General features: G+C 61.6%; 112 protein-coding genes, 2 tRNA genes, 3 pseudogenes and 1 riboswitch (2 of these 118 running past the window's edge). Of the genes and pseudogenes, 64 read left to right on the plus strand and 53 right to left on the minus strand.

Annotated elements, in window-relative coordinates:
• Positions 1-777 carry the 5' portion of an acyltransferase family protein gene (locus tag ACS4RS_RS17840; protein WP_439009899.1) on the minus strand. Its footprint begins 399 nt before the window's first position, so only the first 777 of its 1,176 coding nucleotides appear in the window; it begins with the start codon at positions 775-777; its stop codon lies beyond the left edge, outside the window.
• A 140-nt stretch (positions 778-917) separates the two neighbouring features.
• Positions 918-1,595, minus strand: coding sequence for an alpha/beta hydrolase (locus ACS4RS_RS17845; RefSeq protein WP_003568896.1), 678 nt, complete (start codon positions 1,593-1,595; stop codon positions 918-920).
• Between the two features lie 217 nt (positions 1,596-1,812).
• Between ACS4RS_RS17845 and ACS4RS_RS17850 the strand changes: the two genes are divergently transcribed.
• From ACS4RS_RS17850 to sufA, 8 genes are all read left to right on the plus strand, one after another.
• Entirely contained in the window at positions 1,813-2,979 is a 1,167-nt protein-coding gene (locus ACS4RS_RS17850; protein ID WP_439009898.1) for an aminotransferase class V-fold PLP-dependent enzyme, read from the plus strand.
• Between the two features lie 168 nt (positions 2,980-3,147).
• Entirely contained in the window at positions 3,148-4,617 is a 1,470-nt protein-coding gene (gene sufB / locus ACS4RS_RS17855) for a Fe-S cluster assembly protein SufB (RefSeq protein ID WP_003568892.1), read from the plus strand.
• 1 nt (position 4,618) lies between these two features.
• A complete protein-coding gene (locus ACS4RS_RS17860) occupies positions 4,619-4,852 on the plus strand; it encodes a hypothetical protein (RefSeq protein WP_449313762.1) in 234 nt (77 codons plus the stop codon).
• An 80-nt stretch (positions 4,853-4,932) separates the two neighbouring features.
• Entirely contained in the window at positions 4,933-5,688 is a 756-nt protein-coding gene (gene sufC, locus ACS4RS_RS17865; protein WP_037073856.1) for a Fe-S cluster assembly ATPase SufC, read from the plus strand.
• 24 nt (positions 5,689-5,712) lie between these two features.
• Positions 5,713-6,987, plus strand: a complete 1,275-nt coding sequence (gene sufD, locus ACS4RS_RS17870; protein WP_184377102.1) for a Fe-S cluster assembly protein SufD — start codon at positions 5,713-5,715, stop codon at positions 6,985-6,987.
• Between the two features lie 12 nt (positions 6,988-6,999).
• Complete coding sequence (locus ACS4RS_RS17875) at positions 7,000-8,241, plus strand: SufS family cysteine desulfurase (protein WP_439009897.1); 1,242 nt, start codon at positions 7,000-7,002, stop codon at positions 8,239-8,241.
• Between the two features lie 12 nt (positions 8,242-8,253).
• Positions 8,254-8,634, plus strand: a complete 381-nt coding sequence (locus ACS4RS_RS17880) for an SUF system Fe-S cluster assembly protein (protein ID WP_439009896.1) — start codon at positions 8,254-8,256, stop codon at positions 8,632-8,634.
• A gap of 92 nt (positions 8,635-8,726) precedes the next feature.
• Positions 8,727-9,119, plus strand: a complete 393-nt coding sequence (gene sufA, locus ACS4RS_RS17885; protein WP_003586280.1) for a Fe-S cluster assembly scaffold SufA — start codon at positions 8,727-8,729, stop codon at positions 9,117-9,119.
• Between the two features lie 64 nt (positions 9,120-9,183).
• On the opposite strand, the gene ACS4RS_RS17890 is transcribed toward sufA, so the two are convergent.
• The 5 genes from ACS4RS_RS17890 to gcvT all read right to left on the minus strand — a co-directional run bounded on the left by ACS4RS_RS17890 (position 9,184) and on the right by gcvT (position 15,249).
• Positions 9,184-9,489 carry a flagellar basal body rod C-terminal domain-containing protein gene (locus ACS4RS_RS17890; protein WP_439009895.1) on the minus strand — a complete coding sequence of 102 codons (306 nt, stop codon included), beginning with the start codon at positions 9,487-9,489 and terminating at the stop codon, positions 9,184-9,186.
• A 138-nt stretch (positions 9,490-9,627) separates the two neighbouring features.
• Positions 9,628-10,665 carry a GH25 family lysozyme gene (locus tag ACS4RS_RS17895; protein WP_439009894.1) on the minus strand — a complete coding sequence of 346 codons (1,038 nt, stop codon included), beginning with the start codon at positions 10,663-10,665 and terminating at the stop codon, positions 9,628-9,630.
• A 212-nt stretch (positions 10,666-10,877) separates the two neighbouring features.
• Entirely contained in the window at positions 10,878-13,742 is a 2,865-nt protein-coding gene (gene gcvP, locus ACS4RS_RS17900; protein WP_439009893.1) for an aminomethyl-transferring glycine dehydrogenase, read from the minus strand.
• The gene (gene gcvH, locus ACS4RS_RS17905) at positions 13,742-14,104 is read right to left on the minus strand and encodes a glycine cleavage system protein GcvH (RefSeq protein WP_439009892.1); all 363 of its coding nucleotides are present in this window, start codon (positions 14,102-14,104) and stop codon (positions 13,742-13,744) included. The genes gcvP and gcvH overlap by 1 nt, the downstream gene beginning before the upstream one ends.
• Positions 14,105-14,127: 23 nt before the next feature.
• Entirely contained in the window at positions 14,128-15,249 is a 1,122-nt protein-coding gene (gene gcvT, locus ACS4RS_RS17910; RefSeq protein WP_439009891.1) for a glycine cleavage system aminomethyltransferase GcvT, read from the minus strand.
• 156 nt (positions 15,250-15,405) lie between these two features.
• A riboswitch (glycine riboswitch) is annotated at positions 15,406-15,499 on the minus strand.
• A gap of 158 nt (positions 15,500-15,657) precedes the next feature.
• On the opposite strand from gcvT, the gene ACS4RS_RS17915 reads away from it, so the two are divergent.
• A complete protein-coding gene (locus tag ACS4RS_RS17915) occupies positions 15,658-16,038 on the plus strand; it encodes a hypothetical protein (protein ID WP_439009890.1) in 381 nt (126 codons plus the stop codon).
• A 72-nt stretch (positions 16,039-16,110) separates the two neighbouring features.
• The gene (locus ACS4RS_RS17920) at positions 16,111-17,103 is read left to right on the plus strand and encodes a copper chaperone PCu(A)C (RefSeq protein ID WP_449313763.1); all 993 of its coding nucleotides are present in this window, start codon (positions 16,111-16,113) and stop codon (positions 17,101-17,103) included.
• 71 nt (positions 17,104-17,174) lie between these two features.
• On the opposite strand, the gene ACS4RS_RS17925 is transcribed toward ACS4RS_RS17920, so the two are convergent.
• Entirely contained in the window at positions 17,175-17,441 is a 267-nt protein-coding gene (locus ACS4RS_RS17925) for a hypothetical protein (protein ID WP_439009888.1), read from the minus strand.
• Between the two features lie 121 nt (positions 17,442-17,562).
• Here ACS4RS_RS17925 and crcB point away from each other — a divergent pair, with 121 nt between their 5' ends.
• From crcB to ACS4RS_RS17960, 7 genes are all read left to right on the plus strand, one after another.
• A complete protein-coding gene (gene crcB / locus ACS4RS_RS17930; RefSeq protein ID WP_439009887.1) occupies positions 17,563-17,940 on the plus strand; it encodes a fluoride efflux transporter CrcB in 378 nt (125 codons plus the stop codon).
• 94 nt (positions 17,941-18,034) lie between these two features.
• On the plus strand, positions 18,035-19,024 hold the full coding sequence (locus tag ACS4RS_RS17935) for an RluA family pseudouridine synthase (protein ID WP_449313764.1): 990 nt from the start codon (positions 18,035-18,037) through the stop codon (positions 19,022-19,024).
• Positions 19,021-19,674, plus strand: coding sequence for an HAD-IA family hydrolase (locus ACS4RS_RS17940; RefSeq protein WP_439009885.1), 654 nt, complete (start codon positions 19,021-19,023; stop codon positions 19,672-19,674). Before ACS4RS_RS17935 ends, ACS4RS_RS17940 begins: the two co-directional genes overlap by 4 nt.
• Before the next feature lie 9 nt (positions 19,675-19,683).
• Positions 19,684-20,469, plus strand: coding sequence for an ATP12 family protein (locus ACS4RS_RS17945; protein WP_439009884.1), 786 nt, complete (start codon positions 19,684-19,686; stop codon positions 20,467-20,469).
• Between the two features lie 63 nt (positions 20,470-20,532).
• A complete protein-coding gene (locus ACS4RS_RS17950) occupies positions 20,533-20,991 on the plus strand; it encodes a hypothetical protein (RefSeq protein WP_439009883.1) in 459 nt (152 codons plus the stop codon).
• A 125-nt stretch (positions 20,992-21,116) separates the two neighbouring features.
• A complete protein-coding gene (locus ACS4RS_RS17955; protein WP_439009882.1) occupies positions 21,117-22,649 on the plus strand; it encodes a carboxyl transferase domain-containing protein in 1,533 nt (510 codons plus the stop codon).
• A gap of 139 nt (positions 22,650-22,788) precedes the next feature.
• A complete protein-coding gene (locus ACS4RS_RS17960; RefSeq protein WP_439009881.1) occupies positions 22,789-23,181 on the plus strand; it encodes a DoxX family membrane protein in 393 nt (130 codons plus the stop codon).
• Positions 23,182-23,228: 47 nt separating this feature from the next.
• Here the strand turns inward: ACS4RS_RS17960 and sugE are convergent, their stop codons facing one another.
• The 8 genes from sugE to ACS4RS_RS18000 all read right to left on the minus strand — a co-directional run bounded on the left by sugE (position 23,229) and on the right by ACS4RS_RS18000 (position 29,899).
• Positions 23,229-23,543: a quaternary ammonium compound efflux SMR transporter SugE gene (gene sugE / locus ACS4RS_RS17965; protein ID WP_003586300.1), complete on the minus strand. Its 315-nt coding sequence runs from the start codon at positions 23,541-23,543 to the stop codon at positions 23,229-23,231.
• Positions 23,544-23,702: 159 nt separating this feature from the next.
• Positions 23,703-24,167: a YaiI/YqxD family protein gene (locus ACS4RS_RS17970; RefSeq protein WP_439009880.1), complete on the minus strand. Its 465-nt coding sequence runs from the start codon at positions 24,165-24,167 to the stop codon at positions 23,703-23,705.
• Positions 24,164-24,649, minus strand: coding sequence for a GNAT family N-acetyltransferase (locus tag ACS4RS_RS17975; RefSeq protein WP_439009879.1), 486 nt, complete (start codon positions 24,647-24,649; stop codon positions 24,164-24,166). The genes ACS4RS_RS17970 and ACS4RS_RS17975 overlap by 4 nt, the downstream gene beginning before the upstream one ends.
• Entirely contained in the window at positions 24,649-25,776 is a 1,128-nt protein-coding gene (locus ACS4RS_RS17980; RefSeq protein WP_439009878.1) for an S-(hydroxymethyl)glutathione dehydrogenase/class III alcohol dehydrogenase, read from the minus strand. The genes ACS4RS_RS17975 and ACS4RS_RS17980 overlap by 1 nt, the downstream gene beginning before the upstream one ends.
• Before the next feature lie 96 nt (positions 25,777-25,872).
• Positions 25,873-27,882, minus strand: a complete 2,010-nt coding sequence (locus ACS4RS_RS17985; protein ID WP_439009877.1) for an acetyl-CoA carboxylase biotin carboxylase subunit — start codon at positions 27,880-27,882, stop codon at positions 25,873-25,875.
• A gap of 75 nt (positions 27,883-27,957) precedes the next feature.
• Positions 27,958-28,662 (minus strand): hypothetical protein, encoded by a 705-nt coding sequence (locus ACS4RS_RS17990; RefSeq protein WP_439009876.1) that lies wholly within the window; start codon positions 28,660-28,662, stop codon positions 27,958-27,960.
• Between the two features lie 97 nt (positions 28,663-28,759).
• Positions 28,760-29,686 (minus strand): EamA family transporter, encoded by a 927-nt coding sequence (locus ACS4RS_RS17995; RefSeq protein ID WP_439009875.1) that lies wholly within the window; start codon positions 29,684-29,686, stop codon positions 28,760-28,762.
• 128 nt (positions 29,687-29,814) lie between these two features.
• Positions 29,815-29,899: transfer RNA gene (locus ACS4RS_RS18000), tRNA-Leu, on the minus strand.
• Between the two features lie 181 nt (positions 29,900-30,080).
• Here ACS4RS_RS18000 and lipB point away from each other — a divergent pair.
• Together lipB and ACS4RS_RS18010 are read left to right on the plus strand one after the other, a co-directional pair.
• Entirely contained in the window at positions 30,081-30,800 is a 720-nt protein-coding gene (lipB, locus tag ACS4RS_RS18005) for a lipoyl(octanoyl) transferase LipB (RefSeq protein WP_439009874.1), read from the plus strand.
• A gap of 226 nt (positions 30,801-31,026) precedes the next feature.
• Positions 31,027-31,614: a methyltransferase gene (locus tag ACS4RS_RS18010; RefSeq protein ID WP_439011810.1), complete on the plus strand. Its 588-nt coding sequence runs from the start codon at positions 31,027-31,029 to the stop codon at positions 31,612-31,614.
• Positions 31,615-31,659: 45 nt separating this feature from the next.
• Here the strand turns inward: ACS4RS_RS18010 and ACS4RS_RS18015 are convergent, their stop codons facing one another.
• From ACS4RS_RS18015 to ACS4RS_RS18025, 3 genes are all read right to left on the minus strand, one after another.
• Positions 31,660-32,025 carry a hypothetical protein gene (locus tag ACS4RS_RS18015; RefSeq protein ID WP_439009873.1) on the minus strand — a complete coding sequence of 122 codons (366 nt, stop codon included), beginning with the start codon at positions 32,023-32,025 and terminating at the stop codon, positions 31,660-31,662.
• A gap of 323 nt (positions 32,026-32,348) precedes the next feature.
• On the minus strand, positions 32,349-32,879 hold the full coding sequence (locus ACS4RS_RS18020; RefSeq protein ID WP_449313765.1) for a BON domain-containing protein: 531 nt from the start codon (positions 32,877-32,879) through the stop codon (positions 32,349-32,351).
• A gap of 119 nt (positions 32,880-32,998) precedes the next feature.
• Positions 32,999-33,493, minus strand: coding sequence for a peptide deformylase (locus ACS4RS_RS18025; protein ID WP_439009872.1), 495 nt, complete (start codon positions 33,491-33,493; stop codon positions 32,999-33,001).
• 242 nt (positions 33,494-33,735) lie between these two features.
• Between ACS4RS_RS18025 and mgtE the strand changes: the two genes are divergently transcribed.
• Positions 33,736-35,151: a magnesium transporter gene (mgtE, locus tag ACS4RS_RS18030; RefSeq protein ID WP_439009871.1), complete on the plus strand. Its 1,416-nt coding sequence runs from the start codon at positions 33,736-33,738 to the stop codon at positions 35,149-35,151.
• 64 nt (positions 35,152-35,215) lie between these two features.
• Positions 35,216-35,607 (plus strand): annotated as a pseudogene (locus ACS4RS_RS18035) (MerR family transcriptional regulator).
• Between the two features lie 12 nt (positions 35,608-35,619).
• On the opposite strand, the gene ACS4RS_RS18040 reads toward ACS4RS_RS18035, so the two are convergent.
• Together ACS4RS_RS18040 and ACS4RS_RS18045 are read right to left on the minus strand one after the other, a co-directional pair.
• Positions 35,620-36,609 (minus strand): heparan-alpha-glucosaminide N-acetyltransferase, encoded by a 990-nt coding sequence (locus ACS4RS_RS18040; RefSeq protein WP_449313766.1) that lies wholly within the window; start codon positions 36,607-36,609, stop codon positions 35,620-35,622.
• A complete protein-coding gene (locus ACS4RS_RS18045) occupies positions 36,609-37,373 on the minus strand; it encodes a DUF599 domain-containing protein (RefSeq protein ID WP_439009870.1) in 765 nt (254 codons plus the stop codon). Before ACS4RS_RS18045 ends, ACS4RS_RS18040 begins: the two co-directional genes overlap by 1 nt.
• Before the next feature lie 194 nt (positions 37,374-37,567).
• On the opposite strand from ACS4RS_RS18045, the gene ACS4RS_RS18050 reads away from it, so the two are divergent.
• The gene (locus ACS4RS_RS18050) at positions 37,568-38,971 is read left to right on the plus strand and encodes an L-serine ammonia-lyase (protein WP_439009869.1); all 1,404 of its coding nucleotides are present in this window, start codon (positions 37,568-37,570) and stop codon (positions 38,969-38,971) included.
• Between the two features lie 190 nt (positions 38,972-39,161).
• The gene (locus ACS4RS_RS18055) at positions 39,162-39,599 is read left to right on the plus strand and encodes a DUF1489 family protein (protein WP_439011809.1); all 438 of its coding nucleotides are present in this window, start codon (positions 39,162-39,164) and stop codon (positions 39,597-39,599) included.
• Between the two features lie 49 nt (positions 39,600-39,648).
• Here the strand turns inward: ACS4RS_RS18055 and ACS4RS_RS18060 are convergent, their stop codons facing one another.
• The 7 genes from ACS4RS_RS18060 to ACS4RS_RS18090 form a co-directional block, all read right to left on the minus strand.
• A complete protein-coding gene (locus ACS4RS_RS18060; RefSeq protein WP_439009868.1) occupies positions 39,649-39,924 on the minus strand; it encodes a hypothetical protein in 276 nt (91 codons plus the stop codon).
• A gap of 113 nt (positions 39,925-40,037) precedes the next feature.
• Entirely contained in the window at positions 40,038-41,612 is a 1,575-nt protein-coding gene (locus ACS4RS_RS18065; RefSeq protein ID WP_449313767.1) for an SPOR domain-containing protein, read from the minus strand.
• 136 nt (positions 41,613-41,748) lie between these two features.
• Entirely contained in the window at positions 41,749-42,534 is a 786-nt protein-coding gene (locus tag ACS4RS_RS18070; protein ID WP_439009866.1) for a hypothetical protein, read from the minus strand.
• A 224-nt stretch (positions 42,535-42,758) separates the two neighbouring features.
• Positions 42,759-43,364 (minus strand): transglutaminase-like cysteine peptidase, encoded by a 606-nt coding sequence (locus ACS4RS_RS18075; protein ID WP_439009865.1) that lies wholly within the window; start codon positions 43,362-43,364, stop codon positions 42,759-42,761.
• 367 nt (positions 43,365-43,731) lie between these two features.
• Complete coding sequence (gene pip / locus ACS4RS_RS18080) at positions 43,732-44,706, minus strand: prolyl aminopeptidase (RefSeq protein WP_439009864.1); 975 nt, start codon at positions 44,704-44,706, stop codon at positions 43,732-43,734.
• A 210-nt stretch (positions 44,707-44,916) separates the two neighbouring features.
• A complete protein-coding gene (locus tag ACS4RS_RS18085; RefSeq protein WP_439009863.1) occupies positions 44,917-45,528 on the minus strand; it encodes a PilZ domain-containing protein in 612 nt (203 codons plus the stop codon).
• Positions 45,529-45,651: 123 nt separating this feature from the next.
• Complete coding sequence (locus tag ACS4RS_RS18090; protein WP_439009862.1) at positions 45,652-46,269, minus strand: PAS domain-containing protein; 618 nt, start codon at positions 46,267-46,269, stop codon at positions 45,652-45,654.
• A 292-nt stretch (positions 46,270-46,561) separates the two neighbouring features.
• Between ACS4RS_RS18090 and ACS4RS_RS18095 the strand changes: the two genes are divergently transcribed.
• Positions 46,562-47,353 (plus strand): rhomboid family intramembrane serine protease, encoded by a 792-nt coding sequence (locus tag ACS4RS_RS18095; RefSeq protein WP_439009861.1) that lies wholly within the window; start codon positions 46,562-46,564, stop codon positions 47,351-47,353.
• Between the two features lie 91 nt (positions 47,354-47,444).
• Entirely contained in the window at positions 47,445-47,879 is a 435-nt protein-coding gene (locus ACS4RS_RS18100) for a CBS domain-containing protein (protein WP_439009860.1), read from the plus strand.
• Between the two features lie 66 nt (positions 47,880-47,945).
• Here ACS4RS_RS18100 and ACS4RS_RS18105 read toward each other — a convergent pair whose 3' ends face one another.
• The 3 genes from ACS4RS_RS18105 to folE form a co-directional block, all read right to left on the minus strand.
• Positions 47,946-48,908, minus strand: coding sequence for a patatin-like phospholipase family protein (locus tag ACS4RS_RS18105; RefSeq protein WP_439009859.1), 963 nt, complete (start codon positions 48,906-48,908; stop codon positions 47,946-47,948).
• A 131-nt stretch (positions 48,909-49,039) separates the two neighbouring features.
• Positions 49,040-49,492: a phosphoribosyl-AMP cyclohydrolase gene (hisI, locus tag ACS4RS_RS18110; protein ID WP_003586336.1), complete on the minus strand. Its 453-nt coding sequence runs from the start codon at positions 49,490-49,492 to the stop codon at positions 49,040-49,042.
• A 25-nt stretch (positions 49,493-49,517) separates the two neighbouring features.
• Positions 49,518-50,132, minus strand: a complete 615-nt coding sequence (folE, locus tag ACS4RS_RS18115; protein ID WP_003586337.1) for a GTP cyclohydrolase I FolE — start codon at positions 50,130-50,132, stop codon at positions 49,518-49,520.
• 310 nt (positions 50,133-50,442) lie between these two features.
• Here folE and ACS4RS_RS18120 point away from each other — a divergent pair, with 310 nt between their 5' ends.
• From ACS4RS_RS18120 to thrS, 4 genes are all read left to right on the plus strand, one after another.
• Entirely contained in the window at positions 50,443-50,889 is a 447-nt protein-coding gene (locus tag ACS4RS_RS18120; protein WP_439009858.1) for an iron-sulfur cluster assembly scaffold protein, read from the plus strand.
• A 5-nt stretch (positions 50,890-50,894) separates the two neighbouring features.
• On the plus strand, positions 50,895-51,299 hold the full coding sequence (gene yidD / locus ACS4RS_RS18125) for a membrane protein insertion efficiency factor YidD (RefSeq protein WP_439009857.1): 405 nt from the start codon (positions 50,895-50,897) through the stop codon (positions 51,297-51,299).
• Between the two features lie 2 nt (positions 51,300-51,301).
• A complete protein-coding gene (locus ACS4RS_RS18130; RefSeq protein WP_183690550.1) occupies positions 51,302-51,829 on the plus strand; it encodes a DUF1697 domain-containing protein in 528 nt (175 codons plus the stop codon).
• A 122-nt stretch (positions 51,830-51,951) separates the two neighbouring features.
• The gene (thrS, locus tag ACS4RS_RS18135) at positions 51,952-53,958 is read left to right on the plus strand and encodes a threonine--tRNA ligase (protein ID WP_439009856.1); all 2,007 of its coding nucleotides are present in this window, start codon (positions 51,952-51,954) and stop codon (positions 53,956-53,958) included.
• 216 nt (positions 53,959-54,174) lie between these two features.
• Here the strand turns inward: thrS and ACS4RS_RS18140 are convergent, their stop codons facing one another.
• Positions 54,175-55,275: a hypothetical protein gene (locus ACS4RS_RS18140; protein ID WP_439009855.1), complete on the minus strand. Its 1,101-nt coding sequence runs from the start codon at positions 55,273-55,275 to the stop codon at positions 54,175-54,177.
• Positions 55,276-55,388: 113 nt separating this feature from the next.
• On the opposite strand from ACS4RS_RS18140, the gene ACS4RS_RS18145 reads away from it, so the two are divergent.
• The 3 genes from ACS4RS_RS18145 to ACS4RS_RS18155 all read left to right on the plus strand — a co-directional run bounded on the left by ACS4RS_RS18145 (position 55,389) and on the right by ACS4RS_RS18155 (position 57,836).
• Positions 55,389-55,973: a nitroreductase family protein gene (locus ACS4RS_RS18145; protein WP_439009854.1), complete on the plus strand. Its 585-nt coding sequence runs from the start codon at positions 55,389-55,391 to the stop codon at positions 55,971-55,973.
• Complete coding sequence (locus ACS4RS_RS18150) at positions 55,973-56,584, plus strand: flavin reductase (protein WP_439009853.1); 612 nt, start codon at positions 55,973-55,975, stop codon at positions 56,582-56,584. The genes ACS4RS_RS18145 and ACS4RS_RS18150 overlap by 1 nt, the downstream gene beginning before the upstream one ends.
• 106 nt (positions 56,585-56,690) lie before the next feature.
• Positions 56,691-57,836: a DUF2336 domain-containing protein gene (locus ACS4RS_RS18155; protein ID WP_439009852.1), complete on the plus strand. Its 1,146-nt coding sequence runs from the start codon at positions 56,691-56,693 to the stop codon at positions 57,834-57,836.
• On the opposite strand, the gene ACS4RS_RS18160 is transcribed toward ACS4RS_RS18155, so the two are convergent.
• Positions 57,833-58,243 carry a hypothetical protein gene (locus tag ACS4RS_RS18160; protein WP_439009851.1) on the minus strand — a complete coding sequence of 137 codons (411 nt, stop codon included), beginning with the start codon at positions 58,241-58,243 and terminating at the stop codon, positions 57,833-57,835. The two genes, ACS4RS_RS18155 and ACS4RS_RS18160, sit on opposite strands and share 4 nt — an antisense overlap.
• A gap of 129 nt (positions 58,244-58,372) precedes the next feature.
• Between ACS4RS_RS18160 and ACS4RS_RS18165 the strand changes: the two genes are divergently transcribed.
• Positions 58,373-58,831, plus strand: a complete 459-nt coding sequence (locus tag ACS4RS_RS18165; RefSeq protein ID WP_439009850.1) for a GNAT family N-acetyltransferase — start codon at positions 58,373-58,375, stop codon at positions 58,829-58,831.
• A gap of 42 nt (positions 58,832-58,873) precedes the next feature.
• On the opposite strand, the gene ACS4RS_RS18170 is transcribed toward ACS4RS_RS18165, so the two are convergent.
• From ACS4RS_RS18170 to parE, 3 genes and pseudogenes are all read right to left on the minus strand, one after another.
• On the minus strand, positions 58,874-60,070 hold the full coding sequence (locus ACS4RS_RS18170; protein WP_439009849.1) for an AI-2E family transporter: 1,197 nt from the start codon (positions 60,068-60,070) through the stop codon (positions 58,874-58,876).
• Between the two features lie 115 nt (positions 60,071-60,185).
• Positions 60,186-60,409, minus strand: a pseudogene (locus ACS4RS_RS18175) (esterase-like activity of phytase family protein); the annotation flags it as partial.
• A gap of 314 nt (positions 60,410-60,723) precedes the next feature.
• A complete protein-coding gene (gene parE, locus ACS4RS_RS18180) occupies positions 60,724-62,820 on the minus strand; it encodes a DNA topoisomerase IV subunit B (protein ID WP_449313768.1) in 2,097 nt (698 codons plus the stop codon).
• Positions 62,821-63,028: 208 nt separating this feature from the next.
• Here parE and ACS4RS_RS18185 point away from each other — a divergent pair, with 208 nt between their 5' ends.
• From ACS4RS_RS18185 to ACS4RS_RS18205, 5 genes are all read left to right on the plus strand, one after another.
• The gene (locus ACS4RS_RS18185) at positions 63,029-63,928 is read left to right on the plus strand and encodes an alpha/beta hydrolase (protein WP_439009847.1); all 900 of its coding nucleotides are present in this window, start codon (positions 63,029-63,031) and stop codon (positions 63,926-63,928) included.
• A 135-nt stretch (positions 63,929-64,063) separates the two neighbouring features.
• Positions 64,064-64,834: a triose-phosphate isomerase gene (tpiA, locus tag ACS4RS_RS18190; protein WP_439009846.1), complete on the plus strand. Its 771-nt coding sequence runs from the start codon at positions 64,064-64,066 to the stop codon at positions 64,832-64,834.
• Positions 64,835-64,972: 138 nt separating this feature from the next.
• Entirely contained in the window at positions 64,973-65,512 is a 540-nt protein-coding gene (gene secG, locus ACS4RS_RS18195) for a preprotein translocase subunit SecG (protein WP_439009845.1), read from the plus strand.
• 143 nt (positions 65,513-65,655) lie between these two features.
• The gene (locus ACS4RS_RS18200; RefSeq protein ID WP_439009844.1) at positions 65,656-67,284 is read left to right on the plus strand and encodes a CTP synthase; all 1,629 of its coding nucleotides are present in this window, start codon (positions 65,656-65,658) and stop codon (positions 67,282-67,284) included.
• A 75-nt stretch (positions 67,285-67,359) separates the two neighbouring features.
• Positions 67,360-67,830, plus strand: a complete 471-nt coding sequence (locus tag ACS4RS_RS18205) for an SRPBCC family protein (RefSeq protein WP_439011808.1) — start codon at positions 67,360-67,362, stop codon at positions 67,828-67,830.
• Positions 67,831-67,870: 40 nt separating this feature from the next.
• On the opposite strand, the gene ACS4RS_RS18210 is transcribed toward ACS4RS_RS18205, so the two are convergent.
• Positions 67,871-68,959: a citrate synthase/methylcitrate synthase gene (locus ACS4RS_RS18210; RefSeq protein WP_439009843.1), complete on the minus strand. Its 1,089-nt coding sequence runs from the start codon at positions 68,957-68,959 to the stop codon at positions 67,871-67,873.
• A gap of 83 nt (positions 68,960-69,042) precedes the next feature.
• On the opposite strand from ACS4RS_RS18210, the gene ACS4RS_RS18215 reads away from it, so the two are divergent.
• The 5 genes from ACS4RS_RS18215 to ACS4RS_RS18235 all read left to right on the plus strand — a co-directional run bounded on the left by ACS4RS_RS18215 (position 69,043) and on the right by ACS4RS_RS18235 (position 75,570).
• Complete coding sequence (locus tag ACS4RS_RS18215; RefSeq protein ID WP_439009842.1) at positions 69,043-70,188, plus strand: citrate synthase; 1,146 nt, start codon at positions 69,043-69,045, stop codon at positions 70,186-70,188.
• A 106-nt stretch (positions 70,189-70,294) separates the two neighbouring features.
• Positions 70,295-70,813, plus strand: coding sequence for a FecR domain-containing protein (locus tag ACS4RS_RS18220; protein ID WP_439009841.1), 519 nt, complete (start codon positions 70,295-70,297; stop codon positions 70,811-70,813).
• Between the two features lie 4 nt (positions 70,814-70,817).
• The gene (locus ACS4RS_RS18225) at positions 70,818-72,674 is read left to right on the plus strand and encodes a CHASE2 domain-containing protein (protein WP_449313769.1); all 1,857 of its coding nucleotides are present in this window, start codon (positions 70,818-70,820) and stop codon (positions 72,672-72,674) included.
• Positions 72,675-72,772: 98 nt separating this feature from the next.
• Complete coding sequence (locus ACS4RS_RS18230; protein ID WP_439009839.1) at positions 72,773-74,758, plus strand: DEAD/DEAH box helicase; 1,986 nt, start codon at positions 72,773-72,775, stop codon at positions 74,756-74,758.
• Positions 74,759-74,910: 152 nt separating this feature from the next.
• Positions 74,911-75,570: a 50S ribosomal protein L11 methyltransferase gene (locus ACS4RS_RS18235; RefSeq protein ID WP_439009838.1), complete on the plus strand. Its 660-nt coding sequence runs from the start codon at positions 74,911-74,913 to the stop codon at positions 75,568-75,570.
• Between the two features lie 19 nt (positions 75,571-75,589).
• Here ACS4RS_RS18235 and ACS4RS_RS18240 read toward each other — a convergent pair whose 3' ends face one another.
• From ACS4RS_RS18240 to ACS4RS_RS18260, 5 genes are read right to left on the minus strand one after another with little or no spacing between them, the layout of a single operon-like run.
• Positions 75,590-76,813 carry a molybdopterin-binding protein gene (locus tag ACS4RS_RS18240; RefSeq protein WP_439009837.1) on the minus strand — a complete coding sequence of 408 codons (1,224 nt, stop codon included), beginning with the start codon at positions 76,811-76,813 and terminating at the stop codon, positions 75,590-75,592.
• The gene (gene moaC, locus ACS4RS_RS18245; protein WP_439009836.1) at positions 76,810-77,307 is read right to left on the minus strand and encodes a cyclic pyranopterin monophosphate synthase MoaC; all 498 of its coding nucleotides are present in this window, start codon (positions 77,305-77,307) and stop codon (positions 76,810-76,812) included. Before moaC ends, ACS4RS_RS18240 begins: the two co-directional genes overlap by 4 nt.
• Before the next feature lies 1 nt (position 77,308).
• The gene (trpC, locus tag ACS4RS_RS18250; RefSeq protein WP_439009835.1) at positions 77,309-78,121 is read right to left on the minus strand and encodes an indole-3-glycerol phosphate synthase TrpC; all 813 of its coding nucleotides are present in this window, start codon (positions 78,119-78,121) and stop codon (positions 77,309-77,311) included.
• A gap of 9 nt (positions 78,122-78,130) precedes the next feature.
• Entirely contained in the window at positions 78,131-79,147 is a 1,017-nt protein-coding gene (trpD, locus tag ACS4RS_RS18255; RefSeq protein WP_439009834.1) for an anthranilate phosphoribosyltransferase, read from the minus strand.
• 8 nt (positions 79,148-79,155) lie between these two features.
• Positions 79,156-81,048: a SurA N-terminal domain-containing protein gene (locus ACS4RS_RS18260; RefSeq protein WP_439009833.1), complete on the minus strand. Its 1,893-nt coding sequence runs from the start codon at positions 81,046-81,048 to the stop codon at positions 79,156-79,158.
• 219 nt (positions 81,049-81,267) lie between these two features.
• On the opposite strand from ACS4RS_RS18260, the gene ACS4RS_RS18265 reads away from it, so the two are divergent.
• A complete protein-coding gene (locus ACS4RS_RS18265; RefSeq protein ID WP_003573046.1) occupies positions 81,268-81,549 on the plus strand; it encodes a hypothetical protein in 282 nt (93 codons plus the stop codon).
• Positions 81,550-81,624: 75 nt separating this feature from the next.
• Here the strand turns inward: ACS4RS_RS18265 and ACS4RS_RS18270 are convergent, their stop codons facing one another.
• A complete protein-coding gene (locus ACS4RS_RS18270) occupies positions 81,625-81,879 on the minus strand; it encodes a GlsB/YeaQ/YmgE family stress response membrane protein (RefSeq protein WP_439009832.1) in 255 nt (84 codons plus the stop codon).
• Between the two features lie 683 nt (positions 81,880-82,562).
• On the opposite strand from ACS4RS_RS18270, the gene ACS4RS_RS18275 reads away from it, so the two are divergent.
• The 3 genes from ACS4RS_RS18275 (at position 82,563) to ACS4RS_RS18285 (ending at position 84,997) form a co-directional block, all read left to right on the plus strand.
• Positions 82,563-82,718 carry an entericidin gene (locus ACS4RS_RS18275; RefSeq protein WP_439009831.1) on the plus strand — a complete coding sequence of 52 codons (156 nt, stop codon included), beginning with the start codon at positions 82,563-82,565 and terminating at the stop codon, positions 82,716-82,718.
• A gap of 464 nt (positions 82,719-83,182) precedes the next feature.
• The gene (locus ACS4RS_RS18280; RefSeq protein WP_439009830.1) at positions 83,183-84,055 is read left to right on the plus strand and encodes a transglutaminase family protein; all 873 of its coding nucleotides are present in this window, start codon (positions 83,183-83,185) and stop codon (positions 84,053-84,055) included.
• A gap of 99 nt (positions 84,056-84,154) precedes the next feature.
• Complete coding sequence (locus tag ACS4RS_RS18285; protein WP_439009829.1) at positions 84,155-84,997, plus strand: transglutaminase-like domain-containing protein; 843 nt, start codon at positions 84,155-84,157, stop codon at positions 84,995-84,997.
• Here the strand turns inward: ACS4RS_RS18285 and ACS4RS_RS18290 are convergent.
• On the minus strand, positions 84,984-85,205 hold the full coding sequence (locus ACS4RS_RS18290) for an alkylphosphonate utilization protein (protein ID WP_003586391.1): 222 nt from the start codon (positions 85,203-85,205) through the stop codon (positions 84,984-84,986). The two genes, ACS4RS_RS18285 and ACS4RS_RS18290, sit on opposite strands and share 14 nt — an antisense overlap.
• A 96-nt stretch (positions 85,206-85,301) precedes the next feature.
• Positions 85,302-86,195 (minus strand): LysR substrate-binding domain-containing protein, encoded by an 894-nt coding sequence (locus ACS4RS_RS18295; protein ID WP_439009828.1) that lies wholly within the window; start codon positions 86,193-86,195, stop codon positions 85,302-85,304.
• A 135-nt stretch (positions 86,196-86,330) separates the two neighbouring features.
• Between ACS4RS_RS18295 and ACS4RS_RS18300 the strand changes: the two genes are divergently transcribed.
• Complete coding sequence (locus ACS4RS_RS18300; RefSeq protein ID WP_439009827.1) at positions 86,331-87,758, plus strand: MFS transporter; 1,428 nt, start codon at positions 86,331-86,333, stop codon at positions 87,756-87,758.
• 505 nt (positions 87,759-88,263) lie between these two features.
• A pseudogene (locus ACS4RS_RS18305) lies at positions 88,264-88,543 on the plus strand (ATP dependent DNA ligase); the annotation flags it as partial.
• 23 nt (positions 88,544-88,566) lie between these two features.
• On the opposite strand, the gene ACS4RS_RS18310 reads toward ACS4RS_RS18305, so the two are convergent.
• Complete coding sequence (locus ACS4RS_RS18310; RefSeq protein WP_439009826.1) at positions 88,567-88,848, minus strand: hypothetical protein; 282 nt, start codon at positions 88,846-88,848, stop codon at positions 88,567-88,569.
• Positions 88,849-89,221: 373 nt separating this feature from the next.
• Positions 89,222-89,311 (minus strand) — tRNA-Ser (locus tag ACS4RS_RS18315).
• A gap of 256 nt (positions 89,312-89,567) precedes the next feature.
• Between ACS4RS_RS18315 and ACS4RS_RS18320 the strand changes: the two genes are divergently transcribed.
• Entirely contained in the window at positions 89,568-89,894 is a 327-nt protein-coding gene (locus tag ACS4RS_RS18320; RefSeq protein ID WP_439009825.1) for a GYD domain-containing protein, read from the plus strand.
• A 30-nt stretch (positions 89,895-89,924) separates the two neighbouring features.
• Here the strand turns inward: ACS4RS_RS18320 and ACS4RS_RS18325 are convergent, their stop codons facing one another.
• The gene (locus ACS4RS_RS18325) at positions 89,925-90,128 is read right to left on the minus strand and encodes a hypothetical protein (protein ID WP_439009824.1); all 204 of its coding nucleotides are present in this window, start codon (positions 90,126-90,128) and stop codon (positions 89,925-89,927) included.
• A gap of 447 nt (positions 90,129-90,575) precedes the next feature.
• Between ACS4RS_RS18325 and ACS4RS_RS18330 the strand changes: the two genes are divergently transcribed.
• The 4 genes from ACS4RS_RS18330 (at position 90,576) to ACS4RS_RS18345 (ending at position 94,800) form a co-directional block, all read left to right on the plus strand.
• Positions 90,576-91,670, plus strand: a complete 1,095-nt coding sequence (locus ACS4RS_RS18330; protein WP_439009823.1) for a septal ring lytic transglycosylase RlpA family protein — start codon at positions 90,576-90,578, stop codon at positions 91,668-91,670.
• 73 nt (positions 91,671-91,743) lie between these two features.
• Complete coding sequence (locus ACS4RS_RS18335) at positions 91,744-92,937, plus strand: serine hydrolase (protein WP_439009822.1); 1,194 nt, start codon at positions 91,744-91,746, stop codon at positions 92,935-92,937.
• A gap of 132 nt (positions 92,938-93,069) precedes the next feature.
• Complete coding sequence (gene tmk, locus ACS4RS_RS18340; protein WP_439009821.1) at positions 93,070-93,750, plus strand: dTMP kinase; 681 nt, start codon at positions 93,070-93,072, stop codon at positions 93,748-93,750.
• Between the two features lie 24 nt (positions 93,751-93,774).
• On the plus strand, positions 93,775-94,800 hold the full coding sequence (locus ACS4RS_RS18345; protein ID WP_439009820.1) for a DNA polymerase III subunit delta': 1,026 nt from the start codon (positions 93,775-93,777) through the stop codon (positions 94,798-94,800).
• Between the two features lie 19 nt (positions 94,801-94,819).
• On the opposite strand, the gene ACS4RS_RS18350 is transcribed toward ACS4RS_RS18345, so the two are convergent.
• A complete protein-coding gene (locus ACS4RS_RS18350) occupies positions 94,820-95,608 on the minus strand; it encodes a TSUP family transporter (protein ID WP_439009819.1) in 789 nt (262 codons plus the stop codon).
• A gap of 235 nt (positions 95,609-95,843) precedes the next feature.
• Between ACS4RS_RS18350 and metG the strand changes: the two genes are divergently transcribed.
• The 3 genes from metG to ACS4RS_RS18365 are packed head-to-tail and all read left to right on the plus strand — an operon-like array spanning position 95,844 to position 99,010.
• A complete protein-coding gene (gene metG, locus ACS4RS_RS18355) occupies positions 95,844-97,394 on the plus strand; it encodes a methionine--tRNA ligase (RefSeq protein WP_439009818.1) in 1,551 nt (516 codons plus the stop codon).
• Between the two features lie 4 nt (positions 97,395-97,398).
• Positions 97,399-98,181: a TatD family hydrolase gene (locus tag ACS4RS_RS18360; protein WP_439009817.1), complete on the plus strand. Its 783-nt coding sequence runs from the start codon at positions 97,399-97,401 to the stop codon at positions 98,179-98,181.
• Positions 98,182-98,185: 4 nt separating this feature from the next.
• Entirely contained in the window at positions 98,186-99,010 is an 825-nt protein-coding gene (locus ACS4RS_RS18365; RefSeq protein WP_439009816.1) for an MBL fold metallo-hydrolase, read from the plus strand.
• A gap of 128 nt (positions 99,011-99,138) precedes the next feature.
• Here ACS4RS_RS18365 and ACS4RS_RS18370 read toward each other — a convergent pair whose 3' ends face one another.
• Positions 99,139-99,744, minus strand: a complete 606-nt coding sequence (locus ACS4RS_RS18370) for a YjbE family putative metal transport protein (RefSeq protein ID WP_439009815.1) — start codon at positions 99,742-99,744, stop codon at positions 99,139-99,141.
• Between the two features lie 286 nt (positions 99,745-100,030).
• Between ACS4RS_RS18370 and ACS4RS_RS18375 the strand changes: the two genes are divergently transcribed.
• Together ACS4RS_RS18375 and ACS4RS_RS18380 are read left to right on the plus strand one after the other, a co-directional pair.
• Positions 100,031-100,690, plus strand: a complete 660-nt coding sequence (locus tag ACS4RS_RS18375) for a hypothetical protein (RefSeq protein ID WP_439009814.1) — start codon at positions 100,031-100,033, stop codon at positions 100,688-100,690.
• Between the two features lie 75 nt (positions 100,691-100,765).
• Positions 100,766-101,143, plus strand: a complete 378-nt coding sequence (locus ACS4RS_RS18380; RefSeq protein WP_439009813.1) for a hypothetical protein — start codon at positions 100,766-100,768, stop codon at positions 101,141-101,143.
• A 51-nt stretch (positions 101,144-101,194) separates the two neighbouring features.
• Here ACS4RS_RS18380 and ACS4RS_RS18385 read toward each other — a convergent pair whose 3' ends face one another.
• A complete protein-coding gene (locus ACS4RS_RS18385; protein WP_439009812.1) occupies positions 101,195-101,683 on the minus strand; it encodes a PAS domain-containing protein in 489 nt (162 codons plus the stop codon).
• Positions 101,684-101,951: 268 nt separating this feature from the next.
• On the opposite strand from ACS4RS_RS18385, the gene ACS4RS_RS18390 reads away from it, so the two are divergent.
• Both ACS4RS_RS18390 and ACS4RS_RS18395 read left to right on the plus strand, forming a co-directional pair.
• Positions 101,952-102,644, plus strand: a complete 693-nt coding sequence (locus ACS4RS_RS18390; protein ID WP_439009811.1) for a DUF599 domain-containing protein — start codon at positions 101,952-101,954, stop codon at positions 102,642-102,644.
• 78 nt (positions 102,645-102,722) lie between these two features.
• Positions 102,723-103,637 carry a LysR substrate-binding domain-containing protein gene (locus tag ACS4RS_RS18395; RefSeq protein WP_439009810.1) on the plus strand — a complete coding sequence of 305 codons (915 nt, stop codon included), beginning with the start codon at positions 102,723-102,725 and terminating at the stop codon, positions 103,635-103,637.
• Here the strand turns inward: ACS4RS_RS18395 and ACS4RS_RS18400 are convergent.
• Complete coding sequence (locus tag ACS4RS_RS18400; protein ID WP_439009809.1) at positions 103,626-104,600, minus strand: alpha/beta fold hydrolase; 975 nt, start codon at positions 104,598-104,600, stop codon at positions 103,626-103,628. The genes ACS4RS_RS18395 and ACS4RS_RS18400 overlap by 12 nt on opposite strands.
• 365 nt (positions 104,601-104,965) lie before the next feature.
• Between ACS4RS_RS18400 and ACS4RS_RS18405 the strand changes: the two genes are divergently transcribed.
• The 3 genes from ACS4RS_RS18405 to ACS4RS_RS18415 all read left to right on the plus strand — a co-directional run bounded on the left by ACS4RS_RS18405 (position 104,966) and on the right by ACS4RS_RS18415 (position 110,379).
• The gene (locus tag ACS4RS_RS18405; RefSeq protein ID WP_439009808.1) at positions 104,966-106,276 is read left to right on the plus strand and encodes an alpha/beta fold hydrolase; all 1,311 of its coding nucleotides are present in this window, start codon (positions 104,966-104,968) and stop codon (positions 106,274-106,276) included.
• A gap of 282 nt (positions 106,277-106,558) precedes the next feature.
• Positions 106,559-108,709: a mechanosensitive ion channel domain-containing protein gene (locus ACS4RS_RS18410; RefSeq protein ID WP_439009807.1), complete on the plus strand. Its 2,151-nt coding sequence runs from the start codon at positions 106,559-106,561 to the stop codon at positions 108,707-108,709.
• 305 nt (positions 108,710-109,014) lie between these two features.
• Positions 109,015-110,379 carry an ISNCY family transposase gene (locus tag ACS4RS_RS18415; protein WP_439009806.1) on the plus strand — a complete coding sequence of 455 codons (1,365 nt, stop codon included), beginning with the start codon at positions 109,015-109,017 and terminating at the stop codon, positions 110,377-110,379.
• 332 nt (positions 110,380-110,711) lie between these two features.
• On the opposite strand, the gene ACS4RS_RS18420 is transcribed toward ACS4RS_RS18415, so the two are convergent.
• On the minus strand, positions 110,712-111,474 hold the 3' portion of the coding sequence (locus tag ACS4RS_RS18420) for an IS110 family transposase (protein WP_439009802.1). It continues 404 nt past the right edge of the window; only the last 763 of its 1,167 coding nucleotides appear in the window; the start codon falls outside the window, past its right edge; its stop codon occupies positions 110,712-110,714.

Here is a 111,474-nt window from a genome sequence, read left to right on the forward strand (position 1 = left end):
GAGCGTCAGAATGGCGACGACGCAAACCAGGCAGGCGGCTGCCAATAGCCAGCGGGAATGCGGAATGACCGCTTTGAACTGAAAGGCGACGATGCCCATCATGAACGCCGTTATCAGCTGCGAACCCCGGCTCATGAACAGAAAGCGCGCGATCGGCTTGATCGAGCCTGGGAACAGATAGGGCATCTTCTGCACGATCAGGCCGAGGACGATATAGGCGGCCGTCACGGCGAGCAGCTTGTAGCGGGTCTTCACGATGGCGGTGATCATCAGGAACGACATGATGATGTAGCAGAAGATTTCCCAGGGAACCGTCCAGAGCGCGCCGTTGACCCGCTGGCTCGGATTGTCCTGGAACACACCCGGCAGCTCGTAATGGATCCAGCCGACGATATTCAGGAAGTATTTGAAAAATCGCGGATCGGTAAAATAGTCGGCGTGATAGACGACAGTGATGATCGGCCCGATGATCAGCGAACAAACGACGATATCGACGGCCAGTGCCGGGACGATGCGCAAGCCGCGATTGATCAGGAAATTCCGCAGGCTCAGGCGCTGGGCGCTGCCGGCGATCAGAAATCCGCTCAATGCGAAAAACATCGGAACAAGAGCGTATTCGGTAAACCAGAATACCGAGCCTCTGATGAAGGCATCATTCCTCGTCAGCAAAAAGGAATGGGTCAATACGATAGAAAAGGCGAGCCCAATTCGAAGAAAGTCGAACCCCGGACCGATACCCCTATACTTATCCAGGACTTCCCCGAACGACTTGGTCATTGCGGACCTCGCTTTAGTTAGGATCGCGAGGAACCTACCGCACTGCAACATAGATTGCAACACGGTAGGTGATCTGTTCCGGCACAATCGACCCAAGCGACCTGGATCGTGCCGAGCGGGATGGTTTCTGCGCTATGCGGTCAGCGGATCCGCTTGGCGGCCGGCTCCGGCACCAACTCGCCATTCAAGCGGCGGTCGAGATAGTCCTCGCATTCGCCCATCAGCGTTTCCACCTGGCCGTTGAAGAAGTGGTTGGCGTTGGAAACGGTGCGGTGGGTGATAAGAATGCCCTTCTGGGTCTTCAGCTTCTCCACAAGGCCGTTGACGTCCTTTTCCGGCGCCACCTTGTCGGCCTCGCCGTTGATGATCAGGCCGGAGGAAGGGCAGGGCGCCAGGAAGGAGAAGTCGTAAGTGTTCGGTTGTGGGGCGATCGACATGAAGCCTTCGATCTCCGGCCGGCGCATCAAGAGTTGCATGCCGATCCAGGAACCGAAGGAATAACCGGCGACCCAACAGGTCTTCGAATCAGGGTGCAGGCTCTGCACCCAGTCGAGCGCCGAGGCGGCATCGGAGAGTTCGCCGGCGCCGTGGTCGAATTCGCCCTGGCTACGGCCGATGCCCCGGAAATTAAAGCGCAACGTCGTGAACCCGCGCTTCTGGAACATGTAGAAGAGCTGGTAGACGATCTGATTGTTCATCGTGCCGCCGAACTGCGGATGCGGATGCAGAATCAGCGCGATGGGCGCGCTTTTTTCCTTGGAGGGCTGGTAGCGGCCTTCAAGACGGCCGGCTGGACCGTTGAAAATAACTTCGGGCATTGGTACTCCGGGTTTTATTTCGCGTTCGCGCTGCGTCGGACGACAACATGACTTGACTAGTGTTGTCAGCTTTTCTAAAACGCAGTTTAGAACAATTCGAAACTTGCATGGCGATCCACGCATCGTGGAATGTGTCATAAGGCAAGCCCGGCGGAAATTTCAAGAAAAATGAACCGCGGGTGCTGAAGCAAGCTCGTCAAGCGCAGGACTGAAGATCATGGCGCCGCCACGCCTTTATCTCGACTGGAATGCCACAGCGCCGCTGCACCCTGCAGCCCGCGAGGCGATCATGCGCGCCATCGACATATTCGGCAATCCGAATTCCGTTCACGGCGAAGGGCGGGCAGCCCGCGCTGCGATCGAAGGTGCACGGCGCAAAGTGGCGGCCCTGGTCGGCACCGACGCCGGCAATGTGGTCTTTACCAGTGGTGCCACCGAGGCCGCCAATCTGGTGCTGACGCCGGATTTCCGCATGGGCCGCACGCCGCTTCAGCTCGGCCGCCTCTACGTCTCGGCAATCGAGCATCCGGCGGTGCGCGAAGGCGGCCGCTTCGCCAGGGAGAAAATGACCGAGATCTCGGTCACGTCAGCCGGCATCGTCGATCTCGATGCGCTGGGCACGCTGCTTGATGCGCATGACAAGGCCGCCGGCCTGCCGATGGTCGCCATCATGCTTGTCAACAACGAGACCGGCATCGTCCAGCCGGTCGAGGCGGCGGCAAAGATCGTCCACGCCCATGGCGGGCTCCTCGTCGTCGACGCCGTTCAGGCGGCCGGCCGCATCGGACTCGACATCGACAGGATCGGCGCCGATTTCATGATTGTCTCCTCGCACAAGCTCGGTGGGCCGAAGGGCGCCGGCGCGCTGATTGCCCGCGGCGAGGCACTGATGCCGCGGCCGTTGATCCAGGGTGGCGGCCAGGAACGGGGTCACCGGTCGGGGACACAGAATTCACTGGCGCTGATCGGCTTCGGCGCGGCGGCGGAAGCCGCTGCCGACGAACTCGAGGCGCGCAATGCGGCGATCGGCGCGCTGCGCGAGCGGCTGGAGGCCGGCATGCGTCAGGCGGCAAGCGATGTGGTGATCCACGGCGAGGCCGGCGAGCGTGTCGCCAATACGATCTTCTTCACTTTGCCGGGGCTGAAGGCCGAAACCGGGCAGATCGCCTTCGATCTCGAAGGCGTGGCGCTTTCGGCGGGCTCGGCCTGCTCATCCGGTCGGCTCGGCGAAAGCCATGTGCTGACGGCAATGGGGCGCGACGCCAAGCTCGGGGGCCTGCGCATCTCGCTCGGCTTTTCGACGACGGAAGAGGATATCGACCGGGCGATTGCCGCTTTTGCGAAGATCGCCTGCCGGCGCAGGCCGGCGGGCGAGGCGGCCTGACCGCGTCATAAACTTGCGGAAACGCAAATTTCTGCTTGCCAACCGGGCTGAAAAGTCCCTTTTGGCCTCTTACATCAAGGGCAGGAATTTGCCCGACATCAGGGGCAAGAGAATTGCCCATGCGCTACAAGCTGCCGGACCTTGGATCCGGCGAGATTGGAGAATGAAATGGCTGCCGTGCAGGAAACGATCGACCAGGTCCGCCTGATCGATGTCGACCAGTACAAATACGGTTTCGAGACCGTTATCGAAATGGACAAGGCGCCGAAAGGCCTGTCCGAGGACATCATCCGTTTCATTTCGGCCAAGAAGCAGGAGCCGGAATGGATGTTGGAATGGCGCCTCGAGGCCTATCGCCGCTGGCTGACGCTGGAAGAGCCGACCTGGGCGCGCGTCGACTATCCGAAGATCGATTTCAACGACATCTATTATTACGCCGCGCCGAAGAGCACGCCGGGTCCGAAGTCGCTCGACGAGGTCGATCCGGAGCTGCTCAAGGTCTATGAGAAGCTCGGCATCCCGCTGCGTGAGCAGGAGATCCTGGCCGGCGTCGAGAAGCCGAAGATTGCCGTCGACGCCGTCTTCGACAGCGTCTCGGTCGTCACCACCTTCAAGGCCGAGCTGAAGAAGGCCGGCGTGATCTTCATGTCGATCTCGGAAGCGATCCGCGAATATCCCGATCTCGTCCGGAAATATCTCGGCTCGGTCGTGCCGACCTCGGACAATTATTACGCGACGCTGAATTCGGCAGTCTTCACCGACGGCTCCTTCGTCTTCGTGCCGAAGGGCGTTCGCTGCCCGATGGAGCTTTCCACCTATTTCCGCATCAACGAGAAGGGCACCGGCCAGTTCGAGCGCACGCTGATCATCGCGGAAGAGGGCGCCTACGTCTCCTATCTCGAAGGCTGCACGGCGCCACAGCGCGACGAAAACCAGCTGCATGCCGCGGTGGTCGAGCTCGTTGCGCTCGACGATGCCGAGATCAAATATTCCACCGTCCAGAACTGGTATCCGGGCGATAAGGAAGGCAAGGGCGGTATCTACAACTTCGTCACCAAGCGCGGCGATTGCCGCGGCGACCGGTCGAAGATCTCGTGGACGCAGGTCGAAACCGGCTCGGCGATCACCTGGAAATATCCATCCTGCATTCTGCGCGGCGACGACAGCCGCGGCGAGTTCTATTCGATCGCGGTCTCCAACGGCCATCAGCAGATCGACAGCGGCACCAAGATGATCCATCTCGGCAAGAACACGTCGAGCCGCATCGTCTCCAAGGGCATCGCCGCCGGCGTTTCCAACAACACCTATCGCGGCCAGGTCTCGGCCCACCGCAAGGCTTCGAATGCGCGCAACTTCACCCAGTGCGACTCGCTGTTGATCGGCGACAAGTGCGGCGCCCATACCGTGCCCTACATCGAGGCGAAGAACTCGACGGCGCAGTTCGAGCATGAAGCGACGACCTCGAAGATCTCCGAAGACCAGCTGTTCTACTGCCTGCAGCGCGGCATCCCCACTGAAGCGGCGATTGCACTGATCGTCAACGGCTTCGTCAAGGAAGTGCTGCAGGAATTGCCGATGGAATTCGCGGTCGAGGCGCAGAAGCTGATCAGCATCTCGCTTGAGGGCTCGGTGGGCTGATATGGACGAGACGGACAAGAAGCGCATTCTTGAACGTCTGGAAAATATGCGACGGGAAATATTGGCGAAAATTCGCCCCCGCGAAATCAGATACGAGACAGAAAAGCCGCCGGAGGAGCCTTACGTGTTTCTCCAGCAGCGCATGGAAAAACCAGGAAAGATTATTCAGATTTTCGAATGGTTTTGGCTCGTAACGCTCACGGTTTTCCGTGTCATTCGTTTTTTGGCGCGATAGCGCCGAGCACAACATGTCGATGTCCTTAGAAATTACGCGAGGCTCCGATGAGCTACGCAGAGAGAACGCAGGAACCAAAGATGCTTGAAATCAGAAACCTCCATGCCCGCATTGCCGAAGACGGCACCGAGATCATCCGTGGCCTGAATCTGACGGTGAAGGCCGGCGAAGTTGCCGCGATCATGGGGCCGAACGGCTCCGGCAAGTCGACGCTCTCCTACGTGCTGTCCGGCCGCAGCGACTACGAAGTCACCGAGGGCGACATTCTCTACAATGGCGAGAGCATTCTTGAGCTCGATCCGGCTGAACGCGCCGCCAAGGGTGTCTTCCTCGCCTTCCAGTATCCTGTGGAAATTCCGGGTGTCGCCACCATGCAGTTCCTGAAGGTGGCGATGAATGAGCAGCGCAAGGCACGCGGCGAGGACGAGCTGACGACACCGGATTTCATGCGCCGGGTCAAGGATGCCGCCGGCAAACTGCAGATCAACACCGAGATGCTGAAGCGGCCGCTCAATGTCGGCTTCTCCGGCGGCGAGAAGAAGCGGGCCGAGATCCTGCAGATGGCGCTGCTGGAGCCGAAGCTCTGCGTGCTCGACGAAACCGATTCCGGCCTCGACATCGATGCGCTGAAGATCGTTGCCGATGGTGTCAACGCACTGCGTTCGCCGGACCGCGCCGTCGTCGTCATCACCCACTATCAGCGCCTGCTCGACTATATCGTGCCGGATACCGTCCACGTGCTCTACAAGGGCCAGGTGATCAAGTCTGGCGACAAGACGCTGGCGCATGAGCTGGAAGCCAATGGTTATGCCGACATCATCGGCGCGGCGGCCTGATCTCGGGTGGAAAGGACGACGTCCATGAACATGCAGACGACGAGCCGCCTGACCGCGGCCGAAACGGCGCTGATCGAGGCTTTCAACCATCAGATCGGCGATCTGCCGGGCAATGGTGCGGTGACGGCGCTGCGCGACCGGCTTCTCGATGATCTGAAGAAGGCCGGCCTGCCGACGCGCCGCATCGAAGCCTGGCACTACACCGATCTGAAAAACCTGCTGCGCACCTTGCCGCCGCAGGTCGGTGACGCCGGCTCCGACGCGCTTGAGCCGCTCGTAGACGGCTCCACCGTGCTGGCGGTGATCCAGGGCCATGCCAACCAAAAGGCTGCCGCCGACGGTCTTGGCGTTTCCGCCTATAGCGAACATCTGCTCGACGGCTCCGCCGCGGATGGGCTCGATGCGCTCGGCAGCGACGACGCGGTCGGCCGCATCAATGGCAGCTTCGTGCGCGACGGTTATGTCGTCGACGTGCCTGCCGATACTGAGCTTGACGCTCCGCTCGAAATCCAGTTCGTCCATGCCGGCGGGCAGACACATACGCGTCTTCCTGTTGCCTTCGCCTCCGGCGTCAAAGCGACGGTGATCGAGCGTCATCTTGCGGTGACCGGCGATCCGGCGCTCGTGTCCCACGTCAGTGACATCACTGTCGGCGAGGGCGCGGAGCTGACCTGGATCATCCTGCAGCAGCACGGGGCCGAGGATACGCATCTCGGCCAGATCCGCATCGATCTCGGTGCCGACGCCAAGCTTCGCCTGTTCGTCATCAATGCCGGCGGCAAGCTGGTGCGACAGGAGCTGCATATCAAGGTGACGGGCGAGGGCGCTGATCTGACGCTGCGCGGCATCAACCTGCTCGGCGCCGATAGCCATACCGATGTGACGATGGTGCTCGGGCACGACGTGCCGCACACCGGCTCGACCGAAGTGATCCGCAACGTCGTCTTCGACCGCGCCAAGGGTGTTTTCCAGGGCATGATCCGGGTGGCGCCCGATGCGCAGAAGACCGATGCGAAGATGGCCTGCAACACGCTTCTGATGTCCGACGATGCCGAATTCTCGGTCAAGCCAGAGCTCGAAATCTTCGCCGACGACGTGCAGTGCGGCCATGGGGCGACGGTGACCGATATCGACGCCAATCATCTCTATTACATGATGGCGCGCGGCATTCCGGAGAACAAGGCGCGGGCGATGCTGGTCAATGCTTTCGTCGCCGAGATCGTCGAGGAACTGGAAGACGAGGCCCTGGTCGAAGCGCTGGAAGGCGTGATTTCGGCCTGGCTCGAAAAGCACGCCTGATTGGATATATCAATGGACAAGATCGTGCCGGCCACGCCATACGATGTCGAAGCCATCCGCCGGGATTTCCCAATCCTGGCGGAGAAGGTGCACGGCAAGCCGCTGGTCTATCTCGACAACGGCGCCTCGGCACAGAAGCCGCAGGTGGTGATCGACGCCATCTCGCACGCCTACGCCCATGAATATGCCAATGTACATCGCGGCCTGCACTATCTCTCCAACGCCGCGACGGATGCCTATGAGGCGGCGCGCGAGAAGGTGCGCCGTTTCCTCAACGCTCCTTCGGTCAACGACATCGTCTTCACCAAGAATTCGACCGAGGCGATCAACACCGTCGCCTATGGCTGGGGCATGCCCGAGATCGGCGAAGGCGACGAGATCGTCCTGACGATCATGGAGCACCATTCCAACATCGTGCCCTGGCACTTCATCCGCGAGCGGCAGGGCGCCAAGCTGGTCTGGGTTCCGGTCGACGACGAGGGCGCCTTCCATATCGAGGATTTCGAGAAGAGCCTGACGGAGCGCACCAAGCTTGTCGCCATCACCCATATGTCGAATGCGCTCGGCACGATCGTTCCGGTCAAGGAAGTCTGCCGTATCGCGCATGAGCGCGGCATCCCGGTCCTGATCGATGGCAGCCAGGGCGCCGTGCATCTGCCCGTCGACGTCCAGGACATCGATTGCGACTGGTATGTGATGACCGGCCACAAGCTCTACGGCCCGTCGGGCATCGGCGTACTCTACGGCAAGAAGGAGCGGCTTTCCCAGATGCGCCCGTTCCAGGGCGGCGGCGAGATGATTTTCGAAGTTGCCGAGGACGCGGTGACCTACAATGATCCGCCGCATCGCTTCGAGGCCGGCACGCCGCCGATCGTCCAGGCGATCGGGCTCGGTTATGCGCTCGACTATATGGAGAAGGTCGGCCGCGAGGCGATCGCCCGCCATGAGGCCGATCTTGCCTCTTACGCTGTGGAGCGGCTGAAATCGGTCAATTCGCTGCGCGTCTTCGGAACGGCGCCCGACAAGGGCAGCATCTTTTCCTTCGAGCTTGCCGGCATCCATGCCCATGACGTCTCGATGGTGATCGACCGCCAGGGCGTTGCGGTGCGAGCCGGAACGCATTGCGCCATGCCGCTCTTGAAACGCTTCGGCGTCACCTCCACATGCCGTGCATCCTTCGGCATGTACAATACCCGCGCCGAGGTCGATGCCCTGGCCGATGCGCTTGAATATGCGCGCAAGTTCTTTGCTTGAGGAGTGTCCGTGATGAGCCTGGACGAAAGCGAACAGAAGATCGACGTGCGCGAAGGCATCGTGCATTCCAGCATTCCGGCCGATGAGCTGGCGCGGCTCAGCGACGACGTCATCAGCGCGCTGAAGACTGTCTACGATCCGGAAATTCCGGCCGACATCTTCGAACTCGGTCTGATCTACAAGATCGACATCGAGGACGACAAGATGGTGAAGATCATGATGACCTTGACCGCGCCCGGCTGCCCGGTTGCCGGTGAGATGCCGGGCTGGGTCGAAAATGCCGTCGGCGCCGTCGAGGGCGTGTCGGGCGTCGAGGTCGAGATGACCTTCGATCCGCCGTGGACGCCGGATCGCATGTCTGAGGAAGCGCAGGTCGCGGTCGGCTGGTATTAATGCGCCGGTATTGATCCGTTTACCTCGGGCGACTACATTTTGAATCATGAAGCACCGGATCCTGACCCCGGTTGTGGAAGGAGAATGGGCCGATGGGCTTTGCAGTGATGAGCATGACGGACGGGGCCGCGGCCCGCGTCAAGGCGATCGTCGAGAATTCCGGCCCGGAGGCCAAGGGTGTTCGCGTCGGAATCAAGAAGGGCGGCTGCGCCGGGATGGAATATACCATCGACCTGGTGACCGAGCCCAATGCCAAGGACGATCTGATCGAGCGCGACGGCGCCAGGGTTTGGGTCGAACCATCGGCCGTGCTCTATCTTCTCGGCACCGAGATGGGCTTCGAGCAGACGACGCTGCGCTCCGGCTTCACTTTCACCAACCCCAACCAGACATCGGCCTGCGGCTGCGGCGAATCCGTCGAACTGAAGCCCGCCGATCTCGCGGCCCTTGCCGCACAGCGGCAGAGTGAGCCGGCGCATTCCTAGGCCGTTAAAACGGCCACCGGCGCTATGTCAGTGGCCGCGTAGTCTTTAGGCTGCGAAAGAGCGTTCAATCGCGCTTGATGCTCATCAACATTTCCCACATGTCGGCGCCGGTCTCGAAGACCACGGCGTTCGCCTTGTAGCTCTGTTCGGCTTCGATCAGGTCGGTCAATTCGGTGGCCGGGTCGACGTCCGACGTCGTCGGGGTGACGGTTGCCTGAACACCGCCTGTTGCAACCGAGGTGAGGCTGGTGTTCAGCCTGGCGTAACCTGATGTGCTGCCGTTTGCGACGTTGTTGGCGATCGTGCCGATCCGCGTCGTCTGCGCCCGTATTCCCGAAAGGGCAATGCTCGTGATGCCCGATATGCTCATCAGCCGTTTCCCCAGAACTGGATAATCGTCTTTTACCCGCAAGGATTTAGAGAATACTGAAGGCGTTGCGTTAGCGAAGACCTACAGGAGTTCGTCCTGCCGTTCCACCTGTTCCGAATTGGCACGGAACCAGCTTCGCTATCGCGACGCCACCCAGTCGTGCCAATCGCTTTCATTGCCGTTGAAGACGTTGAGATCGATCTTGCCTTCGACGCCTTCGGAAAGGCCGGAGCCGGAATATTGCCAGAACAGCCACTTGCGGCCCGGATAGACCTTCGAGGGGTGAGCGGCGACCGAGCGCAACCAGAAGGGATAGTCGAGCATCTGGCCCTTCAAATTGTCGCGGTAGAAATCCGGCGCGGTGTAAACGATCGGGCGCTGGCCATAGTAGCGCTCCAGCTTGTCCATGAAGACCTGCATCTTTTCCCGGACGCGGGCGGGGGAAATGCGCCGCTTGCAGCTCGATTCGCCATTCCATTCGACGTCGATGACGGGCGGAAGCGCGTTTGCTTCCCTCGGTACGTTGCGGATGAACCAGTCGGCCTGTTCGCCGGCCGTCCGGCACCAGTAGAAGAAGTGATAGGCGCCGTGTTTCAGGCCGGCTTCCTTGGCCCGGCGCCAGTTCTTCTTGAACATCGGATCAAGGTGGTCGCCGCCGTCCGTCGCTTTGATGTAGACGAAGTTCGCGCCTTGCTTCCTCAATGTCTCCCAGTCGATTTCTCCTTGCCAGCGAGATACGTCGACGCCATGCACTGCAAGCTTTCTCGGCGAGGTGGAACCAAAATTGATCGGCTTAGCGTCGCGGAATCGGTGACCGTAGATCTGTCCGCGTGACGGCGATTTCCTGCCGGCATCGGGATCGGCTTCCGGGTTGGCGGGCATCAGCATCGCCACCGGCCTTTCCGTCGGCATCGGCGTGCCGACCGGCCTGTCCGCAGGTACGAGGGCCTGCGGCTCCGGAACCGGTCCGGTCCAGCTCAACGCTTGCTGCGGCGCGCTTGTCTGTGCCGTGTCGCCAACGGCGGCGGCCGGTATCGGGCCATTCGGTTTGGTGATCGCGTTGGTTGTCTCCGGCGACGGCACGTTGCCCAGCACATCTTCGGCGCCGGAGCTGGCTGCGCATCCCGACAGGATCAGGGCGGCAAGGAGGATTGCTGGCAAAGCCGATGGACGCATGAGAACCTGCACGCAAAACAAAAGGTCGACGGCAACATCCCGCTGGAGAAAAACCGTCCATTTTCAATTGCTAACAGAGACTTGCTAAGAAAGGTTAAATTTGAACCTACCGCTCCGAAATCAGCATTGCCGAGCTCGGCCTTTTGCCATCCATCGAAGGCCGATGCACAGGCAGCCCCTCCCAATCTCCGGGAGGGGCTTACCAATTTCCGTTACTCTGCTGCTTCCGCGTAGCTTTCGACCGGCGGGCAGGTGCAGATCAGGTTGCGGTCGCCGTAGACATTGTCGACGCGGTTGACCGGAGACCAGTATTTGTCGACGCGGAAGGCGCCGGGCGGGAAGCAGGCCTGTTCGCGGCTATAGGGACGGTCCCATTCGCCGACGAGGTCTTCCACCGTGTGCGGAGCGTTCTTCAGCGGATTGTTCACCTTGTCCATGCGGCCGTCTTCGATGGCGCGGGCTTCCTCGCGGATTGCCAGCATCGCCTCGCAGAAGCGGTCGAGTTCGGCCTTGGTCTCGCTTTCGGTCGGCTCGATCATCAGCGTGCCTGCCACCGGCCAGCTCATTGTGGGAGCATGGAAGCCGCAGTCGATCAGGCGCTTGGCGACGTCGTCGACGGTCACGCCGGCGCTGTCGACAAGCGGGCGGGTGTCGATGATGCATTCATGCGCCACGCGGCCGGTCTTCGACTTGTAGAGCACGTCATAGGCGCCCTTCAGCCGGGTGGCGATGTAGTTGGCATTGAGGATCGCCACCTTGGTCGCCTGCGTCAGGCCTTCGCCGCCCATCATCAGGCAGTAGCTCCAGGAGATCGGCAGGATCGAGGCCGAGCCGAAGGCTGCGGCCGAAACCGCGCCGGGACGACCGTCGGTTTCGGGATGGCCGGGCAGGTGGGGCGCCAGATGCGCCTTGACGCCGATCGGGCCCATGCCGGGACCGCCGCCGCCATGCGGAATGCAGAAGGTCTTGTGCAGGTTGAGGTGGGACACGTCGGAGCCGATGTCACCGGGCCGCGACAGGCCGACCATGGCGTTCATGTTGGCACCGTCGAGATAGACCTGGCCGCCATAGGCGTGCACCAGATCGCAGATTTCCTTGACGGTCTCCTCGAAGACACCGTGCGTCGAGGGGTAGGTGATCATGCAGCAGGAGAGGTTTGCCGCGTGCTCCTCGGCCTTGGCGCGGAAATCGTCCAGGTCGATGTCGCCGTTTTCGCGCACCTTGACGACGACCACCTTCATGCCGACCATCTGGGCCGAGGCCGGGTTGGTGCCATGCGCCGAGGTCGGGATCAGGCAGACGTCACGATGGCCCTCGCCGTTGGCGATATGGAAGTTGCGGATCGTCAGCAGGCCGGCATATTCGCCCTGCGCGCCGGAATTCGGCTGCATGGAGAAGGCGTCGTAACCAGTGACGGCGCAGAGCTTTTCGATCAGGTCGTCGATCATCTCGCGGTAGCCGAGCGCCTGGTCTGATGGCACGAAGGGATGGATGTCGGAGAATTCCGGCCAGGTGATCGGCAGCATTTCCGCCGTCGCGTTGAGCTTCATCGTGCAGGAGCCGAGCGGGATCATCGAGCGGTCGAGGGCCAGATCCCGGTCGGAGAGCCGGCGGATGTAACGCGTCATCTCGCTTTCGGCACGGTTCATGTGGAAGATCGGATGCGTGAGGTAATCACTGGTCCTGAGCAGGCCCTTCGGCAGCCGGTATGAAGGCTCGAAATCGGCAATCTTGAAATTGCCGCCGAAGGCGCGCCAGACGGATTCAAGCGTTGCCGGCCGCGTGCGCTCGTCAAGGCTCATGCCGATCTGGGTTTCGCCGACCTTGCGCAGATTGACGCCTTCAGCGACGGCTGCGCGCAGGATAAGGCCCTGCATGTGGCCGACATCGACGGTGATCGTGTCGAAGAAACTTTCCGGCTCGACCTTGTAGCCGAGCTTCTCCAGGCCCTTGGCCATCAGCACGGCCTTCTGGTGCACCTGCTGAGCGATCGCCTTGATGCCTTTCGGGCCATGGAAGACCGCATACATCGAGGCCATGACGGCCAGCAGCACCTGGGCGGTACAGATGTTCGACGTCGCTTTTTCGCGGCGGATATGCTGCTCGCGGGTCTGCAGCGACAGGCGATAGGCGCGGTTTCCGCGGGCATCGACCGAAACGCCGACGAGACGGCCGGGCATGGAGCGCTTGATGGCATCCTTGACCGCCATATAGGCCGCATGCGGGCCGCCGTAGCCGACCGGGACGCCGAAACGCTGCGAGGAACCGACGGCGATATCGGCACCCATTTCGCCGGGTGATTTCAACAGCGTCAACGCGAGGATGTCGGCGGCGACGATCGATATGGCGCCGGCCTGGTGCAGGCGGGCGATCAGGCCGGTGAAATCATTGATGTGACCATGCGTGCCGGGATACTGGAAGATCGCGCCGAAGACGTCGACGGGATCGAGATCGGTGAAAGGATTGCCGACGATGACGCTCCAGCCGAGCGGCTCTGCACGGGTGCGGATCAAGGCGATGGTCTGCGGATGGCAGTCGGCATCGACAAAGAAGGCTTTTGCCTTCGACTTGGCGACGCGCTCGGCGATCGCCATGCCTTCGGCAGCCGCGGTCGCCTCGTCGAGCAGCGAGGCGTTGGCGACGTCGAGGCCGGTAAGGTCGCAAACCATGGTCTGGTAGTTGAGAAGCGCTTCCAGGCGGCCCTGGCTGATCTCCGGCTGGTAGGGCGTATAGGCCGTGTACCAGGCGGGGTTCTCCAGGATGTTGCGCTGGATGACCGGCGGCGTGATCGTGCCGTAATAACCCTGGCCGATCAGCGAGACGAGCACCTTGTTCTTGTTGGCGGTCTCACGCAGCTTGTCGAGCGCCTCGCGCTCGGTCATCGGTGCGCCCCAGACGAGCGGCGCCTTCTGTCGGATCGAAGGCGGCAGCGTCGCGTCGATCAACCCGTCGAGGCTGTTATAGCCGATCACCTTGAGCATATCGGTCATCTCGGCGGGCGAGGGGCCGATGTGACGCCGATTGGCAAAATCGTAGGGCTGATAGTCGGTGAACTGGAATTCGGTCGGCGTCGTCATTACGCGGTGAGCTCCTTATAGGCGGCCTCGTCGAGTAGGCCGTCGGCATCCGCGGGATCCGCAAGCTTCAGCTTGAAGAACCAGCCCGACCCTTGAGGATCGGAATTGACCAGCGACGGATCCGCAACGATCGCCGGATTGACCTCGGTGATCTCGCCGTCAAGAGGACAATAGACGTCGGAGGCCGCCTTGACGGATTCAACGGTGGCGGCATTGCCGTTCTTGGAGAAGGTTGCGCCGACTTCCGGCAGTTCGACGAAAACCAGGTCACCGAGCTGATCGACGGCATAATTGGTGATACCAACAGTCGCAACGCCGCCTTCGATCTGCAGCCATTCGTGTTCTTCGGTAAATTTCAGCATTGTTCGTCCTCTCTGGAAAAGGTTTAGCGTTTGTAGGTCGGTGTGACGAAGGGCAGGGCGCTGACGGTGATCGGCAGATATTTGCCGCGCACCTCTGCGTAGACGAGGGTGCCGGCCGCAGCATGGGAGACCGGCACGTAGCCCATGGCGACGGGGCCTTCGACGCTGGGGCCGAAACCGCCTGAGGTGACTTCGCCGATTTCGGCCTTGCCCTCGGGGTCGGCATAGAGCTTGGCATGGCCGCGCACCGGCGCCTTTCCCTCAGGCTTCAGGCCGACACGGCGGCGGGCGGCGCCGTTTTCGAGCTCGGCGAGGATGCGGCCGGAGCCCGGGAAGCCGCCGGCGCGCCGCGCCTTCTGCATCGCCCATTCCAGGGCTGCCTCGACTGGCGAGGTGGTGGTGTCGATATCGTTGCCGTAGAGGCAGAGGCCGGCTTCCAGACGCAGCGAATCGCGGGCGCCGAGGCCGATCGCCTGGACGTCGGGATGTTCGAGCAACCGCATGGTGACGTCTTCGGCTTTATCAGCCGGGATCGAGATTTCGAAACCGTCCTCGCCGCTATAGCCGGAGCGCGAGACCAGACAGGAAACATCGTGCAGCCGGCAGTGGCGCACATCCATGAATTTCATCGCCGCGACGTCGGCCCAGAGTTCGGCGAGGACTTCGACCGCACGCGGGCCCTGCAGCGCGATCAAAGCGCGGTTCAGCAGCGTGATGTCGCACCGGTCGCCGATATGGGTCTGCAGATGGGCGAGATCGGCCTCCTTGCAGGAAGCGTTGACGACGACGAAAAGGTGATCGTCGAGATGGCTAATCATCAGATCGTCGAGGATGCAGCCGCTGTCGTCGGTGAAGAATCCATAGCGCTGACGGCCTTCGGCAAGGCCAAGGATATCGACCGGCACGAGGCTTTCGAGCGCCAGCGCCGCATCCTCGTAGCTGCCCGACTTCGCCTTCACAATGACCTGGCCCATGTGGGAGACATCGAAGAGGCCGGCCTCGGTGCGGGTATGAAGGTGTTCCTTCATCACGCCTGCCGGATATTGCACAGGCATATCGTAACCCGCGAACGGCACCATGCGGGCGCCGAGCTGGAGATGCAGGGCATGCAGCGGGGTTTTCTTCAGGGCAGCAGTATCGTCCAAAAGACGCCTCCGGGGTTTGCGCCTTAACAGGAAGGCGCGGGCTCAAATCTGAAGGCGCGGTTGCGCACTTCTCTCCTGAGCCCCCTCTGTCCCTTTGCCTGAGATTGTTATCCCTTCGGCGAGCGTTTCGAGAACGCTTCTCTCCAGAGTTCCGTCTGCCCCTTGCTGGTCCTTTGGCCTGAGAGTTTCCGGGGCGGTTGCTCCTTCGGCACCGGTGGTGACAAGCACCGGATTCTCCCAACAAGGTTGGCGCAATTATCCGGCGGCTGTGGCTCTTGGCAAGCGCCAAATGTCGTCACGGAGCAAATTTTTGTCGTCTTATTCCAATCAAGCCTTAAACTGCGGCAAATCTGCTTTTGCATTCAGGGGCGAAACCGGCTATCGCGACTTGCTGTTGAAGGGGATCTTATGCGGCGGACCGGATTGAAAGCGACGCTCTTTCTGCGCATGCTTTGCGCCTTGAGCTTGGTTTTGCTCGGCCTTGCGCATCAGACGCCGCAGGCTGCGGCCGCCGACAGTTACGATGCGAGCGCCTATGTGCTGCCCGACGGCACCGTCGCTTCACTCTGCGTCACGGTGAAGGACGCCGACGGCAAAACCGTCGCCTTCAAGCCGAATTGCGAAGCCTGCCGGCTGTCGGCCTCCGTCATCCTGCCGACGCCCGATGCGGGCTCCTGGCTCGAACGCAAGTTCGCCTCGCTCGTCAATTCGCCGATCGAAACATCAGCCGTTGCCGGCGTCAGCGCCGTCAGCCGGCCGAACTCCCGCGCGCCGCCCATCCTCGCCTGATCTGCCTTCGCACCTATGACGCAGCATGCCGTTCCGCCCGAGAGAAGTTCGCGGCCGGCGAGGAGATATCCGATGAAGATCAGCAAAACATTTGGCAAGACATTCGCGCTCGGCGCCCTTCTTTCCGCGACCGCCTTTGCCGGCGCAGAGGCACATGTGACCTTCCTCAACAAGGAGGCGACGCAGGACAGCACCATTCTCGCCACGCTGCAGCTGCCGCATGGCTGCGACGGCAAGGCGACCACGGAAGTGCGGGTCAAGCTGCCGGAAGGCTTCGTCTTCGCCAAGCCGCAGCCGAAGGCCGGCTGGGAGCTCGAAGTGATCAAGGGCGACTACCAGAAGAGCTATGACAATCACGGCGACAAGGTGAAGTCAGGCGCGGTCGAGATCCGCTGGAAGAACGGCAATCTCTCCGACGATTTCTACGACACCTTTGTCATCCAGGGTAAGGTATCGGGCGTCGAGGCCGGCACCTCGCTCGCCTTTCCGGTGACGCAGATGTGCGGCGACACGGTCGAGGCCTGGGATCAGGTGGCGAAGGAGGGCGGCGATGCGCATGGGATGAAAAGCCCGGCGCCGCTGTTGAAGGTCGTTGCCGGCGAAGACCAGGGTCACGATCATGACGACATGGCCGGCATGGACATGAGCGGTATGGGGGCTGCGGCGCCGGCCGGTGAAACGGTCAAGGCCGGCGATCTCGAAGTCTCCGGCGGGTTCGCCAAGGCCATGCTGCCCGGCCAGCCGGTCGGCGGCGGGTTCTTCACGGTGAAGAATAATGGCGAGACGGACGATCGGCTGCTGTCGGTGACCTCGCCTGCAGCCGGCGAGGTTCAGCTCCATGAGATGGTGACGAAGGACAATGTCATGCGGATGCGCCAGCTGAAGGACGGCATCCCCATTGCCGCCGGCCAGACGGTCAAGCTCGAGCCCGGCAATCTGCATCTGATGTTCCAGAAGGTGAAGACGCCGTTCAAGCAGGGTGATACCGTGCCGGTGACGCTGACCTTCGAAAAAGCCGGCAAGGTCGAGCTGGTGCTGCAGGTGCTGTCGGCGCAGGGCAAATAAGCGCGCCTCATCGAAACGGTAAAGCCCGCGGCTGTGCGCAATCGCGGGCTTTCATGTCGGAGGCGATTGCCTCAGACCTCTTCGTAGGATTGCAGGGCCTGCTTGAGGCCCGCTTGCGGCTGGCGGTTGCCTTTGGCCATCAGGTCGAGCGCCACTTCGGTCGACTGGATGATGCTGGAGGGCTCCTCGGCCTGATCGGGGCTACCGGCCTTCAATTGCCGGTCGGCAATACGCTTTGCGTCGCGCGCGGCGGTGCCCGTCGCCACACGCTGGGGAATCCTCAGCGATTCGAAGGCAACGGCAGCGGTGTTGGCCGATATGGACAGGAGCTGTGTCATGCTGTCACGGTATCGGCATGATCTTGGCGCCATCATAAGAAAATCATTGGCATTTTACCGAATGGTAAGAATTCGTTCCATCCCGATTGGAATCCTCGCGCAGTTGCGATAAATCCGGCTGATGATCCAGGCTCTTCTCGTCGCCGTCGGCGGCGCTATCGGTTCCCTTGTCAGATATTATGTCAGCCAGTGGACGCTGAGGCTCATGGGCCCGGCCTTTCCCTGGGGCACGCTCGCTGTCAACGTCGTCGGCTGCTTCGTCATCGGCGTCTTCGCCGAGCTGATTGCGCGCCGGTTCAATGCCTCGGTGGAGCTGCGCCTGTTGCTGATCACCGGCTTCCTTGGTGGCTTCACTACCTTCTCGGCCTTCTCGCTGGATGCCATCTCACTGTTCGAGCGTGGCGAGGCGGTGGCGGGCGGCATCTATATCGTTGCGAGCGTCGGGCTTTCGATGGCAGCGGTCATGTCAGGACTTGCCGTCATCCGCGCTTTGGCCTGATTTGTTTTCCGGTTTCCGTTTTGCGTGAAAATGCTCTAAAGGCTGCGGCAAGAACGCCGGCTTTGCCAGCGCTGCAATTTCCGAAAGATTTTTTATGGCTGGCATAGAACATATCAAGGTTGAAGCCGACGAAGCGGGCATGCGGCTCGATCGCTGGTTCAAGGTGCATTTTCCAGGGCTCGGCTTCGGGCCGCTGCAGAAGCTTTTGCGCTCCGGCCAGGTGCGCGTCGACGGCGGCCGCGTCAAATCGGATGCGCGCGTACAGCCCGGCCAGACGGTGCGGGTGCCGCCGCTCGATGTCGATGCGAAGAAATCCGGGCCGATCGCCGGCAAGGATCTCAAGCATTCGTCGGATTTCGAACTGCTGTCGCGCATGGTGCTGCATGAAGACGATAAGGTGATCGTGCTCAACAAGCCGCCCGGCATTGCGGTGCAGGGCGGCTCCGGTGTGGCGCGGCATATCGACCAGATGCTCGAAGCCTGGACCAGCCCGAAGGGCGAAAAGCCGCGGCTCGTTCACCGCCTCGACCGCGATACTTCAGGTGTTCTCGTCATCGCCCGCACCCGGGGCGCGGCACAGAAGCTCACAGCCGCCTTCCGCGAGCGCGACACCAAGAAGACCTATTGGGCCCTGGTCAAGGGCGTGCCGCGCAAGCACGAGGACAAAATCTCGACCTGGCTCGTCAAGGAACCGACAGTCGATGGCGACCGCATGCGCATCGCCAAACACGGCGAGGACGGTGCCGATCATGCGATTTCCTTCTACCGCGTCATCGAGACGGCGGCACAGAATCTCGCATGGCTGGAGATGGAACCTTATACCGGCCGTACCCACCAGCTGCGCGTCCATGCGCTGCATATCGGCCATCCGATCATCGGCGATCCGAAATATTTCGACGATGATCCGAACTGGGATTTTCCGGGCGGCGTCCAGAAGAAGCTGCACCTGCACGCGCGCCACATCGACATCCCGCACCCATCCGGCGGTCGCCTGCGAGTCAGCGCGCCGCTGCCATCGCATATGGTGCAGACCTGGAACCTTCTCGGTCTCGATCTAGCCGGCGCTGAAAGGGACAGCGAATGAAACTCGCCCTTTTCGATTGCGACGGCACGCTGGTCGACAGCGCCGGCCTGATCCATGAAACCATGCGCCGCACCTTCCAAAAATTCGGCAAGCCGGAACCGCGATTTGTGGATACCAAGGCGATTATCGGCTTGTCACTCGATATCGCGATCGCCCGCATGCAGGGCAGGCCGCATGTCGAGCAGCAGGATATCGAGATGACGGCGCATTACAAATCGCTGTTTTCGGTCGTGCGCCAGGATCTCGACTACAAGGAGCCGCTGTTTCCCGGCATCCACGAGATGATCGACGCGATCAGCAGCCGCGAGGATCTGCTGATCGGTGCGGTGACCGGCAAATCCAGGCGGGGGCTGAACCTGGTGATGGAGACGCACGGCTTCGACCGACATTTCACCGTTGCGCGCACCGCCGACGACTGCCCTTCCAAGCCGCATCCGGCCATGGTGACGGAATGCTGCGACGAAACCGGCATGAATGCCGCGGATGCCATTGTCATCGGCGATGCGATTTACGATATGCAGATGGCAAAGGCTGCCGGCGCCAAGGCGATCGGCGTTGCCTGGGGCTATGCCAGCGTGGATGAACTGATCGCCAACGGCGCCGATGCGATCGCCTATCATCCGACCGAGATATTGCGCCATTTTTCCTGAGGTGAGCCCATGCGCGACCTGCTGAACGACCTTTCCGAGGGTCTGAGCCATCCCGACCCGATCCGCCGGGCGCAGATTCAGATGAAGAAGCCGCTGCCGAAGCGTTTTTACGCCGACGTCGCCATTGCCGAGCATGAGGGCGGTTTTGCCATCACGCTCGACGGCAAGATGGTGCGCACGCCGGCGCGGCAGGTTCTCGCCGTTCCCACCCAGGCGCTGGCGCGTCTTATCGCTGTCGAATGGCAGGCGCAGGGTGAAGAGATCGATCCCGTGACGATGCCGGTGACGCGGCTTGTCAACACCGCGCTCGACGGTGTCGACACCAACCGGCAGGCGATCTTTGAAGATATCCTGCGCTTTTCCTCAAGCGACCTCATCTGCTACCGCGCCGATGGGCCGGAACTGCTGGTCGAGCGTCAGACCGAGCGCTGGGACCCGGTCATCGACTGGGCGGCGAACGATCTCGGCGCCCGCTTCATCCTCGTCGAGGGTGTGATGCCGCGTGAGCAGCCGCGCGAGGCGACCGCCGCCTTCGCTGTCACGCTCGCCAGATTCGACAACCCGATGGCGCTTGCGGCCCTCCACACGTTCACGACGCTGACCGGTTCGGCGATCCTGGCGCTTGCCATCGCCTGCGGCCGGGTGACGGTTGAGGAAGCCTGGTCGCTTGCCCATCTTGACGAGGACTGGACGATCGAGCATTGGGGCAGCGACGAGGAAGCCGAGGAACGGCGGGCCCAGCGCTTTGCCGAGTTCAAGGCGGCGACGGAAGTTTTTTTCGCCCTAAGCGCCTGAAACATATTGCCTTCCCCGCCATTATGACGAAATCTGCGACTCCAACGGGTGCGGGATTTTGCAATGAATTGGCTGAGGTCGTGTTTTTGCCGGGCCGCACTCGTCTGTGTCGCGCTCACGGCCTGCGTCAGCCTTTCGGCCACGAAGCCGGAGGCGCCGGTATATGATGTGCGTAGCGCCGTCGTCGTCTCCGGGCCGAAAATGCCGGCCGATCTGCTTTCCGGCATCAACGACCGTGTCAATGCCGCCATCAACGCCACGGTGCGCGACACCGTGCTGCCGCGGGTAGTGCTGACAATACGCGTCGTCTCCATCGAGAAGGGCCTCGGCTTCCAGAAGGACCGCAACATCGCCAGGATCAGTATCGACGCTGCCTCGGTCGAGGACGGCTCGGTCATCGCCGTCAGCGCCTTCGAGGTCACCAGCATCGCCGCCGATCCCAAGCTTGCCGACGAGATCCTGGCCGATGACGTCGCGGCAAGAATACGCTCGGTTTTCTCACTCAGCGGGCGAAGCCACTAAAGCATGTCGCCAAAAGTGTGCAGCGGTTTTGCGGCAACGGCATGCGATAAAACAAAGACCTAAAGCGCCAGGAGCGAGTCTGAAAGATCGCGTCGCGCTTTAGCACAAGCGGCGAGGGAGATCGCATGAAGGAAATTCTCGAAGAACTGGAACGGCGCCGCGGCGTCGCCCGCCTCGGCGGCGGCAAGGCGCGCATCGACGCCCAGCACAAGCGCGGCAAGCTGACGGCGCGCGAGCGCATCGATCTCTGTCTCGACGAAGGCTCCTTCGAGGAGTTCGACATGTTCGTCGAACACCGCTCCACCGATTTCGGCATGGACAAGAGCCGTGTTGCCGGCGACGGCGTCGTCACCGGCTGGGGCACGGTCAACGGCCGTACCGTGTTCGTCTTCGCCAAGGATTTCACCGTCTTCGGCGGCTCGCTTTCGGAAGCGCATGCCGAGAAGATCATGAAGGTGCAGGACATGGCACTGAAGAACCGCGCGCCGATCGTCGGCATCTATGATGCGGGCGGCGCCCGCATCCAGGAGGGCGTGGCGGCGCTTGGCGGTTATGCCGAAGTGTTCCAGCGCAATGTGCTCGCCTCCGGGGTCATCCCGCAGATCTCGGTGATCATGGGTCCCTGCGCCGGCGGCGATGTCTATTCCCCTGCGATGACCGATTTCATCTTCATGGTGCGCGATACGTCCTACATGTTCGTCACCGGGCCGGATGTGGTGAAAACCGTCACCAACGAGACGGTGACGGCGGAAGAACTCGGCGGCGCCGTGGTCCACACGACGCGCTCTTCGATTGCCGACGGCGCCTATGAGAATGATGTGGAAACGCTGCTGCAGGTGCGCCGGCTGATTGATTTCCTGCCGCTTTCCAACACCGCGCCGCTGCCCGAGATCGAATGTTACCAGTCGGTGACAGATGTCGATATGTCGCTCGATACGCTGGTGCCGGCCAGCGCCAACAAGCCGTACGATATAAAGGAGTTGATCCGGAAAGTGGCGGACGAGGGGGATTTCTTCGAGATCCAGCCAAGTTTTGCCGGAAACATCGTCTGCGGCTTCGGCCGCGTCGAAGGCTCCACAGTCGGTTTCGTCGCCAACCAGCCGATGGTGCTGGCCGGCGTGCTCGACAGTGACGCCTCGCGCAAGGCGGCGCGCTTCGTGCGCTTCTGCGACTGCTTCAATATTCCGATCGTCACCTTCGTCGACGTGCCGGGCTTCCTGCCGGGCACGGCGCAGGAATATGGCGGTCTCATCAAACACGGCGCCAAGCTGCTCTTTGCCTATGCCGAAGCGACGGTGCCGAAGCTCACCGTTATCACCCGCAAGGCCTTCGGCGGCGCCTATGACGTGATGGCGTCGAAACATCTGCGCGGTGATCTCAACTATGCCTGGCCGACGGCGCAGATCGCCGTGATGGGCGCCAAGGGCGCAGTCGAGATCATCTTCCGCAAGGATATCGCCGATCCAGAGAAGATCGCCGAACATACGAAAATGTACGAGGATCGCTTCCTCTCGCCCTTCGTTGCTGCCGAGCGCGGTTATGTCGATGAGGTGATCATGCCGCATTCGACTCGCCGGCGGCTGGCGCGGGGGCTGAAGATGCTGCGCAACAAGGACCTCGCCAATCCGTGGAAGAAGCACGACAACATTCCGCTCTGACATTCGAAAATGCATACAGCTGCCGGCTCAGGTGTTTGCCTGCTGTCGAAAAAGTGAATGGCCGTCAGCGATCCGTGTGTTCAATCCCTGTTGGTGACGGGCTAACGCTCGGCTGCATTGTTTTAAATGGAGAGGTTTCATGTCAAGTTTCGAGCGTCTTTCCGCCTATAGCCCCTATGGGCTGGCCGCTCTCAGAATCATCACCGCGCTGCTGTTCATCGAACACGGCACGATGAAGCTTTTTGGTTTTCCGGCTTCGCAGATGTCCGGCTCGCTGCCGCCGCTGATGCTTTTCGCCGCTCTTCTCGAGCTTGTCGGCGGCATCCTCATTCTCGTCGGCCTGCTGACGCGCCCGGTCGCCTTCCTGCTCGCCGGCGAGATGGCGGTCGCCTATTTCATGGCGCATGCCCCGAACAGCTTCTTCCCGGCCGTCAACCAGGGCGATGCCGCGATCCTGTTCTGCTTCGTCTTCCTCTACCTGTTCTTCTCCGGTCCCGGTGCATTTTCCGTCGACAACCGCAAGGCAGCCTGAGCTGATATTGGCTGCGGGGCATTGCAATGCCCCGCAGCGTTTTTTGATCAGGCAGTTAGCTTGAGGCCGGCAATGCCGCCGACGATCAGCATGATGCAGGCAAGGCGTGAGACACTTGCTTGATCGCCAAGCAGCCAGATGCCGAGGAGCACGGTGCCGACCGTGCCGATGCCGGTCCAGACCGCATAGGCGGTGCCGATCGGTAGGTGCTTCACCGCCAGTCCGAGCAGGACGACGCTGACCACCATGGATATGACGGTCAGCGCCGTCGGCAGCGGCCGTGTGAAGCCATCGGTATATTTAAGGCCGATCGCCCAACCACATTCGAAAAGACCGGCGAGAAAAAGCAGAAACCAGGCCATGCGACTCTCCTTGTTCAAGAGCGAGGCCGTCCCCGCGACGGTTGCATCCGGAAGATGCCGCAGTCGTCTGCGATGACGTCTATATGCGTGTGGAGACGGCCGACTTCAAGGTAGGAATCGACCCGGCTGCCATGCCACCCGTTTCTTGCCTGAGCTGGGTTACTTCCCACCAGCGTCCGCAGAAAGGCTTTTGGCGCGGCGGCAGAAGCGGTCGAAGGTCTCGAGGAAGCGCGAGCGGTCTTTCGGGCTGAAGGCCGCGTTATAGCCCTTGCTCTCGCCGGTTTCGCGCAAATGCGCGCCGAGATCGCGCATGGCGCTCGCCATGCCGATATTGGTCTCGTCGAAGACGCGGCCCGTGGGGCCGCTGACGAAGGCGCCGTTGGCGACACAGCGCACGGCGAGCGGCACGTCGGCGGTGACGACGACATCGCCCGGACCGGCCCGCTCGGCGATCCAGTTGTCGGCGGCATCGAAGGCGTTGGAGACGATGACGTTATGGATCATCGGATCGCGCGATGGGCGCAGGCCGGAATTGGCGACGAAGGTGACTTCGAGGCCGAGGCGTTCGGCGACCTTCAGAATTTCCGGCTTCACCGGGCAGGCATCGGCATCGACATAGATCATGACGGTATCCCTGCCGGCCGGATGGCCAGCTGGCGGACCATGTCGATATGAGGAATGCCGTCTTCCAGATATTCCTCGGATGCCACGCTGAAACCGAAGGCTTCATAGAAGCGGCGCAAATGCGCCTGCGCCGACAAGGCGATGGGGTTTGCCGGATAAAGCCGTTCGCAAGCGGAGATCGCTTCGCCCATCAATGCATCGCCCAGGCGTTTGCCGCGATGGTCTGGTGAGACGACGACGCGGCCGATCTTCGACGGATCATGCGGCGCGTGCGGTTTCAGGATCCGCGCCGAAGCCAGGAGTTCACCGCTCTCCAGCAGCCGTAGATGCAGAGCATCGATATCCTTGCCGTCGAGTTCCGGATAGGCACAATTCTGCTCGACGACGAAAACATCGACGCGCATTTTCAAGAGGTCGTAGAGCTCCCGCGCGAGGAGTTCATCGACGCTCTTGAGGTCGGCCGTGTAGGTCGTCGAAGCCATCAATAGACTACCACGCCGCGGATGCTTTCGCCCTTGTGCATCATGTCGAAGCCCTTGTTGATGTCTTGGAGTGGCATGGTGTGGGTGATCATCGGGTCGATCTGGATCTTGCCCTGCATGTACCAGTCGACGATCTTCGGCACGTCGGTACGCCCGCGCGCGCCACCGAAGGCGGTGCCCATCCAGTTGCGGCCGGTGACCAGCTGGAACGGACGCGTGGAGATCTCCTGGCCGGCGCCGGCAACGCCGATAATGATCGATTTGCCCCAGCCGCGATGCGAGGCCTCCAGCGCCTGGCGCATCACCTTGGTGTTGCCGGTGCAGTCGAACGTATAGTCGGCGCCGCCGATCAGGTCGCCATTGCGCTTGGTCATATTGACGAGATGGGGGACGATGTCGTCGCCGACCTCCTTCGGATTGACGAAATGCGTCATGCCGAATTTCTCGCCCCAGGCCTTGCGGTCATTGTTGATGTCGACACCGATGATCATGTCGGCGCCGGCAAGCCGCAGGCCCTGCAGCACGTTGAGGCCGATGCCGCCGAGACCGAAGACGATCGCCGTCGAACCGATCTCGACCTTGGCGGTGTTGATCACAGCACCGATGCCGGTGGTGACGCCGCAGCCGATGTAGCAGATCTTGTCGAAGGGGGCGTCGGGATTGACCTTGGCAAGGGCGATTTCCGGCAGCACGGTGTAATTGGCGAAGGTCGAGCAGCCCATATAGTGATGGATCTTGTCCTTGCCGATCGAAAAGCGCGAGGTACCGTCCGGCATCACGCCCTGGCCCTGGGTCGAGCGGATCGCCGTGCAGAGATTGGTCTTGCGGGAAAGGCAGGAATAACATTCCCGGCATTCCGGCGTGTAGAGCGGGATGACATGGTCGCCCTTCCTGACCGAGGTGACGCCGGGGCCGACATCGACGACGATGCCGGCACCCTCATGGCCGAGAATGGCCGGAAACAGACCTTCCGGATCGGCGCCCGACAGGGTGAAATCGTCGGTATGGCAGATGCCGGTCGCCTTGACCTCGACCAGCACTTCGCCGGCCCGCGGGCCTTCCAGCTGCACGGTCATCACTTCGAGCGGTTTTCCGGCCTGAACGGCTACGGCGGCGCGAACGTCCATCTTCCCAATCTCCCTTTCAGTTTTATTTGATGCAGACCTTGGCATGGCCGGGAAGGCGGGCTCAAGAGAAAACAGGTGACCGGCACCGCTTTTGGCTCAGGCAAATTCCATGATCACGGCATCGACGGCCAGGCTTTCGCCGGCCGCGGCATTGATCTTCGAAACGACGAGATCGCGGTCGGCGCGCAGCACGTTTTCCATCTTCATCGCCTCGACGATCGCAAGCGTTTCCCCGGCCTTGACCTCCTGGCCCTCGGCGACCGAGATGGAGACGACGAGGCCGGGCATCGGGCAGAGCAGCAGCTTTGAGGTATCGGGCGGCAGCTTTACTGGCATTAGTCTGTCGAGTTCGGCATGACGCGGCGACAAGACCTTGGCCGTCACCGAAAGCCCCTGCCAGTCGATGCGCAACCCGTTGAGGACGGGGCGGATCTGCGCGGTGATATCCCGGCCGCCGACCTTACCGCTCCAGACGGGATCGCCGGGTCTCCAATCGGTGACAACGTTGCTGTTCTCGCCCTCTATCGCCATCTCCATATCGAAGGGAATGGTGACGAGGCCGTCGAGCAATCTGACAGCGACATGGCTGTCGCCTGTTTTGACTACCCAGTGCTCGCGAAGTGCGCCCGACGCGGCGCGCAGGCGATCGGCGAAACGCTCCCGCCGGTTCGTTTCGATCAGCGAGGCCGACAGCGCAATGGCGGCTAACGTGGCCTCTTCCGCGCTGTTGGGTTTCATCGGCGCGAAGCCATCGGGATATTCCTCGGCGATAAAGCCGGTGGATAGCCGGCCCTCGCGCCAGCGCGGATGTTTCATCAGCGCCGACAGGAACGGGACATTGTGCTCGATGCCATCGACGACGAAGCCGTCGAGCGCCCGGCCCATCGCTTCGATCGCCTCCAGCCGTGTCGGCGCCCAGGTGCAGAGCTTGGCGATCATCGGATCATAATACATCGAGATCTCGGCGCCTTCGAAAACGCCGGTATCGTTGCGGACCACAACATTGCTGGTCCGGCCTTCCGCCGGCGGGCGGTAGCGCGTCAGGCGGCCGATCGAGGGCAGGAAGTTGCGATAGGGGTCTTCGGCATAGAGCCGGCTTTCGATCGCCCAGCCGTCGAGCCTGATCTCCTCCTGGGTGAGGGAAAGTGGCTCGCCGGCTGCGATCCGAATCATCTGCTCGACGAGATCGATGCCGGTGACGAGTTCGGTGACGGGATGTTCGACCTGCAGGCGGGTGTTCATTTCGAGGAAATAGAAATTGCGATCGCGGTCGACGATGAATTCGACCGTACCGGCGCTCTGGTAATCGACGGCTTTGGCCAGCGCCACCGATTGTTCGCCCATCGCCTTGCGGGTTTGTTCGTCGAGGAAGGGCGAGGGCGCCTCTTCCGCCACCTTCTGGTTCCGCCGCTGGATCGAGCATTCGCGTTCGCCGAGATAGACGACGTTACCGTGCGCATCGGCAAGCACCTGGATTTCGATGTGGCGCGGCTCGACGATGAATTTCTCGATGAAGACGCGGTCATCGCCGAAGGAGCTCTTCGCCTCCGAGCGGGCGCGCTCGAAGCCGTCGCGCACCTCGGCCTCATTCCAGGCGATGCGCATGCCCTTGCCACCGCCGCCGGCCGATGCCTTGATCATGACGGGATAACCGATCCCGCCTGCTATCACTTCCGCATGGGCCCCATCCTCGATGACGCCGAGATGGCCGGGCACGGTGGATACGCCGGCGGCATTGGCGAATTTCTTCGATTCGATCTTGTCGCCCATCGCCATGATGGCCTTCGGCTTCGGGCCGATGAAGACGATGCCCTGCTTTTCCAGTTCCGCGCAGAAGGAGGCGCGCTCGGACAGGAAGCCGTAGCCCGGATGCACCGCCTCGGCGCCGGTCGCCTTACAGGCGGCAATGATCTTTTCGGCAACCAGGTAACTCTCGGAGGCCGCGGCCGGGCCGATATGCACGGCCTCGTCGGCCATCTCGACATGCAGCGCGTCCCGGTCCGCATCCGAATAGACCGCGACGGTCAAAATGCCCATGCGGCGCGCAGTCTTGATCACGCGGCAGGCGATTTCGCCGCGATTCGCGATCAGGATTTTCTTGAACATCGAGACTCCACCCAGAAATGCGTTCCGGAGTTTTACGCACAAAACACCGGAACGCACAATCAGGCTTGAGGAGCTTCAGGCGACAGCCGCTTCCGAGACCGGTTCTTCGTCGACGATGCGCAGCCAGCGGCTGCGCCGCGGCTCGGCATAATCGCGCAGCTCGGCGGCGGCCATGATGCCGGCCCAGTGCGGATGATTGGCGCCGGGCAGCGTCGCCTGATCGATCTGCTGGAGCACGCCGAACTCGACCGACGAGACGGGGATGACACCGCCTTCGGCGACGCTTCTGAAAATGCGCATCGTGAAATCGACGTCTTGGCGGGTAATGCTCCGGCGGTCGACGGCGCGCGACAGCTTGTAGCCACCGATATTGTCGGTGATCGCCAGGCGGAGCTGATCAAGCGCGAGCGCTCTCAATTCACCGGGGACATCGGCCGAGATCTCCATGACATGGAGAATGAGCTCGAGTTCCAGTGCCGAGTTGACAACACCATCGGTCGTGAACATGCGCATGATCCAGGCAACGTTGATTTCATCAAGCGAGCCCTGCGGATAGGTGGAACGGACGATGAAGCCGGCGAGCTGCTCGACGAAGAATGCGTTCCACGCGGCACATTTCTCAGGGCAGGAATTGTTGAGCGCCAACATCGCCACGACATCGTCCGATGTCCGGATGCCTTCCGGAAAAGCATGTTTGCGCAATAGCATTATATCTTCGGCCGTCAGCCGATGCTTGCCGGCCACCACACAGGCCGGGAAAGCGAGACGAAATTCGCTCATGTTTTAGCTCCAGGCTTCATCATGAAGCCGGAGACAGTTTTACCGTCTGCGAATTGACGATCCCTCAAGAAGCGGAGTTAATCTGATATTCCCGGGATCAGGAGGATTTTAGCGATCGCGCCTGCAGCCGCTCGCGCCAGATGATGAAGAGGCCGGATGCGACGATGATGAAGATGCCGATCCATTTGGAAAAATTCGGGAAATCGTTGAACAGCGCGTAGCCGAGAACGGTCGCCGAGATGATCTCGAAGTATTGGAACGGCGCAAGCAGCGACAGCGGTGCGAGCCGGAAAGCCCGGACGACCAGCATATGCGCGTAGCCGGAAATCGAACCGAGGGCGAGAAGCAGGACAAGAGCGAGACCGGAGGAGGGCAGAGAGATGGCGAAATCGGCATTGCCGGAGCCGCTGCCGACGAAAAGGGCGGCGGCCATGAAGAGCGTTCCGCCGATGCCCGCCATCGTCTGCATGGTCAGCGGCGAATCGGCCTCGCCGATGGCGCGGTTGAGGAACAGATAGAGCGAGAAGAGGAAGGCGCAGGCGACCGGCAGCAGCGCCTTCAGGCCGAATATTTCGTAGCTCGGCTGAATGACGATCATCGCGCCGCCGAAACCGACGACGATCGCCATCCAGCGCCGCCAGCCGACCTTCTCGCCGAGGAACAGCGCCGACATGGCCGTCAGCATGAATGGCTCGACGAAATAGATGGCGAAGACGTCGGCAAGCGGCATGTATTTGACGGCGACGAAGAAAAGCAGGCTCGCAGCGCCATGCAGCACGCCGCGCAGGAGGTTCATCCATGGCCGCTTGGCCGAAAGCGCCTTCAGCCCGAAAAGGGCGAAGAGAATCGGCAGTGTGCAGGCGAGCTGGAAGAAGAATCGGTAGAAGGTCACCTGACCCGGCGACATCGCTTCGAAGGTCGCCATATATTTGGCGATGGCGTCCATGGTCGGCAGGATCAGCATGGCGCCGGACATGATGGCCATGCCCTGCAGGGAGTTTTGATGGGCTGGATGCTCTGACATGGCGGCCGATTCATGATGGGGATGACGCCATCAACCATGCGAAGGCCGGCCGATCAAGCCGAGCAACCGCAAATAGCGTCGAGGTGAAATCGAAATCGTCGCTTGGAAAGCGTTTCCCTGAAGGGAGATGGTGCGGTCGAGAAGACTCGAACTTCCACGGGTTGCCCCACAGCGACCTCAACGCTGCGCGTCTACCAATTCCGCCACGACCGCATCGTGGTAGGTGCCGATTTGCGTCGGCGGGGCAGCATGTAGCAAAAGCATTTGGGGTACACAAGGGCGATATGACAGTTTTTTTCAAAACTGGTCACAGCATTTGAATTGCCCCCGAAACGGGTCCATATAGGTCTCCTGCCGCCCCTTTTTTCAGGCATTTCGGAGAGAGCGGCAAGGAATGGCCATGCTTCGCACCGATCTCGAATTCTCCATGCTCCCGAATCTCGGCAACCGCCCGGTGCGCTGGCGCATCGCCGATGGCCTCGTTGCCTATGAGGAGGCGGTGGAGACGATGGAGCGCGAGGTGGCGGTAATATCAGACGGCGGCGACGAACTCGTCTGGCTCGTCGAGCATCCGCCGCTCTATACCGCGGGCACCAGCGCCAATGCCGAGGATCTCGTCCAGCCGGACCGGTTTCCGGTCTTTGCGACGGGGCGCGGCGGTGAATATACCTATCACGGCCCCGGCCAGCGGGTCGCCTATGTGATGCTCGACCTGAAGCGCAGGCGCCAGGATGTGCGCGCCTTCGTCGCCGCCCTCGAGGACGTCGTTATCCGCACCCTCGCCATGATGAATGTGCGCGGCGAACGGCGTGAAGATCGCGTCGGCGTCTGGGTGCGGCGGCCGGAGAAGCCGTTGCTTGCCGATGGAACGATGGCCGAAGACAAGATCGCCGCCCTGGGGATCAGACTGCGGAAATGGGTGACCTTCCACGGACTGTCGCTCAACGTCGATCCCGATCTCGATCATTTCGGCGGTATCGTGCCGTGCGGGATCTCGGCCTATGGGGTGACCAGCCTGGTCGATCTTGGCTTGCCGGTGATGATGGCCGATGTCGATATACGGCTGCGCACCGCCTTCGAAGCAGTTTTTGGCGAAACGTCGAGCGAAAGCTGATTGCTCGGAACGGCGCCCTGCATCCCCGTTGCATCTGAAGGCATGGCCGGTTTCGGCCTTCGGCAAGGGCCGCCGTTTCGCCAGATGTGGCCGGATGTCTTAACCTGCAATTAGCGAGCTCGCATATATAGGGTACCCCAACCTTGTGATGTGGAAGTCTTGCGAACTATAAAAAAAACAGGCAGCGGCAAGCTGGTCATTCCTCGATGTCTATTTCGTTCTCGATATCGTCGAAAAGGTCCTGGTCGGCTACCTATTCGTTGCGATCGTCATGCGTATCGTGCCCCAGATGCAGGACAACAGGGCGATCATCGATGGCCTGCTGATCGTTTCGGAGGGGGCCGCCGCCTTTCTCATTCTGACGCGCCGGCCGACGCGAAATGCGTCGCTGCGGCTTTATGACTGGACGGTCACCGCCGTCGGCACGCTCTTCCCGCTGCTGGTCTCACCTAATACGTCGGAACCGCTAGCGCCGCTCGCACTCTGCGGGACGATGATGGTCCTCGGTTTCTTCCTGCAGATAGCGGCAAAGCTGTCATTGCGGCGAAGCTTCGGCCTGGTGCCGGCCAATCGCGGTATCAAAATCGGCGGCCCTTACAAATTTGTCCGCCATCCGATGTATGCGGGTTATCTGATGATGCATATCGGCTTCTTCCTTACTCATCCGAGCCTTTGGAATTTTGCCATTTATGCGACGGCGCTGACTGCGCAATGTTTCCGCCTGCTGGCGGAGGAGCGGCTGCTCAAGCAGGATCCAGCTTACACGGCCTTCATGGCCAAGACCCGCTACCGGCTTTTTCCGTTCGTGTTCTAGGACGATAAAGAGAAGGGCCGGTTGCCGGCCCTTTCTTTTGTTGGATCAATGCGTGGCGCGGCACGCTTCGGTGCGGGAGGCGCCGCTGTCGGCACCCTTGGAGTGGGAGCCCTTCGGGCCAATCATGCTGTGGCATGGGGGCAACGGAGTTATGCTCGCCGTGGCGGTCTTGTCGACGGCAGGGGCGGCCATGGCGCTCGGGGCGAAGCCGTCGCTGTCATTGGTGTAGTCGCTGGAATAGGCCGGAGCCTTATGGCTGGTGTAGTGAACGGGGGCCGGCTTGGACATTGGGCTCGGGGCGAAGCCGTCGCTATCGTTGGTATAGTCGTCGGAATAGGTCGGCTGGGCGAAGGCGGCGCCTGCAAGGCTGACGGCGAACAGGGACGCGGCAAGGGCAAATTTGATGCGCATGGGTCTATCTCCTCAATCTGCTGTTGAATTTCGCAACATAAAACCAACCCTCGGCACATCCGAGTTCGCGCCCAAATTCAGGCAATTTTGTGATGGGATGACGGCGCAGCCGCGACCTTTTGTCCGAATGAAATCACAGCGTTGTCACCGGCATTGACGTTCGCGTTACGGAAGCCGCCTAAGCAAAATAACAAAAAGCGGCTTCTTCAAAACATATTGTGATGCAATCTGGAATTGTTAATCTTTTGTAATGTTGTAAGGCGACGTCTGAAGATGGCGGGAGGCATTGGCGCCTCGCCGGCTGTCCGTATCTTGTGCGTGAATCAGTCTTCATTTGGGATATGGGCGTCGACACCGGTCAGCTGCAATTTGTTGCGGACATGGTGGACGCCGTCGACCGACAGCGCGCCGAGTTCGACCTTACGGGCGATGCCGATCGTCTCTACCGATCCTTCCAGCGTGACGACGTGCCCGTCGGCATGAACCTCGATGCTGTTGATGTCGACTTCGGGAATGTTTTCGAGATTGTCGTTCACCCGCGCTTCGAGTTCGTCGCTTTCATCGCGGTCGATGGTATCGGCCCGCAGCGAATCCTTCAGACGGTTCTCGTTTCCCTCTGCATCCGTGCCATCGATCCGGAAGCCTTGGTTGGGATCGCTGTCGAAATTTGCCGCCGTCTCGCCATAGGGGCGGTTGGCCGGGTCGGCGCCGGTACCGTCAGCATAGGGCCAGCCGTCGTCGAGATTACGCTCCTCGAGGTCGCGATAATCTTCCTCGCGGGAAAGCCCTGCCTTTTGATCAAAAAGCTTGGCACCTTCGCGTGAAATGGGGGGCTTGTCACCGATCCTTGCCATTGCAGTGGCTCCTTGTTTCTTTTGCGGGAAACGCTGTGTTTCTCTGCTGGAAACGCCGGCAGTGGCGAATGGTTCGGCGCGGGAGCCGATTTGTCAGCCCTGATCGTCAGGCTTGATTGTCAACTTAGGGCCTTCTCCCATTTCTTCACGAGGCGGTCGCGCTTCAGCCGCGAGAGGCGCTGCAGCCAGAAAATGCCGTCGAGCTGGTCGACTTCGTGCTGGATGCAGATGGCGAGGAAATCGTCTGCGACGTCCTCGTGCATGCCGCCCTCGGCGTCCTGATAGCGGAAGCGGATCGACCGAGGGCGCGTGACCTCGTCGGTTGCTCCCGGCATCGAGACGCTGCCTTCGACATGGCTCATCGTCTCCTTCGAGAACCAGGTGATCTCCGGGTTGACGTAGAGGCGCACGCCGTCGGTCTTGTCGAGCTCCAGCACCGTCAGGCGGGTGAGGACGCCGATATGTGCGGCGGTGATGCCGACGCCGGGCGCGGCGCGCATCGTCGCCAGCAGGTCGTCAGCAAGTGCGGCAAGCGATGAATCAAAGACGGTCACCGGCGCGCAGACGGTCTTCAGACCAGAATGCGGGTAACGCAGAATCGGGCGAATGGGCATGGGGCGGCGTTCCTCGGCTCGGATGCGTGGCGAAACTATCGCCAGCCGCGGGCATTGTCATCAAGCGGCAGGTTTGCTGCTTTACGGCAGGGATGCTTTCAGCTAGCAGGAGCTATGGATTCCGGCCGCGTGAACCTCGCGCGGGGATTCACTTATCTGCTTGTTGACAATATGTTTTCCGCCGACATTTGCGAATGCGGCGCTGTAGTCGTTGAAATTCGAACCAGATGCGAGGGCGGCAGATGACCACGACCGATGGCGAAGACCGCATCCGCAGGCGTCCCGAGGACGAGGAAGCCGATATCTACGACGAGGACGGTAATGTCCGCAGCGATTTCCTGGCGCTGGTCGGCGCCGCGATCGCCGACCGCGACACGCTGTTCCTGCGCCAGAATGTTGCCCGTCTGCATGAATCCGAAATAGGCGACCTGCTGGAAGCGATCCAGCCGGATCAGCGCCTGGCGCTGGTGCGCCTGCTCGGCGACGATTTCGATATGACGGCGCTGACCGAGGTCGACGAGGCGATCCGCCGCGAGATTGTCGACCAGATGCCGAACGAGCAGATTGCCGCCGCGATCGGCGATCTCGATTCGGACGACGCCGTCTACATTCTCGAAGATCTCGACAAGGAAGACCGGGAAGAGATCCTGGCGCAACTGCCGTTCACCGAGCGGGTGCGGCTGCGCCGGGCGCTCGATTATCCTGAAAGCTCGGCCGGCCGCCGCATGCAGACGGAATTCGTCGCCGTGCCGCCGTTCTGGACTGTGGGACAGACGATCGACTACATGCGCGATGAGGAGGATCTTCCCTATTCCTTCTCGCAGATCTTCGTCATTGATCCGACTTTCAAGCTGCTCGGCGCCGTCGATCTCGACCAGATCCTGCGCACCAAGCGGCAGACGAAGATCGAGCAGATCATGCGCGAGACCAACCATCCGGTCCCGGCGGAGATGGACCAGGAGGAGGCGGCCCAGCTCTTCGAGCAGTACGACCTTCTCTCGGCCGCCGTCGTCGACGAGAACGGCCGCCTCGTCGGCGTGCTGACCATCGATGATGTCGTCGACGTCATCCACGAGGAGGCGGACGAGGATATCAAACGCCTCGGCGGCGTTGGCGACGAAGAACTGTCGGACAATGTGCTGTCGACGGCGCGCTCGCGTTTCCTCTGGCTGTTGATCAATCTCGGCACGGCAATGCTGTCGGCTAGCGTCATCGGCCTGTTCGATGCCTCGATCGAGAAGATGATCGCGCTGGCGGTGCTGATGCCGATCGTCGCTTCAATGGGCGGCAATGCCGGCACGCAGACGATGACGGTGACGGTGCGCGCGCTCGCCACCCGCGATCTCGACATCTACAATGCCGGCCGGATTATCCGCAGGGAGGCGGGTGTCGGCATCCTCAACGGCATCATCTTTGCGACGATCATGGGCGCCATCGCCGGCACCTGGTTCCATTCCTATCAGCTCGGCGGGGTGATCGCTGCGGCGATGATCATCAATCTGATGGCGGCAGCCCTTGCCGGCATCTTGCTGCCGCTGCTGCTCGACAAGGTCGGGGCCGACCCGGCGATCGCCTCGTCGGTCTTCGTGACGACGGTGACCGACTGTACCGGCTTTTTCGCCTTTCTCGGCATCGCCACATGGTGGTTCGGTATCTGAGCGGCTGTCAAAATTGACTATTACGTAAAAGTCAATATTATTGCCGGTTCATGACGGGGAACACATGCTGGTGAATAAATACTATAGCATAACGGAGCTGACGCGCGAATTCGGTGTCTCGACGCGCACGCTCCGCTTCTACGAGGACGAAGGACTGATCCATCCGGAGCGACGCGGGCGCACCCGTCTCTTCCGGCAGGCCGACCGACGGCTCATCGGGGAAATCCTGCGCGGCAGGCGCATCGGTTTCACCATTGCGGAGATCGCGAGATCATCCAGGTCTACAAGGAGCCGCCGGGCGAGCTCGGTCAGTTGAAGCTACTGATGAAGCGCGTCGACGAGAAGCGCGATGACCTGCGCCAGAAGCGCAAGGATATCGACGACACGCTGGTGGAGCTCGACAATATCGAAGAGGCCTGCCTCGGCCGGCTCGCCGAAATCGGCGTCACCACCTGAGCCGAGCTGACGTTATTCCACCTCGGCGCTGCATTCGCCGGCGATCGTCTGGACCCGCTCATCGTTTTGTACGTCGATCTCGTTCGCCTGCAGCTGAGTCAACAGGCTTTGGGCCTGCAATTTGTTCAGCGTGCACTGGCAGAAGCTGCGGCACAGCGCTTCGCCCTGTTGCATGACGCAACTGGAGTTGCATTGCTTTAGGTAAGTTTCGGTTGGATCCGGCTGCGGCGGCGGGACGAGAAGCGAAAGCCCGTAGGCGATGGCGATCAGCACCGGCTGATGGATGAGGTAGAAGGCAAGGCTGTGGCGGCCAAGCCGCGCCGGCCACCAGGAGCCGGTGCCAAGGGCGGCCAGCCGATGCGGCAGCCCGGTTCTGACGGCGATCGAGGCGCTGCTCAATCCAGCGAAGAACGGCGTTGCCCAGGGAAACAATGGCACGTAGTCGTTCGACCGATCCGGCATGACGGCAAGGCCGATCCAGGCGAGATATTTCGGATCGAAAAAGGACGAGCGCAGCAGGCCGGGCGTGCCGAAATTGTCGATGAGCCAGGCGGCCAGGAGCGCTGTTGTCACGATCAGCGTGACGGCGAGTGGCAGCCTGATGAAAACGATACCGATCAGCGTCAGCACCGCGATACAATGCAGGATGCCGAAATAGATCCACGTGTCCGGCATGGCGATGCGCGTGGCGATCGAGATGACGGCGGCGGCCGCGGCGATCATACCGAAACGCTTCCAGAAGGAAGGCCAGCGGACCTCCGGTTTGCTCGAGAGCACCAGGCTGATGCCGACGATGAAGAGAAAGGTCGTGGCGATCGCCCGGGCATAGATCTTCAGCCAGCCTGTCTCGGCCGTGCCCGGAGCGAGATAACCCATGAACTCCATGTCCCAGCTGAAATGGTAGCTCGCCATGGCGATCAGCGCTGCGCCGCGCGCCGTGTCCAACAGGCCGATGCGCGGCGGTCTTGCTGCCGCATCGGCTTTGATTGCCGGCAATGTCATCACAGTCCCTCGGGCAAATCACGTCCGTCGCTCGACGGCATGTCGCGGCGAATGGCGGAAAGGTTGAGATTCGATGGCGGGCCGGCATCCATGATCGCCAGCCGTGCCTGCGAAAAGAATTGCCGCCGCGTCAGCACGAAGATGACGATCGCTGTCGTGGTCATGAAGACATAGGCGTTGATGAACCAGCCGAGATAGCCGATCGACAGGAAAATCGCCCTGAGGCCCTCGTTGAAATTGCTGCCGGCAATGACATTCATGCGGATGACGCGTTCGGCGGCCCGCTCGGCGGCGATCATGTCGCCCTCGGCGTCGCGCAGCATCGGGATCGACCCGAACAGGATGGTGCAATAGTTGAACAGCCGGTAGGACCAGCCGAATTTGAAGAAGGCATAGCCGAAAAGCGCAGCCAGCCCACCGACCTTCATCTCGAAGACAGCATGGCCGCCATGGACGACGAACGGCAAGTCGGCGAAGATGGCGTCGACCTTCTCCGTCGCCCCAAGCAGGGCGAAGCAGCTGCCGATCGCGAAGATCGACGTCGAAGCGAAGAAGGCGGTGCCGTTCTGCAGGCCTGCCATGATCTGGGTGTCGATCATCTTCAGGTCACGGCGCAGCGAATTGTAAATCCACTCGCGGCGTCGTTCGGTCATCGCATGGGTGAGGCTGGTGCGTCCGAAGAAGGTGCGGCCATGCAGCAGCCAGGAATAGCCCATCCAGACAAAGGCAAAGAAGGCCAGAGCGATATAGTCCGCCGTCGTCATCAGTGATTCAGTCTCCGCATGAAGTGCGGCCACCTTACATATGCATCGAAATGCTGCAATGACTGGTAAGGTGGGCCTCATCGTTTTAGTGTCCAGCCACAATGTCGCATCGGCTGCATGCGATGTCGGTGGTCCGCACGGATGGAAAACCGGCGTCGCTTAAGCTTGCATCCTCGTAATCAGAAGGCATATCCATGTTTCTTTCGGTATTCGATGTCTTCAAGATCGGTGTCGGGCCATCGAGTTCGCACACGATGGGTCCGATGTCGGCCGCCAACCGGTTTCTCGCGCTGATCCTGTCGAACGAATGGCCGCGCCCGTCCTCAGGCGCGCAGGTCGTGGCCATCAAGGTCAGCCTGCACGGTTCACTCGCCCATACCGGCATCGGCCACGGCACGGGCAGGGCCGTCATTCTCGGGTTGATGGGCGAGGCGCCCGACAGCGTTGATCCCGACAAGATGGACGGTATCGTCGATACGGTGGAGCGCACCGGCCGCATTACGCCGGAGGGGCATCCCGGCTATCAGTTCCAGCCGAAGACCGACCTGATCTTCGACAAGAAACAGCCGCTGCCCGGCCATGCCAACGGCATGATATTTTCCGCTTTTGATCGGGACGGCCGGCTGCTCGTCAAGCGCATCTATTATTCTGTCGGCGGCGGCTTCGTCGTCACCGACACCGAGCTGGAACAGATGCGGGCGAAGAAGAACGCGGCCGGCGGTGCGCGCGTGCCGTATCCCTTCGCGACCGCCAGGCAGATGCTCGACATGGCGGAGCGCTCCGGTCTGTCGATCGCGCAGATGAAGCGGGCGAACGAGGAGAGCCAGCGCAGCCCGGAGGAGCTCGATCAGGGGCTCGACCGCATCTGGGAGGCGATGCGTTCCTGCATCGAGCGCGGCCTCAAGGTCGAGGGCATCATGCCGGGAGGCCTCAACGTCAAGCGCCGCGCCCGCCGAATTCACGACAAGCTGGAGGAGGAGTGGCGCAGCAACCGCGTCAACCCGCTGCTCGCCAACGACTGGCTGAGCGTCTATGCAATGGCCGTCAATGAGGAAAATGCCGCCGGCGGGCGCGTCGTCACGGCGCCGACCAACGGGGCTGCTGGCGTCATTCCGGCGACGATCCGCTATTACGAGCATTTCCATGAGGACTGGGATCAGAACGGCATCCGTGATTATCTGCTGACGGCCGCGGCCATCGGCGGCATCATCAAGCACAATGCCTCGATCTCGGGCGCCGAGGTCGGCTGTCAGGGCGAGGTCGGCTCGGCAGCCGCGATGGCGGCCGCCGGCCTTGCCGCCGTCATGGGCGGCACGCCGGAGCAGATCGAGAACGCTGCCGAAATCGCGCTCGAACATCATCTCGGCATGACCTGCGATCCGGTCGCGGGTCTGGTGCAGGTTCCCTGCATCGAGCGCAACGCGCTCGGCGCCGTCAAGGCGGTCACCGCGGCATCGCTGGCGGTCAAGGGCGACGGCCAGCATTTCGTGCCGCTCGACGCCTGTATCGAGACGATGCGCCAGACCGGCAATGACATGAGCGAGAAATACAAGGAAACGTCCACGGGCGGCCTTGCCGTCAATGTCGTCGAGTGCTGAGTTTGTGGAGTCGTGCGTTAGAGCAGTCCGGCGCTTCACGGAAACGCAGAACCGCTCTAAGTTTTTGTTTTTACGCAATTCTCGGCAAAAGCGCGCTTTGCGCTTTGCCTGGGAAAACCGCGTCACACTTTCCTGGAATTGCTTTAGATGGTTGCTTGACGCCTGCCGCCAAAAGGATTTCAACGGCGACATGGCATTGCATCTCATCAAACTCTGTGTCGGCGCCGACTCGATAGACGATCTGCGCGAATGGGTGGCGGAGCGGTCGCTCCGCGCCATCGCTGCCGGGCTCGAGCCGCATTCGGTGCACACGACGCGCATGGTGCCGAAACGCATGGAGGAGTTGCTCGATGGCGGCTCGCTTTACTGGGTGATCAAGGGGCAGGTGCAGGCGCGGCAGAAGCTGCTCGGCATCGAAACCTTTACCGACGGCGAGGGCATCTCGCGCTGCCGCCTGATGCTCGGCCCGGAGGTCATCGAGACCGCTGTGCAGCCGAAGCGTCCCTTCCAGGGCTGGCGTTATTTCACTGAGGATGATGTGCCGCGCGACCTGATGAGCCTTGGCGCCGGTATCATCGAGATGCCCGCGGACCTTCGCCGCGAGCTGACGGAACTTGGCCTGCTCTAAAGCCTGTCGCCCGAAAACGCCTCTCGGTTCTGGACTGCAGCATTAAGCTTCAGCGCAGGCGCAGTTGCACCGGCACGGTACCATCAGGCGAAGTCACATGAAGATGGATGCGGGCTTCGGGCTGGGAATAGCGCCAGGCGCGGGCGCCATGGCAAAGCAGCAGATTGATGAGGTCGCGGGTCTTCGGAGACTTCGCCTTCGGCCGCTGCAGGCCGATCTCGGCCAGCCGCATCGCCGCCTCGTGCAACGGATGCAGCGATGAACGCCCCTTGGCCGCCATGCGGCGGTCTGAAGGCATTCCCGGAACATTCTCATTGATCGCCATTGTTTTCCCCGTACGCCATACTGATCGAGTTCAAGAACGATGGCCGGAAACGCAAACACCGATTCCGGCCGTTACCGATGCCGCCGGCCATGTTGCTGGCAGCATCGAATAGCTCATTGGGCCGCCGCCCAGCACTTGATACCGGCCTTCTTCAAGGCCTTGCAGGCATTGACCGCATCGCGCTGGTCGTCGAATCCGCCGAAGCGGGCGCGGTAAAGCTGGTCACCGCCGGCGGCATAGGCGACGGCGAAAGGCTTTGCCGAGGCCAGTGCCCTGCCGCCCTTGCTCTTGGCGCTCTCCAGAAGATCCATGGCCATCTGCCGGCTCGGCGAAACACCAACCTGCACGACCCAGCCGGTCGGGCCGTTGCTGCTTGAAGCCGCGCCGGCCGAGGTTGGGGTGGTCGAAGCGGTGGTGACGTTGTCGACCGCCGGATCGCCCTGTTGCGGCTGCATGGATGCGGGTGCCGGCTTCGGCACGGTGAGCGACGCCTGCTGCTTGAAGGTCGTGGTCTTGACCTTGGTCGGCGCCGGCATCGGCTGGGCGACTAGCGGATTGTCGGATTTCGGCTGAGCGGTTTCGGTATAGGCCACTTCGGTCTCGGCGACCTGATAACGGGCATCCGGCAGCGGGCCTTTATGCGGCAGGCTGAGATCGGCAGCGGCTGCGGAAACCGGCGGCTGTGCTGCGGTGATCGTCTTTGCCACTTGCGGCTGGGCCTTCTGCGGCATGACCGGAGCCGGCGTCACGATCATCGCCGGGGCAGGGGCCGCCTCAGCGATCAGTGCCGACGATCCGCCGCGGCTCGATGCCTTCGGCAGATATGTGGCGATCAGATTGCGCATCTGGGCATCGCGGGCAGGGGTCGAGGCGCCGCCGAGCACGACGCCGACGATCGACTTACCGTCCACCTGCACGGAGCTCACCAGATTGAAGCCGGCGGCGCGGGTATATCCGGTCTTGATGCCGTCGACGCCGCGCACAGATCCGACGAGGCGATTGTGGCTGCGGATCGTGCGGGTGCCGAACTTGAAGGCGCGGGTGGAGAAATAGCCGTAATATTGCGGGAAATGCTGGCGAAGGGCGATGCCGAGACGGGCCTGATCGCGCGCCGTCGTCATCTGCGCCGTATTCGGCAGGCCATTGGCGTTGCGATAGGTAGTGCGGGTCATGCCGAGCGCATGCGCCTTGGCGGTCATCAGCTGGGCGAAACGATCCTCGCTGCCGCCGCCGAGCATTTCGCCGAGCGCGGTTGCGGCATCATTGGCCGACAGGGTGACGAGGCCGAGAATGCCCTGTTCGACGGTGATCGTGCCGCCGGCGCGAACGCCGAGCTTGGTCGGCGCCTGAGCTGCCGCATGCGCGGAAAAGGGAACGGGCGTATCGAGGCGGATGCGACCCTGCTCCAGCGCCTCGAAGGTCATGTAGATGGTCATCATCTTGGTCAGGGAGGCGGGATATTGCAGTCGGTCGGCATTCTCGCTGTAGAGAACGTTGCCGGTCTTGGCGTCGACGACGATGCCCGCATATTTCGAATTCGCGGCTTCCGCTTCGGCACTGACCGAATCAACCAGGACGACCGTGAGGGCCACCGAAAGGATCGCGATGAGCTTTGCAAAAAAGCTGCCGGATCGGGACGATGATACGGAGGAGACTGACCTTGACACTATTCCACTCTTCGCTTGCATTTCAGATATTTGGCATTCGGATTTTTGGCGTCGGGACAGCGCGCCTCCCGCAGCACAGCCCGTCTTTCGAATTTACGGATTGGGCGTTACCAATCCGTTTATGATGAATCGTTTATTTCGCTGTCTGGGGAGCATTTTAGGGACTTGTCGCAGAACGGTTCATAAGACGCGCCTCCACAAAGGTGCGGATAGCGGCATCAATATGTTCCCAGTCGTTAAGATGGCTGCTTGAGAAGCGGTAGAGCACGCTGAGATCCCTGCCGACCTTGATATCGCGCTGACAATCCCCGCTCGCCGCCTTGTCCGGGGCTGAAGGCAGGATGCAGCGCACGACGTAATCCGGCCCGCCTTTGACGGGCGCCGTCAGCAGCACCTCGTCGCCGTAACCCGCGTCGGCGCGAAGACGGTGCAGCGTCAGGCCGCCGCGGAAGGGCTCGGCCGGCCCTTCGAGCAGGTGCGAATAGATCGGCTCCAGCCGCCCGGACATGTCGCGCGACATGGTGCTTTGGGTCAGCTGCAGGAAGATCAGGCCGGAGGATTGGCCGATATCGTCGAATCGAATGTGGTTTTCCTTGCCGTAGCCCTGCATCTCAGGCCAGGCGAGGTAGAGATCGAGGCGCTCGGCCGCACCGTCATGCCTCTGACTCGGGAAGCGGATGGCATTCTCGGGAAATTTCACGGTATCGCGGCCGATGGCCAGCGTGATATCAGCCGTGCTGTCGGTGTTGCCGGCAAGCGAAATATGCCGGCCGAACCAACGACCGCCGATGCTGATGGCGACGGTCAGAACCGCCAGGACGGCAATCACCGCCATCGTGCGGATGAGAAACCCCATGGATATAAGCGGCTGCTCGTCAGGTGCGCTGTGCGCGGCATGGCTCATGGCGGTGCTTCGTGTTTCGGTCCGCCGCAGGAGGAACATGAGCCGCCGGTGCCGATGATGAGTCTGATCGGCATGATCAGACCGGCACGGTTAATAATTCGCTAAGATTTCAGGGGCATGGGGCCCCTGGGCACAAAAGCCTGTCCCAAAAAAGAGCGAGCCGTTCCCGGGACAGCGGGAACGGCTCTTGGGCGCCGGTCGGGGACGGGATGCGGGGACTGACCGGGCCGCAGGCTGCAGCCGGCATAAGCCGGCAGGCTGTTTTACTTGACGCTACCGACCGCGACAGCGCGGCCGTCCTGGAGCTTCGACCAGCGGGCCGGATTATCGGCGGACTGCCGCTTCAGGTAGGTATATTCAGTATCCGACCACAGCAGCACCTTGTTGCGCATGTTGTCGAGAATGAAGTCGCCGTGATCGGTGCGGACCGTCAGCACGGCATGGCCTTCGCCGTTCGGCTGTAGCACGACGGTGATCAGCGTGTCGGATGGCGAGAAGCCGTCTTCGATCAGCATCTTGCGCTTCAGCAGGGCATAATCCTCACAGTCGCCGACCGTCGTGGGATAGGCCCAGCGTTCTTCGACGCCGTAAATCTGCTCATCCGTCTCCGGCTGGATCGTCGAATTGACGGTGTAATTGACCTTGAGGATTTCCTTCCAGCGATCCTCGGTGAGGATGGCCGGCCCGGCATCGCCGCCGGCAAAGGAACATTCCGTCGGATTCGCCTTGCAGAATTCATAGTGCCCGATCGGCGGGCTTGCATTGCCTGCCAGGGCCATGCTGGCGGGCATCGCTTGTCCCGAACCCGCCATTGCCATCATGAGGGCACCGGCCAGAAGGCCGCCTTTGCAGATGTTTGCAATTGTCATTGCCGTCTCCCCGTAAGTTGAGGCGACAATGACACGGACGTTTTTATCTCACGGAAAATTACGCAATAGAATTAAAGGCTTAATTGATTCAAATGCCTGGAAAACTTGACTAAAAACAATCTCGAATGCGCATAAAATTCGACGCGCATTTGTCTCGAAATCGATTAAAATTGTAATTCCTGCAACAAGGCTTTGACCCGCGAAACGCTTGCATTGCCGTCCAGGCGTTAAGGATTTTCGTTGAGCCGAGTAAGGGCCGATTGCGGTCCGGCGGCGCGCAGCAGGCCGGTAATGCCATCCGGAATCGGCCGATTCTGACCCGCTGGAAAGCAGACTGTCGCTCGGATGCCAGTTTCCGCCGGCAAAATTATTTTTGATGGAGATGGCGAAATCGATCGGTGGCGGCGACGATTGCGGCGCTCATATCGGGATTTGCGGTGGAATGGGCCGCATGCGGAAGAATCCGCAGCTCGCTTTCCGGCCAGGCGCGGGCCAGTTCCCAGGCGGTGACCAGCGGCGCCTCGATATCGAAGCGTCCCTGCAACAGGATCGCCGGAATGCCTGCCAGCCGGTCAGCATTGTTCAAAAGCTGGCAGTCCTCCAGCCAGGCGCCATTGATACAATAGTGGGTGATGATGCGGGCACGCGTCAGCAAATAGGCCGGATCGGCCCAGCGGCGCGGCAACCCTTGAGGATCGGCGAGCAGGATCGAGGCCGCCTCCCAGTCATGCCAGTCGCGCGCCGCTTTCAGGCGCGTCTCGGAGGCGGGATGGTTGAGGAGACGATGATAGGCGGCAACCATGTCCTGGTCTTGTCCCTGGCTGCCCAAGGAAGCCGCCTGGCGGAAACGGTGCCATTCTTCCGGAAAAAGCGGCGCCATGCCGCGATAGAGCCAGTCGACTTCCGAGCGCCTTGTGGTGGTCACGCCTGATATGACAATCGCGGCGACACGCTGCGGATGGGTTTCGGCATAGGCAAGCGCCAGTGTCGATCCCCAGGAATTGCCGAAAACGAGCCAGGTATCGATGCCGAAGAAGACCCGCAGCCGCTCGATATCGGCGATCAGATGCCAGGTGGTATTGAGGGAGAGATCGGTTTCGGGATCGGCAGCGCTCGGCAGACTGCGGCCGCAATTGCGCTGATCGAACAGAATCATTCGGTAAGCGTCGGGATCGAAATAACGCCGCGTCGTCGTCGAACAGCCGGAGCCCGGCCCGCCATGCAGCACCAACGCCGGTCGGCCAGCCGGATTGCCGCAAGCCTCCCAATAGATCAGGTTGCCGTCGCCCGTGTCGAGCAGGCCATGATCATAGGGTTCGATTTCCGGATAGAGAGCCGACATCGTTCTGCCTGTCGCAGGTTGTTCTACTCATAATATCTATAACTGAATGGTAGGAACGACTTGCGACAGGATCTCGCTCCGGCGTTCCGAAGCCCTAATTCATTGCCGCTGGCAGATCTCTTGCTGTGAAACTCAGGCTTGTCAACAGGACCTGACCGGGTGCGCGCCCGGCAAGCGCGTTGTCGGCACCGTCACGCAATGAGCGTTCTCTCAGAGGAATTCGCGCAGCGTCTCGCGGGACTGGATCGACAGGAATTCGATCGCCACACCTTCGACGAAATGGCGTACGACGCGGCCGCGCATGTTGCCGAGCCGCACCGCAGTTCCGATCGAGGGGCGCATCTCGACGTCAACAGCGGCGCCCGACAGCGAAAGGTCCATGATACGGCAGGTATAACGCGTGCCGTCCTCGAGGGTCAGTTCGGTATTCGTATCACGTGGCGTCAGACGGTCATGGCGGCGATCTTCCGGCAGGCCGAGCTCATGTTTGTTGGCAAGCCAGGTGAGCTGGGCGGCAAGCTTCTCGCGCTTCCGCTCGGTGGCGTTGATCGACATGGTGAAGCCGCGACCATCGAGCGTCTGGACATAACCTTCTACGCGGCCGAGATGGTCGATATAGGCAACGACACGTTCGTTGGCGCGTGGCCGGCCAGGGCAGGTGACGTACATGTCGCCAGGCGACATGTCGATCACCATGCATTCGAACTCCTCGTAACTGGCAAGCATCAGCCGGCCCTGCATATTGATGGGCACACGCTGAAAAACGCCCTGTTCAGGGCGCGGCGCAGGTCTTTGCGTCTGAGCTGGCTGGAACGAGTGCATCAAAAGGCTTCTTTATGAAATCTGAGAGACCGATCATTACCCGCAATCCATTAACAGAAGGTTGTTTTGCCTCATTCGGACATAGCTGAAAACGAGTATGTCTCATGTCCCGAAACGGGACTGTCAGCGCGCCTCCGCACTCGTCAGCAGCTGCGACACCATGCGGCGCATGACCTGCCCGAAACCGGGGCTTTTGGCGGCGACGATTTCGTTGATGGGGCGCAGCTCCGCGGCTTCAGCGTTGCCGAATTTTCCGGGCAGCAGACGGCTGCGGTCGAGAGCCAGGAATTCGAGCGGCACGATCTCCAGCCAGCTCGCAGCCGCCGTGGGTGCGATTGCGCCGAGCAGCCGGTCGCAGGTGCCGCCCGGCGAGCGCAGCGGCATCATGATGATCTCGAAGGAGGCTTGATGGCCGACCGTGCTATAGCCGGTCGCATTGAACAGGGCCGGCAAGACATGGTCCATGACGCCCATCGCGGTGCGTTCGATGTCGGCGTGCTGGCCGTTGGCCCAAAGTGAGGAAAAGCGTGCGCCGCGCAGATCCCGCCCAAACAGATCGCAGATGCGGGTGCCAGCAAGCCGGAAGCCGATGTTGCCTTCCTCGCGGGTCTCGAGAATGAACAGGCTCTGGAGCAGATGGGGGACAGCGGAGGGTTCGACCTGCGCTTTCAGCGGCGCATCGGCTGCGCCCCGGATACGGTTCCAGTACTCAAAAATTTCGATGGTCGTTTGCACACGCATTTTTCACCAACCTGTCCCATTCCGGGTCATTTTCGGGCACTCATTGCCCCTACAGGCTCTACCTTGCGGATTTCATGCCAACTCGGGGCGGTTAAGGTTAAGAAAGGGTTTCGGTTGAGATGCGGTGGTTGTCGTGGCACTGTCCGCCCATCGCTTCGACTTTCGAAGTTCAGCACAACCTTCCCGGGCCGAGGGCTTTCCTTGAACTCCGGCATGCCGTCCGGCACTTCGGACGGCTTTTTTTTTGACAGGTGCTCCTGTATGGCTGTGGCCTCAACGAGGCGATACTGAAATGAATGAGCAGACGGCCGAGCCGCATAGGGCGCCCGAACCTCCCGAGGGCCTGCCGCCGGAAAAGCCGCCGCGCGTGCCGGTCTTCAACCTTCCGCCGGCGCTGTTCTTCAGCCTTTGCCTGCTTGTCGTCATCTATGCGGTGCAGGAACTCGCGCTCTCCGACGATGCGCTGAGCTGGTTGTTTTTCACCTTCGGCTTCGTGCCCGCCCGCTATGTGATTCCGCTGTCGCAGCAGGGCCCGGAGCTGTTCTGGACGCCCGTCACCTATTCACTCCTGCATGGCAGCGTCCAGCATATCGTCTTCAACGGTTTCTGGCTGATGGCCTTCGGTGCGCCGGTCGTGCGCCGCATCGGGACGATGCGTTTCGTGCTCTTCTGGCTTTTCTCGGCGGTCGCCTCCGCCGCCCTGCACGCGGTGCTGAATTGGGGAGATGTGACGCTTTTGATCGGCGCGTCGGGCGTCATTTCCGGGTTGATGGGGGCTGCCTGCCGATTCGCCTTTCCGGCCGAACGGCGGCCGATGCTGCCTGCGCATCTCAATGCCCGGCTGTCCGTCGCCGAGGCGCTGCAGAGCCGCACCGTCGTCATCTTCATGCTGCTCTGGCTGGTCGGCAACGCCCTCATCGCCGTCGGCATTCCGCTTGTCGGCGACAGTGACCAGCCCATTGCCTGGGACGCCCATATCGGCGGTTTCGTCTTCGGTTTCCTGCTGTTTTCGCTGTTCGACCGGGCGCCGCGCCCACCTGTGACGGAAGGCGCCGATACGGAGAAGGATATGTTGCAATCCTGAGCCTGTCAGTGCACCATCGACCTATCCGCGATGGGGGGAGAAACCGCCGCGGATGCCTGTGACAAGTGGATCACGGACATAGGAGGTTCGAATGACCAGTTCAGTCAAAGCAATTCTCGACCTGAAGGGCAGGGACGTTTTCACCGCCGGGCCGAACACCACCGTCGCCGAAGCGGCGGTCATCCTCAGCAAGAAGAAGATCGGCGCTATCGTGGTCGTCGGCATGGAGAACCGGATTTCCGGCATGTTCACCGAGCGCGATCTCGTGCATGCCATCGCCAAACATGGCAAGGACGGCCTCGACCAGTCGCTGGCCCAGGTCATGACCGCGAAGGTCTACCGCTGCCATGAGGAGACGACCGTCAACGAGCTGATGGAACTGATGACCAGCCGCCGTTTCCGCCACGTGCCGGTGGAAAACAACGGCAAGCTTGTCGGCATCATCTCGATTGGCGACGTGGTGAAATCGCGCATCGCCGAAGTCGAGCGCGAGGCCGAGGAGATCAAGGCTTATATCGCTGGCTGAGGTTTTCGTCCTCGTTCGAGGGATGCTGTCGCCGCGAAACGGCTGCGGGCTTGCGGATGATGTCGATCAGGGGGAGCTGGCGTAAACTTCCTGCATGCGCTTGATTTCGGGGAGTCTGGCTCTGGCTTCCTCGTAGCCGCGTTCGATCGCTTCGCCGGCCCTGTGGAATTCGGAAAGGCCGATATAACTCAGGCGCGGCTGCAGCGAAATATCCGGCGGGTCGCCGGCAAGGCGAGCGCGGGCGATCCTGTCCTGGATGATATTGAAGGCCTGCACCATGACGCCGGTCATGCCGAGACGGGCATAGGGCGCCTCTTCCTGCTTCTGCACTTCCTGCGGCGAGAGGCTGGCATTGTGCCGGACGACGGCCGAGCGGCCATAGAGATCGTAATTGAGATTGACGGCGACAACGAGCGGTTGCTCGTATGCGCGGCAGACGGAGACGGGGACGGGATTGACCAGTGCACCATCGACCAGCGTGCGATGATTGCTGCGCACCGGCTCGAAAATGCCGGGCAGGGCATAGGAGGCGCGCAGCGCCGTGATCAGCGAACCGTTGGCGATCCAGACCTCGTGACCGGTATTGACCTCGGCGGCGACAGCGACGAAGGGCCGATCGAGATCCTCGACATTCAGGCCTTCCAGATGTTCCTGCATGCGCTTGGTGAGCCGCATGCCGCCGAACAGGCCGCTGCCGCCGATGGTGAGATCGAGGAGACTGGCGATCCGGCGCATCGTCAGCGAGCGGGCGAAACTTTCGAGTTCATCGAGTTTGCCGGCGAGATAGCAACCGCCGACCAGCGCGCCGATTGAGGTGCCGGCAATCATGCCGATCTCGATTTTTGCCTCGTCGAGGGCGCGCAGCACGCCGATATGGGCCCAGCCACGGGCCGCTCCACCGCCGAGCGCCAGCGCGATCTTGATTCTCTTGACGGGTGCGGGAGGTGGGATCGTCTCGAGTGTGGTCGACATGCCGGAGCTGGAACCTTCGCCTTCAGAGCTTTGACGATGCAAATTCCAGCTCAGCATGGCGCTCTCCCCTCCCAGCAGAACACATGGTTGCCGATAGTGTGCCCGATCAGTTTCCAAATGGTATATAGAGGCGACTTCTGGCGCAATAAGGAGCAGATCCCGTGAAATTCCGGCTCCATTTTCCCGAACTATTTTCCGTATACGTCCTGCGGATCGAAATGACGCTCGTCGTCGACGATATCAAGCATCGGTTTTCCGTCCCGAAGCGTAATCGTCCGATAGAAGCAGGAGCGGCGGCCGGTGTGACAGGTGGCGTCATGACCGGCGACCTCGACCTTCAGCCAGATGGCGTCCTGATCGCAATCGGTGCGAATTTCCTTCACCGTCTGGAGATTACCCGAGGTTTCGCCCTTCTTCCAAATCTTGCCGCGCGAACGGCTGAAATAATGGGCCGTGCCGGTCTGGATGGTCAGCGCCAGAGCATGGGCATTCATGTGCGCCACCATCAGCAACTCGCCGTCGCCGGCGTCGGTGACGATCGCGGTGATCAGGCCACGGTCGTCGAAACGCGGCGTAAAGTCGCCGGCGTCTTCCAACGCCGACTTGTCCTCGGATGGTTGACTGAAGATCAATTGGCTCATCGCGGCCCTCCTGAGGGAGCCGGTATCAGCGGCTCCGCACCATGGTCATGAAACGGGCCTGATCGGCCGGCTCAGTCTTGAACGTTCCGGTAAAGGTAGTCGTCAATGTGGTCGAGCCCTGCTTCTGAACGCCGCGCATCGCCATGCACATATGTTCGGCCTCGATCATCACCGCGACACCGCGCGGGTTAAGCGTATCGTCGATCGCCCGGGCAATCTGCGCCGTCATCGTTTCCTGCGTCTGCAGGCGGCGGCCATAGATCTCGACGACACGGGCAATCTTCGACAGGCCGAGCACACGCCCGTCCGGCATGTAGGCGACGTGAGCCTTGCCGATGATCGGCACCATGTGATGTTCGCAATGCGAGAAGAACGGAATGTCCTTGACGAGAACCATGTCGTCGTAGCCGGCGACTTCTTCGAATGTGCGGCCGAGCACGTCTTCCGGCGCCATGTCGTAACCGGCAAAAAGTTCACGGTAGGATTTGACGACACGGGCCGGTGTTTCGATCAGGCCTTCGCGCGTCGGGTTCTCACCGGCCCAGCGCAGCAGCACGCGAACGGCTTCCTCCGCCTCCTGCTGGGAGGGGCGATCGGAGTCGCGGTTCGTCTGCGGAAAGTTCTTTACGATGGCGTCCATGAACAATGGTCTCCTGGTCCGCACCACGGACCGATCTGTCGGAATCGCCACTGGTCAATCCCATGCGGGAATTCATGCACCTTTGGCGGGCTCCGGGGCTTTCGAGGCGCATTCAACACCCGTCCGGCACGGTTTCCCAATCAAACTTACACGAGGCCATTGCATTTTAATGGCCTTCGAACGACATACATATAGGAAGACGGCCATCGTATGTAAGTATCCTCAGATGACACGGTGTGTTTTTTGTTTCAATAACAATAACAGCCCTTATTGAGGCCGATCCGCAGCGATTTTGGAGCGGAAATCCAACATGGACGATATCTACAACAGCAAGATCCTCGAATTCGCCGGCAATATTCCGCTGACCGGCACCTTGGCGGATGCCGATGCGAGCGCCCAGGCCTATTCGAAGCTTTGCGGCTCGAAGGTGCGGATCTGGCTGAAGATGGATGGCGACACCGTCACCGGTTTTGCCCATGACGTGAAGGCCTGCGCGCTCGGCCAGGCCTCGTCCTCGATCATGGCGCGCCATGTCGTCGGCGCTACATCGGGCGAATTGCGCCAGGCACGTCAGGACATGCTCTCCATGTTGAAGGCGGATGGAGCAGGGCCGGAGGGACGGTTCGAAGACATGCGCTATCTGCTGCCGGTGCGGGACTACAAGGCCCGCCATGCCTCGACGATGTTGACCTTCGATGCCGTCGTCGATGCGATCGGGCAGATCGAGGCGAAACGGGCGGAAGTTGTCGAGGCGTAACTGAGATGTGCGAGTTCTGCGCCCTGCAGGCCAGCGATGAGGAGGACGGTGGCGCCGCCGGTCCCGAGAAGCCGCGTGAAAAGGTCGCACGCGCTTCGCGCAATTATACCGGTCCGTTCCGCAAGACTCCCGACCGCCTGCTCGGCATGGGGTTGATCCGCCTCTACCAGCTGACGCTTTCCGGCTTTGTCGGCAATTCCTGCCGCCATATCCCGACCTGCTCCGAATATGGCTACGAGTCGATCGCCCGCCACGGATTGTGGGCCGGTGGCTGGATGACGCTGTTTCGCGTCGGCCGCTGCGGCCCAGGCGGCACCAGCGGCCTTGACCAAGTGCCGGAGATGCTCGGCGGCGACTTCCGCTGGTGGACACCGTGGCGCTATTTCTCCCTCGGACGCAAGAGAGGATGAGGATGAGCACCTTCATTGCCCTCCTGCACAGCATTGTCCTGACGCCCGACCGGCGCGTCATCATGGAAGATCTGCGCGCGCTCGCCAAAGATCTTGGCTATCGCGAACCGCGCACGCTGGTTTCCACAGGCAATCTCGTCTTCGAGGCCGATGATATGCGGCCGCACGAACTCGAGGTAGCGCTGGAAGAGGGGTTCGAAGAGAAATTCGGCAAACATGTAGATATCATCGTGCGCAGCGACTGCACCTGGATGGCGCTTTGCGGCACCAATCCCTTCAGGGACGGCAACGGCGATCAGGTCATCGTCCGGGTGATGCGCCTGCCGGTCGATCCGGAAAAGGTGGAGGCGCTGAAAGCGCTGATGACGGAGGGACAGCGCATCGCCGTCGTCGGCGGCGATCTGTGGATCGATTTTGCCGGCAAGCCGAGCCAGTCCAAGCTGCTTTCGGCCCTAACCACCAAGCGTATAGGGATCGGCACGATGCGCAACTGGAACACGGTCTGTGGCCTCGCCCAAATGATTATGTAGGCCGGCTGCTTCTTTACTCCCGCGGGAAATCTGAGTATCAGGCGGCAGCGCTTCCAAAGAGCGGAGGCGCTTCCGTATCAACCACCCGCATTCGTTGGCGGGACTGGACAAGGAGAATTTCGATGTCTGAAGCCATTTCCCTGACATTTCCCGATGGTTCCATGCGCAGCTTTCCGGCTGGCGCGACCGGCAGGGATGTCGCCGAATCCATTTCCAAGTCGCTCGCCAAGAGCGCGGTCGCCATTGCGCTCGACGGCGCCGTGCAGGACCTTTCCGATGCCGTCACCGATGGCACGATCGAAATCATCACCCGCAAAGATCCGCGCGCGCTGGAGCTCATCCGGCATGATGCTGCGCACGTCATGGCTGAAGCCGTGCAGGAGCTTTGGCCAGGCACGCAGGTGACGATCGGCCCGGTCATCGAAAACGGCTTCTACTACGACTTCGCCAAGAATGAGCCCTTCACGCCCGACGATCTGCCGAAGATCGAAAAGAAGATGAAGGAGATCATCGCCCGCAACGCCGCCTTCACCAAGCAGGTGTGGTCGCGCGAAAAAGCCAAGGAAGTCTTTGCGGCCAAGGGCGAAAACTACAAGGTCGAACTCGTCGACGCGATCCCGGCAGGGCAGGATCTGAAGATCTACCATCAGGGCGATTGGTTCGACCTTTGCCGCGGCCCGCACATGGCCTCCACCGGCCAGATCGGCACGGCCTTCAAGCTGATGAAGGTTGCCGGTGCCTATTGGCGCGGCGACAGCAACAATGCCATGTTGTCACGCATCTACGGGACGGCATGGGCTGACCAGGCCGATCTTGACAACTACCTGCACATGCTGGCGGAGGCCGAAAAGCGCGACCACCGCAAGCTCGGCCGCGAAATGGACCTGTTTCATTTCCAGGAAGAAGGCCCGGGCGTCGTCTTCTGGCACGGCAAGGGCTGGCGGATCTTTCAATCGCTCGTCTCCTACATGCGTCGCCGGCTCGCCGTCGATTATGAAGAAGTCAACGCGCCGCAGGTGCTCGACACTGCGCTCTGGGAAACTTCAGGTCACTGGGGCTGGTATCAGGAAAACATGTTCGCCGTGAAATCGGCGCATGCGATGACGCACCCGGAAGACAAGGAAGCGGATAACCGCGTCTTTGCGCTGAAGCCGATGAACTGCCCGGGGCATGTGCAGATCTTCAAGCATGGGCTGAAGTCCTATCGCGAACTGCCGATCCGCCTCGCCGAATTCGGCTTGGTGCATCGCTACGAGCCTTCCGGTGCGCTGCACGGGCTGATGCGCGTGCGCGGTTTCACGCAGGACGACGCGCACATTTTCTGCACGGACGAGCAGATGGCTGCCGAATGCCTGAAGATCAACGATCTGATTCTGTCGGTCTATGAAGACTTCGGCTTCAAGGAAATCGTCGTCAAGCTTTCAACCCGGCCGGAAAAGCGCGTCGGTTCCGACGCACTCTGGGATCGCGCGGAAGCCGTGATGACGGACGTCCTGAATACGATCGAGGCTCAGTCCGAGGGTCGCATCAAAACCGGCATCCTGCCGGGCGAGGGCGCTTTCTACGGGCCGAAGTTCGAATATACGCTGAAGGATGCGATCGGGCGCGAATGGCAGTGCGGGACGACGCAGGTCGATTTCAACCTGCCGGAACGTTTCGGCGCCTTCTATATCGACAGCAACTCCGAAAAGACGCAGCCGGTAATGATCCATCGCGCCATCTGCGGCTCGATGGAACGCTTCCTCGGTATTCTGATCGAAAACTTCGCCGGCCATCTGCCGCTCTGGGTATCACCGCTGCAGGTGGTGGTCGCGACGATTACCTCGGAAGCCGACGCCTACGGGCTTGAAGTGGCCGAGGCGCTGCGCGAGGCCGGTCTCAACGTCGAGACCGATTTCCGCAACGAGAAGATCAACTACAAGGTCCGCGAACACTCGGTCACCAAGGTGCCCGTCATCATCGTCTGCGGCAGGAAGGAAGCCGAGGAGCGCACGGTCAACATTCGCCGCCTCGGCAGCCAGGACCAAGTTTCGATGGGGCTCGATGCCGCCGTCGAGAGCCTTGCCTTGGAAGCGACGCCGCCAGACGTCCGTCGCAAGGCCGAAGCAAAAAAGGCCAGGGCGGCCTGAAAACGCTTCGATCCGACAGCGCCACCGGCGCTGTCGGAAATGCGATATGGAAACTGGATATTTGTCGCGAACCGCGGCAACCGCTGGGATTTGCTCAGTCGCCTCCACGAGGCCTCTTCTGGATGCGAGAGGCGGTTCCATGGGACGCTCCCAACTTTTCACGTAGTCCCGAACGGAAAACCGCTTCGCACTTTTCCTGAATTGTCTTTGCGAAAATTAATCGAGACTGGTGTCGTCGCCGCCTTGCGGCGCGAGCTGTTCGTAGGATGGGAGCGGCGCCACCGGAGCCGGCTGGACGCCTGGCGGCGGCGGCGTCCCCACAGGCACTTGCTGCACGGTGCGTGCCGCGTCATTCACCGGCGGCTGCGGCTGCTGGTCCTTCATCAGAACCTCGACATCGGTGTTCCGGCCGGCGACGACGGTGAAATCGCGCTGGTAGATCTTGTCCTTGTTGCGGGCGACGGCGGAATATCCGCCTTCGGCGAGAACCATGGTCGGGAAGGCGCTGACGCTTTCGCCGACGCTGTCGCCGGCCGCCGTCAGGATCGACCATGCCGTATCGGCGATCGCCTCGCCGCCGGCATCGGAGACCAGCTTGAAGGTGACCTGCGCGGCGCGATGCTGGATCGTCGCTTCGGTCAGCTTGCCCGCTTCGACCTGGATGTCGGCGCGGATGACGGCGTTGACGCTGCCATATTCAGAAACGATATGATAGGTGCCGGCATTGAGGCGGACGACGGTGTTCGGCGAGACATCGGCGACGACGAGGCCACGCTCGCCGTCCTCGCGCACTTCCGAAGAATAGATCGAAAAACTCAGCTGGTCGGGGCGGATGCGGGCATCGGCACCGGAAACGGCATTGAGCAGCAGGCCGCCGGCATCGAGCACCATCACCTGCTTATCGACCTCGCCGTCGGCGGGCACGGTGAGCTTCTTGGTGACGCCGGCGCGGCCGAAGGAGACGTTGACGAAATAATCGCCGGGCGCGAGCTGGAAGGCGGCGGGTCCGCCCTTGGCGCTGGCGATCAGCGGCAGCTTACCGTCGCTTCCGGCGATCGGGCTGAAGACATACCAGGACAGGCCTTCTTCGACCGGCGTGCCGTCCGCCGTCAGCTTGGCTTCCATCGGGACATCGCGCAGCTTGAGCCCTTCAGGCGCCGTGCCGGGCGCGATGAAGGCATCGAGCTTCGGCATCTTCGGTGTCGATTCAAGCTGTTTGAATTCCTTGAAGGCATCCTGAGCGCCGGCGCCTGGAGGCGTCAGGATCGTCAGGGCAATGGCAAGGCCGATGCGTGCAAAAGGCGAAATGCCAAACATCTGTTTCGTGAACCGATTGACTTCTGAAATCGCAAACGCCACTTCAAGACCAACGCGATGGCAAATTCAAGACCCACCCTTTGCAGCAGCATAAAAATGAGAGTTTCTCCCGCATGAAATCCGATATCAAGCTTATCGACTACCTTGCCGTGCGCCGCTCCATCCCGGCTTTCCAGATGTGCGAACCAGGTCCCGTAAAGGCCGAAATCGAGGAAATCCTGCGTCTTGCCTCGCGTGTTCCCGATCACGGCAAGATCGCGCCATGGCGCTTCATCGTCTATCGCGGAGGTGAGCGCGCTCGCCTCGGTGAGGAGCTTCTGGCTTTGGCGCTCGAGACGAAACCTGAGCTTTCCGAAGAGATGATCCAGGTTGAGCGCGCGCGTTTCACCCGCGCGCCCGTGGTCGTCGCCGTCGTCAGCAAGGCGGGGCCGCATATCAAGATCCCTGAATGGGAACAGCTGATGTCGGCCGGCGCGCTTTGCCTAAACGTCATCCTCGCCGCCAATGCCTGCGGTTATGTCGCCAACTGGCTGACGGAATGGTTCGCCTATGACGAGCGCGCCTATCCGCTGCTCGGCGTCGGGCCTGATGAAAAGGTGGCGGGCTTCATCCATATCGGCTCGACGACTTTTCCGGCGATCGAGCGGCCGCGGCCGGAACTTGCCGATACCGTGACCTGGGTCGGCGGAGAGGACTGATGTTTTACACCACCGACGACAACCGGCACGGGCTGGCGCATGATCCGTTCAAGGCGATCGTGTCGCCGCGCCCGATCGGCTGGATCGGCAGCAAGGGCAGGGACGGTTCGATCAACCTCGCCCCCTATTCCTTCTTCAACGCAGTCGCCGACCGCCCGAAGCTGGTGATGTTTTCCTCCGCCGGGCGAAAGCACAGCCAGCGCAACGCGGCCGAGACCGGCGTCTTCACCTGCAATTTCGTCGGTCGCGATCTCGCCGAGAAGATGAACCTCTCTTCGGCGGCGCTGCCCTATGGCGATAGCGAATTCGACTTTGCCGGCTTGACGGCGAAGCAGGCCGAACTCATCGACGCGCCCTATGTCGGCGAGGCTTTTGCGGTGCTCGAATGCAAGGTTACCGAGATCATCGAGCCGAAGACGCTGTCGGGCGCGCCGTCGGAAAACGTCCTTGTCTTCGGTGAGGTGGTCGGCATCCGCATCGACGAGACGATCGTCAGGGATGGCCGTCTCGACATGTCGATCGCCCGGCCTGTGGCCCGCATGGGCTACATGGATTACAGCGAAGGCAGCGATGTTTTCGAGATGTTCCGGCCGCATCTGCCGAAGGTTTAGATCGGCCGCAAGGCATACAAAGGCTTAAGAAATATGGTGAACCAATCTTAAACCTTTTGCCGCTACGGTCGCAGCATTGAATGAAACGCGAGGGAATCGCGTTCAAGTGCTGGGGCGTCGCGTGATCATAGAAGCTTTCCTTCGGTGGATCGAAACGGCCAAGACCGGTGACCGGGCCCGAGCCGCAAACGCGCTCGGGCGTGCCTATCTGCAATCGAAGATGACAGGGGACGAGCGGGCGGCAGCCGAGATGGCGATGACCTTTCTGCTCGACGATCCGTCGCCGCGGGTGCGGCTGGCACTGGCCGAGGCGATCGCCTGGTCGCCCGATGCGCCGCGCAGCCTGATTCTTTCGCTTGCCGAAGACCAGCCCGAAGTCGCCTGCCATGCAGTGACCTGTTCGCCGCTTTTGAGCGATGCCGATCTCGTCGATCTTGCCGCGCGCGGCAATGGCGCCACCCGCATGCTGATTGCGGTGAGGGCGCATGTAACGCGCCCGGTTTCCGCAGCGCTTGCGGAAGTCGGCGACGAGGAAGAGCTGCTCTGCCTGCTCGAGAACGACGGCGCGGTGATCTCCGGCCAATCCCTGAAGCGCATCGCTGAGCGGCTCGGCGACGGCTGCGACATCCGCAACCTGCTTCTCGATCGCAGCGATCTTCCCGCCGATGCCCGCCAGCTGCTCACCCAGCATGTCAGCAATGCGCTGGTTGGGCTGCCGCTCGCACAGGCGGCGATCGGCGTGCAGCGGCTGCAGCGCATCAGCCGCGAGGCGACCGAGGCCGCCATCGTTTCAATCGCCGGCGACATCGCGCCGCGCGAGATACCCGACCTCGTCGAACATCTGCGCCTCAACGGCCGGCTGACGCCATCCTTCCTGATGCATGCGCTCTGCGCCGGCAAGGTGGATTTCTTCGCGGGCGCGATCGTCGATCTGACGGGTTGCGGCGAGCGCCGGGTGCGCTCGATCCTTGCGACCGGGCGCATGCATGCGGTGCGTGCGCTCTACGAGTCCGCCGGCCTGCCGAGGGATATCAGCGTGATTTTCGTCGAGGCGACGCTGCTGTGGCGCGACGCCGCCAGGAAAGCGCCGGGCAGCGTGCTCGGCAATGTCTGCAGCCGTCTGCTCGAAAAATTCCGCCATCATGACGGCGCACATGGCGCAGTCGGCGAGTTGCTCGACATAGTGGAAAAGCTCGGGGTCGCGGAACAGCGGCAATCGGCCCGTGTTTATGCGGCGCTTGCTGCCGCTTAGTCGGCCAGCCGCGTCACCACCCAGGAATAGCTGGCGGAGACGAAATGCACCGGTTTGGCGAGCGTGTCTTTGACGCTCCTGCCGGTGGGCAGATGGTCGCGGACCCGTCCGGCAATATCGTCGGCAAAGCCAAGCAGTCCCTGGGGGTGCTGTTCGGCCACGTCAGGAGGGACCGGCGGGACGGGCGCCGGCTTCGGCGGTTCGGCGGCAGCGACGGCTTTCGGCGCCTCGCAGACTGCAATTACCGAGGGATAGCTGACATTGGCATAGGTTTTCAACCGACGTTCGGCTTCGGCATCGCAGGCAGCAACCGTCTCCCAGCGTTTATCGACCGTCGCGACATAGCTGCACTGGCTGATGGAATCGTCGCAACCGAGAATGGTCATCGCGATCAACACCGCTTGCATATTTCGCCTCCTTGGCTATTGAGCGTGTCATCGTCTTAGAGGGCGCAATTCCAACCGAATGAAGGCAAGGGCATTAACTCTTGGTCAAGTCGGGAAAATTTTGGCCCTGCGCCAGCAGAAAGAGGCAGCATGTCCGTCACCATCGCCCTGGAGCCGCCACGTCAGGACGGCGTCATCCGCCTTCTCGACCTTTCCGACGCCTATGCGCAGTCGCTCTATCCCGCCGAGAGCAACCATCTGGTCGACCTCTCCGTGCTGGAGAAGCCTGCGGTGAGCTTTCTCGTCGCGCGCAACGGCGATGCGATCGCTGGGTGCTGTGCGCTGGTCGAGGCCGGCGATGGCACGGCGGAGATCAAGCGCATGTTTGTCGACCCCGAGGCGAGGGGTCTGAGGATTGCCAGCGGCCTGATGAACGCGCTCGAAGCACTCGCCAGGGAGAAGCGGCTGTCGACAATCCGGCTCGAAACCGGCATCTACCAGCCCGAGGCGATCGCGCTCTACCGCAAATACGGATATCGGGAGATCGAGCCTTTCGGCAGCTATCTGCCGGACCCACTCAGCCTGTTCATGGAAAAGCGGCTGGGATAACGGCCTGCGAAGGCCGGTTCAGCCTTCTACAACAAGGCTTTTTCAGCCTTCGGCAATACGGGGGATTGCCGGCGGGGCTTGCTCGTCGATAAGGACCTGCGGTCCCGTCTCGCCTTTTTCAGCGTTGCGGGCCTCGTGGATCCATTCGCGCCAGATGGCGACGATCAGCGCCATCAGCACCGGACCGATGAAGAGGCCGAGGAAGCCCATCGTCTTGACGCCGCCGACGAGGCCGAAGAAGGTCGGCAGGAAGGGCAGTTTGATCGGACCGCCGACGAGCTTCGGCCGCAGCGTCTTGTCGACGACGAAGAGCTCGACCGTTCCCCAGACGAAAAGACCAATGCCGGCGACATGCGAGCCGCTTGCCAGGAGATAGATTGAAACCAGCGTGAAGGATAGCGGTGCGCCGCCCGGGATCAGCGCCATCACGCCCGTCAACACGCCGAGCGTGACCGGCGACGGCACGCCGGCGATCCAGTAAGCCAGGCCGAGCACGATGCCTTCGCCGATCGCAATCAACGTCATGCCCATGACGGTGGAGCTGATCGTCGCTGGCACGACGCGGGAAATGCGCTCCCAGCGGTTCGGCAGAATGCGCTCGCCGAGCATGTCGATCTGTTTGGAGAAGGAAAAACCGTCGCGATAGACGAAGAACAGCGCGATTAGCATGAAGAGCAGCGTCAGCAGGAGGTGGAAGGCGCCGCCGCCGGCCGCAAGCACGGCACGGTAAATATTGCCGATATTGGCGCCGCTGACCGCCTGGATGACCTCGCCCAGGGCGCCGGGGCTGCCGATATATTTGGTCCAGACTTCATCGAGATAGGCGCCGGCCCAAGGCAGGGCGACGATCCAGGCCGGTGTCGCGGCGCCGGTGCGATTGGCATGGATTGCCCAGGCAACCCAGGTGCGCACTTCACCCGTCGTATAGGTGACCGCAAGCCCGATTGGGATGACCAGGAAAGTCACGATCATGATGATGGCGATGGTCGCGGCGATCGTCGTATTGCCGCCGACGCGGGCAAGAAGCTTGCGGTAGAGCGGCCAGCTGGCGAAGCCGATGACCAGGGCTGCCAGCACCGGCACGAGGAAACCGTAGAAGAAGTAAACGCCGGCCGCGACGATCAGAACCAGCAGCCAGCGCGCCGCCGAGATGGAGGGAATCAGCGGCGTGCGCGTCGGCGCCGATGATCCGAGCCATCGCGGTTCATGATTGCTTTTCTGACGGTCGAACACACCCACGCGCGCCTCTTCTTATTCTTGTCTTTTGGTTATGGGCTATGAACCCGGCGGTTTCAAGGTCGGCACCATGAAAGCGTATATAAAGCGTCGCTATTCGGCCGTCAGAGCCGATGTCTTACTGTTGCGGACGGCGCAAAAATCTTGAAGGCGTAGAACTGGGTCTTCTGGGCGGCCGAGAATTATTGTCGGAGCCGAGAATGAGGACGTCGGTGCCGTCCTTGGCCTGCCGAGCGACATGGCCTCGATTTTCTCGGGGACGAGGCCGATTGCTCTCAGATCAAGCACCTGGGGGACAACGAATTCACCGAGAAAGGAGAGCGAAATGCCTGCAGCGCAATCGCCGAAGGGGCAGGCGATCTCGAAGGTAGCGCCGACATCAGTGGCGCTGGCCGTAACTGTGCTGGACAGGACAACGGAAGCGGCAGTCGCGAGAAAACGCTTGCTCATGGCAGAATCCGGCAAGTGGTTGAAAACAACGGTTCGAACCGGCGCAGCCGCTCTTCCCAGGGGGAGGCCGCGCGCCGACCGCTTCATGCGCCGGTTATTTGACGGAGTTGTTACGGTTCTTCGTCAGTTCCGTGAAATCGCAGATGCTGACATGGCGGGTGCGCCGAACGGTACTCTACTCCAGTTCGGCTCGGCCCGCAGATGCTTTAAATATCGAGGTTTTCGGCGAAGGCCGCGCGTTCCTGGATGAAGCGGAAGCGAGCTTCCGGCTTGGTGCCCATCAGATCGTCGACAGCGCTGCGGGTGCCCTCGAAATCCACCTCGTCGATCAGCACCTTGAGCAGGGTGCGTTTGGACGGATCCATCGTGGTTTCCTTGAGCTGGGCGGGCATCATCTCGCCGAGACCTTTGAAGCGGCTGATCTCGACCTTGGCCTTGCCCTTGAACTCCGTCTGCATCAGCTCGGCTCGATGATTGTCGTCGCGGGCATAGGCGGATTTCGACCCTTGGGTGATCTTGTAGAGCGGCGGCACGGCGAGGAAGAGGTGGCCGCCACGCACCAGCTCAGGCATTTCCTGATAGAAGAATGTGATGAGCAGTGAGGCAATATGGGCGCCGTCGACGTCGGCATCGGTCATGACGATGATGCGCTCGTAGCGCAGGTCTTCGTCGCGGTATTTCGAGCGGGTGCCGCAGCCGAGCGCCTGGATGAGATCGGCGAGCTGCTGATTGGCGCCGAGTTTTTCGCGGCCGGCGCTGGCGACGTTGAGGATCTTGCCGCGCAGCGGCAGAATTGCCTGGTTGGCGCGGTTGCGCGCCTGCTTGGCCGAACCGCCTGCCGAATCGCCCTCGACGATGAAGAGTTCTGCGCCTTCGGCGGTGTTCTGCGAGCAGTCGGCGAGCTTGCCGGGCAGGCGCAGCTTGCGCACCGCCGTCTTGCGGTTGACTTCCTTTTCCTTGCGGCGGCGCAGGCGCTCCTCGGCGCGCTCGATCACCCAGTCGAGCAGCTTGGCCGACTCGTTGGGGTTGTCGGCAAGGTAATGGTCGAAGGGATCGCGAAGCGCGTTCTCGACGATTTGCTGGGCCTCGACGGTGGCGAGCTTGTCCTTGGTCTGGCCGACGAATTCCGGCTCGCGGATGAAAACCGAGAGCATGCCGACGGCCGAGATCATCACGTCATCGGTGGTGATCTGCGCTGCGCGCTTGTTCTGCGTCAGCTCGGCATAGGCCTTCAAGCCCTTGGTCAGCGCGATGCGCAGGCCCGCCTCATGCGTGCCGCCTTCGGGGGTCGGGATGGTGTTGCAATAGGAATGCACCTGCGGGTCGCCGCCATACCAGGTGATCGCCCATTCCATCGAGCCATGGCCGCTGGTTTTCTCGGTCTTGCCGGCGAAGATCTCGCGGGTGACGGTGAATTCCTTGCCCATTGTCGCCTGGAGATAATCCTTCAGGCCGCCGGGGAAGTGGAAGACGGCCTTGTCAGGCAACTCGGAACCTTCGGGCAAGACGCCCGGCTCACAGCTCCAGCGGATCTCGACGCCGCCGAACAGATACGCCTTCGAGCGCGCCATCCGGAACACTCGGGCGGCATCGAACTTCATGTGATCCCCAAAAATCTGGGGGTCGGGATGAAAGCGCACGCGGGTGCCGCGGCGATTGTGGACGTCGCCCAATTCTTCAAGCCCGCCCTGCGGCAGGCCGCGGGAGAAGCGCTGGCGGTAGAGCTTGCGGTTGCGCGCGACTTCCACTTCGAGATCGTCGGAGAGCGCGTTGACGACCGAGACGCCGACGCCGTGCAGGCCGCCCGAGGTCTCGTAGGCCTTACCGTCGAATTTGCCGCCGGCATGCAGCTTGGTCATGATGACTTCGAGCGTCGACTTGCCCGGCACCTGCGGATGGTTTTCGACCGGGATGCCGCGGCCGTTGTCGGAGACGGTAAGATAACCTTCGAGGTCAAGATAGACCTCGATGAAATTGGCGTGTCCGGCGACCGCTTCGTCCATCGCGTTGTCGATGACTTCGGCAAAGAGGTGATGCAGCGCCTTTTCATCGGTGCCGCCGATATACATGCCCGGACGCATGCGCACCGGCTCGAGACCTTCGAGGACGCGGATTGACGAGGCGCCGTATTCGTCGGCGTTCGACGTGGCGGGTGCCGGGCGCGCAGACGCTCCGGCAACAGGTGGGGCAGCAGCGGGCGCAGCCGCCATCGGCGGCCGTTCGGCCGCAGCCGCAGGCTTCTGCGCCTCCTCGCGTTTTTCGGAGAGGGGCATTCCGGAAAAGAGGTCGTTGCTATCGTCCATGGAGCCGTTCAGATCTTCATCCTGTCTTGGGCTTGCATCCGCCGCCGACCCAAAATCACCGCATTTCATGTCACGTTTGCGAATCAGGCAGATTTTGCCAGAAAGCACCTCTATACGCGACACCGCCAGTTTTGGCGGGCTTTTCACACATGATTTGCGTTGCCGGGCGCGGAATGGCAAGCGGCGGCAGGCTTCAGGAACCATCCGAATGCGAATGTCCACAAGTCATTGCACCATCATCACCGCAATTGCGGCGTTTTTTCTATCTGCGGCTGTCCTGTCCGCTGTCGGGCCGGCGCGGGCGGGCGATGCGCTGCCGCCTTTCAAGGACGATCTGTTCTCGAAGCAGTTCATCTTGCAGACCGGCGATGACGGCGCCTTCGAGGTCATCGACTATGACGAGATGCGCGATATCAACGGCCGCGACCAGATCCCGCAAAAGCGAGTGCAGCAGAAATATGTGGCGCTCGGCATCCGTAAGGCGCAAGTCGACGAGACGCTCTCTCTGGACGGCGCCGGGCTCGATGTCACCAGGGTGGGACAGGCCCGGAATGCCGCCTTTACGGTGATCTTTATTCATGGCCGCGACGGCGATCGCCGGCTCGGCGCCAACGACTACAGCTTCGGCGGCAATTTCAACCGGCTGAAGAACCTCGTTGCCGGCAATGGCGGCGTCTATTATTCGCCGACCGTCAGGAGCTTCGACAGCAACGGCGTTGCGGCGATCGCCGGCCTCATCCGCTATGCCAATGCCCAATCGCCCGGCCGGCCGATCATCCTGTCCTGCGCCTCGATGGGCAGCCAGGTCTGCTGGGGCATTGCGCGCGACGGCGACAGCGTCAAGCGGCTGAAGGGCATGCTTGTCATGAGCGGCGTCACCGATCCCGATTTCACCAGAAGCGCCTTCTATAAGGCGAAGCTGCCGCTCTGGTTCGCGCACGGCAGCCGCGACCCGGTCTATGCCGCCAGCGACCAGCAGGCGCTGTTCGAAAGCCTGCACAGGGCAAAATATCCGACGCGGTTCACGCTGTTTGAAACCGGAAATCACGGGACGCCGATCCGGATGATCGACTGGCGCCGCGTCTTGAACTGGATTCTCGCCGGCTGAAGCGAATTGCCCAGCGTTTTTCGGCAGAAATATAGGCGGGATGGCTGAGATTCCCCTTACGTCAAGGCATGATGCTTTTCTTTGCCGCGCGCTTTTGATATTGCCCAATGCATATGCAGAATTTGGAAGGCTGGCATGACACCTGACGTGCGCCCGCTCGTGGCGGGAAATTGGAAAATGAATGGCATGCGTGCCTCCCTGGATCAGATCAAGGCGATCGCCGAGGGTGTTTCCTCGCCGTTCGCCGACAAGGTCGAAGCGCTGATCTGCCCGCCTGCGACGCTGCTCTACGTAGCGACCGCGCTCTGCACCGACAGCCCGCTTTCGATCGGCGCTCAGGATTGCCATCAGAACCCGTCAGGCGCGCATACCGGCGATATCTCGGCCGAGATGATTGCCGATTGTTTCGGCACTTATGTCATTGTCGGCCACTCCGAGCGGCGCACCGACCATGCCGAAACGGATCATCTGGTCCGCGCCAAGGCGGAGGCTGCCTTTGCCGCCGGGCTGACGGCGATCATCTGCATCGGCGAGACAGCCGATGAACGCCGCACAGGCCAGGCGCTCGACGTCATCAAGCGTCAGCTTTCCGCCTCGGTTCCGGACGGCGCCACCGCCGAGAACACCGTCATCGCTTATGAGCCGATCTGGGCGATCGGCACCGGTGTGACGCCGACGGCGGGCGATGTCGAAAAGGCGCATGCCTTCATGCGCGCCGAGCTGGTGGGCCGTTTCGGCGGTGAAGGCCGCAAGATGCGTCTTCTCTATGGCGGCTCGGTCAAGCCGGCCAATGCCAGGGAGCTGATGGGCATCGCCAATGTCGACGGCGCTCTGATCGGCGGGGCGAGCTTGAAAGCAGCCGACTTCCTCGCCATCTACCGGGCCTATGAGGCGCTGCTCGCCTGAGGCATTGTTCATTCCCGGTTTATTCGCTTATTCCAGGGTGTATTCTGGGCCGAAGGGCTTGGAATAGATGAAAGCCTCATGTAAAGAGCCGCCAGAATTCTTACTTATGTCCGTCTCCAGGCGGGCAGGACTGGACCCATGCAGACCGTATTGATTGTCATTCATCTCATGATCGTGCTCGCCCTCGTCGGCGTCGTGCTCATCCAGCGTTCGGAAGGCGGCGGCCTCGGCATCGGCGGCGGTTCGGGCTTCATGTCGGCGCGCGGCACGGCCAATGCGCTGACGCGCACCACCGCGATCCTTGCGACCCTGTTCTTCATCACCTCGCTCGGCCTTGGCATTCTGACGCGTTATGAAGGCCGTCCGAGCGATATTCTCGACCGCATTCCGGCAACGGGCGGCCAGGGCAACGGCATTCTCGATTCGCTCGGCGGCGGCGCTCAGGCTCCGGCAAGCCAGCCGGCTGGCAACGGCGTTCCGAGCAGCGGGGCGGCAACGCCTGCACCGCAGGCTCCCGCTGCTCAAGCTCCGGCAACTGCGGCTCCGGCTCCGGCGACGACCGCTCCGGCGGCCCAGGCTCCGGCGGCCACCGAGCCTGCAACGACTGCCCCGGCAGCGCCCGCAACTCCGGCCGCGCCGGCACCGGCTCAACCCGCCGGCGTCCCGACGGGACAGTAAACCGGTCTTCGACATAAACCGCCGGCAGGCCCTCGGGCCTGCCGGTTTTCTTTTGTTCAGATTCCTTCGCCACGCTCCGAAAATTCCGGAAATGAGTTTTTGGGCTGGTGGAATCGTTTTTGAAAAGGTATCCGGTGAATCCCATGGCGCGATACGTATTCATCACTGGCGGCGTGGTTTCCTCTCTCGGAAAAGGAATTGCGGCCGCGGCTCTCGGAGCGTTGCTGCAGGCCCGTGGATATCGGGTGCGGCTTCGCAAGCTCGACCCCTATCTGAACGTGGACCCGGGCACGATGAGCCCGACCCAACACGGCGAGGTCTTCGTCACCGACGACGGCGCGGAAACCGATCTCGATCTCGGCCACTACGAACGCTTCACGGGGCGTTCGGCAACCAAGACCGACAACATCACCACCGGCCGCATCTACAAAAATATCATCGACAAGGAACGGCGCGGCGACTATCTCGGCGCGACGGTGCAGGTCATTCCGCACGTCACCAACGAGATCAAGGATTTCGTCATCGAGGGCAATGACGATTACGACTTCGTCATCTGCGAGATCGGCGGCACGGTCGGTGACATCGAAGCGATGCCCTTCATGGAGGCAATCCGCCAGCTCGGCAACGACCTGCCGCGCGGCACCGCCGTCTACGTCCATCTGACGCTGATGCCGTATATTCCGGCCGCCGGCGAGCTCAAGACCAAGCCGACCCAGCATTCGGTCAAGGAACTGCAGGCGCTCGGCATTCATCCCGATATCCTGCTGGTGCGCGCAGACCGCGAAATTCCGGAAGCCGAGCGCCGCAAGCTGTCGTTGTTCTGCAACGTGCGCCCGTCCGCCGTCATCCAGGCGCTCGACGTTGCCAACATCTATGATGTGCCGATCGCCTACCACAAGGAAGGCCTGGACGACGAAGTGCTGGCAGCCTTCGGCATCGAGCCGGCACCGAAGCCGCGGCTCGACCTGTGGGAAGAGGTCTGCAACCGCATCCGCACGCCGGAGGGCGAGGTGACGATCGCGATCGTCGGCAAATATACCGGCCTCAAGGATGCCTATAAATCGCTGATCGAGGCGCTGCACCACGGCGGCATCGCCAATCGCGTCAAGGTCAAGCTCGAATGGATCGAGTCCGAGGTCTTCGAAAAGGAAGACCCGGCGCCCTATCTCGAGAAGGTCCACGGCATCCTCGTGCCCGGCGGCTTCGGTGAACGCGGTTCGGAAGGCAAGATCCACGCAGCCCGTTTCGCCCGCGAGCGCAAGGTGCCGTATTTCGGCATCTGCTTCGGCATGCAGATGGCCGTCATCGAGGCGGCGCGCAATCTCGCCGACGTGTCCGGCGCCTCCTCGACCGAATTCGGCCCGACCAAGGACCCTGTGGTCGGCCTGATGACCGAATGGGTCAAGGGCAACGAGTTGCAGAAGCGCACGGCAGCCGGCGATCTCGGCGGCACGATGCGCCTCGGTGCCTATAAGGCGGCGCTGAAGAAGGGCACGAAGATCTCGGACATCTACGGTTCCACCGATATTTCCGAGCGTCATCGCCACCGCTACGAGGTCAATGTCGACTATAAGGACCGGCTCGAGAGCTGCGGCCTCGTCTTCTCCGGCATGTCGCCGGATGGCGTGCTGCCGGAGACGATCGAATATCCCGATCACCCCTGGTTCATTGGCGTGCAGTATCACCCTGAACTGAAGAGCCGGCCGCTCGACCCGCATCCGCTGTTTGCCAGCTTCATCGAAGCAGCAACGGAGCAGAGCCGCCTCGTCTAACCATAAAAAGGGATCCAGATCGCGCGATTTCAAGTGCGATCTGGGCAGGTGCTTGTGGTGCTCTATATCGCCAGCATGGCCACCCGACGCAGTACGACCGTTTCACGCTTCATCGCCGCGCCGCCTGAGCGCATCTACCGTGCCTTCCTGGACGCGGAGGCGGTCGCCACCTGGCTTCCGCCCGGTTCGATGCGGGGGATCGTCCATGCTTTCGAGGGCAGGGAAGGCGGCGCATTCAGCATGTCGTTGGTCTATCCCGATGACGAGACGTCTCAGCCAGGCAAGACCTCCGACAAGACCGACAGGTTCGAGGGCCGTTTCGCACGGCTCGTGCCCGACGAACGGATCATCTGGGCCACGGCCTTCTGTTCTGACGACCACAGCTTTTCCGGCGAGATGAGGGTCAGCACGACATTGTCGCCTGTGTATGGCGGCACCGATGTGACGATGGTCTGCGACGACATACCCGCGGGCATACGCCTTGAAGACAATGAGGAAGGCTGCCGTTTGACGCTCGACAACCTCGCCGCATTCGTTGGCGGTTGATGCCTGGCGGCGGGGCAAGCCCCGCCGCCGAATTCCATCGTCAGGCTGCGGCCGGCAGCGGGCCGATATAGACCGAGCGCGGGCGAATCAGCCGGCCGTCGAGGGCCTGTTCGCGCGCATGCGCCAACCACCCGACCGTGCGGCCGATCGCAAAGACGCCGGTGAAGGCCTCACGCGGGAAGCCGAGCGCTTCGAGCAGCAGCGCCGTGTAGAACTCGACGTTGACGTCGAGCGGCCGGTTCGGCTTGCGCGCCTTCAGGATTGCCAATGCGGCTGCTTCCACGGCTTCGGCCAGCGCGCCGCGGGCCGGGTCGACCTGCCCGGTTGATATCAGCGGCTTCAGGGCGCCCTTCAGTGCATCGGCGCGCGGATCGCGGACACGGTAGATGCGGTGGCCGAAACCCATCAGTCTTTCGCCGCGGTCGAGCGCTTCGCCGAGCCATTGCCCGGCATTCTCTGCTGTTCCCACGGCATCCAACATGTCGAGCACCGGACCCGGCGCACCGCCATGCAACGGTCCCTTCAGGGCGCTCAACGCGGCCAGGACTGAAGAGGTGAGGCCGGCCTGTGTTGAGGCGATGACGCGCGATGCGAAGGTCGAGGCGTTGAGGCCGTGATCCGATATTGTCACGAGGTAGGCGTCGAGTGCGGCCGTCTGCTCTTTGCTCGGCAATTGTCCCGTCAGCATGCGCAGGATATCGGCCGCCTGCGGCAGTGAGGCGTCGGGCGCGATCGGTCTTTCACCGCGCTGCAGGCGCAGAACCGCCGGCAGAAAGACCGCAGGCGCCGCCAGAAGGCTGAGCGCGGTATCGAGATCCTCGCCGTCGGGCAGCCGGGCAATCAGCGCCCGCATCGCATCAACCGGCGGCAGCGTAAGCAGGGCGGCATCGGCGGCCTCGACGTTGTGGAAAAGCCGTGTTCGCGCGTTCGCCAACCATTCGCGCAATTGCGCTTGATCGAAGCTAATCTCCATCAGCCCGTCGAGCAGTAATGCGGCGACACCTTCATAGCTGCAGTCTGCAACGAGATGGTCCAGCGAGACGCCGCGGATGATCAGCCGCCCCGCTTCGCCATCGACATCCGAGAGCTGCGTTTCGGCGGCAATGACGTCTTCCAAGCCATTTTTCATGTTGTTTCTCCTTTACCGCCGGGATGATCCGGCCTAGTTTCATTGACGTCAATCTTGATGCTATTGATCAACATGAGGCTCCAATGTCGTGGCTGACCGCCGAGGAGGCGCTGCAGGCGCTGAAGACCAAGCAGCAGACGCTCTACGCCAATGTCAGCCGAGGGCGCATCCGCGCCAAGCCCGATCCTGCCGACCCGCGACGCAGCCTCTATCAGGCTGCCGACGTGCAGCGGCTGGCCGAACGCCATGCCGGCCGGCGTAAAGCCGAAACGGTTGCCGCCGAGGCGATCCGTTGGGGCGACCCGGTTCTCTCCTCGGCGATCTCCACCATCATCGGCGGACGGCTTTTTTACCGCGGGCGGGATGTGGCCGATTTCGCCGTGGCCGCGACGCTGGAGCAGACGGCGGCACTGCTCTGGAACGGTGCGGAAGCTCTTGCTTCCCGCACTGCGGCGGGACATGTGGCTCCGTCACTTGAGGCTGCATTCCTGGCGCTGGCAGGGCGGGTGACATCGGATCTGCCGTCGCTCGGCCGCTCGTGGGCGGCCCTCCGCCGTGAAGCAAGCGGGGTCCTCTGCACGGTCGCCGATGCGCTGGCGCCGGGGCCTTCGGATAGACCGCTGCATCTGCGGCTCGCGGAAAGCTGGCAGCGGCCGAATGCCGCCGATTGCCTGCGCCGGGCGCTGGTGCTGCTTGCCGATCACGAACTCAACGCCTCGACCTTCGCGGCACGGGTCACGGCATCGGCGGGTGCCGCCCTTTCGGCCTCCGTGCTTTCCGGCCTGGCGACGTTGACCGGGCCGCTGCATGGTGCGGCGTGGCAGGGCGTCGGCGCCCTGATCGAGGCGGCTTCGGCTCTCGGGGCGGAGCAAGCGATTCGCCGCACGCTTGCCCAGGGCCATCGCCTGTCGGCCTTTGGCCATCCGCTCTATCCCGATGGCGATATCAGGGCTCAGGCGCTGCTTTCGCACTTTCCCCTGCCGCAGCAGTTTGCCGAGGTGCGGGAAACGGGCGAGCAAATGGTCGGCGAGAAGGTCAACGTGGATTTCGTGCTTGCCGCGATGGCCGCCGCCTTCGATCTGCCGCGGGAGGCGCCGATCATCATGTTCTCGCTTGCCCGTTCCACCGGCTGGCTGGCGCATGCAATGGAGCAGATCGACAGCGGCGAATTGATCCGGCCGCGGGCGCGTTATGCCGGGCCGACGCCCGAAACCACCATCAGCCCCTAAGAATTGGTTATGGAAATATCCGAATTCGGCTATCATGCCCGACATGGAAGAAGACGGGTGGCGGGCGCTTTCGAAAAATCTTTCCGCACGGTCATGGGGGCTTTCCATGCATACGACCTTTCGCAGCCTGCTTGCTGCCGCACTCGCTGTCGGCCTTATTCCGCATGGAGCAGCCGTTGCGCAGTCTGCCGGCTGCACGATCGCGCGCGACGCCAGCGCCCGCCAGGTGTTCACTTGTCCCGGCGGGGTAAAGATCACGGCGGAGGCCGGCGCCGCCTTCCGCCTTGCCGACCGCAACCGTGACGGCAGTCCCGATTCGGCATCGCTGCGGCGCAAGGCGATCCTCGTCGATGTCGACAGCAGCCAGCATGCCGGCGGTTTCCAGGTGGTGACGCCGCAGGCGATCGCTGCCGTGCGCGGTACCCAATGGGCTGTCGACGTCGCCAGTGGCAAGACTTCGGTGCTGGTCGTCAGAGGCAGCGTCGCCGTCCGCCGGCCGGCCGGCGAGCAGGTGGTGCTGTCGCCGGGCGAGGGCGTCGACGTCAGCGGCGGGACGGAACCCCTCGTCGTGCGTCGTTGGCCGGCACCGCGCGCCGCCGCCCTTCTTGCCCGCCTTGGCCAATAAATCCATGAACCATCGGCTGCAGACGGTGATCGCGCTGTTGCTCGCCGGTCTTTGGGGGGCAGCGCTTGGCTATGCCAATCTGAAGGGCGAAAGCGGCCTGCTCGACCGGATTGAGGCGTCACTTGCCGATATCCGCAGCGTTGTCATCGGGGCGACGCCACCGCCTCCCGTCGTCTCGATCGTTGCGATCGACGACCGCACCGCCGCCGCCCATGGTTATCCCCTTGATAGGGCCACGCTTGCCCGCCTCGTCGGCGCCATCACCGCCTTGAAACCGAAGGCGCTGGCGCTCGACATTCTGCTCGTCGATCCGGGGCCTGAGGAGGGCGATGCGGCGCTGGTTGCCGCCCTTGCAGAGGGCCCGAGCGTTATTGCCGCTGCGGCCACGTTTTCCAGAAGCAGCCAAGAGGTTACCGATGCGGCGAACGATCCGCTTGCCGCTATCCCCGAGGCAAGTCAGCTTCTGCTGCCGCTTGCCCGCTTCGCCGAAGCCGCCGCCGTCGGTATCGTCAATGTGGCAACCGACCAGACCGGCACGCCGCGCTTCATTCCGCTGATTTCGCGCGGCCCCGACCGATTGGATCCGGCCTTTCCGCTGCGCGCCGCGTCGGTGGCGCTCGGCGTCGATCCGACGATCGAACGCGATGCCATCATGCTCGGCGCGCTGCGCATACCCACGGATATCGGCCAGCGCCTGCCGGTGACCTTCTATGGTGGGCGCGGCAGCATCGCCACCTTCAGCGTCGCCGACGCGCTTGACGGCAAGCTTTCGGCGGATGCGGTCGCAGGACGCATCGTCGTCATCGGCTCGACGGTCACCGGCGGCGGCGACGTCTTCCCGACGCCGTTCGATCCGGTCATGCCCGGCGTCGAAGTGATGTCGACGGCGATCACCCATCTCGTCACCGGCGACGGCATGGTGCGCGATCACAGGATGAGGCTGATCGATGCCGCCACGGCCATCGGATTGCCGCTGGTGTTCGTCTCATTGATCGCCTGGCGGCGGAGTTCTGCGGGCTATATCATTATCGTGCTGACGCTGATCGTCTGGGCGCTACTCAATCTGTCGGCCTTTGCGCATGGCTACTGGCTGAGTGCGGCGCTGCCGATCGCTGCGGCGCTGCCGCCGGCGCTGATTTTCGGTGCGGCCGAACTCTGGCTCGACCGCGGCCGCGCCCGCCATTTCGCCGAGCAGAGCGCGCTCCTACAGCGCATCGAGGCGCCTGGCCTTGGCGAGTGGCTGGCGCGGGATCCGAATTTCCTTGCCGCTCCGGTGCGTCAGAACGCGGCCGTCATCTTCATCGATCTCTCGGGTTTCACCGGCCTCAGCGAAAACCTTGGGCCGGTCAAGGTCAGCGAAGTGTTGAGCGGTTTTTTCGAAATCATCGACGAGGAGGCGCGCCATCACGGCGGCGCCATCACCAGTTTCATGGGCGATGGGGCGATGATCCTGTTCGGCCTGCCGGAGCCTGCCGATGACGATGCAGTCCGCGCCGCTGCCTGTGCGGTCAGCCTGTGCGAGCGCACTCGGGCCTGGCTTCAAGCGCATGCGGGCTTTGCCGAGAGGAAGATCGGCTTCAAGGTCGGCGCCCATTGCGGGCCGATCGTCGCCTCGCGGCTCGGCACTGGCGACCGGCAACAGATCACGGCAGCGGGCGACACCATCAATGTCGGCAGCCGCCTGATGGAGGTGGCCGCCCTCCATGGCGTCGAGCTGGCGCTGAGCGCGGAAATCGTCCGCGCCGCAGGCCCCGACAGCGCGTTGCTGCAGGCCGGCTGGATGGAGGGTCCGTTGGAAACGGCGCTGCGCGGCCGGGCAAGTCATATCGACACCTGGCTGTGGCGCAGCCGCACGCTTTGACAATCGCCGCGGGAGCGGCTAGGAACGGCGCAAATACCCCGCCGGCTGGCTCCGGCCATGGCGCAATTCGCGCCTGACAGCTCCGAAAGATCGAACCCATGACAGAATTCAACGGCGTCGTTCCGGCGATCGCCAAGGCGTTGCAGAAGCGCGGTTACGCCGAACTCACCCCGGTGCAGAAGGCAATGCTCGATCCGGCGCTCGCCGCTTCCGACGCGCTGGTCTCGGCCCAGACCGGTTCCGGCAAGACAGTAGCGTTCGGCCTGGCACTGGCGCCGACGCTGCTCGAGGGCGGAGAGCGCTTCGGCAATGCCGGTGCGCCGCTTGCGCTTGTCATCGCCCCGACGCGCGAACTTGCCCTGCAGGTGAAGCGTGAACTCGAATGGCTCTATGAGATGACCGGCGCGGTGATCGCCAGCTGCGTCGGCGGCATGGACATTCGCAGCGAGCGCCGGTCGCTCGAACGCGGCGCCCATATCGTCGTCGGCACGCCCGGCCGTCTCTGCGACCATATTCGTCGCAGGGCGCTCGACATGTCGGAACTTAAGGCCGCCGTGCTCGACGAGGCCGACGAGATGCTCGATCTCGGCTTCCGCGAAGATCTGGAATTCATTCTCGATTCGGCACCGGACGAGCGCCGGACGCTGATGTTTTCGGCAACGGTGCCAGCGGCGATCGCCAAGCTTGCCAAAAGCTATCAGCGCAACGCCGTGCGCATCAGCACCGCGGCTGAGACAAAGCAGCATGTCGACATCGAATATCGCGCGCTGATGGTGGCGCCGAGCGACCGCGAGAATGCGATCATCAACGTGCTGCGTTATTACGAAGCGACCAACGCCATCGTCTTCTGCTCGACGCGCGCCGCCGTCAATCATCTGACCGCACGCTTCAACAACCGCAATTTCTCTGTCGTAGCGCTTTCCGGCGAGCTGACGCAGAACGAACGCACCCATGCGCTGCAGGCGATGCGTGACGGGCGCGCCCGCGTCTGCATTGCGACCGACGTCGCCGCTCGCGGCATCGACCTGCCGGGTCTCGATCTGGTCATCCATGCCGACCTGCCGACCAATCCGGATACGCTGCTGCACCGCAGCGGCCGCACCGGCCGGGCCGGACGCAAGGGCATCAGCGCCATGATCGTGCCGCTGAATGCACGGCGCAAAGCCGAGCGCCTGCTTGAGAATGCCGGCATTTCGGCCGCCTGGGCGCGGCCGCCGTCGGCCGAAGAGGTAAACGAGCGTGACGACGAACGGCTGCTTGCCGATCCGATCTTCAGTGAAGCGCCGCAGGAGGAAGAACAGGGGCTGGTGCAGCAGCTGCTTTCCAGCCACGGCGCCGAAAAGCTCGCCGCCGCCTTCCTGCGTCTTTACCGCACCAACCATTCGGCGCCGGAGGATCTGATCGAGGTCACCGTGCAGGATGATCGCGGCCGCAAGCGCCGCGACAATGCCGAGCCTTACGAGCCGGCGCAGAAGGGACCGCGCGAGGATTTCGGCGCCAGCGTCTGGTTCTCCGTTTCGGTCGGCCGCAAGCAGAATGCCGAGCCGCGCTGGCTGATCCCGATGCTTTGCCGCAACGGCAATGTGACGAAGCGCGAGATCGGCGCAATCAAGATGCAGCCCGAGGAGACCTTTGTGGAGATCGCGGCGGCGAGTGCCGAAAGCTTCCTTGCTGCGATCGGGCCGAACAAGGCGCTGGAACGCGGCATCCGCGTGACCAAGCTCTCCGGAACGCCGGATTTCAGCCGCGCCCCGTCGCCGAAGCCCTATGCCGGGAAGTCGTCGCGTGACGAACGGCCGGGCGACACGTTCCGCGACGAACGCCCGAAGAACAAGTTCGGCAAGGGTCCAGGCGGCGGATATGCTGCAGCCGACAATAGCGGCCAGCAAAGACAGGATAGCAAACCCTGGAGCAAGAAGCCCGGCAAGCCCGGCTTCGATGGCCCGAAATTCGACAAGCCCAAATACGACAAGCCTAAATTCGAAGGCGGGAAATCCGAAGGGGCCAAATCCGAACGCCCGAAATTCGAGGGCAAGGGCGGCGCCGGGGCGAAGGGCAAGTTTTCGAAAAAGAAGCCCGGCTGATTGCGCCGGCAGCCCTTCGCCGGTTCAGGCGGAGGGCTTTACCTGATGGCCGATAAGTTACGCTCCAGGAGCATTTCGGCTTCGTTACCCACGACGTGGAATGTCTCGACGGCGGCATGCCACATCTCGCCTAGCGGGCAGGGAGCATGATGATGAAACGCTCCGGCATGCCGCATCCCGATCCGGCCGCCTTCATCCAGGCCAATCTGCCGATCTCACCCGTTCCGGCCATCCCCGAAATCCTGCTGCATACGGCAGCGCCTGCGAGCGGGCTCTGGCGGCTTGCCGGCCGCGAAGCAGCCGACCCAGCGCCCTACTGGGCATATCCCTGGGCCGGCGGCGCCGTGCTTGCCCGCCATCTGCTCGACCGTCCGGAAGTGGTCGCCGGCCGCCGCGTCCTTGATCTCGGCGCCGGCTCCGGGCTCGTCGCCATCGCGGCGGCGAAGGCCGGAGCTGCCACGGTCACGGCGGTCGATGTCGATGCCAATGCCATCGCTGCAATCGGTCTCAACGCGGCGATCAACCGCGTGGACATCGTTGCCGTCGCGGCCGATATCATCGAGGCACCACCGCCGGAGAATACTGATCTCCTCGTTGTCGGTGACCTGTTCTACGACCCCGCACTTGCCTTGCGGGCGATGGCTTTCCTGCGGCGTTGCCAGACCGCCGGCATCGAGGTGCTGATCGGCGATCCCGAGCGCGCTTACCTGCCGCAAGCACAACTGAAGCGAATCGCGACGCATGCGGTTGCGGAATTTGGCGCGGGGTCCAACGGCGGAAAGGTGCAGGCGGGCGTGTTTTCGCTTGCTTGAAGCAGGTGGAGAGTCGGAACTATACCAGAAGATCCGGCCGCAACAGCATGACCGGGCAGGGCGCTCCGGCCGGCAGTTCCGGCGCATGCGGTGGGCGGATGATGAGGCAGTCGGCTTGAGCAAAAACCTTCATCATCGATGAATCCTGCTTGCCGAAGGGCAAGGCGAGCCAGTTTCCGGCGGCTGACTTCGAGAGTTTCGCCCTGATATAGTCCTGCCGGTGGTCATTGGCGCGCAGTGGGGTGGCTGCCTCCACCATTGCCTCGCGCCGCACCGGCGGCAGGGAGGCGAGCTTGCGGATCAGCGGTTCCAGGAAGAGCAGCGAGCAGACGAGGCTCGAAACCGGATTGCCGGGCAGGCCGAGCACATGAGTCTCGCCGAAGCTGCCGACCATCAGCGGTTTGCCGGGACGCATGGCGATTCGCCAGAAGTCCAGCTGCATGCCGGCCTCGATCAACGTCGCCTGTACCAGATCATGGTCGCCGACCGAAGCGCCGCCGAGCGTGACGATGATATCGGCCTCGGCTGCCCGCGCCTTATCGATCGCCGCGGTAATCCTTGCCTTATTGTCCGGCACGATGCCGAGATCGAGCACGTCGGCGCCGGCTTTGCGGGCAAGGGCTGCGATACCGAACGTATTGGATGCGATGATCTGCGAAGGGCCGGGCGTGCTTCCTGGCGGCAACAGCTCGTCGCCGGTTGCAAGAATGGCGATCAGCGGGCGTTTGAGGACCTCGACATCGGGCCAGTTCATGCCGGCAGCGACCGTCAGCCGCGAGAAATCGAGCACGGTGCCGGCCACGAGCACGGCTTCGCCTTCGGTAAAATCCTGGCCGCGAGGACGCACATGCTGGCCCTGCCGCACGGGGAAATTGGTGCGGACGCCGTCTTCGATCGTCTCCGCATCCTCCTGCAGCAGCACGCTGTCTGCGCCTGCCGGAACGGGCGCGCCGGTGAAGATGCGGACGGCTTCGCCCTTGCCGACGCCTCCTTCGAAGCCGTGGCCGGCGGCAGACGTGCCGATGACCTTCAGCACGGCGCCCGGCTCCGGCGCATCGTCGCGGCGCAGCGCATAGCCATCCATGGCCGAGGCATCGAAGGGAGGCTGGGTTATCCCGGACTTGAGATCGATGGCGAGGACGCGGCCTTCAGCCTCGGCGAGCGGCAATGTCTCCGATGCGGCGACGGGCGTTGCGCGGGAGAGCAGGCGGCTTAAGGCCTCTGCGACCGGGAGAAGGTTCATCTCGCCTCCGGATGACGGAAATCGCCCGACTTGCCGCCGGATTTTTCGAGCAGCCTGACGCCGCCGATTTCCATCGCCTTGTCGGCCGCCTTGGCCATGTCGTAGATGGTGAGACAGGCGACCGAGACGGCGGTCAGCGCCTCCATCTCGACACCGGTCTTGCCGGTCAGCTTGGCGGTTGCCGTGACGCGCAGGCCGGGCAGGGCGACATCCTCCTGGATCTCGACGGTGACCTTGGTCAGCATCAGCGGATGGCAGAGCGGGATGAGATCGGCGGTGCGTTTCGCCGCCATGATGCCGGCAAGGCGCGCCGTGCCGATGACATCACCTTTCTTGGCATTGCCTTGCCGGATGAGTGCCAGCGTTTCCGCCGCCATCTTCACATGGCCCTCGGCCGTGGCGATGCGCACCGTCTCGGCCTTGTCGGAGACATCGACCATATGCGCCTCGCCGGAGGCATCGATATGCGTGAGGCCTGGCTTTCCGCCGCTCATATCATTCGGCCGCGATGGCGGCTTCGCCGAAGAGCAGCGCGCGGGTGGCGGCCGTTACGTCGTCTTTTCGCATCAAGCTTTCGCCGACAAGGAAGGTGCTGATATCGACGGCCTGCAGACGCTTGCAATCGGCATGGGTGAAGATGCCGCTTTCTCCAATGAGGAGCCGGTCGGCGGGAACCATGGAGGCAAGCGTCTCGCTGACCGTCAGGCTGACCTCGAAAGTCCGCAGATTGCGGTTGTTGATGCCGATGAGCGGCGAGGAAAGCTTCAGCGCCCGCTCCATCTCATCGGCATCGTGGACCTCGACCAGCGCGTCCATGCCGAGGCCGAAGGCTTCGTCCTGCAGGCGCTCGGCCTCGTCATCGGTCAGGGACGCCATGATCAGCAGAATGCAGTCAGCGCCCCAGGCGCGCGCCTCATGGACCTGATAGGTCTCGAACATGAAATCCTTGCGCAAAGCGGGCAGGGCACAGGCGTCCCGTGCCGTCGTCAGAAATTCCGGAGCACCCTGAAAGCTCGGCGCGTCGGTCAGCACGGAAAGGCAGGCCGCGCCACCGGCTTCGTAGGCCTTTGCCAGCGCCGGCGGATCGAAATCCGGGCGGATGAGGCCCTTGGACGGGCTCGCCTTCTTGATCTCGGCGATTAGGCCGAAATTGCCGGCGTCACGCCTGGCTTTCAGCGCCTTGTAGAAACCACGCGGGGCGGACTGGCCGGCCTGCATCGCCTTCAGGTCGGCAAGCGACACCGCAGCCTTGGCGGCAGAGATCTCTTCGCGCTTATAAAGTTCGATCTTCTTCAGAATATCGCTCATCGGGCAATCCTAGTCGATATCGTTGGAAACGGCGATGAGTTTGTCGAGGGCGAGCGCGGTGGCGCCGCTATCGAGCGACTGCGCGGCAAGCGCCATGCCGTCGCGAATCGTTTCGACCTTGCCGGCGATGACCAGCGATGCCGCGGCATTGGCGAGCGAAATATCACGATAGGCGTTCTTCGCGCCGCTCAGCACCTCGCGAAGCGCTGCAGCATTGGCGACGCCATCGCCGCCCTTGATATCGGCGAGCACGCAAGGGCTGACGCCGAAATCGGCGGGCGATAGCTCGAAGGTGCGGATCTTGCCGTCTTCGAGTGCGGCCACCTTGGTGATGCCTGTCGTGGTGATTTCGTCGAGGCCGTCGCCATGAACTACCCAGACACATTCGGAGCCGAGATCGCGCATGACTTCGGCAAGCGGCACCAGCCATTGCGGCGAGTAGACGCCGAGCAGCTGGCGGCGGACGCTGGCCGGACTGGAAAGCGGGCCTAACAGGTTAAAGATGGTGCGGGTGCCGAGTTCGACACGGGACGGGCCGACATGGCGCATGGCGGAATGATGAAGCTGCGCGAACATGAAGCCGACGCCGGCCTCATTGATGCAGCGGGAGATGATCTCGGGACCGACATCGAGCTTGACGCCGAGTGCGGCGAGATTGTCCGCCGCACCCGATTTCGAGCTCAGCGCGCGGTTGCCGTGTTTTGCGACGGGGACACCGGCGCCGGCGACGATCAGCGCCGCCAGCGTCGAGATATTGTAGGTGCCGCTGGCATCGCCGCCGGTGCCGACAATGTCGATCGCATCGGTCGGCGCTTCGACGGTCAGCATCTTCGCGCGCATCGCCGTGACGGCGCCGACGATCTCGTCGACGGTTTCGCCGCGCACGCGCAGCGCCATCAGGAAGCCGCCGATCTGCGAGGGCGTCGCCTGGCCGGACATCAGGATGTCGAAGGCGGCGCGCGCCTCGTCACGCGTCAGCGGCTCGCGGCTTGCGGCCTTGGCCAGGAACGGCTTCAGATCGGTCATAAGGCCTCCTAACGAAGCGTCGCCTGCTCGGCGAGCGTCTGGTTGATCTGAGCGCCGTACTGCGTCTGCAGCAGGTTGACCATCTGATCGAGAATATCGTCGCCGGCGGCGTTGGCCATGGCGGTGATCTGGGCATCGCGGTTGTTCAGCGCGTCGCTGGTCGGCTCGCTGTTGACCTCGGTGACCTTCATCAGGATCTGCGTCGAGGGATCGGCGCCCACCGCACTCGCGACCGTATCGATCGGGCCGGAGAAGGCGGCGGTGACGCCGGCGCGGCCAAGCACCGGATCATCGGTGGCGCGGGTGATGCCGCTCTTGCTTTCAACGGCAATGCCGAGCGGCGTTGCGATATCGGCAAGCGCTGTGCCCTTGGCTGCCTCGGCCTTCAGTGCGTCGGCCTTTTTGGCCAGTTCGGCCTTCTGCTGTTCTGCCGTCCAGTCTTCGATCGCCTTTTCCCGCACCTCGGCGACCGGGCGCTCGCGGGTCGGGGTAATTTCGCGGACGTTGAACCAGACATAGCCGTCATTGCCGATCGGCAGCGGCGGCGCATCGACGCCGACCTCGGTCTTGAAGGCTTCGCCGAGCAGCTGCTGCTTGACGGGAATATCCTTGACCTCCTTACCGTCCTTGTCTGCGCCGGTCATATCAACGGCGTCGACGGTCACGGCTTTGAGCTTCAATTGGCCGGCGATATCCTCGAGAGTGGCGCCGCCGGCGCGCAGATCCTCGATGCGGTCATGAACGTTGATTACTTCCTGCGAGGCATTGGAAAGCGCCAGCTGCTTGCGGATGTCCTCCTTCACCTCGTCGAAATTCTTGGTGGTTTCCGGCTTGATGTTGGTGATGCGCAGGATGACGGAGCCGAAGGAGCCCTCGACGACAGGTGTCGTGCCGCCGTCCTTCGAAACGGCGAAGGCCGCATCGGCAACGGCCTGGTCGGGAACCTTGTCCTTGGTGAATTCGCCGAGCAGCACGTCGCTTGCCGTCTTGCCCTGGTCGGAGACCAGCTGATCGAAGCTGGTGCCGCCCTTCAGCGCCGTTTCGGCGGCGGCGGCAAGATCCTTGCTGGTGAAGCTCAGCTGTTCGATGGTGCGGCTTTCCGGCGTGCGGTAGGTATCCTTGCTCTTGTCGAAGGCTTCGTGGATCTGGTCGTCGGTGACGGTCGCGGCGTCGGCAATATCGGCGGGCTGTAGCGAGAGATAGACGAGCTTGCGGTACTCAGGCGCCTGGTAGCGCTGCTTGACGCCGTCAAACCATGTCGCCAGCACATCGTCGGCGGGCGCCTTGATCGGCTCGATATTGGCGTTGGTGAGCAGCAGATAGTCGATGCTGCGGCTTTCATTGCCATAAAGCTTCAGGGCGTCGATCAGCGTCTTCGGGGCGGTGAAGCCGTTCGAGATGGCATCGACGACCTGGCTGCGGACGGCAACCTTGCTGCGCTCCTTGATGTAATCGTCCTGGCGGATATTGGCGTTGCGCAGGCGCGAGATGAAGAGTTCACGGTCGAACTTGCCATTGACAGCCTTGAAGGCCGGATCGTCGGCGATCAGCTGGGCGAGGCGATCTTCTGACAGGCCGAGGTTCATGTCTTCGGCGAGCTGGTCTAGCGAGGCGCCGGCGACGAGCTGGGCAAGCACCTGCTGCTCGACGCCGAAAGCGCGAGCCTGTTCTGGAGTGAGACGCGTGCCGAACTGCTGACCGAGGCTTGCCACCTGGCGCTGGTAGGCGAGGTGGAATTCGTTGACGTCCACATGCTGATCGCCGACGGTCACGACCGTGGTGCTGTTGCTGCCGGTGATCAGCGACCGGGAGACACCCCAGATGCCGAAGGACGCGACCAGCAGAAGCATCAGCAGCTTGGCGACCCAGGTCTGAGCGGCTCTTCTCAGGATATGGAACATAGAAACGCAAACCTCGCAGTATCATTGAGCCGCGCGCGGGCGGACATTCGACGTTCCTTAAAACAAACCCGACAGGAAATGAAGAGTTTGTCGCGCGAAAAGCTGCGCCAAGCGGCGGCGGCGGCGTTGCGGCTCTGCGGCCAACAAAAGATCGGCTGCGGCGGAACCTTTCGGGCCGCCATTTCGTTGAAGCGGCATCCCATGCAACAGGAGCAGACCATGGCTGAATTGAAAACCGCTTCCGCCGAATCCACCGCTGCGCGCGTCAAGGCCGATATGGCAGCAGACGACTTGTCGGCGCAGGTCGCAGCCCTTCGCAACGATCTCTCCCGGCTGACGGAAAGCGTGGTTGCGCTCGGGCAAGGGGCAAAGTCGGCGGTTACCGACGAGGCGTCGCTGATGACGGAGCAGTTGCGCGACAAGGTTCGTGAAGAACCGCTCATGGCGCTCGCGGTGACGGCAGGCATCGCCTATGTTTTCGGCCTGCTGAGCCGCCGCTGAAAGATAATTCGGGATAGAGAAAAGCCGGACGCGAAGCGCGCCCGGCTTTCAACTATGTCCGCCACATCGCGGCAATCAGCGACGGATGGCGCGGCCGACGAAGATCAGAATGCAGGCACCGATGAAACCGGTGATCAGATAACCCAGCCAACCGGCCAGCGGCTGGATGTGCAACAGAGCCAGGATCCAGTTGGCGACAATGGCGCCGACGATGCCGAGCAATATGTTCATGAGCAAACCCATGTTGCTGCTCATCACCTTTTCGGCCAGCCATCCGGCGATGCCGCCGATGATGATGGCTGCAATCCAACCCACGCCTGCGTTTTCCATGATTATCTCCCTCCTGGCAAAACGAGTCACAGAATGCACGAAACGGAAGGAAGTTCCACTCCCAGTTAAGAGATTGCCTGCCGCTTCAGCATCTTATGTGACTTAGGGCTGCAGCACGGTAACAGGGGAGTGCAACGCGTATGAAGCAATCTGGAACAACAGGCCGGCAATGGCAATCATTGCGAATCCTAACGGCATGATCAGGCTTTTGGTAAACATTGTTCCTCTCCCCTTTGCACAAAGCATAAGCGGAAGCGGATGGCGCGCAAGTATATTGTTAATGAATAGTTAAGTATGGCATTTAACTAAAATGTGTTACATTGGACAATACTAGAATACTTGCAGAAATTGAAAGATTTCTTGTCTGTCATTTAAGAGTGCACGCGCAAGGAGCCGGGTCTCCGCGCTCGGATCTTATCGCGGCGGTTTGCGGAAGGCGACTGGCGGTGGGAATCTCTATGTCCGGTGAACGACAAGCATGAAGACGATAAAGGACGCTGTCGCAACGGTGGCGGCGAAGGCAATCTGGTAATCCATATTGTAAACCCCGGTTGGATGGCTTCCGTAAACGCGGGTCGGGCTATAGAAGTTCCATATGCCGTTCGCGCTAAACGCCGGCGGATTGATTTTGCCGAGGAATGCATCATCTTTCCCTGATCGCCATTCCATCCGGGGAAAACTTAATGTCAAAAGCTGCAATCGCCGTCGCCTGCATTTCCCTGCTGACACTTTCCGGCTGCGGCAATACCGCATACGGGCTGAAGAAGGACGGACAGGAGGCGAGCCACGCCATGGACAATGCGACACATCGGGTGCTTTCCGCAGGCGCCAAGAAGTAAGGCGTGCGCCAAGAAGTATGGCGCGGGAGATAGAATCACTGTGAAAAAAGCCCGCCTGGGGTGAGGCGGGCTGGCAATAACAGGGAGAATGGACGGATAGACGCCGTCTCTGCTAAATAAGCACTTCCTTAAGCGCTTGGCTTTACGTCATTCGACGTATCCGCCACCGTTCCGGCAGCGGCCTAGACGATCAGGCTTCGGATTCGGATCAGAAGTTGCCCCAGTTCTGGGCGCGGGCACGGGCGCGAATAATCCGGTATTCGCGACCGCCATAGAGCGAGCCGATTGTCAGCATAAGCGTCAGAACGTCCCAGATGATATGCATTTTATCCTCGTAGGTTGGACGGGCTCTGCCGTCGATCGGTTGATGCAGAATAGCAATCTTTCGAATGTGCTTATATGATAAGATATCGGGATAAGCGGGAAACGGGCAGGGCGCGCCTCACGCAGAGGAAAGCCGGCCTATGACGATTTTCTCCGTCCGCCACATCACGTCCTATCGTTACGTCAGGGATGTCGATTTCGGCGAGCACCGCTTGATGTTCCGGCCGCGCGACAGTTTCGACCAACGGTTGATCGAAGCGTCGTTGACGATATATCCGGAGGAAAGTCATGTGCGCTGGATCCACGATGTTTTCGGCAATTGCGTGGCGCTCATCGATATTTCGAGGCCGGCGTCCGAGCTTCGCTTCGAAACCTGGATCACGCTCGATCATACGCCCCAAGTTGCCCTTGACCTCAAGGTGGACGATCAGGCGCTGACCTATCCGTTCTCCTACGACAAGGACGAGATTGCCGATCTGACGCCGGCGATGCGACGGCATTATCCCGACCCCAACGACGAGGTCGGACGCTGGGCGCGCCGGTTCGTGCGCCAGGGGCGTCCGACCGAGACCGGGCATATGCTGATGACGCTCTGTTACGCCATTCGGGAGAGCTTCGTCTATGCACGCCGGATGGAGCACGGAACGCAGACGCCGCTGCAGACTTTGCAGCTGCGCTCCGGCACCTGCCGAGATTTCGCGCTGCTGATGATGGAGGCGGCACGCGTTCTCGGCCTCGCGGCGCGGTTTGTGACGGGCTATGTCTATGTTCCCGATCGGGACGGCTCCACCGTGCTCGGCGGCGGTTCCACCCATGCGTGGTGCCAGATTTACCTTCCCGGCGCCGGCTGGACGGAGTTCGATCCGACCAACGGGATCGTCGGCAACCGCGATCTCATTCGGGTCGCCGTCGCCCGCGATCCGCGCCAGGCCGTCCCGTTAAGCGGCAGCTATGATGGGGATGGGACGGATTTCGACAGCATGACGGTGCAGGTCAACGTCACCACGAAGTAATCCTCGGTTTGGGCGCGGCCACAGTCGTGGCTGCGGGAACCGGGCAGCACGATCGACGTTGCATAGTCACGCCACCTGTGGGGATGCGAGGACGCCACCATGAAGATACGTGCCGGGTTTCATCTGGGCTATGAATGCACACAGCCGACGCCGATGCTGCTCGCTCTCAACATTCATCCTTCGCGCCGCGCCGATCTTCTCAGCGAGCAGGTGCTGACATTCGACCGGCCGATCGAGGCCTGGGAATATACCGACGGCTTCGGCAATGCGTGCAGCCGGATTGTCGCCCCGGCGGGCGTGACGACGATTTCCACGGCGTTCGAGATCTACGACAGCGGCCAACCCGACGTCGTTCCCGACGATGCCGTCCAGCACGCGATCAACGACCTGCCGGACGAGGTGCTCGTCTTCCTGCTCGGCAGCCGCTATTGCGACACCGACAGGCTTGCCGATTTCGCCTGGGCAACCTTCTCGTCGACGCCGCTCGGCTGGGCGCGCGTCCAGGCGATCTGTGATTTCGTCCATGACCACATCACCTTCGACTATCTGAAAGCCGACCTGCTACGGACCGCGCATGGCGGCTTCGTCGACAAGGCAGGCGTTTGCCGCGACTTTGCCCATCTCGCCATCGCGCTTTGCCGATGCATGAATATCCCAGCCCGATATTGCACAGGCTATCTCGGCGATATCGGCGTTCCGATCGATCCCAATCCGATGGATTTCAGCGCCTGGTTCGAGGTCTTTCTCGGCGGCCATTGGCACACGGTCGATGCCCGCCACAACACGCCGCGGATCGGCAGAATCCTGATGGGAACCGGCCGCGACGCCACCGACGTCGCAATGTCGACGGCATTCGGGCCGGCGGTGCTTTCCCGCTTCGAGGTGATCACCGAGGAAGTGCCGCAGGAAGCGGCTGATAAGGCCGACACTATGCCTTCTTGAGGAATTCCGTTTTCAGCACCAGACCCTTGACCTGCTTCGTGTTGCACTCGATCTCGCCCGGATTGTCGGTCAGGCGAATGCCTTTGACCAGCGTCCCGCGCTTCAGCGTCTCCGAGGTTCCTTTGACCTTGAGATCCTTGATCAGCGTTACGGAATCGCCGTCGTGAAGCTGGCTTCCGTTGCTGTCCTTTACGATGATGTCGGCCATGATGTTCCCGCCTGATAATTCGCCTGATGATCTTTGGCGGGAAATCACGTCGACGGGAGATAGTCAACCACGACCATCCGATTGATCGTTCGTCGATCAAATCGCCGCGCAGGCCTCCCGAACACAGCCGCGCAGCCAGCGGTGGGCCGGATCGGCATCCATCCTCGGATGCCAAAGCAGGGAAAGCGTGATCTCAGGGGTCGGAACGGGCAGGGGAAAACTGTGCATTCCCTGGCGCAATGCCCCCGTGTGCCGTTCCGGAACGCTGGCGATCAGATCCGAGGTGCGGGCAAGCGCCAACGCAGTCGAAAATCCACCGACGATCGTGGCAATCTGCCGTTCGAGCCGGAGCGCATCGAGGGCTTCATCAATCTGTCCCTTGTCGATCCCGCGCCGCGAGACGGCGATGTGCCGGCCGGCAGCGTACCGGGCGGGCGTCACCTCACCCCGGCAGAGCGGATGCCCTGTCCGCACGACGCCGATGAAACGATCGCGGAACAAGGCCTGCGCCCGCACCTCCGGTCCCATCGTTTCGCCGACAACGCCGGTTTCCAGGTCGACGCTTCCGTCGCGCAACGGGGCGCTGTCCTTATCCGGCTTCTGTACAAAGCGCAGCAGAACGCCGGGCGCTTCACCGCCGAGGCGGGCGATAAGATCGGGTCCGAAGGTCTCGGCAAAACCTTCGCTGGTGCGCAGCGTGAACGTCCGGACCAGTCGTTTGAGATCAAGCGCCTCGGCAGGGCGCAGGACCGCCTGCGCATCCTCGACGATCCGGCCGACCCGCTCGCGCAGTTCGAGTGCCCGGGGCGTGGGGACCAGCCCACGGCCGGCGCGCACCAGCAGCGGATCGCCTGTCGTCTCGCGCAGTCGCGCCAGCGCCCGGCTCATGGCCGACGGACTGAGCCGCAGCCTGTGGGCGGCGCGGGCAACGCTGCCTTCGGCAAGCAGCACATCCAGGGTGACGAGCAGGTTGAGATCGGGTGTCGACATGCATCCGATATAACACGGCTTCATATGGCGTCCAACGCACGAATAGAATGCAAAAGCTGCGCGTTCCGCCATGCCGGCCGGAGGACTATGTTTGTCGGCGGCTCCCTTTCCGGAGCGAGAAAAACGGAGTCTACGGTGAAACAGATCATTGCAGAGCCCGGCGAGGCCATCGCCGAACGCCCCTATTCCGTCCGCTGGGCACTCGCCAGCCTTTCCCTCTCGATGCTGCTGCCATCGCTCGGTACCAGCATCGCCAATGTCGGCCTGCCGAGCCTGGCGCGGGCGTTTGGCGCCGCCTTCCAGGACGTCCAGTGGATCGTGCTCGCCTATCTCCTCGCCATCACCATCCTGATCGTCAGCGTCGGGCGGCTCGGCGATGTCACCGGCCGGCGACGGCTGCTGCTCATCGGTATCCTGTTCTTCACGCTGGCCTCGGTCCTCTGCAGCCTTGCGCCGACGCTGTGGCTGATGATTGCTGCGCGTGCGCTACAGGGTCTGGGCGCGGCGATCATGATGGCGCTGACCATGGCCTTTGTCGGTGAAACGGTGCCGAAGGCGAGGACCGGCAGTGCCATGGGGCTGCTCGGAACGATGTCGGCGATCGGCACCGCTCTCGGGCCCTCGCTCGGCGGCCTGCTGATCGCCTGTTTCGGCTGGCCGGCGATCTTCCTCGTCAACGTGCCGCTCGGCCTGGTGACCTTCGTTCTCGCCTATCGCTATCTGCCGGACGATATCGGCGGGAGGAAGAAGGATCGGGCCGGCTTCGACATAGTGGGCACGCTCCTGCTTGCCCTGACGCTTTCGGCCTATGCGCTGGCGATGACGATCGGGCATGGCAGCTTTGGCCTGTTGAACCTCGCCCTTCTGCTCACGGCCGGTTTCGGCGCCGGTCTCTTCGTCTTCACCGAGGCGAGAACGGCATCGCCGCTGATCCAGTTGGCGGTATTCCGCAACCGCGTGCGAACCTCCAGCCTGGCGATGAACGGGCTCGTCTCGACTGTGATGATGGCGACGCTGGTGGTCGCGCCCTTCTATCTCTCCCGTTCGCTCGGGCTCAGCGAGGCGCTGGTTGGCGCCGTGATGTCGATCGGTCCGGTGATCTCCATCCTCAGCGGCGTTCCGGCCGGTCGCCTGGTCGATCGTCTGGACGCGCCGTTCGTGGTTGCCGCAGGGCTCGTCGCCATGGCCGCCGGTTCCATCGCTCTCGCCGTGTTGCCCGGAATTGTCGGCTACATCGCCGGCATCGCTCTGCTGACATCAGGCTATCAGCTGTTTCAGGCCGCCAACAACACAGCAGTGATGGGAGATGTGCACCCCGACCAGCGCGGCGTCATTTCCGGCATGCTCAATCTGTCGCGCAATCTCGGGCTGATTACCGGCGCATCCGTCATGGGGGCCGTGTTCGCGCATGGCTCGGGGAGCTCAGAGATCGCCGCGGCGCGTCCCGAGGCCGTTCATTCAGGCATGCAGATCACCTTCGGCGTCGCAGCCGCATTGATCGCCGTCGCGCTGACTATCGCGGCCGGGACCTACCGGCGCCGGACCGGTTCCGCAGGAGCATGATCGCCAACCGACAGGAACAGGCGAAGATGGTGGCGGGGTGAAGAATTCGTGCGGCAAGTGGAGGGTGCGCGGAGCTGGGCCGGTTGCAGCGCTCCGACCGGTTCTATCGAGTAAGCTCGCCTCCCTCCGGGGGATTATGCAGTTAGCCATAGAACTCAGACCAAGGTCCGATCGGTCCCGGACTTCGTGCCCCATACCAACCTATGATCGTTGCAATAGCTTTGCGGGATGAGTCGAATTTCGGAGCTTTTAATGTGACCAAGATCATTGTTTTGGGGATGATAGTGATGCCGGCTATCTTTTGGGGTTCTGTTGGCGTCTGGATCTATTCGTTGCTTTCATGAGCGGCTGTGGCTTCAGTCCCCATCGCGATTGCTGTGTAGCAATACGGGCGAGGCTCAAGAGATCGCCGACGGCAAGGAGATCTACAGTCGAAGGGGCGAGGCGGCCGGGCTTCGTGACAATAAGCGTGTCGGCCTCGCGCACGTAGTCTGCAGAATCATTCGGCGGCATGCTGCTCGCAGCGCGCAAAGGAAACGAGCTCGTCTTTCTCGGGGGAGTGGGAACCGGCTTTAACGAGCGTTCCGCGAATGGACTCCGGGAGAAGATAGAAAGCTGATCATCGGCAAGCCTGCTGTCGATAGCAAAACGCGGTCTTAGTCGATCCGCGCCTCGTTGCTGAAGCCGACTATCGGGCGTGGACGCATGACGGCAAGTTGCGGCACGCGTCATATAAGGGGTTGCGCGACGCTGCTGACAATCCGGCAGTTTATGAGGCAGAATAATCCACCCAGCGCCGCTACCGCCCTCAATTGAGGATCCCCAGCAGACCTAAAGTAATTGGGATCAAATTGGCTGTGCTAACAACGACGAAAACGGGCCAAGCTATCAAGAATTTTTCTTTCGGCTTCGCAGTAAAGCGATCATCATCCGGGAACTCCGAAAATTGGGGTCCGAAATCTTCGCTGAAATCGAAGCCATTTTTATAATAGAAGATGATCGACCTGATATACCAATACCAACTCCAGCCACATATGCCGCCCACAAGGCAGAAGGGCAGCCACAGGGCGACCCTGTCGGGCGTGGTCATGGTTTCTCCTCCGGCCGCGATGCCTTGTTGCAGTCGGCGCAACCCGAAGGATATTCGGGCATATGCTTTATCGGAGGAGCCGGATAGTACCTATAAAGACAGCCGCCGAGGAAGGGCACCAATAGACATATGCAAATGAAGCGAGGCATCATTTCAGCACTACAACAAGCACCGCGATTCTTGTAAAGGCGGCGCCCAAATCATTAAGCTTCCGTCGGTCCCTTGTACGCCATCAGCTATACGCAATCGATGAGTCCGACAGCGCGTCTGGATGTCGCAGCATTATTGCAGATCTTCGTTGACTGTATTGCAAGTGAGTTGGAATATCACCTCGGAAGGTTGGGAAAAATGCACACGCTTTTCAACAGGTTGCTGGCGGAAGAGGTGGGATTCGAACCCACGGTACGGTTTCCCGCACGCCGGTTTTCAAGACCGGTTCCTTAAACCACTCGGACACTCTTCCATCTGATTGAAAGGTTGAGAAACGACATTCCGTTGATTTCTTCCAACCGGCTGTTACTGCCGGTTTGCGACCCAATCACTCGATGGCTGGGTTTTAGCAGCTTTGATAGCAGCGTCAACTTGCCCGGCAGCATTTGTCGGCGTTTGCGCCGATTGCAATTCCGGCGCATAAGTCTTTGCTTGTTCCCCACCTTGGAAATAACTGGCGTTCTTTCCGGCTTAAGCGTTTACTGTGGCGTTCTGGCGGAGGAAAAACCATGGCCATGTATCTCACGCGCTTCAGCTACACGCCCGAAACATGGGCCCGCATGATCGATAATCCCGAGGATCGCCGGGAGGCGGCCCGTCGTTACATCGAATCGGTTGGCGGCAAGCTCCATGGATTCTGGTATGCCTTCGGCGAGCGTGATGGTTGGAATCTGTGGGAGGCGCCCGATAACGTCTCGATGGCGGCTGTCGCGCTTGCTATAGGGGCGGGAGGGGCAGTCAGTTCCATGGAAACCACTGTCCTGCTCAGCGTCGAGGATATGATCGAAGCCTTGGGAAAGGCGAAGTCGGTTCGGTATAGACCACCGGCAGCATAGGGGCGCCGGCCTGGCCTAAATCATCCTGTTCTAGCGTCCGTCGGATCCGAGGCCTTTCGGACCGTTGAGTTGATTCATGTCCTCGCAGAGAGATCGTACCGCCTCCATCGTCACCGCGAGTGCTGCCATCAGGATTGCTATGTCGTTGTCTTGATCTGGCTGCGAAAGCACGTGAGACCGGGTATGCAACTGCTGGCTGACAGTATCGAGTTGCGTCATGATTTCATTGTTCATGGTGATCCTCCAAAAGCATAACCTTCAAAGCCCGTGGCGGACATTTCGTTCCCAGAGAGGATCGGAGCGTCACTACGAAGATCCCCGTTGCATCGCATCCGATCGGCGACTGAAGGAGGCGGCAGCAAACGCAGTGCCGCTGCTTGTAGAGCCGTGGCGGCGTTTCAATATGGGGCTTTTCGGGCGTCTTAGGCGGGCGAATGTTTACCATATGCCCCGCCTCGGCACGGGAAATATCAAGCCTATTTAGGCGAGGGCGGCAGGGCTCGCGTTAGTGATCTATAAACCATAATCACTAGAATTATCGCTATCGCTGCGAAATCGTTCGTAAATTTGCCACGAACTTCGCAAGATTAAAGCCTCGTTAGGCGGGCGGGGATAAGGCGTATTGGCCCAGTATGGGGCAAAGTTCCTTAACCATAACGATCTTTGAGCGGCGTGGGACATATGAGATTGGGATACGGGGCGGCGTCTTTCGCAACGACAGCACGGTGGCTGGCGGTATCAGCGATGTGTGCGACGGTTGCGGCGTGCGGCACGACGCAGGCGGTGCCGAAGAAGAAAGCCCACGGCAAAGAATATTTCTCCGAATCCGAATATGGCGTGAAGGCGAGCCCGCGGGTCGCCACCGGCAACAATATCCCCAAGGGCGGCGGCCGCTACATCGTCGGCAATCCTTACGAGGTGAAGGGCAAGTGGTATTATCCGAAAGAAGACTTCGCTTATAACAAGGTCGGCGTCGCGTCCTGGTATGGCTCGGCCTTTCATGGGCGCCTAACGGCAAACGGCGAAGTCTACGATCAGATGCATCTTTCCGCCGCGCATCCGACCTTCCCATTGCCGAGCTATGCGCGCGTCACCAATCTCGAAAGCGGTTCCTCCGTCATCGTGCGCGTCAACGATCGCGGCCCATATCACGAGGGCCGAATCATCGACCTTTCGAACAAGACGGCCGACATGCTGGATCTGCAGCATAGCGGCACCGGCAAGGTGCGCGTGCAATATGTCGGTCGCGCCCGCATGGACGGCCACGACATGCCCTATCTGATGGCCTCCTACGTGCCGAAGGGCAGTCGTATTCCCGGCGTCAATCCGGAAGGCCAGATCGCAACCGGTGTGATGGTCGCCTCCAACAGCCGCAAGATCACCCGTGACCAGTTGCAGAGTTCGGAAGATTACGAGACGCCGGCCAACGTGCCGGTACCGATGTCGGCGACTTCCTATGCCGGCTCGACACCGAGCGCCCGCTACAATGCGGCGCCCGCTCTCGCTCCGGGTGCCCATGTCTTGGTCGCGCCGCAGGCACCGTCTGCCAACAAAGCCCCGCAGGCCTTCGACCAGATGGTCGTGCTGCCAGAGATCGGTCCCATGCCCTATGAACGGCCGCTCAACTCCCTCGCGCTCGGTTACCAGAACGAGGACGTGAAGACGGTGACCGTCGATCTCGCCTTCGACGCGGTGATGGCGCGCAATGACGGGCTGACGCAGGAGTCGATCCTGGCTTCGGCCAAGCGTCATCAGGCAAAATTCGCCACCCGCTGAACGCGGTGATTGCATCGGATTTCCTCTCGCTCTAACCTCCTGACGACACACCGCTCGATCGATGGAACCCCTGATGCTGAAGCCTCTGCTTCGCCTGTTTGCATGCCTGCTGCCGTTGACCACCGTAGCGCTTGCGGCCGATAATGGGGCTGCTGGTTTCGCCACCAAGGCGGCGCAGGCCTATATGATCGAGGCTGCAACCGGCACGGTGCTTCTCGCCAAGAACGAGGACCAGATTTTTGCGCCGGCTTCGCTGGCCAAACTGATGACGATGGATCTCGTCTTCGACGCGGTGACGAAGGGCGAGATCACCTTCGACACCGAATATCCCGTCTCCGAGTATGCCTGGAGAACCGGCGGCGCGCCGTCAAGGACGGCAACGATGTTTGCCAGCCTCAAATCGCGCGTGCGCGTCGAGGACCTGATCAAGGGGGTCGCCATCCAGGGCGCCAACGACAGTTGCATTATTCTCGCCGAAGGCATGGCCGGCAGCGAGCAACAGTTTGCCGAGTCGATGACGCGGCGCGCCCGTGAGCTCGGCATGGAGAAGGCCGAATTCGGCAATTCCACCGGCCTCCCCGATGGAAAGAGTAAGGTGACGGCGCGCGAAATGGTGACGCTGGCCACGGCCCTGCAGCAGTCCTATCCGAACCTTTACCCCTATTTCGCGCAACCGGATTTCGAGTGGAACAAGATCTTCCAGCGCAACCGCAATCCGCTGCTCGGGCTCGATCTCGGCGCCGACGGGCTGGCAACGGGCTTTGCAGAGGGCGAGGGTTATTCGATCGTCGCGTCGGTTGAGCGCGACGGCAGACGCCTGTTTCTGGCGCTTGCCGGCATCGCGTCCGACAAGGAGCGAACCGAGGAGGCCAAGCGGCTGTTCGAATGGGGGCTGACGGCCTTTGAGAACCGGCAGATATTTGGCGAGAATGAAGTGATCGGCGCCGCCAGCGTCTATGGCGGCACGGCGCGAACCGTCGATCTCGTGGCCAAGGCGCCGGTCAGCGTCTATATTCCGATCAGCAATCCCGACCGGCTGTCGGCGCGCATCATCTATCGCTGGCCGCTGACGGCGCCGGTGACGCCGGATACCCAGGCGGGCACGCTCAGGATTTTCGCAGGCAGCCGGCTGCTCAGGGAAGTGCCGCTCTATACCGTGCAGGCGGTCGGCGAGGGCTCGCTCAGCAGCCGGGCTGTTGACGCCATGCTCGAACTCGGCGAATCGCTACTTTTCTCCTGGCTCTGGGATAAGTCCGCGCCGGGCTGAACGCCGGCTTTCTGATGCAATTTGCCGGGAAACGTGACTATGTCGTCGCGGCGAAAGGTTTTCCTTCCTGCTGTCTTCGGATAGATAGAACAAGCAAGGCGCGTGCGGCGCCTGGAATGCGGGAAGTTGTCATTGTCATCCGGTACGGGATTGTTCGTTACGTTTGAAGGCGGGGAAGGCGCTGGGAAATCCACGCAGATCCGCCGCCTCGCCGAGGCGCTGAAGGGCGACGGTCACGATGTGCTGGTGACGCGGGAACCGGGCGGATCGCCGGGCGCCGAGGCCGTGCGCCACGTGCTCCTGTCGGGGGCCGCCGAGGCCTTCGGCACGCGGATGGAGGCGATCCTGTTTGCGGCGGCGCGCAACGACCATGTCGAAGAGGTGATCCGCCCCGCACTGGCTGCCGGCAAGATCGTGCTCTGCGACCGTTTCATGGATTCCTCCCGCGTCTACCAGGGCGTCACCGGCAATCTCGAGCCCGATTTCATCGAGACGCTGCAGCGCATCGCCATCAACGGGGTCATGCCGGATTGCACTGTGATCCTCGACATCCCCGCCAAGATCGGGTTAGAGCGGGCGCAGAAACGCGCCGCCGCCGACGCTCCCGATCGCTTCGAGAAAGAGCGGCTTGAAACCCACGAGAAACGGCGCGAAGCCTTTCTCGATATCGCCGCCCGCGAGCCGGAGCGCTGTCATGTGATCAACGCCATGCAGAGTGAGGAAACGATTGCGGCCGAGATCGCTGCGATCGTCCGGCAGCTCATGTCGCCTGCAGGCCGTGCGCGCATGCCGGAAGCCGCACATCATGAGTGAGGCCTGTTGTGAGTGAGGCCCATCATGAGTGAAGAAAGGCCCGGACTGCTCGACGGCGCCATCTGGCCGGGGGAGAATACCCGGCTGTTTGGCCATGAGGAGGCGGAGGCCTTCCTTGCGCAATCCTACAGGTCCGGCAAGGGCCACCACGCAATCCTGATAGAGGGGCCGGAGGGCATCGGCAAGGCGACGCTCGCCTTCCGCTTCGCCAATCATGTACTCTCCTATCCCGATCCTGCCACAGCCCCGGAGACGATCGCCGATCCGGATCCAGCCTCTTCCGTCAGTCGGCAGATCACCTCCGGCGCCTCGCACAACCTTCTGCATCTCGCCCGGCCGGTGGATGAAAAGACCGGAAAGGTGAAGTCGGCGATCACCGTCGACGAGGTGCGCCGCGCCGGCAAATTCTTCTCGCAGACCTCAGGCACCGGCAATTGGCGGATCGTCATCATCGATCCGGCCGACGACATGAACCGCAATGCGGCCAATGCCATCCTGAAGATCCTGGAAGAGCCGCCAAAGCGGGCCTTGTTCCTGGTGCTCTCGCATGCGCCGGGACGATTGCTGCCGACGATCCGTTCGCGCTGCCTGCCGCTCAAACTGGCGCCGCTTGGCGACGATGCGCTCATGGCGGCGCTTGCCCATCTCGGCATACCCGGCGAGGGCGAGGTGGTGCTTTCGGCCGCCAAGGGCAGCGTCGGGCAGGCGCTAAAACTGTTGAATTACGGCGGCGGCGAGATCATCGCCGCCTATGACGAGATGCTGTCGGCCGAAGGGCCGACCGCCCGCAAGGCGATGCATCGGTTGGCCGACGCGCTTTCGGGCAAAGAAAGCGACACGATCTTCGATTTCTTCGTCAGCCATGTCGGCGACGACATCATGAACCGGGCGCGTGCAGCGGCAGGCGAGGGGCAGATCGCGGCTGCGGAGCGCTTGGCGCGGCTCTATTCCGAGATCACCGAGCGGCTCACCATCTCGGATGCCTATAACCTCGACCGCAAACAGACGATCATCGGCATTCTCGCCGATATCAAGCAGCCGGGTCTCTAATTCCGTCCTGATTCTCCGGTCAGCCGGTCAGCAGCTTGACTGCGACGACGGCGAGTGTCGCGGCAAGGACGATGCGGATAGTGCGCTCGTGCAGCTTCGGCGCCAAAAGGCTGCCGATGATGATGCCGGGGATGGAACCGATGAGCAGGGCGACCAGCATCGGCCAGTCGATTTCGCCGATCAGCCAGTAGCCCGTGCCACCGATCAGGGTTAGCGGCACCGCATGGACGATATCGGAACCGACGATCTCGCGTACATCGAGCCTGGGATAGAGGATAAGCAGGATCGTCACCCCCAGCGCGCCGGCGCCGACTGAGGTCAGAGTGACGAGGACGCCGAGCAGAAATCCGAGAATGACGGTAAGGACGACGATGGTTCTCTGCTGCGGCGGCGTGCGGTCACCAATGGCGCGGCGCGCCAACTCGAGTATCGGGCCCCGGAAGATCAGCATGATCGCGGTCATGACAAGAAGGCAGCCGAGCGCCGTGGTGATCGTATTGGTGACGCCGATGCTTTTGCGGTCGACGCCTGCCAGAAGCCAAAGCATCAGCAAGGAGGCCGGCACGCTGCCGATTGCGAGACTGCCGACGATCTTCCAGTTGACGCGCCCGTGCATGCCGTGGACGGCCGTGCCGGCGGTCTTGGTGATCGCCGCGTAGAGAAGATCGGTGCCGACGGCAGTTGCTGGATGCACGCCGAAGAGCAGCACCAGCAGCGGTGTCATCAGCGAACCGCCGCCAACGCCTGTAATGCCGACGAGCGCCCCGACGAACAGGCCCGAAAGCGAATAGAGAGGTTCGAACGTCAATCAAGCGCCTCCGACGGCGCACGGCCACGACAAACCGGATAAATGAAAACTGGCACTTCGTTCTGCCTCGCCCTCTTTTCCATGACGGGTAGATTGCGGCAGAAGCTGAGTCAAGTTCACCGCTGCCCGCGTCCCGGAAATCATCGGCGGCGGCAAAACTTGATGTTTCGCTTAACGGTGACATGCGCTAAGAGCGGCTGACCATCTTTATAGAGTAAGCCGGACATTGGCCGCCATGACAGACAAGACACCCTTCTACATCACCACCGCGATTTCCTATCCCAACGGCAAGCCGCATATCGGCCATGCCTATGAGCTGATCGCGACGGATGCGATGGCGCGCTACCAGCGCCTGGATGGCAGGGATGTGTTCTTCCTGACCGGCACAGACGAACACGGCCAGAAGATGCAGCAGACGGCGCGCGCCGAGGGGATTACCGCCCAGGCGCTTGCCGACCGCAACTCCGGCGAATTCCAGGCGATGGCCAAGCTGCTGAACGCTTCGAACGATGACTTCATTCGCACCACGCAGGAGCGTCATCACGAAACGTCGCGCAACATCTGGAACCTGATGGCCGAGAATGGCGACATCTACAAGGATAGCTATGCCGGCTGGTATTCGGTGCGCGACGAGGCCTATTACCAGGAAAACGAGACGGAGCTGCGCGCCGACGGCGTGCGCTGCGGGCCGCAGGGCACACCTGTGGAATGGGTGGAAGAGGCAAGCTATTTCTTCAAGCTCTCCGAATACCAGGAAAAGCTGCTTGCGCATTATGAGGCGAACCCCGATTTCATCGGCCCGGCCGAGCGCCGCAACGAGGTAATCTCCTTCGTCAAATCCGGCCTCAAGGACCTCTCGGTCTCGCGCACGACCTTCGACTGGGGCATCAAGGTGCCGAACGATCCCGCCCATGTCATGTATGTCTGGGTGGATGCGCTGACCAACTACATCACCGCCACAGGCTATATCGAAGACAGGAACGGCCCGCGGGCGAAATACTGGCCGGCCGATGTGCACATCATCGGCAAGGACATCATCCGCTTCCATGCCGTTTACTGGCCGGCCTTCCTGATGTCGGCAAAGCTGCCGCTGCCGAAGCGGGTCTTCGCCCATGGCTTCCTGCTCAACAAGGGCGAGAAGATGTCGAAATCGCTCGGCAACGTCGTCGATCCCGTCAATCTGGTCAACCATTTCGGCCTCGACCAGGTCCGCTACTTCTTCCTGCGCGAAGTCTCCTTCGGCCAGGACGGCAGCTACAGCGAAGAGGCGATCGGCATCCGCATCAACTCCGACCTCGCCAACGGCATTGGCAATCTCGCCAGCCGCTCGCTGTCGATGATTGTCAAGAACTGCGACGGTAAGATCCCGGAATGCGGGGTGCTCAGCGATGAGGATAAGGCGATGCTGGCGCAGGCTGACGCGCTGCATGCCTCGACGCGCGAGGATATGGGCAAACAGCAGATCCACCGGGCGCTCGCCTCGATCATTTCGGTCGTGTCCGAGACCGACCGTTATTTCGCCGGCCAGGCGCCGTGGGCACTGAAGAAAACCGATCCGGCGCGCATGGGCACGGTGCTTTACGTCACCGCCGAAGTGGTGCGCCAGATCGCCATCTTGCTGCAGCCCTTCATGCCTGATTCATCGGGCAAGCTGCTCGATCTGGTCGCAGCACCCGAAGACAAGCGCGATTTTGCTGCTCTCGGCGAGCCCGGCCGTCTTGCTACCGGAACGCCGCTCGAAGCGCCGACGCCGGTCTTCCCGCGCTACGTGGCTCCGGAGGCTTGAGGCCGTGCTGATTGATACGCATTGCCATCTTGATTTCGCCGACTTCGAGGCGGAGCGCGACGAGATCGTTACGCGCGCCCATCAGGCGGGCGTCAAGCAGATGGTGACGATTTCGACGCGAGTGCGCAAGCTCGACAAGCTGCTTGCGATCACCGAGAAATATCCTTCGGTGTTCTGCTCGGTCGGGACGCATCCGAACAATGCCGACGAAGAGCTGGATATCCAGACGGAAGATCTGGTGCACCTTGCCAACGCCCATGAGAAGGTGGTGGCGATCGGCGAGGCCGGCCTCGATTATTTCTACGATACGCAGAGGCCCGAGGACCAGCAGACCGGCTTTCGCCGCCATATCGCGGCGGCGCGCGCCACACAGCTGCCGCTCGTCATCCACAGCCGCAGCGCCGATGAGGACATGGCAGCGATCCTGACCGAGGAAACAGGGAAGGGGGCTTTCCCCTTCATCCTGCACTGCTTCTCGGCAGGTCCGGAACTGGCGCGAACCGGCGTCGAACTCGGCGGCTATGTCTCCTTCTCGGGCATCCTGACCTTCCCGAAATCGGAAGAGCTGCGCGAGATCGCCAGGACGATCCCGCAGGATCGGCTGCTGGTGGAAACCGATGCGCCGTATCTGGCGCCGAAACGCTGGCGCGGCAAGCGCAACGAACCGTCCTATGTCGTCAACACGGCCGAGGTGCTCGCCGAGACGATTGGCCTCTCCTACGCGGAGGTCGCACGGATCACGACGGAGAACGCATTGCGCCTGTTTACGAAGATGCCGAGGGTCTGAGCGCGTGCTCTACCGGCGGCGCTTCACCATTCTCGGCTGTTCGTCGTCACCCGGCGTGCCGCGCATTACCGGCGACTGGGGCGCCTGCAATCCCGACAATCCGAAGAACCGGCGCACGCGCGCCGCCTTCATGGTGCAGCAATTTGCGCCGGATGGCGGTGTCACCACCGTCGTTATCGATACCGGACCGGATTTTCGCGAGCAGATGATCAGGGCAGGGGCCGACCACGTCGATGCCGTGCTCTACAGCCATCCGCATGCGGATCATATTCATGGCATCGACGACCTGCGCGGCTATTTTCACAATACGCGCCGCCGCGTGCCGATCTTTGCCGACCAATATACGATGGACAGGCTGCGCGAAGCCTTCGGCTATTGCCTGGAAACGCCGCCGGGCAGCAATTATCCGCCGATCGTGCTGCCGGTTGTCATCGAAAACCTCGATGAACCCGTCGAGATCCGCGGCCCCGGCGGCAAGATACAGTTTCATCCGCATCTTCAGCAGCACGGCGACATCTACTCGCTCGGCTTTCGGATCGGCGATGTGGCCTATTGCAGCGATATCAGCGACTTCCCGCCGCAGACCGTCGACAAGCTACAAAATCTCGATGTGCTGATCATCGACGCGCTGCAATATACCTACCATCCGAGCCATCTGTCGCTGGAACAGTCGCTCGACTGGATCGGCCGGCTGAAACCGAAACTGGCGATCCTCACGCATATGCACACGCCGCTCGACTACGACGTGGTGATGGCTGAGACGCCGGACCATGTGGTGCCGGCCTATGATCAGATGAGCTTCGAAACCGAGGTCAGGTTCGGGGTTTGAGCCCCGACCCAAGGGCATGATGCCGAAACCTGTGCGGTTGCGGACGACATCATGCTCTCGATCTTTAACGTAGAACAGGATTCAGATTTTAGGCCGATCGGGCCTGAAATCATCCTGTTCCAGGGCCACTACATGTAGGGCATAACCTCGACGGCGCCGCGATAGATCATGTCGAGCGAAACGTAGAGGATGATCAGCAAGCCGACATAGGCGATCCAGCGATGATTGTTGAGCAACCGGGCGATCAGGTTCGCAGCGATGCCCATCAGCGCGATCGACAGGGCAAGACCGATGATCAGCACGCTCGGATGTTCGCGCGCCGCACCGGCGACGGCGAGCACGTTGTCGAGCGACATGGAAACGTCGGCGATGACGATCTGGGTCGCCGCCTGGAAGAAGGTCTTTTTCGGCGCGCCTTCGGCGCCCGCCGCGTCATGGTTATCGCCATGGCCGGCGCGAAGCTCGCGCCACATCTTCCAGCAAACCCAGAGAAGCAGAAGTCCGCCGGCCAGCAGCAGGCCGACGATCGCCAACAGATAGACAGCAACGCTGGCAAAGAGAATACGCAGGACAGTCGCGGCCGCTATGCCGACGATGATCGCCTTGCGGCGCTGCGTGGCCTCAAGCCCGGCAGCAGCGAGACCGATAACCACGGCGTTGTCGCCGGCAAGAACGAGGTCGATAGCAATGACCTGCAGCAAAGCCGTCAGACCGGCTGCCGTAAAGATGTCCATATGAAATATCCCCAATGCGTCGAAAGCCGTGCTAGCGTCTCGGTGGTTTGACGTCAACCGCTACAGCGCCTTCAATTGCGGTGGCGCGGGACAACGATCCTCGATGCCAAACCGTTCCTCATTGTAATAGCGGTGAGCCGCCAATGGGGGGGGCAAGCAGTGCGGTGAAGCGCCATCGCCTCCTGCGCATTGGCTTGGAACATTCCATTCGTCCACCTGTTTTCTGATCAGGAAAACCAGCCGCCGGATCGGCGGCGTGGTTTTATTGATCGAGAGGAGATTTCCCGTGACCAGCATTTACAACGATACCAATCCAGCCTTCTCCGGCCCGACAGGGGGCAGCAGCCTCACGGCATTTTTCGACAGCCGATCGGAAGCCGAGTCCGCCGTCTCGCGTCTCGAAGACGCGGGCGTGCCGGTTGCGAGAATAAGGTTGATGCCAGGGTATGAGGCCGACGAAAAAACCGCTGGCGCGGTGAGCGACGACCGCAGCGGCTTCTTCGACGCGCTGGCCGACTTCTTCTTTCCCGACGAGGATCGTGCGGTCTACGCAGAGGGGCTGCGGCGAGGCGGTTTCCTCGTTCAGGTCAACGATATCGATGACGCGCTCTACGAAACCGTCCACGATATTCTGGACGACGAGGGCAGCATCGACATGGACGAGCGGGCGGACCTCTGGTCGCTGGAAGACAGGCAACAAGGCGCGTCCAATACCGGTTTTGCCGGCCAATCCTCCGGCGGCAAAGCGTCGGAAGACCTTGCCGTGTCCGAGAGCGCATTCGACGATACACGCCCGGTGGCGACGCGCGATACCATGCATGGAAGCGCCAAGGTGCGTGCCTACACCTATAGCGCCGCCACGCCATCGGACGATGCCAATCGCCAATCGCAGAGCCAGTCGCAAGGCGGATCCCAGCAGAGCCAGAGTTTCCGGCGCGACCACTGATCCTGACCTCACTCGAGGGCGCGGCCGCGATGCCGGGCCTTCATCTCATCCCGCTTGTCATTCGAGGATATATCCATGCAATCATCCATCAATCGCGACGGCCGCCTTCCCGACCCCGATGAACTGATCGCCGAAGGTGAACCGCCTTTTGCCGATGCCGCCGTTCTAACCACGCGTGAAAAACTCGACGAAGATCTGAGCGGCCTGCAGCAGGAGCTAAGGCTGCTGAAGGCTCGGATAGGCATGCTGCGCGAGGACGCGGAGGCGGCGCTGAAGGCAAAGGCCACATCGGTCGATGCAAACGCCCATGTTCAGCTCGGCAGCTATCCCTGGGCAAAGCTTGCCGCAGCGATCTGCGCAACCTTCATTGCAGCCAGACTGGTTCGAAATGTTCCGCTGGGGCTCATGCTTGCCGGATTTCCCGGTCATCTCCCCGAGGCGAGACGGAGGTAAACGGTAGCGGAGATAAGAGCAGGCGCATTGACCTCGATGCGTCGAAGGAAATCAATGAAGCGGCGCGATGCCGGAAGGCATCGGCGTGGCAAGCTCTTTCAGAATCGCTTCAAGCGCATCGGCCGTCGTCTGCAGGCCGGATGACTGCGCAATTCTCAGCGCCTCCCTGCAGTGAGCAGACAAGTCGTCTTGCTGTACGTGATCATTCGACCGAAAGACGATACCAGCATAGTGCGACGGGTTTCCGGTTTCATCCCTGAAACAGCGGCCGAAGGCAGCAACGGCTACGATTTGTCCGCTTCGATCAAATACCCGGTAGTCATGGCGGTAGGGATCTCCTGTCACCACCGAGTCTGAAATCGCCTTGGCCACGGATGGCTTGTCGTCCGGATGAATCCTGTCGAGGTATCTTATGATCGGCAGCCCCGCGATGGTCTGCTCCGGATCAAGCCCAAAGAGGTTTGCCAGCGCCGAATCCGCGTAAACCGTGTCGGTCGCCAAGTCCCACGTGAAGATGCCAGGCTCTTCCGCAAGGTCCATTCCGTATCCCCAGTCTGACCTGCCGGTTGACCACGTCACGCGGCTGGTGCCACCCAATCTTAGCCTCCTTTCGATCGGACGCAATATCAACTTTTCTAATCTTGCTCGTGCATGCGGCCCGAGACCGCCATACAAACTCACGACGCGCAGCCGGTAGCGGCCTCCCGCCCGTGCGCACCAAAGGAAGTCGCGGACGGCGATAGACGCTTGGAGCCGCCGTTCGCTCGAAGTAGTGTTTGGAAAAACGCCATTCAGTTCGGGGGACACGATGGATTTTTTGAACGTCGCGGCGATCATATTCTTCCTTCTCGTCTGGGTGGCGCTCGAGCCTTTGATGGCAATGGGGTGGCCGCGGCGAAACGACAGCCTTTCCGTCGATATGGTGCGCATTCGCGCGGCCTGGATGCGGGAGGTGCTGACTCGAGACAATAATTTCATTGGCGACGCGGCGATCCTCGGGCACACAATCAATTCGGCATCCTTTTTCGGATCGGCCAACCTCATCGTCATTGTCGGGCTCAGCGGTGCGCTGTTCATGGAGCCGAATTATGGATCGGGCGGCGGGCTGATCGCGATGTTTGCGGCACAGGATCCCGTCTGGTTCTTCCAGTGCAAGGTGCTCCTGATCATGGCGACGCTGCTGCGCGGCCTGTCCGATTTCATATGGGCGGTCCGGCAGATCAACTATTGCCTTGCGGCGATCGGGGCGAGCCCGTCGCGCGATGAAGATAGGGACATCGTCAGCTGGACAAACGCGCTCACTCTGGTCTTGAACCCGGCTCTTCGATCGTTCAGCGTCGGCGTCCGATCCTACTACTTCACCGTCGCTGCCGCCTTCTGGTTCATCGGGCCGATACCTTTCATTGTCGCAACCATCCTCAGCGTCGGCCTTTTGATCTGGCGTCAATCCTGGTCGGATGCAGCAAAGGGGATCATGGCCATACGCAGGCTGCTGGATTAGGATTGCCTGCGGTTCAGGGCAACGTCGTAGTCTGCTGGCCGATGATCAGCAGAAGCGATATCTTACGGGCGGGGGCCAATGGATCGTCTCGAAGCGATGCGCATATTGCTGGCCGTTGTCGACGCCGGAAGCATCTCGGCCGGCAGCAGGCGGCTGAACGCGCCTTTGCCCAGCGTCAGCCGCAAGGTGGCCGACCTTGAACGCCATCTCGGCGCAAACCTCATCGTCCGCACCAGCCGCAATCTTCAGCTCACCGATGCCGGCCGCGACTATGTCGACGCCGCCCGAAAGATCATAGCGGATCTCGATGAGGCGGAGCGAAGGGCTTCGGGCGAATACCTGACGCCCAGAGGCATACTCACGATCACGATGCCGATCGAATATGGGAGCCGGTATGTGTTGCCTGTTGCGCTCAGCTTCATGGACAAATATCCGGAGGTGTCGCTGAAGCTTCTGTCGCTCGACCGCACGGTCGATCTCGTGTCCGAGCAGGTGGATATCGCCATCCGTCTCGGCAACCTCGTCGACAGCTCCCTCCATGCGGTCAAAACCGGCGATTTCCGCCTACTGACCTGCGCGAGCCCTGCCTATCTCGCGCGACATGGCGAACCTCAGCGCCCAGGCGATCTCATCGATCGCGATGGGATCTTCTTCAACAAGCCGGCATTCTTCTGGACATTCGACGTCGACGGCAAGCCGATGGAGGCGATGCCGCGCAACCGGCTGGAAGTGAATACCGCGGCGAACTGCGTCTCGGCGGCCGTCGGCGGAGCAGGGATTGCGCGGCTCTTCGACTACCAGGTTCCAGACCAGCTGGCGTCCGGCGCGCTGGTGCCCATCCTGCGGGATTTCGACGGACCACCACAGCCGATTCATATCGTATACGCGCGCCAGGGGATTCTAGCGCTGAAGGTACGCGCTTTTGTCGACTGGGCTCTACCCAGGTTACGTGCGCGATCTCGAAATGAAGATAATAAAATATTATCTGAATGATGCACGGATTTCTTCAACCGTATATTCCGCATTCTGAAGATGGGGAAAGTGGCCGATATCCGGCAGGATATCGATTTCCACACCGATCCTGGCGGCGAATTCGATGCCCATTTCCCTCTTGATGTAGAGGTCCCGCTCGCCCCAGATGACTTTGACCGGCGTCTTCAACCGGTTGAGGTTGGCCTCGAGGACGTTCTGGTCGCGCGTGAAATTGGCATAGTAATGGGCAAAGGCGTCCGCTGACGTCATTCCGCCGAAGCTCCACGAATGGACCATGTCCCGCTGAACGTCGGTCGGCAGATCGAATTGTTCAGCCGGCGACAGGCCGCGCCTGTGCACGTTCTGGAGGATCTCGTCGCTTGTTTTGTTCATATAGGCGCGGGTCGGCGAAGCCGTCGGCTCGGCTTTGAGATTCTGCAGGTTCTCCCACATGTATTGCGGCCGGTCGAACGGTGCGAAGTCTCCGACGATGATCCGCCTGGCGATCGCCTGCTCGTCGAGAGCAAGCAGCAGAACGGGGAGGGCGGCAATATCGGTCGCATAGATCACGAGGTTCGAACGGTCGATGCCTGCCGTCTCGATATAGGCCTTCAGCACTGCCGCGTAGGCGTGGGGCGCATAGGAAAACCGCTGCAAGATCGGGCGCGACGACTGTCCATAGCCCGGCCAATCAAAGGCGTGGACGTCGTAGTCGCGGGCAAGCGTGCTCGCGATGTCCTTCCAGACCTTCAGCGTTTCCGGAAATCCATGCAGGAAAAGCACGGTGCCTTTTGGCGCCGGCGCGCGAACAATCATTCTCCTCAGTGTCAGGTTCTTATTGATCCCGATCATGAGGCTCTCGTTGATTTCGATGAAGTCGACGGCGCCGTGCCGGGCTTCCGCGGAGGCGAAGGATTCGGCGACGGGGAGGGATGGAGTGGCTACGACCGATGCAGCCCGATTTGCGGTTTTGTCTTCAGACATGTGAGTTCCTTTCCTGAACGACAGGTCCATAAGTAGCTACGCCGGCACCGCGCAGTAGCTGGAAAAATTGAGAGGCAGCCTCTTGAGCGTGGTCGCTGTGACGGCGCTGGCCAAGGCTGACTTTCGAACGAGAGGCTGCCTCTCAGTTTCCCCGGGTGCCGGCCCTGCGTCGCGCCACCCAAATAACCACCAGCCGCCGATTTGAGACAGCTCGCGGGCGCCTGAATGCGGATGGCGGAGCGCGGCGGCGACAACATAAGGAAGAGCTGATATGACTGACATCACATTGAACCCTACGCGGTCACCAATGGCACCCCTTGCCGAACCTGTCCGTTGAGTCTCGATGTCATGGAAGGACACTCGTCATGGCACTGCTGACCTCTTTGAACCAAAGGCTCCTATCGCGACGCGCGCTGCTGTCAGCGGGTGCCGCGGCCGGCTTATCCGCCGTTCTGCTTCCGCTGCCGTCGGAAGCCGCCGACGTCATAGGCGCCGCAGCCGGAGAGATCCGACCGTTCAAGGCCGAGATCCCCGAGGCAACGCTTACGGACCTCAGGCGGCGACTTGCCGAAACCCGATGGCCCGACGGTGAAACCGTCACAGATCGTTCGCAGGGTGTCGAGCCCGACAGGCTGAAGGAGCTGGTGGGCTACTGGCAGTCGTCCTACGACTGGCGCAAGGCAGAGAGCAGGCTGAATGCCTTTCCGCAATTTCTAACCAATATCGACGGAGTGGACATCCATTTCATCCATGTCCGTTCCCACCACGAAAACGCGCTGCCGCTGATCATGACCCATGGCTGGCCGGGTTCGGTATTCGAACTGCTCGATGTCATCGGGCCGCTCACGGACCCGACGGCGCATGGCGGTACGGCCGAGGATGCCTTCCACCTGGTGATCCCCTCGATTCCGGGATTCGGCTTCTCCGGGAAGCCCTCGACGACGGGTTGGAACCCGCAGCGGATAGCGGCTGCCTGGGACGTGCTGATGAAACGGCTCGATTATGACCGCTATGTCGCGCAAGGCGGCGACTGGGGTGCCATCATCAGCGACGCCATGGGTCGCCAGGCACCCGATGGGCTGCTCGCGATCCATGTCAACAGGATCGAGCGGGCCACGACGTTCCCATCGGATGCAGCCCAGGCTCTTAAAAATGGAGGGCCGGCTCCCGACAATCTGTCTGCGGACGAGAAGCTCGTCTTCGACGAGGCGCGGAACTTCCTCAACAACGGCTTCGGCTATGCCGCGATCATGAGCACACGTCCGGAGACGGTCGGTTACGGCATTGCGGATTCGCCAGTCGGCCTCGCCGCCTGGCTTTACGACAAGATCGCCGACTGGGTGTTCACCCGAGGCGATCCGGAACAGGCGCTTGGCAAGGATGCCATCCTCGACAATATCACGCTCTACTGGCTGACGAACACCGGCCCCTCGAGTGGTCGCATCTATTTCGAAAACGCCATGGCAGGCGCAAAGCTCACGGAGGTCAAAGTCCCGGTCGCCGTCACCATATTCCCCGGAGAGGTCTACAAACCGCCAAAGCACTGGTTGTCGAAGGCCTTTCCGAAGCTGGTCTACTATAACCGCGCGCCCAAGGGTGGCCACTTCGCGGCCTGGGAGGAGCCGGAACTCTTCAGTCAGGAGATCAGGGCAGGGTTCAAAACCGTGCGATTGTGAGCAACCGCCGATAGCCGATCGGCGCGTTTTTCAGGGGCGGGGGCACGGTGAGCTTTGCGTCCGCCAGACAGGTCGTCGATTGACGTTGATTACGCAACGCTTCACAACGTCCGAAGTTGCTAAAGCGCGTCGCGATCTTTCAGATCTCGCTCCTTGCGCTTTAGCTCGTTGTTTTTACGCATGTCGCGGCAAAGGCGCTTCGCGCTTTGCCTGGGGATGCCGCTGCACACTTTGCGCGACATGCTCTAGAAACGACGCCAGCTTCGCGGGGACCAGGGCCATATGCGCATCAACGACGACCGTCATTTTTTCGGTAGAGTGTCGACACTCCTGACGGTGGTATTTTCGACGCTTCTGTTCGCGAGCGTAACCGTCGCCCCAGCGGCCGAACCGACCAATTCCTCGGGACCGATCCGCGTTATCATCGAATTGCCGAACGATGATACCGGACGCGCGCTGGTCAATCGGATCGTTCCCGGCAACCAGGAACCGGCGCAGCCGGCAGCGGCCCCGCAAGAGGCGGCACCGCCGTCGGTTGCCACCGCATTGCAGGATTTGCGCCAGAGGTTGCTCACGCTCGTCGATGCAGTCCCAACACTTCCGGGGCAGATCCAAACAGCGATCCGGGTCTTCCAAACGGATGATCGCATCGATGTTGTCGGACTGATCCTGGCAGTGACACTCTTCATTGCAGGCGGATTCGCTGCCCAGCGGCTTGCCTGGTGGTCCGGGCGAGGGCTGCTTCATTTTGTGCTGACCGCGCCTGCCGACACCGTCCGGCAGCGGATCAAGCTCCATGCGGGCCGGCTTTCAATGGGCCTTCTCGCGTTGGTCGGTTACCTCATCGGAAGCCTCGGCGCCTTTATCCTCTTTCCTTGGCCTGCCGTGTTTCGCGATATCGCGCTCATTCTGCTATCAGCGGCGCTGATGGTGCGCCTTGGCGTGCTCGTCGGCCGCATCGTCATCGCGCCGGGCGCCCGGCTGCCGCATATGCGGCTTCTGACACTTGTCACCTCGCTTGCCTGGTTCTGGTACTACTGGCTCCTCGCAATCGTCGCCGTGTTGGCGGCCGGCTGGGCGATCATCGAAGTGTTCGAGACCATCGGTGCTTCGCCCATTCTGGTCGACCTTTTTACCGCCGCGTGGCTCGGTGTCGTTTCAATCACGCTGATCGCCATGATTTGGCTGCGGCATTTTCGTTCCGACGGGCCGCCGGTGAACCGGCTGGTCTGTGTCGGCTTCAGCGCGAGCATTGTATTATCGTGGCTGTTATGGGTGTCCGGGCTCCGCGGAGTATTCTGGACGTTGATCGTCTTGACGCTTCTGCCGCTCACCGTTTCCGTGGCGCGTGATGTCATTGGTCGCATCGTACGATCCGGCGGCGAGCACGCCGTCGAAGATCCGGCTATCGTCGGATGGTCGGTCGTCATCATGCAAACGCTCCGTAATGGCCTGATCGTGGTCGCCGCGCTGCTGATTGCCCGCGCGTGGAATGTCAATCTCAGTGACCTCGCCGCCGCCGAGACTGTGACCACCCGTTTGATCCGCGCAGGAATCCGCATCGTTATCGTGCTGCTGGTGACCGACGTCATCTGGAAGCTTGCAAGCACTTTGATCGACAGTCAGATGGCGGTGGCGTCGCGAAGTGCGGAGACGGCGCATCTGGACGGACCCGAAGCGCGCCGGCGTCAGCGGTTGAATACCCTGCTTCCCATCCTTCGCAACGTGCTGTTTCTGGCAATTGGAGCTGTCGGCTTCCTGATGATCCTGGATGCCGTCGGCATTCAGATCGGACCGTTGCTGGCCGGCGCCGGCGTCGTCGGCATCGCCGTCGGTTTCGGCGCGCAAACACTCGTCAAGGACATCATCTCCGGCGTCTTCTATCTGTTCGACGATGCCTTTCGCATCGGTGAGTATATTCAAGCGGCAAAATACAAAGGGACGGTCGAAGGATTCTCGCTGCGATCGATCCGCCTGCGACACCACCGCGGTCCGGTAACAATCGTTCCTTTCGGCGAACTCGGCGCGGTGCAGAACCTGAGCCGCGACTGGGTGATTGATATCATTACGCTGACCCTGAACTATGACAGCGACCTTGAGGAGGTCCGCAAGACTATCAAGCGCATCGGTGTCGAGCTGCTGGACGATCCCGAACTCGGGCCCAACATCATCGAGCCCTTGAAAATGCAGGGGATCGAGCAGATGGCGGACTACGGTGTGCAAATTCGGCTGAAGTTCATGGCGAAACCCGGCGAGCAATTCGGCGTTCGCCGAAAGGCACTCGCCATGCTCAAGAAGACATTTGCGGAAAAAGGGATCCAGTTTGCAACGCCGACGGTTCATGTTTCCAACGGGACGGCCGATGCAGCAGCTTCCGCAGCCGCTACGGAGCTACAAAGGCCGGCAAAAGTACTCCCAACACTTCAGGATTAGCTGCCTCGAGCGCGGGGTTTCAACGAACTCGGTGAAAACAACATTGTCGCTCGGAGGTTGTCGCCAAGGGGCCGTTTTATGAGGGAACGCCGGGAGGTGGGCGCGTCGAAGACGCAAATTCCGCCAGCCCGATTTTACCAGAGTGGAGATGACCGACCACGTTATGCCATTGCAATAAAATGGCATTCTATTGTTCCATAATCTGTCTTATGCGATTATTTGTTGTAGCCGCAAAGTTAGAATGTCCTACTTTAGCAAAGTTAGAGTGTCACGCTCCCCGCGCTTGATAACGCGGAGACGATCAGATGGGATTGATAGCGATGAGCGAGCGCGACCTGCAGCGGATCGAAGTTTTGTCGAAGGTAGCGGCTGGCCGTATGACGATGGTGTCGGCGGCACATGTGCTCGACGTGAGCACGCGCCAGGTCCGGCGTCTGTTGATGCGGATGAGCGTTGGTGGTGCGGCATCGATCCGGCACAAGGCGATTGGCCGTCCGTCGAACAATCGGATCGGCGACGGCGTTCGGGATTATGCAGTGACGCTGGTTCGCGAACACTATGCAGACTTCGGTCCGACCCTGGCTTCAGAGATGTTGGCTGAGCGGGATGGATTGTGTGTGTCGCGCGAGACGCTGAGGCACTGGATGATCGATGCCGGCATCTGGTTGTCGCGCAAGCAACGTCGGACGTTTCATCAACCGCGGCTACGACGCGAGGCCTATGGCGAGCTGGTGCAGATTGATGGCTCTGACCATCGCTGGTTCGAAGACCGAGGCGATCCCTGTTCGTTATTGGTGTTCATCGACGATGCGACAGGCAAGTTGATGCAATTGCGGTTCGTACGGTCGGAAAGTGCGTTCTCGTATTTTGAAGCGCTAGGGCTGTATTTACGTGAACATGGCGCGCCGATAGCATTCTATTCAGACAAGCATTCGGTGTTCCGGGTGGCAAAGAAGGATGCCAGAGGTGGTCAGGCCATGACGCAGTTCGGGCGTGCACTCTGTGAGCTAAATATCGAGATTCTTTGCGCAAATTCAAGTCAGGCTAAGGGCCGCGTCGAACGGATGAACCGGACATTGCAGGATCGCCTGGTCAAGGCACTGCGACTTGCCGGGATCGACAGCATGGAAGCCGGCAACGCGCTTCTGGCGAGTTTCATGAGCCGGTATAATGCTCGATTTTCGATCGCCCCTGCCCGTTCAGATGATTTGCACCGACCGCTGAATCTGGCGCCGGATCGATTGACGGAGATCCTGTGCAAGCGCGAGCAGCGTTACGTCGGAACACAGCTAACATTTTCGTTTGAACGCAAGCGGATCATGCTGGCGGAGACCGAGGTGACGCGTGGTCTGGTTGGCCATTATGTCGAGACCTATGCCTATGCAGATGGTCGCCTCGATGTGCGCTGGAAGGGTTATTCCCTGCCCTACAAAGTGTTCGACAAGGACCAGCGGGTGACGCATACGGCAATTACCGAGAACAAACGGCTCGGGGATATTCTGGCTTACGTCAAGGAGCGCCAGGACCAGCATGTGCCGCCGGTCGTCAAAACCAATAGTGACAAAAACGGCTATCAGAAGCGTGGCCGCAAGCCGAGGACAGATTACATGAACGATCCGGCGGTGATTGCCCGGCGAGAGAAAGCGCTGTCGAGACCTGCCGCGGAATGAGTGATCGTTTGAATAGCCTCAAAGCTCACATGAGGATTTTGGCGTCAAGATCAATCATGGCTTCATAGCGTGCCCCTTCGATTTCATATCGAACCCATGGTCTGAGCCACCTTGCTTGACGCGGCACGTTTCCGTCACCGGTTCAAACTCACATACGGTCGCCGTTTTGTCCGGCTGCACCATTATCCCGCTTGCGTAGCGGCAAGGCTCAGGAGAACGGGACCAATCTAAAGCGCGGCATTTGAAGCCCGACTTTGAGGCGGTTCGCTCACCTGGATCCGCCAGGAGTGATCAGTCCTGGAAGATTTGTGTGTTCGGTCATTTCTTGGTCGTCAGGCGGTCTTCATGACAGCCCCTTCGATAACAACACCCGCAGTAACAAACTTCCACAGCGCGATAAGGAGCTTGCGCGCAAGGGCAACTATCGCGGCTTTCTTTAAACGTCCCCCGTTCAACTGAACCCGATCCACAAACCAACGACTGAGCGCTGACGCTGGCTGATTGCGTAGCCAAAGCCACGACAGTTGAATCATCGTGGTGCGCAGCCGAGGATTCCCTGCTTTTGAGACACCCTGTTCGTGGTCAATCGTCCCGCTCATCCATGGGGTCGGTGTCAAACCTGCATAGGCGGCAATCTGCCGCCGATTATCAAAATGCCGGGACAGTGCTTCGGTCCAAAGAACGGCGGCAAATTCAGCGCCGACACCCTTTAAGGACAGCAGCATCGCTGCGGGCGAGGTTGCCTCAACCGCTGGCTGCTCATACGTCGATAGGAGAGAATTACGCTCGCTTTCCACTGTAGCAATCTGTTCAAGCAGCAACTCGAGACGGTCGAGTTCGCGATTGATTTGAGCCTTTAGGTGTTTCGGCAACTCGCGCCCATCTCCCGTCTGGAGCTCCTCCAGGCGCTTACGGCGATCCTTACGGAGCGGTTGATAGCCGCTGACGCCTTGAGCGAAGAGCAGCCCCTTCACTCGATTGACATGCCTGACCCGTTCAGCAATCAAAACTTTGCGTTCCCGGCAAATCCGACGCCGATCTTCGTCCTTCGGATCTGGCGCTCTGACCATCGCACATACGCGTGGCTCGCCGCGC

This window comes from Rhizobium sp. F40D2 (assembly GCF_051810745.2).
In the GTDB taxonomy this organism is placed as follows: Bacteria; Pseudomonadota; Alphaproteobacteria; order Rhizobiales; family Rhizobiaceae; genus Rhizobium.

Coding starts and splice junctions, on each gene's coding strand:
- ACS4RS_RS17845 (WP_003568896.1), bottom strand. CDS start 1,595: ATGCCCGAAGTTATTTTCAACGGTCCAGCCGGCCGTCTTGAAGGCCGC.
- ACS4RS_RS17850 (WP_439009898.1), top strand. CDS start 1,813: ATGGCGCCGCCACGCCTTTATCTCGACTGGAATGCCACAGCGCCGCTG.
- sufB (WP_003568892.1), top strand. CDS start 3,148: ATGGCTGCCGTGCAGGAAACGATCGACCAGGTCCGCCTGATCGATGTC.
- ACS4RS_RS17860 (WP_449313762.1), top strand. CDS start 4,619: ATGGACGAGACGGACAAGAAGCGCATTCTTGAACGTCTGGAAAATATG.
- sufC (WP_037073856.1), top strand. CDS start 4,933: ATGCTTGAAATCAGAAACCTCCATGCCCGCATTGCCGAAGACGGCACC.
- sufD (WP_184377102.1), top strand. CDS start 5,713: ATGAACATGCAGACGACGAGCCGCCTGACCGCGGCCGAAACGGCGCTG.
- ACS4RS_RS17875 (WP_439009897.1), top strand. CDS start 7,000: ATGGACAAGATCGTGCCGGCCACGCCATACGATGTCGAAGCCATCCGC.
- ACS4RS_RS17880 (WP_439009896.1), top strand. CDS start 8,254: ATGAGCCTGGACGAAAGCGAACAGAAGATCGACGTGCGCGAAGGCATC.
- sufA (WP_003586280.1), top strand. CDS start 8,727: ATGGGCTTTGCAGTGATGAGCATGACGGACGGGGCCGCGGCCCGCGTC.
- ACS4RS_RS17890 (WP_439009895.1), bottom strand. CDS start 9,489: ATGAGCATATCGGGCATCACGAGCATTGCCCTTTCGGGAATACGGGCG.
- ACS4RS_RS17895 (WP_439009894.1), bottom strand. CDS start 10,665: ATGCGTCCATCGGCTTTGCCAGCAATCCTCCTTGCCGCCCTGATCCTG.
- gcvP (WP_439009893.1), bottom strand. CDS start 13,742: ATGACGACGCCGACCGAATTCCAGTTCACCGACTATCAGCCCTACGAT.
- gcvH (WP_439009892.1), bottom strand. CDS start 14,104: ATGCTGAAATTTACCGAAGAACACGAATGGCTGCAGATCGAAGGCGGC.
- ACS4RS_RS17915 (WP_439009890.1), top strand. CDS start 15,658: ATGCGGCGGACCGGATTGAAAGCGACGCTCTTTCTGCGCATGCTTTGC.
- ACS4RS_RS17920 (WP_449313763.1), top strand. CDS start 16,111: ATGAAGATCAGCAAAACATTTGGCAAGACATTCGCGCTCGGCGCCCTT.
- ACS4RS_RS17925 (WP_439009888.1), bottom strand. CDS start 17,441: ATGACACAGCTCCTGTCCATATCGGCCAACACCGCTGCCGTTGCCTTC.
- crcB (WP_439009887.1), top strand. CDS start 17,563: ATGATCCAGGCTCTTCTCGTCGCCGTCGGCGGCGCTATCGGTTCCCTT.
- ACS4RS_RS17935 (WP_449313764.1), top strand. CDS start 18,035: ATGGCTGGCATAGAACATATCAAGGTTGAAGCCGACGAAGCGGGCATG.
- ACS4RS_RS17940 (WP_439009885.1), top strand. CDS start 19,021: ATGAAACTCGCCCTTTTCGATTGCGACGGCACGCTGGTCGACAGCGCC.
- ACS4RS_RS17945 (WP_439009884.1), top strand. CDS start 19,684: ATGCGCGACCTGCTGAACGACCTTTCCGAGGGTCTGAGCCATCCCGAC.
- ACS4RS_RS17950 (WP_439009883.1), top strand. CDS start 20,533: ATGAATTGGCTGAGGTCGTGTTTTTGCCGGGCCGCACTCGTCTGTGTC.
- ACS4RS_RS17955 (WP_439009882.1), top strand. CDS start 21,117: ATGAAGGAAATTCTCGAAGAACTGGAACGGCGCCGCGGCGTCGCCCGC.
- ACS4RS_RS17960 (WP_439009881.1), top strand. CDS start 22,789: ATGTCAAGTTTCGAGCGTCTTTCCGCCTATAGCCCCTATGGGCTGGCC.
- sugE (WP_003586300.1), bottom strand. CDS start 23,543: ATGGCCTGGTTTCTGCTTTTTCTCGCCGGTCTTTTCGAATGTGGTTGG.
- ACS4RS_RS17970 (WP_439009880.1), bottom strand. CDS start 24,167: ATGATCTATGTCGATGCCGATGCCTGCCCGGTGAAGCCGGAAATTCTG.
- ACS4RS_RS17975 (WP_439009879.1), bottom strand. CDS start 24,649: ATGGCTTCGACGACCTACACGGCCGACCTCAAGAGCGTCGATGAACTC.
- ACS4RS_RS17980 (WP_439009878.1), bottom strand. CDS start 25,776: ATGGACGTTCGCGCCGCCGTAGCCGTTCAGGCCGGAAAACCGCTCGAA.
- ACS4RS_RS17985 (WP_439009877.1), bottom strand. CDS start 27,882: ATGTTCAAGAAAATCCTGATCGCGAATCGCGGCGAAATCGCCTGCCGC.
- ACS4RS_RS17990 (WP_439009876.1), bottom strand. CDS start 28,662: ATGAGCGAATTTCGTCTCGCTTTCCCGGCCTGTGTGGTGGCCGGCAAG.
- ACS4RS_RS17995 (WP_439009875.1), bottom strand. CDS start 29,686: ATGTCAGAGCATCCAGCCCATCAAAACTCCCTGCAGGGCATGGCCATC.
- lipB (WP_439009874.1), top strand. CDS start 30,081: ATGGCCATGCTTCGCACCGATCTCGAATTCTCCATGCTCCCGAATCTC.
- ACS4RS_RS18015 (WP_439009873.1), bottom strand. CDS start 32,025: ATGCGCATCAAATTTGCCCTTGCCGCGTCCCTGTTCGCCGTCAGCCTT.
- ACS4RS_RS18020 (WP_449313765.1), bottom strand. CDS start 32,879: ATGGCAAGGATCGGTGACAAGCCCCCCATTTCACGCGAAGGTGCCAAG.
- ACS4RS_RS18025 (WP_439009872.1), bottom strand. CDS start 33,493: ATGCCCATTCGCCCGATTCTGCGTTACCCGCATTCTGGTCTGAAGACC.
- mgtE (WP_439009871.1), top strand. CDS start 33,736: ATGACCACGACCGATGGCGAAGACCGCATCCGCAGGCGTCCCGAGGAC.
- ACS4RS_RS18040 (WP_449313766.1), bottom strand. CDS start 36,609: ATGACATTGCCGGCAATCAAAGCCGATGCGGCAGCAAGACCGCCGCGC.
- ACS4RS_RS18045 (WP_439009870.1), bottom strand. CDS start 37,373: ATGACGACGGCGGACTATATCGCTCTGGCCTTCTTTGCCTTTGTCTGG.
- ACS4RS_RS18050 (WP_439009869.1), top strand. CDS start 37,568: ATGTTTCTTTCGGTATTCGATGTCTTCAAGATCGGTGTCGGGCCATCG.
- ACS4RS_RS18055 (WP_439011809.1), top strand. CDS start 39,162: ATGGCATTGCATCTCATCAAACTCTGTGTCGGCGCCGACTCGATAGAC.
- ACS4RS_RS18060 (WP_439009868.1), bottom strand. CDS start 39,924: ATGGCGATCAATGAGAATGTTCCGGGAATGCCTTCAGACCGCCGCATG.
- ACS4RS_RS18065 (WP_449313767.1), bottom strand. CDS start 41,612: ATGCAAGCGAAGAGTGGAATAGTGTCAAGGTCAGTCTCCTCCGTATCA.
- ACS4RS_RS18070 (WP_439009866.1), bottom strand. CDS start 42,534: ATGTTCCTCCTGCGGCGGACCGAAACACGAAGCACCGCCATGAGCCAT.
- ACS4RS_RS18075 (WP_439009865.1), bottom strand. CDS start 43,364: ATGACAATTGCAAACATCTGCAAAGGCGGCCTTCTGGCCGGTGCCCTC.
- pip (WP_439009864.1), bottom strand. CDS start 44,706: ATGTCGGCTCTCTATCCGGAAATCGAACCCTATGATCATGGCCTGCTC.
- ACS4RS_RS18085 (WP_439009863.1), bottom strand. CDS start 45,528: ATGCACTCGTTCCAGCCAGCTCAGACGCAAAGACCTGCGCCGCGCCCT.
- ACS4RS_RS18090 (WP_439009862.1), bottom strand. CDS start 46,269: ATGCGTGTGCAAACGACCATCGAAATTTTTGAGTACTGGAACCGTATC.
- ACS4RS_RS18095 (WP_439009861.1), top strand. CDS start 46,562: ATGAATGAGCAGACGGCCGAGCCGCATAGGGCGCCCGAACCTCCCGAG.
- ACS4RS_RS18100 (WP_439009860.1), top strand. CDS start 47,445: ATGACCAGTTCAGTCAAAGCAATTCTCGACCTGAAGGGCAGGGACGTT.
- ACS4RS_RS18105 (WP_439009859.1), bottom strand. CDS start 48,908: ATGCTGAGCTGGAATTTGCATCGTCAAAGCTCTGAAGGCGAAGGTTCC.
- hisI (WP_003586336.1), bottom strand. CDS start 49,492: ATGAGCCAATTGATCTTCAGTCAACCATCCGAGGACAAGTCGGCGTTG.
- folE (WP_003586337.1), bottom strand. CDS start 50,132: ATGGACGCCATCGTAAAGAACTTTCCGCAGACGAACCGCGACTCCGAT.
- ACS4RS_RS18120 (WP_439009858.1), top strand. CDS start 50,443: ATGGACGATATCTACAACAGCAAGATCCTCGAATTCGCCGGCAATATT.
- yidD (WP_439009857.1), top strand. CDS start 50,895: ATGTGCGAGTTCTGCGCCCTGCAGGCCAGCGATGAGGAGGACGGTGGC.
- ACS4RS_RS18130 (WP_183690550.1), top strand. CDS start 51,302: ATGAGCACCTTCATTGCCCTCCTGCACAGCATTGTCCTGACGCCCGAC.
- thrS (WP_439009856.1), top strand. CDS start 51,952: ATGTCTGAAGCCATTTCCCTGACATTTCCCGATGGTTCCATGCGCAGC.
- ACS4RS_RS18140 (WP_439009855.1), bottom strand. CDS start 55,275: ATGTTTGGCATTTCGCCTTTTGCACGCATCGGCCTTGCCATTGCCCTG.
- ACS4RS_RS18145 (WP_439009854.1), top strand. CDS start 55,389: ATGAAATCCGATATCAAGCTTATCGACTACCTTGCCGTGCGCCGCTCC.
- ACS4RS_RS18150 (WP_439009853.1), top strand. CDS start 55,973: ATGTTTTACACCACCGACGACAACCGGCACGGGCTGGCGCATGATCCG.
- ACS4RS_RS18160 (WP_439009851.1), bottom strand. CDS start 58,243: ATGCAAGCGGTGTTGATCGCGATGACCATTCTCGGTTGCGACGATTCC.
- ACS4RS_RS18165 (WP_439009850.1), top strand. CDS start 58,373: ATGTCCGTCACCATCGCCCTGGAGCCGCCACGTCAGGACGGCGTCATC.
- parE (WP_449313768.1), bottom strand. CDS start 62,820: ATGGACGATAGCAACGACCTCTTTTCCGGAATGCCCCTCTCCGAAAAA.
- ACS4RS_RS18185 (WP_439009847.1), top strand. CDS start 63,029: ATGCGAATGTCCACAAGTCATTGCACCATCATCACCGCAATTGCGGCG.
- tpiA (WP_439009846.1), top strand. CDS start 64,064: ATGACACCTGACGTGCGCCCGCTCGTGGCGGGAAATTGGAAAATGAAT.
- secG (WP_439009845.1), top strand. CDS start 64,973: ATGCAGACCGTATTGATTGTCATTCATCTCATGATCGTGCTCGCCCTC.
- ACS4RS_RS18200 (WP_439009844.1), top strand. CDS start 65,656: ATGGCGCGATACGTATTCATCACTGGCGGCGTGGTTTCCTCTCTCGGA.
- ACS4RS_RS18205 (WP_439011808.1), top strand. CDS start 67,360: ATGGCCACCCGACGCAGTACGACCGTTTCACGCTTCATCGCCGCGCCG.
- ACS4RS_RS18210 (WP_439009843.1), bottom strand. CDS start 68,959: ATGAAAAATGGCTTGGAAGACGTCATTGCCGCCGAAACGCAGCTCTCG.
- ACS4RS_RS18215 (WP_439009842.1), top strand. CDS start 69,043: ATGTCGTGGCTGACCGCCGAGGAGGCGCTGCAGGCGCTGAAGACCAAG.
- ACS4RS_RS18220 (WP_439009841.1), top strand. CDS start 70,295: ATGCATACGACCTTTCGCAGCCTGCTTGCTGCCGCACTCGCTGTCGGC.
- ACS4RS_RS18225 (WP_449313769.1), top strand. CDS start 70,818: ATGAACCATCGGCTGCAGACGGTGATCGCGCTGTTGCTCGCCGGTCTT.
- ACS4RS_RS18230 (WP_439009839.1), top strand. CDS start 72,773: ATGACAGAATTCAACGGCGTCGTTCCGGCGATCGCCAAGGCGTTGCAG.
- ACS4RS_RS18235 (WP_439009838.1), top strand. CDS start 74,911: ATGAAACGCTCCGGCATGCCGCATCCCGATCCGGCCGCCTTCATCCAG.
- ACS4RS_RS18240 (WP_439009837.1), bottom strand. CDS start 76,813: ATGAACCTTCTCCCGGTCGCAGAGGCCTTAAGCCGCCTGCTCTCCCGC.
- moaC (WP_439009836.1), bottom strand. CDS start 77,307: ATGAGCGGCGGAAAGCCAGGCCTCACGCATATCGATGCCTCCGGCGAG.
- trpC (WP_439009835.1), bottom strand. CDS start 78,121: ATGAGCGATATTCTGAAGAAGATCGAACTTTATAAGCGCGAAGAGATC.
- trpD (WP_439009834.1), bottom strand. CDS start 79,147: ATGACCGATCTGAAGCCGTTCCTGGCCAAGGCCGCAAGCCGCGAGCCG.
- ACS4RS_RS18260 (WP_439009833.1), bottom strand. CDS start 81,048: ATGTTCCATATCCTGAGAAGAGCCGCTCAGACCTGGGTCGCCAAGCTG.
- ACS4RS_RS18265 (WP_003573046.1), top strand. CDS start 81,268: ATGGCTGAATTGAAAACCGCTTCCGCCGAATCCACCGCTGCGCGCGTC.
- ACS4RS_RS18270 (WP_439009832.1), bottom strand. CDS start 81,879: ATGGAAAACGCAGGCGTGGGTTGGATTGCAGCCATCATCATCGGCGGC.
- ACS4RS_RS18275 (WP_439009831.1), top strand. CDS start 82,563: ATGTCAAAAGCTGCAATCGCCGTCGCCTGCATTTCCCTGCTGACACTT.
- ACS4RS_RS18280 (WP_439009830.1), top strand. CDS start 83,183: ATGACGATTTTCTCCGTCCGCCACATCACGTCCTATCGTTACGTCAGG.
- ACS4RS_RS18285 (WP_439009829.1), top strand. CDS start 84,155: ATGAAGATACGTGCCGGGTTTCATCTGGGCTATGAATGCACACAGCCG.
- ACS4RS_RS18290 (WP_003586391.1), bottom strand. CDS start 85,205: ATGGCCGACATCATCGTAAAGGACAGCAACGGAAGCCAGCTTCACGAC.
- ACS4RS_RS18295 (WP_439009828.1), bottom strand. CDS start 86,195: ATGTCGACACCCGATCTCAACCTGCTCGTCACCCTGGATGTGCTGCTT.
- ACS4RS_RS18310 (WP_439009826.1), bottom strand. CDS start 88,848: ATGACCACGCCCGACAGGGTCGCCCTGTGGCTGCCCTTCTGCCTTGTG.
- ACS4RS_RS18320 (WP_439009825.1), top strand. CDS start 89,568: ATGGCCATGTATCTCACGCGCTTCAGCTACACGCCCGAAACATGGGCC.
- ACS4RS_RS18325 (WP_439009824.1), bottom strand. CDS start 90,128: ATGAACAATGAAATCATGACGCAACTCGATACTGTCAGCCAGCAGTTG.
- ACS4RS_RS18330 (WP_439009823.1), top strand. CDS start 90,576: ATGAGATTGGGATACGGGGCGGCGTCTTTCGCAACGACAGCACGGTGG.
- ACS4RS_RS18335 (WP_439009822.1), top strand. CDS start 91,744: ATGCTGAAGCCTCTGCTTCGCCTGTTTGCATGCCTGCTGCCGTTGACC.
- ACS4RS_RS18345 (WP_439009820.1), top strand. CDS start 93,775: ATGAGTGAAGAAAGGCCCGGACTGCTCGACGGCGCCATCTGGCCGGGG.
- metG (WP_439009818.1), top strand. CDS start 95,844: ATGACAGACAAGACACCCTTCTACATCACCACCGCGATTTCCTATCCC.
- ACS4RS_RS18370 (WP_439009815.1), bottom strand. CDS start 99,744: ATGGACATCTTTACGGCAGCCGGTCTGACGGCTTTGCTGCAGGTCATT.
- ACS4RS_RS18380 (WP_439009813.1), top strand. CDS start 100,766: ATGCAATCATCCATCAATCGCGACGGCCGCCTTCCCGACCCCGATGAA.
- ACS4RS_RS18385 (WP_439009812.1), bottom strand. CDS start 101,683: ATGGACCTTGCGGAAGAGCCTGGCATCTTCACGTGGGACTTGGCGACC.
- ACS4RS_RS18390 (WP_439009811.1), top strand. CDS start 101,952: ATGGATTTTTTGAACGTCGCGGCGATCATATTCTTCCTTCTCGTCTGG.
- ACS4RS_RS18395 (WP_439009810.1), top strand. CDS start 102,723: ATGGATCGTCTCGAAGCGATGCGCATATTGCTGGCCGTTGTCGACGCC.
- ACS4RS_RS18400 (WP_439009809.1), bottom strand. CDS start 104,600: ATGTCTGAAGACAAAACCGCAAATCGGGCTGCATCGGTCGTAGCCACT.
- ACS4RS_RS18405 (WP_439009808.1), top strand. CDS start 104,966: ATGGCACTGCTGACCTCTTTGAACCAAAGGCTCCTATCGCGACGCGCG.
- ACS4RS_RS18410 (WP_439009807.1), top strand. CDS start 106,559: ATGCGCATCAACGACGACCGTCATTTTTTCGGTAGAGTGTCGACACTC.
- ACS4RS_RS18415 (WP_439009806.1), top strand. CDS start 109,015: ATGGGATTGATAGCGATGAGCGAGCGCGACCTGCAGCGGATCGAAGTT.